This window comes from Butyricimonas sp. RTP31003st1_G1_RTP31003_210430, from assembly GCF_040920905.1.
Classification (GTDB): Bacteria; Bacteroidota; Bacteroidia; order Bacteroidales; family Marinifilaceae; genus Butyricimonas; species Butyricimonas paravirosa.
Map to the genome: position 1 here is coordinate 1 of NZ_JBCOSQ010000011.1, position 86444 is coordinate 86444.

Below are 86444 nucleotides of genomic sequence, written 5' to 3' on the forward strand. Positions count from 1 at the left end.
ATATGGGTGTTGAAAAAGTTGAATTTGCAATAGATCGCCTACGGCGAGTTGTAGGTTGCGAGTTAACAGGTTACAGGTTGAAATTTGAAATTATAAATCTAAAATTGTAAATCATAAATTGTTATGGGAGTTTTTGAAGGATTAAAACCAGAAGCAGTTTGGGGATATTTTGAAGAAATATGTCAGGTTCCCAGACCGTCAAAGAAAGAAGGTAAAATTATCGCTTATTTATTGGATTGGGCGAAGAAACACAATCTGGAGGCGAAACGGGATGATGCAGGTAATGTGTTGATTAAAAAGCCTGCAACAAAAGGAAAAGAGAATGCACCGACCGTGATTTTGCAGGCTCACATGGATATGGTTTGTGAGAAGAATTCTGATACGGTACATGATTTTGATAAAGATCCGATACAACCCTATGTGGATGGAGAATGGGTACGTGCTAAAGGAACCACTCTTGGAGCTGATGACGGGATTGGTATGGCGGCTCAGATGGCTGTGTTGACTTCTACCGACATCGCACACGGACCGATCGAATGTTTGTTTACCGTAGATGAAGAAACTGGGTTAACGGGTGCTTTCGCTCTGCAACCGGGATTCCTGAGCGGGAATATACTTTTGAATCTGGATTCGGAAGATGAAGGAGAGATGTTTATTGGTTGTGCCGGTGGTATAGATACCGTGATTAACATGGGGTACAAGACCGAGAGAACCTCGGCAGAATCATTTGCCGTGAAGGTACAGGTGAAAGGGCTTCAAGGAGGACATTCCGGTGATGATATTAATAAAGGCAGGGGAAATGCCATCAAGATTCTGAACCGTTTCTTGTGGGATTTGAATGCAAAATACGGAATTCGTGTTTCCGTGTTTGAAGGAGGTAATTTGCGGAATGCTATCGCCCGTGAATCTTTTGCGGTGATCACGTTCCCCGAGCAGTACAAGGAAAACGTGAGGGTAGACTTTAATATATATAGTGCAGAAATGGAAAACGTGTGGAAAATCACGGAACCCGGTTTGCAGTTAGCCTTAGAGTCTACGGATGTGCCAGAAAACGTGTTGACAAAAGAAAGTACTGATGCACTTGTAAACGCATTGTACGCTTGTCCTCACGGGGTTTTCTCCATGAGTTACCGTATGCCGGGATTGGTTGAAACATCAACAAATCTGGCAGCTGTTAGATTCAACGAACCCAATAATATTTTAATCACCACTTCACAACGGAGTGACGTGAATTCGGAAAAATTCAATATCGCTAACATGGTTGAATCCGTGTTCACGCTGGCAGGAGGCAAGGTTGAACATGGAGAAGGGTACCCGGGTTGGGCACCGAATCCGAATTCTCCGGTGGTAAAAGTTGCCGTGGATTCTTACAAACGTCTGTTCGGTAAAGAACCGATCGTACGGTCTATCCATGCCGGATTGGAATGCGGTTTGTTCTTGGAGAAATACCCGAACATGGATATGGTATCCTTTGGGCCGACACTGAGAGGTGTTCACTCCCCGGATGAAAAGATCAATATCAAGACGGTACAGATGTGGTGGAGCCACTTGGTGGATATATTACAAAACCTGTAATAAGTTTGAAAGTTCATAAGGTTTATAAAGTTTGTAAAGTGGAGAATGATTCCTTGATTTTATACTCTTAAAACCTTATGAACTTTACGAACCTTATAAACTTTATAAACATTCATTTTATGGAGACTTCAAGAAAACTGGCAAAATACGACCGGTTATATGATCAGATCAAGCAGTATATCCAGACCACGGAAGATATATGGGCCCGGTTGGCGACGATGGAGGCCGTGTTGCATCATAAGATGCAGTCTTTTTTTTGGACAGGGGTATACGTGTTGGTTGACGGGGATTTAATTGTACGTTCCTATCAGGGGCCGGTGGCTTGTCAGAAACTCCGAAACGGGGGTGTTTGCTGGGCCGCGATCAACTCCGGGGATACGGTTATCGTGAATAACGTGGAAGAATTTCCGGGGCATATTGCTTGTAATGCCGCCTCGAAAAGTGAGATTGTAATCCCTTTGCGGGATCCCGAAGGCCGTATTTTTGGCTGTCTGGACGTGGATAGCGACCAGTTAGGGGCCTTTGACAGGGAAGATGAAGCAGGTTTAAAGAAAATTTTGTCTCTTCTTTATCAATCAGATAGCGTGAAATGATTCGAGAAATGTGAAAAATAAGTTAAGAGACTTTTGATTTTTCTTAATAGAGTGTTATCTTAGTGGGCATAAACAACGAATTTATTCATGTTAAACAAAAACACACGGAAAATATGAAGAAACTACTTTTATTTGTTCTAACGAGCTTGTTTGTAGGAGGAGCTCTATTTGCACAGACCGATGAATCCGGCAAAGTTAAGAATGAAGGTAATGCAGCTTGGAGAGCCAAGAATTATAAAGAAGCTTTTACCAAGTGGGAGCAATACCTGAAATTAATCGAATTCAAAGATGACGCGACGGTTTATAACGTGGCTGTTTGTGCAACTAAATTGAAAGATTATGCCAATGCCGAGAAATACTTTGGTATGTCTATCAAGAATAATTACAAAGTTGCCTCTTCTTATCTGGGAATGGCTGATGCTCAGGAGAACTTGAAAAAGATTCCAGAAATGTTGAAAACGTTACAGGACGGGATTAAAGCAACTCCGGGACAAAACGTGAAGTTGGAAAAAGCATATTCTGATTATTTCGCTAAAGAAGGTCAGAAATTCCAAAAAGCTAACGATATTGCCAAGGCTGCGGAAAATTTCACAAAGAGTAGTCAGGTTTCTAACAAACAATTGAAAGCACGCGGATTGTTGAGTTTAGGTACTCTTTATTTCAATAATGGGGCATCTATCCTTCAAAAAGCAACTCCTTATGCTACTTCTGAGAAAGAAAAATATGAAGCAGAAAAGGCAAAAGCCTTGGCTGATTTCAAGAAAGCCCAGGATTATCTGAAACAAGCTGCAACTGTTGAGCCGACAAATGAGGCTGTAAAAGAAACGCAAAAACAAGTGGCAGAGGCTATCGCACCACTAGTTGAAAAGAAATAAACTTTAGGTATAAAAGAAATAAAAGGATGTGTCAAAAGTTTTTGACACATCCTTTTTGTTTGTAAAGTCATTACTCATTTTAAATTTACGATTTTAGATTTTTCGGATTATTTAAAATATGATTGGCAATTAAGTTACTATTTTGCAAAAATATCGTTTGTTTTTTGTAAATTTGAATGAATTATTGGTGTAACTTAAAAGCGTGGGTATGGAGAAAGATTTTTTGGATAAAAAATTGCCTTGGGAAAATCGGTTATCTATATTTCGGTTTGTCCAGAATCCCCTAAAATATGTCACGGATGAAGATGAATTTGATTGCTTACCGGATCGGATTCCTTTACGACATGATGTAGGTATGTATTTTCCGGCGTATGACGATTACATGGATTATTATCAGTTTGACAAAGAGATTAATCCTGAATTTATCAAACGACTTGCAGATATGTTCCAGGCCTATGTAAATCGGGGAAATATAAATGCTAAAATCGAATTTTATAATCTATTGAAAGGTTTTCCCATTATTAATTATCACCGTGATTTTATAAATGAATTGGCTACGAGAAAAGTCGTGATTACTCATCAAATGAAAGAATTAGGACGTTGGATGGTCATGGAGACTCCGGATAGGGAAGTGGTCAAGATGGGAATTATCTTGTTGGGGGTATCTCATGACATTGAAAGTATTCCATTGTTAAAAAGTATTGCCAAACATGGAGAGTTTACTTATTATGTAGGATTGGCATTATATGAAATGACCCCCCAATGGGATCTTATGCTGATTGATATTATAGAGCCTTTGTATTACTGGGGCCGGATTATGGCTGTGATTCTATTACTTGATTATTCACCCCGGGAAAAAGTGCGAAAATGGTGTGTTAGATATGGATTCCGGCACAATTATTTACCGGATTATAATATCGAAGACTGCATGAAACAAGGGAATGTTTTAAAGGATATGCGAGAAGAAGAGTGGGATGAACCATTATTACGTGCCGTACAAGCCTACGTGGTGTTTTTACTTGAAAATACTCGCTATACTCACGAAAATGGAGGGGAAGTTATTCGGTTATATCTAAAATACACGCTTGGGAAACGAAGAGGGTATGTACAGTTTCATATTATACAGTCATTATATAATTTTCTGAATGTAGCGAAGAACGATAAAACATTGGTAGAAAATCTTAATATATCGGAGGAAGATTATAGTGATATATGGATTGATGTACACGAAGAAGTCCAAAAGCCGTGGTTCCAGAAATTATTACATGAAGATTGCACATACAAAACTTATCCTTATACTACGCAAGATCGGTTAAAGAAGGTAATACAAGATCTTGGCGACTAATTAATAGTATTGCGAGATAATTTCTGCTGCTTTCGAGTAACCGAGACGTTTTGAGATTTCCAAATCTTGAAGGGCTTCTTTGTAATTATCGACAATCAGCTTGGAAATAGCCCGGTTATAGTAGGCTCTGGCATTGGAAGGATCGATTTCAATGGAACGGGAGTAGCTTTCAATGGCATCGCTGAGTTGGCCTTTCTGGTGAAAGATGACCCCTCGGTTGAAATATACGGCACTTGATTTTAAGCCGAGGGAAATTGCCTTGTTGTAATCGGCGAGGGCTCCGTCTAAATCTTTCATTCCATAACGAACGATGCCGCGGTAGTGGTATGCCTCCAATAAATCCGGCTGTAAGTTGATAGCGTGACTATAGTCCTGGATAGCTTGGGTTGGCTGACCGAGATTCTCGTATATGATTCCCCGGTTATAATAAGCTAGAGCATGATCAGGGACATTGGCTATCACGTAATTAATATCTTTAAGGGCCTCTTCATTTTGCTTGAGGTTCGCCCGGATAATAGCCCGGTTATAATAGGCGGAAAAGAAATCCGGGTCCAACGAGATCGCATGGTTGAACTCTTCCAAGGCTTTCCGGGGTTGCTCTCGGGTAATGTAGTCCATACCTCGCTGATTACTCTTCACGGCTTGGTGGTGAGTACACGAGGTGAATAGAAAAAATAACATTATCCAAGTATAATAGCGCATATTCCTTTTAATTACGTGATTCAAAGTTAATGATTAATCATGAAAAAATAAATATTTATTTATTTTTATTTGAATATAACCGTTTTACGAGATCCGTTCTTTTCAGTTTCGTGAGAATGCCGATAATTTCACTTTTGAATTCCCGTTTGTACCAGAAGAAAAATATGTTCTGGCGTTTTTTCTCGGTTTCTGTTTTGGCCGATTGAATTTTGCGCAGGGAGTAGGGATGAAAACCGGAATAGTACATATCCGTGGCTAATGTCATGGGAGTGGGGGTAAAATCCTGTACTTGTTCTAGCTTGAAATCCAATTCTTTGGTATTGATGGCTAAGTCGGCCATGTCCTCTAGGCTACATCCCGGATGAGACGAGATGAAGTAGGGTATAATCTGTTGTTTTAAATGCTCTTTGTTGTTGATGGCATTGAAACGAGCTGTCAGTTCCCGGAAAAGCTTGAACGAGGGTTTGCGCATCAGGTGTAGTACGTTGTCGGAACTGTGTTCCGGGGCGACTTTAAAGCGTCCGGACACGTGGTGTTTGATGACGGTTTCCAAGTATTCCCGGTTTATGGCGTCGATCTCTTTATTGCCTGTGCGATGCATGGAGAGATCGTACCGGATACCGGAACCCACAAAACAGTGTTTCACCCGAGTGTCTCTACGCACTTGGTTATATAGGTCTAAAAGATGCGAATGGTTGGTGTTTAAGTTTTTACACACGGTCGGGTGTAGGCAGGACGGACGTTTGCATTGCTCACAAATACGATGATCTTTTCCCTTGATCATGTACATGTTGGCGGAAGGTCCTCCTAAATCGGTAATCGTTCCCTTGAAGTCGGGCATATCACAAACATGCTGAACCTCTCGCAAAATGGATGCCTCGGAACGGGATGCGATAAATTTTCCCTGATGGGCGGAAATCGTACAAAAGGCACATCCCCCGAAACAACCGCGATGCATGGTAATGGAATGGCGGATCATGTTATAAGCCGGAATCTCTTTACCCCGGTATTTAGGATGGGGCAAACGGGTAAACGGCAGATCGTAAATAGCATCTATTTCCGTCGTGGTCATGGGCGGGTAGGGCGGATTCACGATTATTAATTCATCTCTGATAGGTTGTATCAGTTTTGCGGCATGAATACTATTGGATTCTTCTTCGATATACCGGAAGTTTGTGGCATATTTTCGCTTGTCCGATAAACACTCTTCGTGAGAGGCGAGCATGATGGTTTGCCATTTCTTATTGGTGGCGTATTTCTCGTCTTTATGTCTGATCACGGAGGTTTGCGGGATATTGGTTAAGCTTTGAAAAGGAATACCTCTTTGCAGCATCCGACAGATTTCGGTGAGAGGTTTCTCTCCCATACCATATATTAGCATATCCGCTTGGCTTTCATGAAGAATGGACGGTTTAAGTGAATCTTTCCAATAATCGTAGTGGGTGAAACGTCTTAAAGAGGCTTCTATACCCCCGATAATGACGGGTGTGTCCGGAAAGAGTTCCTTTAATATCTTGGTGTAAACAATGGTCGGCATATCGGGGCGTGCGCCACTCCGGTTGCCGGGGGTGTAGGCATCGTCTGAACGGCGTCTTTTAGCTGCCGTGTAGTGGTTTACCATGGAATCCATACAACCGGGACTGATTCCAAAAAATAAATTCGGTTTGCCCAATTTCTTGAAATCCCGTAGGTCATCCTGCCAGTTGGGCTGGGGGACAATAGCTACGTTCAGTCCGAGAGATTCGAGAAGTCGCCCGATAACGGCCCCGCCAAAGGAAGGATGGTCCACGTAGGCATCTCCCGTGAAAAGAATGACATCAATACTTTTCCATCCCCGCTGTTCGACTTCTTTTTTGGTGGTCGGTAACCATTGTTGTATATTATAATCCATGATAGAGCATTTGCTTGAATTCCGCAGCAAAGATACGGAAAGTCGCTGAAGATTTTATTACCTTTGCCGGCAAATTAGAATATGGCATGAAGAAAGTAAATATTATCAGCTTGGGATGCTCCAAGAATTTAGTGGATACGGAGTTATTGATGAAACAACTGGAGAAGGCGGGGTATGGTGTTGAAGTAGATGTTGAAAATTCGAATGCGAAAATTGTTGTCATCAATACTTGCGGGTTTATCGGGGATGCGAAGGAAGAATCTATAAATACGATTTTGGAGCAAGTGGAGCGGAAACAGGAGGGAGAAGTTGAAAAGATATACGTTATGGGATGTTTGTCCCAGCGCTATGATCAGGATTTAAAGAAAGAGATCCCGGAAGTGGATGCTTATTTCGGGAAATTCGATTGGAAAGGGATTCTTGCGGAATTGGGTAAAAGCTATGACGAGAAACTGCGGAACGAGCGTCATTTGACGACACCGAAACATTACGCTTATTTGAAAATATCCGAGGGATGTAATCGGGGATGTTCTTATTGTGCCATCCCGATTATGACGGGGGAATATAAATCACGTCCATTTGAGGAAATCGTGGATGAAGCCGAACGGTTGGCTAAACAGGGCGTGAAGGAGTTGTTGGTGTTAGCACAGGATATTACTTATTACGGAATTGATAAATACGGAAAAAACAGATTGGCTGAATTGGTGGACCGGATTGCAGATATACCGGGCATCGAGTGGATCAAATTGCATTATGCTTATCCGGCCGGGTTCCCCATGGAACTTCTTACCGTGATGCGGGAACGGAAAAACGTATGTAAGTATTTGGACATCGCTTTGCAACATTGTAGTGATCACATGCTAAAAATGATGCGAAGGGGGGGTAACGAAACAACAGACCGTAGATCTCATTAATAAAATCCGGGAAGAAGTGCCGGGGATTGCCTTGCGCACGACACTCATGGTCGGGCATCCCGGAGAGACAGAAGAGGATTACCGGGAACTGGAAGATTTTGTCAAAACGATGAAATTTGAACGTTTAGGGGTGTTCCCATATTCTCACGAGGATGACACGTATTGTGACAAGCATTATCAGGATGATGTACCCGAAGAGACGAAAAATAATCGGGCTGAAAAGTTGATGGCGTTACAAGAAGGGGTTATTGCCGCTATCAACGAATCATGCGTGGGAAAACATTTTTTGGTTTTGATAGATCGGGTAGAAGGGGATTATTTTGTCGGACGTACGCAATATGATTCTCCGGAAGTGGATCAGGAAGTGTTCGTGACAAGTGAAAAAGCACTGCAAATAGGGGAGTTCTATGAAGTGCTTATTACCGAATCGGGGCAATTCGAGCTTTATGCTAAGTATGAATAGCCGTTCCTCGAAAAGAAATAATCTATTTTAGTTGCAAAAAAAATAAAAGATCGGGAATATTTTTTCATTTTTATTTGTACTTTTACTCATCAGGGTTCGTTTAAATCTTGACGAGTATTTTTTTGTACGACTTTTACTAACTACAAATATATAATACCATGTTAAACGATCTATTTTGGATAGTACCTGTATGTGCTATTATCGCTCTCCTTTTCGCAAGGATCTTTTTTAAAGGGATGATGAAAGAGTCGGAAGGAACCGACACGATGAAACGTATTGCCGGGCATGTACGCAAAGGAGCTATGGCTTATTTGCGTCAGCAATATCGGGTAGTAGCCCTTGTTTTTCTTATTTTATGTGCGCTTTTTGCTTGGATGGCTTATGGACCCGGTTTACAGAATCCGTGGGTATGGTTTGCATTCTTGACAGGAGGATTTTTTTCCGGATTAGCCGGGTATATCGGGATGAAAACAGCTACCTACGCATCTGCAAGAACGGCCAATGCAGCACGTAGGAGTTTGAATGACGGGCTAAAAGTTGCTTTCCGTTCGGGAGCGGTTATGGGACTGGTTGTTGTCGGTTTGGCTCTACTGGATATTTCTTTATGGTGGTTATTGTTAGATTATTTCGTGGAAGAGGCAACAGAGACGGAAAAGGCGATCGTGATTACGACTACGATGCTGACTTTCGGAATGGGAGCATCCACGCAGGCACTTTTCGCCAGAGTGGGTGGAGGTATTTTCACGAAGGCAGCGGATGTCGGTGCGGACTTGGTAGGTAAAGTGGAAGCCGGAATTCCGGAGGATGATCCTCGTAATCCGGCAACTATTGCGGATAACGTGGGGGATAATGTGGGGGACGTGGCCGGAATGGGGGCCGATCTTTACGAGTCTTATTGTGGTTCGATTTTGGCGACGGCAGCGCTAGGAGCTGCGGCATTCCGTATGGAGCCGGATGCACAATTTAATGCGATATTGGCTCCGATGTTGATTGCCGCATTCGGGGTGATCTTATCATTGCTCGGTATATTTCTAGTAAAGACGAAAGAAGGAGCCTCTCAGCAACAATTATTACGGGCTCTTGATCGGGGAATTAACGTGAGTTCCTTGTTAATCGTGGGTGCCAGTTTCTTGGTTATTTATTTGCTCGGTTTGAGTTATTGGATATGCGGATCGGTGATCGTGGGGTTGGTAACGGGTATTATTATCGGAAAAGCGACAGAATATTATACCTCTCATGCTTATAAGCCAACGCAAGATATTGCCAAGAGTTCGGAAACGGGCCCCGCAACCGTGATTATCAAGGGAATTGGAACCGGAATGATTTCAACGGCCATCCCGGTACTTACGATTGTTGCGGGTATTATACTCTCATTCCTGTTTGCGGCAGAATTCAGTTTTGCCAATATGTCCATGGGATTGTATGGTGTGGGTATCGCTGCAGTGGGAATGCTTTCCACGTTAGGTATAACCTTGGCCACGGATGCTTACGGACCGATTGCTGATAATGCCGGGGGTAACGCTGAAATGAGTCAGTTGGGAGAGGAAGTCCGTCACCGTACGGATGCGCTGGATGCACTGGGTAACACGACGGCTGCCACGGGTAAAGGATTTGCTATCGGATCGGCTGCATTGACTGGGTTAGCATTGATAGCCTCTTATATCGAGGAAATTAAGATCGGTTTGTTACGGATGGGCGAGGAAGTGTTGAAGATTGGAGACAACGTGGTACGGACGGCTGATGCCACGTTGACGGATTTCATGAATTACTATGATGTTACCTTGATGAATCCGAAGGTGTTGTCCGGAATCTTCATCGGTTCGATGATGGCTTTCGTGTTCTGTGGTTTGACCATGAATGCGGTAGGACGTGCTGCCCAGAAAATGGTGAATGAAGTCCGTCGGCAATTCCGGGAAATCAAGGGAATTATGACAGGGGAAGGAGAACCGGATTACGCTAAATGCGTAGAGATTTCCACGAAAGGGGCTCAACATGAAATGGTTTTCCCGTCTTTGCTGGCGATCATTATTCCGGTTGTCATGGGATTGATCTTTGGTGTTTCGGGTGTGATCGGGTTATTGGCCGGAGGATTGGGTACCGGGTTTGTGCTGGCTATTTTCATGGCAAATTCCGGGGGAGCTTGGGATAATGCTAAAAAGTATATTGAAGAAGGTAACCTTGGTGGTAAAGGTTCTGATAATCATAAAGCAACGGTTATCGGCGACACCGTGGGTGACCCGTTTAAGGATACTTCCGGACCGAGTTTGAATATTCTGATTAAATTGATGAGCATGGTGGCTATCGTGATGGCCGGGGTGACTTGTGCGTTTAGTCTTTTATAATATTTTATACTACTCCCTCCAACTCCCTCTTGCACAAGGAGAGTTGGAGGGAGTAGTATAAAATATTAAAAGTTTATTCTCATTATTCAAATTGCATTATTCAAAATGAATAATGGGGAAAAGATATGATTACGGAGAGAATAAAGTATTATTGTAATGTTTTTTAATTTGATTTATTCTAAATAATCTAACCTTTTCAGAAAAAATGCGTATATTGTAGAAAATAAATCATTGAGATATATGGAAAGAAAATTTAAAGAAGCTTTGGCACATAGGAGAAGTTATTATGCTCTCTCGAATAAATCACTTATTTCTAACGAAGAGATAGAGGAAATCGTAAAATTTGCTGTTAAAAATATACCGTCAGCATTTAATTCTCAATCAACGAGAGTGGTGCTTTTATTAGGTGATCAACATACGAAACTGTGGAATATCGTAAAAGATACGTTGCGGGAAATAGTTTCCGCAGAGGCTTTCAAATCGACTGAAAACAAAATTGATAAATCCTTTGCATCCGGTTACGGTACGGTGCTTTTCTTTGAAGAGCGGATGATCGTGGAAGGCCTGCAAAAATCATTTCCGACTTATCAGGATAGATTCCCGGTATGGTCACAGCACACTTCGGCAATGCACCAACTGGCGGTGTGGACCATGTTGGAAGATGCCGGATTCGGAGCTTCATTACAGCATTACAATCCATTGATTGATGAAGCGGTAGCTAAGGAATGGCAATTACCGGAAACTTGGGAATTAATCGCCCAGATGCCTTTCGGAGCGCCTTTACAAGAACCCGGGGCTAAAGAGTTTAATCCGATAGAGGAAAGAGTGCGTATTTTTAAATAATTACTATCTCATCTGGAAATTAACCCACACGGCTTTGTGATCTGTTGGCCATACACCTAGGGGTTCGATGAAAACATCTTGTCCGGATTCGGCCACACGTTGACTCCTACGAATACTGGTCTTGGGGCCGAGAATTGCGGCCTCTTTTAGATGCAGTCCTTTACGAGGATAATAGAAGATGTAATCAATACGATCGCGCTCATCCGCATCGGGAGTCCAAGTGATCTTACTTGGAGGCAAAGCGAGATTATCCGATGGGTAAGTATAGCCGGGATGTGTAACGGGATTGGGATATTTTTCACGATAAGAATCTTTAAAGCCAGTTTCATGGAGTAGGGTGGTTACCGGCCAAGGAACCACAACTCCATGATGATCTGCACTATCTTTTGTGGCTTCAATCCAATCGAAGTGAGAAGGTTCGTTAAAATCACCTCCTAAAAAGATCCAATTCCCTTCTTCAATTTCTTTTTGAGCATCTTTGATAAAAGCACGGATAGCATCATCACGTAATGAAAGATTGTTACGTTCCAGAATAGTCGGAACATCCGTCAAAGGGGCCTCCATTTTGTGCCAATTGTTACCGTCATAACCCCGTACTTCATAATACGTGTCATTCAGATAGTCTAAATGAGCGGTATAAACAGCACAAACTTGTTTTCCCACGGTAGTTTTCATTTTATAAATGGTTCCGTGATCATTTTGGATTGGGAATATTGTACTACTGTCTGTTATAGGATGTTTGCTAAGTAATCCTGAATCATAACTATAAAAAGAATAATACGTTTTACCCCTTTCTTTCAAGGCATTCACGATACGATCACAAAATCGGGTATCATGGTAATTTCGGACTTCACTCAGCATGATAAAATCGGGTTCCAAACGGGCTATTTCATCAGCAATAGCGTCAAAACCGCCCGGAATCGTCGTACCTTCCTGCCAGATATTAAATTGTAACATACTAAGGTCTCTGGATGAAGAACAGCTTGATAATAAGGTGATTATTACCATGATGCACCCTAAAAATATTATTCTCTTTTTCATTTCATTATAACTTATGGTACAAAAGTAGTAAAATTCTCCGTATGCTTTTGTTTCGTATACAAAACCGGGTGTTTTGTCTCTTTTCTTTAAATCACTTCTGCCCTGAGTCTATTTTTGTCCCGTAATCAAAAAGTATTGGATATGAATAAGACGGAAATAATAACAGAAGTATCACAAATGACAAGTGTAAGTGTGGCAGACTGCGAGAAGGTTTTAGACGCCTTAGAAGAAGTTTTAGGGGGAGAACTGAATCGTAAAGGATGGAAAAACGGGCTTTTTGACATGATTTTCCAAATCATGAGCAAGATTAAAAGCAAGAAAAGAGTCATCGGCATATATTTTTTCCTTTCCATGTTATCCGTGAATGTATGGGGACAGAAAGAGGGACGAATTTTAACCCAGAGTGTACGAGGACGGGTGATTGATGCGGCATCGGGTTATCCGGTAGCTTATGCATCCGTGTATCTCATGGGGCAAACGGAGGTCGGTGGAGTAACGGATTCCCTAGGCCGTTTTGTCATCAAGAATGTCCCGATCGGCCGGCACGATATACAGGCTTCTTTCGTGGGATACGAACCAACTATTTTCCGGGAGATACTGGTAACTTCCTCGAAAGAAGTCTATTTGACCATTCCATTGAAAGAAAGCATTAAAGAACTGGAAGAAGTGATGGTTCGACCACAATTGAATAAAGAGCAACCATTAAACAAGATGGTCACCACGGGAGCCCGGATGCTCAGCGTGGAAGAGGCAAGCCGATATGCCGGGGGAATGGATGATCCGGCCCGTTTGGTAAGTTCCTTTGCCGGGATTTCTCCCAGTATGTCAACGAATGGAATATCCATTCACGGGAATGCCCCGCATTTATTGCAATGGAAACTGGAAGACGTAGAAATCCCGAATCCCAATCATTTCGCAGATTTGTCCATTCTTGGCGGGGGAATCTTATCCGGGTTAAGTAGTCTCGTGCTGGGTAATTCGGATTTCTTTACCGGAGCTTTTCCCGCGGAGTACGATAATGCCGTGTCGGGAGTCTTTGACATGAAGCTACGTAACGGGAATAATCAAAAGATCGAGAATACGTTTCAGATCGGCTTATTAGGAATTGATTTTGCCTCGGAGGGGCCTTTGACCCGAAAACACAATTCTTCTTACATTTTCAATTATCGTTATTCCACCACGGGATTGCTGGGCGACATCGGGGCTATTGATATTGACGGGACTTTGGATTATCAGGATTTGAATTTCAAATTGAGTCTGCCGACACGTAAAGCGGGTGTCTTCTCGATTTGGGGAACAGCCTTGATAGACAAGTCAAAAGGAGACTTTGAGGAAAACACGGACAAGTGGGAATCGATTGGTGACATGATGAAATCCAGTACCAAACAATACATGGGAGCCGGTGGTATCAGTCACCGCTATTTCTTTAACAACGAGACACAACTGAAAACAACGTTAGCGGTTACCTACTTCAAACACGAGGGAACGATGACAAGTTATGACTGGAATTTGAATTTGGCACCTTTTCTTGATTTAAACCGGAGTAACACAAACTTGATATTCACCACTGCCATTACCCGGAAATTCAGTGCCAAGTTCACGAATAAAACAGGGATAACCTACACGAAGATGTATTACGATATGGACATGAATCTGGCCCCCCATCAAATGCATCCCATGGAATTAATTTCCCAAGGTAAAGGAAACACGGATTTAATATCCGGTTACACGAGTTCATCCATTGGCATAAGCGAACAGATCACTTTAAACGTGGGAGTTAACGCGCAGGTCCTGACACTGAATAATAGCTGGACTCTGGAACCCCGGGCCGGGATTAAATGGCAGTTTTCACCGAAGAGTTCTTTTGCCCTCGCTTACGGGTTACATAGCCGGATGGAAAAAATGGACGTTTATTTCGTGAAAACACAAGGTACGGGTGACCGTTCCGTGAATAAAGACTTGGGATTCACTAGGGCGCATCACGTGATGTTATCGTATGGTTTCAAAATATCGGATAATATGAATATGAAAATAGAACCTTATTTCCAACAATTATATGATGTACCCGTTATTGCCGATAGCTCTTATTCTGTGCTGAATAGACGAGATTTTTACGTGGAGAACGCTCTGGTCAACCGGGGGAAAGGACGTAACATCGGGGTAGACATCACGCTGGAACGCTATTTAAACAAGGGACTTTATTACATGATGACTGCATCCATTTTTGATTCAAAATATTACGGGGGAGATCGGAAATGGCGTAACACGTTGTATAATCGGAATTTTATTGTCAACGTGTTGGGTGGCAAGGAATGGATGGTCGGGCGTGACAGGCAAAATATGTTCAGTGTGAACTTTAAAATAACCTTGCAAGGGGGAGACCGCTATGCCCCCGTGGATGAAGTAGCCACGCTACTCGATCCGGACCGGGAAGTGCAATATGATGAAACAAAGGCTTTTTCCAAACAATTTTCACCGATGTTTATCACGAATTTCTCCGTGGGGTATAAAATCAACCGGAAAAAGGTGTCACACGAATTCTCGATCAAGTCCTTGAACACGACGGGATGCGAAGAATATTACGGGCATGAGTATAATTTTAAAACCGATAAGATAAAACCCATCCGTGGAGCCACCTCTTTGCCGAATGTCAGTTATAAATTAGAATTTTAATCCGATTTAGGAATAAGATCGTAACTTTGTAACCATCAAATAAAACCTCGAATGTTTAAAATCAACACGGAAGGACAGGCTTTCCTATATAATCTTCTGGTAAATTCGAAATTCCGGATCTGGCGACATATTCTGTTTATCGTGTCACTTGCTGCCATTTCTTTTAACCAGACGTATGTTATCTTTCAACCGGAAATTCCGGCACTTGGAGTAAGGCTCTACTGGATTGCCCTGGGGAACCTAGCATCCTACTTGGCCGTGGCCTATTTGAATATCTACGTGTTGGTACCCCGGTATCTCATGCAGAAGAGATACCTAACGTATACAGTCATGATATTTGGTACCGTGCTGGTGCTTTTATGGATACAGACAATCATTGAAGATATGGCACGAATTTGGTTGGGACAGCGTGCGGGAAACATCTTGGAACCAGTATTCATTTTAAATTATATCTCCTCTTTTGCCACTGTAACTTTGTGTATGCTGGGAGGCTCGATCACGATCGTGTTAAAACATTGGATGACAGAAAATAACCGGGTAAACCAACTGGAAAGAATTCATGTGCAGTCGGAAGTGGAGCAATTGAAAGCCCAAGTCAATCCTCAGTTACTTTTTAATGTACTTAACCGTACTGCAGTTTTGGCAAAAAGTGAACCGAAGGAGGCATCCGGGATGTTATTGGAGTTAAGCCAGATTCTGAGATACCAGCTCTATGATTGTAGCCGGAAAGCGGTGTTATTAAAGGCTGAAATAGATTTTTTGACAAACTATCTCGCTTTGGAACAGGTATATTCCCATCGTTTTCAATACATGGTTTCAGCCGAAGGGGAGGTGCATCGGATATTTGTCCCTCCCTTGTTGTTCCTTCCTTTCGTGCAACAAGCCGTGATTCAGATATACAGTCAGCCTGTATTTGGCTCGATTGATCTAAATTTTCATGTGAATGGGAATGAGATTCAATTTGTTTGCTCTTTTGATAATGGGAATTTACTGCATCCGGATGACTTTTCGAAAATCAGGCAGAGACTGGAATTGCTATATGGAAACGATTATACCTTATCTGTTGCTAAAAGGACAATTATGTTGAAACTTAAAATACAGAAACCATGAGTAATTTGATTGATAATCACGTTCCGGATTTCCTGTTATCTCCATGTTTTAAGTTCGTGAGACATTTTCTGTTGCTATTAACTCTTGTCTGTATCACAATTAGTATATTTGCCAATCAATCAGGAGAGTTAGTGTTGACTTGGGAACGTTTTTACGGGTGGGTATTTTATTTTTTGCTCACCAGTGTGATCATTTACTTTAATTTATATGTGTTAGCCCCTCGTTTTTTAATAAAGGGCCGATTATTGAAATATCTGGTATCCATGTTGGTACTGACATCATTCTCGCTTGTATTTATCGCAATTTTACAGATGAATGTTCAAGAGGTTAGTGCGAATTACGAGGATGGAAATCCATATATCATATTAAACATGATCACGTCAATCATCTCGTTTGGATTACTAATATTCGGAACGTCGGCTTTGCTACTGTTTAAATACTGGATCGGTTACAGCCAACGAATAGACGAACTGGCCTCTTCGACATTACAATCCGAATTGAAATTTCTTAAGAAACAAATTAACCCGCATTTTCTGTTCAATATGCTGAATAATGCTAACGTGCTGATCAAGAAAAATCCAGAAGAAGCCTCCCGGGTGCTTTTCAAGCTTGAAGATATGTTGCGTTACCAAATTAACGACAGCGCAAAAGAACAGGTGTTGTTGAGTTCTGAGATTCATTTTTTGAATGACTTTCTGAATCTGGAGAAGGTTCGACGGGATAAATTCGAGTATGTCATTTCCAAAGAAGGAGATATTAGTGAGGTATGGTTGCCACCATTATTGTTTATTCCTTTCGTGGAGAATGCCGTGAAACATAACGTGGATAGCGAGAATTCATCGTATGTCTATCTCGGTTTCAAGGTCTGGGATAAACAACTGGAATTTCAATGTATAAATTCAAAGCCTAAAATCGCTTTACGGAAAAATGAAGTGGGAGGGTTGGGACTAAAGAATATAAAGCGCAGGTTGGAATTGCTGTTTCCGGAACGTTACACGTTGGAGATAGAAGAAAGTGAAATAAGTTATACCGTATATTTACATTTGATATTATGAATTGTATTATTGTTGATGATGAACCGTTAGCCCGTGAGGCGATAGAAATACTGGTAAAAGATACGAGTCAACTAAATCTGACGGGTATGTTTAATAATGCTATCGGAGCGTCAAAGTTCATGGAAGAGAATCCGGTAGACTTGATCTTTTTGGATATTCAGATGCCGGGAATCACGGGTATCGAGTTTGCTCACAATATATCCAAGAGAACGTTGGTCATTTTCACCACGGCTTACACGGAATATGCTTTGGATAGTTACGAGGTCGACGCTATCGACTATTTAATTAAACCGGTTGACCCAGAACGCTTTCACAAGGCTGTCAACAAGGCAATTGCTTACCATTCTTTATTATTAAAAGAAGAGAAAGAAAATATCGAGGCAGGTAACACGGAATACTTCTTCGTAAAGTCTGAAAGACGCTACTTTAAAATAAATTACAAGGATATTCTATTCATCGAGGGACTGAAAGATTACGTGATCATCCAATTGGATGAACAACGGGTGATTACCCGAATGAATCTAAAGAATATATTTGAGTTATTACCCAAGCATGATTTCTTACGAGTCAATAAATCCTATATCGTAAATACTAAGCATATAGACTCCTTTGACAACAATGACATTTTCATTAAAACACATGAAATAGCTATTGGAAACACCTATCGGGATGTCTTTTTCGAGACGTTTATGAGGATGGGGTAGTTTGCTATATATGGCTTTCCTAATTTGTGAGACACTATCTCACAAATTATTATTTCTACTATTATACAATATAGTTGTTATTTAGAAAATAATTATTTTCTAAATAACTTATTGCTTTTATATATTTAAGTACATTTGCGAATGTGTATGTGTAAAACTATTCTTATGTCTATAAGCTCTACTATTTTAGAGAAATATTTTAACAAGTTGTACCGACCGTTATGCCTGTATGCCTTAAATATAACCGAATCATATGAGGATTCTGAAGATATTGTACAACAGATCTTCGTGGAATTGTTGGAAAAGGCGGTTGCAGGAAGTTTGGAAGTGGGAGACATGAAGGGATATTTATACACGGTGGTACGGAATCGGGCGGTGAAATATGCGAAAAAGAATCAGGAAAAAGTTTCCGTGGAAAGTGCAATGTACTTGACAGACGAGAATGCCTTATCCATATCGGTAGAGGAGGAGGCTTTAGTTTGGGATTGGATAGACGCTTTACCTACTGAACGACGGAATATATTTTTGATGGCCAAACAGCAAGGGATGAAATACAAGGAGATTGCCATACAACTGGATATTTCGGTTAAAACTGTTGAAGGGCAAATGGGAAAAGCATTGAAGGCTTTGAGAGATAAAGCAATAAAAATCTATTTGTTCTTCTTCGGATAAAATAATCTCGTAAACATAGGGAGTATGAAAAATGAATTACTAGCAAAATATATTCTTGGTGAGGCGAACACGAAAGAAGGGCAAAGAGTGGAACAATGGTTGGAAGAAAGTGAAGACCACCAACGAGAATTTCGACAACTCAAGCGCCGTATAGAATTAGGTTCTAAGCGTTACAAATATGGAGTTTTTGACCCCCGACAGGCAATACAAAAAGTGAAATTCCCTGCGAAGACGCACTACTTGCGAATTTTGCCAGTAGCTGCCTCTATCATTGTTTTAATATTCGGTGTATTATGGTTTTGGAATAAATCGTCACTTCAGGAAACGGTTTTACTCTCCCGGACCGGGGAAACAAAAGTATTTTATTTACCGGATAGTTCCCGTGTAATGCTAAGCGGAGATAGTCGTTTGGCTTATAATGCTCAATTCGGAAAGACAAATCGAGAACTTTCCCTACGGGGAGAGGCATTTTTCCAAGTAAAACGGGACACGAGCAAACCTTTTATCGTGGAAACATCCTTAATTCAAGTAGAAGTATTAGGTACTTCCTTTCAAGTGATTGCAGAAAAACTTCAAGCTGAAGTTTTTGTAGAAAAAGGACGGGTGAAAATTATCACCCAAGATAAAAAACAAGAAAGAATCCTTGAAACCGGAATGTCCGTTAAGTATGGGAAAAAGGATAGGAAATTAATGATCTCCACGAAAGAAGATAAAGGGGAACAACAAATCCTTAAATTTGATAACGCTCCCTTGTCTGAAGTCATCGAAACGCTGAATGAATACTACGATAGTCACGTAACATTACCCGCAGACTATGCAACTCTCCGGATAACCGTTGTTTTTAAAGAAGTTTCATTGGAGGAAGCGATCGAGATTATTAACAGGACTTTGGATATTCAATTGACGATTTAAGTATGCGTGCCGGGCTTATACTTGTCTTGTTAATTTTTGGGACCCTAAGAGGAAATGCTCAGGAAGTCTTTTCATTTACATTTCGTGAAACTCCCGTGGAGGAGGTGTTGAAGAAAATCGAACAACAGGCGGGATATATATTTTCATATTCACCTTCTATTTTACAACCATTAGTTCAAAAAACAATATCTATAAAACAGGCTAATTTAGAACAGGTTTTAAACCTTTTGTTCAAATCATCAAACATCTTCTGGGAGAAATTGGGAAGATATATCATTTTAAAACCGGGGAAACGCTTTTTCTCTGTTTATGGAAGAATATATAACAAAGAATCTCGGGAAAGGCTGATTGGAGCCTCTGTTTATGATTCCCGGTTGCACGTGGGTGCAGCAACCAATAATTACGGGTTCTACACGTTAATCGTACCGGAAGGAGAAGTTTGTTTAAACTACTCTTACGTGGGTTATCAAAGTGCCTCATGCCAATTTTATTTGAAATCGGATACCGTGATTCACGTCGAATTACAACCCATGTTGAACTTGGACGAAATTGTTGTAGTTCAACCCAATATCCCCGGATGGGTAAAGAATTCGCAACCGGGACAACTGGAATTTCCGATCTTGACTGCAACCGTGATTCCCAAACTATTGGGAGAGAGCGATCTACTGAAAGCGGTTCAGTTATTTCCCGGTGTGCGGGTTGGCATGGAAGGAATAGCGGGAATACTGGTCCGAGGGGGTAATCGGGATGAAAATCAATTTCTGATAGATGATATTCCGTTGTATAACGCGAATCATTTATTGGGATTTTTCTCGGTATTCAATTCTGATGCCGTAAAAAACGTAAATTTCTACAAATCAAGTTTCCCGGCTCGTTACGGGGGGCATCTTTCTTCCATTATGGATATACGTTTGAAGGAAGGTAATCTACAAGAATATCATGGTAGTTTTTCTATTGGTCTTTTATCCAGTAAATTTAATATTGAAGGCCCCATGGAAAGAAATCGTAGCTCGTTTAATATCACGGCTAGAAGAACTTACTTGGATTTAATTGGGACCCCTATTTACGCGGCAATAAATAACACGAATGATAATAAAGAAAAGATAGGGTATAATTTCACGGATATAAATATCAAGCTGACCCGCATGTTCTCGCAACGGAATGCCTTGTCTTTCATTCTATTCTACGGGAATGACTATTTGAAATATAAAAAGGATGAGAAAGACTCCTATTTTGAACCGGACCGTAAGCGAGATTATATGCGTGGAACGTGGGGAAATTGGGGTGTCGGATTGCGATGGGATAAAATGATCTCCACGGGATTGTACGCGAACACGGTGCTTTCTTATAATCAATATCGGGCTTTTATGAATAAAAGATACCGACATGAAAATTCATCGGGTGACACCATCCGGTTAAAAAAGATCCGTTTCAAATCCGGTCAAGAGGAGTGGAGGCTGAAAAGTGATCTAACTTGGGTCATGAATCATTGGAACCGTTTGTATTTCGGGGGACATTACATTTATCATGTTTTCACACCGGAAAAACGAATCACTCTTCATAAAGTAATGGAAGAAGAAACGCTTTCCCGAAAACGGGTAAATTATAAAGAATATGCCCATGAAGTAGCCTTTTACGTGGAAGATGAAATGACGATAAAAGAGAAATGGATCGTGCATCCCGGAATCCGGGGTATATTATTTCATGTCGGGAGTACAAATTATTTTTCACTGGAACCTCGATTTTCCATGCAATATAATTGGACGGATCGTTGGGAGACAAAGGCTTCCTACACGCTGATGTCCCAATATATTCATCAGTTGGGAAGTAGCACGATGAATATGCCTACGGATCTGTGGGTGCCGGTTAGTGATGATGTGAAACCCATGAAATCACATCAATGCGTGTTAGGTGTTTATTATCATCCTTGTGCGCGATGGCATTTTTCTCTTGAAGGATTTTATAAAACTCAGAATCATTTGCTAGACGATTACAACGGGGTTGACATCACCCCGGAATATGCGGATTGGAAAGAAAACGTTCATTCCGGAAAAGGACGTTCCTATGGATTGGAGTGGATGGGGCAAAAAACAGGGGGAAGGACAAACGGGTGGATAAATTATACTCTTTCTCGTGCTTATCGCTGGTTTCCGGACGGTTCAATCAATCAAGGCCTACGTTTTCCGGCGAAATATGATAGCCGTCACATTCTGAATCTGGTTTTACTGCATAAATTCAGTAACTTTTTTGATGTAAGTGCCACGTGGACATTCAATAACGGTTTCTATACGACGCAACCATTGGAAAGATATGATACGCCGACTCACCTACCGGGGGAGAAAGGAGAAGAAAAGAAGGATATCATATTTCATATTGAAAAACGTAACAACATGAAAACACCCGATTATCATCGTTTGGATTTGGGATTCAATTTCCATCGTCATCGAAAACATGGAATTTCCACTTGGAGTATTAACCTGTACAATGCTTATTGCAGGTTGAACACGATAGAATTAAGTCCCGATTATGATTCTAAATATGGTGATCGGGAAGAGCGACAGTATTTTAGTAATGATTGGCTTTTCCCGATCATTCCCTCTTTTTCCTACACGTTTACTTTTTGAGATGATGAGAATAGTGATTTTTATATGGATTGGCTTGTTTTATTGCGGGTGCAATAATTCAGAAGAATATGATTTTCGAGGAAAGGTACCCGAAAGTCGATTAGTGCTTTATGCTTATGCAGAAACGGATTCTTTGCTATATGCTGAAATTTCGAAATCAAGAACATACACGGACAACACGGAAATGGATTCAACGTGGAATGTGAGAGGGCAGGTGTACATGAACGATAAGTACGCGGGAGAATTAAAACCTGCGGGTCATAACCGCTATTCATCAGACGTTCGCCCTAAAGCGGGAGATAAAATCACGATAAAAGTTACCTGTTCGGGATTAGAGGAGGCAGTCGGTTCTACCATGGTATGCAATTCGTTCCCGGAAATCCAATTAGATACTTTCAGTAAAATGAATGCCCTGCAATTACGTGTTCAGATAAAAGATGGGGGAGAAACGGAGAATTATTATAGGCTGGTGGTTGAAAATGAAAGGTTCTATCATGGAATCCGTTGGAAAGAGGGACAGGTAAAAATAGATTCTTCCACGACTTATTCTTATGACGTGGATCTTTCCGGGGAGGAGTTATTATCACACGAAATGATCACGACGATTTTCGGAAAAGAGATAAATGTCAACCCGTATCAGGTATTTACGAATGAAAGTTTCCGGGGAAAGGAACGAATTATCCATGCAAGCGTAAGTCATCCCTATGCATACGAGAGGGAAACATGGGTGATCACGGGTGACGGAGACACGATCCGGTACGTGGAAAAGGAATCATATCGTTTGCGGGTGAAAGTACTCCGGATTGACAAACCTTTATTTGATTACCTGTACTCCTTGGGGATTTTTGAACAACAATCGACCATGTATAAAGAACCCATTAAAGTGTATTCCAACGTACAAGGCGGGCTTGGCGTGGTGGGAAGTTGTTTCACTCGTGAAGTGATCATGGATTTTCGGGCAAAATCTGAAAAATAAAAAATTAGAATAGGGGTTTTCCGGTTTATTGACTCTTAAGAGTAGAAAACTCAAAAGAATCAATACATGAAAAAAGAAGTTGTCGGAATATTCCTCGTATTATTGGTATGGGAATTATTATTAAATGGATGTGAGCAAAAATTACACCTTGATTTAAACGCCCAATCTCCCGTTCCGGTTGTAAATAGTATTTTAATGGCTGGTGACGATTCTGTTCGTGTGCGGGTCACTTGGACAAAAAACGTCTACGAACAGGGTGATTTTCCCGTAGAGGCAAATGCTTTGGTAAAATTGTACAAAAACGATCATTTCGTGGGTGAATGTCGGTACCGGAAAGAGGGATGGTATGTCATTACCCATCACGTGGAGGCTACCGGAGTTTATCGGGTAGAAGTAAACATTCCGGGCAAACCGCTTGTCTGGGGGGAAACCAGAGTTCCGGTCCCCTTGCTGAATGCAAGCATAGAATGTGACAGCCTGCAGGAACGGATTATCAATCGGTGGACTGATCGGGAAGAAGAAAAAAACTTCTATTGGCTGTCAACCACCCATTCCTCACAGAATGGGGTGCCGGACACCTTGCACATGGAACTTCAGTCGTATCTTCAAACGAATAGTACGCTACCCGATGCCTTTAACCGCAGTTTTGACTTTGATGAAGAAATCCCGGCAGAATACGATTACTATTTAAGGGTAGAGGACTGCGGTTTGTCCGGGAAGGAGATCGAGTTAAGCTACAAGGGACGGCGTTCGGGGTATTATTACTGGGAACCGGACACGGGATGCTATAAAAGTACCCGTTATATATTGAGCCTTGATGAAAATTACGATCATTATTTGAAATCGTCGATCGTGAACGACGATTATCTATCGGCAATGGATTCTGAACCCTTGTTTTATGCTCCTTTGTGGACTTATTCTAACATACACGGGGGAACCGGGCTGGTGGCCTCTTATTCAAAATATGAAGATTTATTCATTCAAGTATTCACGAAACGGGAGGAATGGTAAGATGAAACGTATTTTATTCATATTCAGCATTCAAATTTGGATCGTATTTACTTCTTTCGCGCAAAACGTAACGTTGAGCGGGTATATTGAGAACAAGGCAACAGGAGAACGACTGGTAAATGCCACGATCGTTGAAACGAAAAGCGGGCGGGGAACAAGCTGTAACCGATATGGTTTCTTTTCACTCTCTTTACCTCGTGGAGAAAACCATTTATCGGTAAGTCACGTGGGATTTACCCGTGTAGAATCTATCATTAACTTGAAAACGGACACATTGATTGTGATGTCGTTAATTCCCGGGAACTGCCTAGAAGAAGTGTTGGTTGTGGAAAAAAAGAATGCTTTTTCATCTGCCGTTGGAAAACATACCTTGTCTTTAGATTGGGTGAAACGAATGCCTGCAGTTCTGGGGGAGGCTGACGTGTTGAAATCCCTTCATTTCCTTCCCGGTGTGAATCCCGGTCAGGAAGGGTTAACCGGTTTTAGCGTGAGGGGTGGTAGTTCCGACAACACTCAATTCCTATTGGATGGTCTTCCCGTGTATAATGTGAATCACGCTTACGGGTATTTTTCCGCTTTTAATGGAGATGCCCTGCAAGATGTTACGCTTTACACGGGTGATCTTCCCGCTCGTTACGGGGGTAGCTTGTCCTCCGTGCTGGAAGTGACCATGCGGGAAGGGAATCGTAAAAAATATTCGGGAGACATTCATGTTAGCCCGGTGGCCGGCTCCGTGGTTGTGGAGGGGCCACTGAAAAAAGATAAGGCCTCGTTCCTCATATCGGGAAGAAGAACTTGGTTGGACGGTTTACTATGGACAGGACAAAAGATTGCCGGGAGTGATTTCTCGACAGGTTATAATTTTTATGACTTAAATGCTAAAGTAAATTGGGAAATCAACCCGTATAATCGGTTGTATATAAGTATGTACAATAGCCGGGATTCTCGTTTCGCAACATGGAAAGCAAAGGATTCCAAACATTCCGACCGTTTCCGGTTTTACTGGGGTAATCTTAGTGTTTCGGGGCGATGGAACCATCTCTTCAGCCCTACCTTTTTCTCTAATATCACCTTGTATTATAGTCAATTCAATAATAGTCAAATCATGACGGTATATAACGAGAGTGTCTCTCAACGGGAGCAATCGAAAACAAATTCCCGGTTACGGGATTGGACTTTGAAAACCGACTCGGAGATTGCTATCGGGGAGAAGCACCGCACCCGATTCGGAACGGTTTGCTCTATTAAATATTATGCCCCGGAAATGTCATATATCGGTAGTGTAAACTTGAATGAAAACGTGAGAGACACGACCACCGGTAATGTGTATTCGCTGGAAACTTATCTGGAAGATCATTGGCAACTGAATGATCGTTGGAGCGTGGATGCCGGAGTTCGTTTTAGTTTACTGGCGGTGCCCCACGCCCGTTATTATTCCTTGCAACCTCGTCTCTCTATTTCGTACCGGATAGGAGAGAGCATGTTATTCAAGACCTCATGGGCAAGGATGCAGCAAGCACAGCACCTGTTGACGAGTAATTCGATGGGCATGAATACCGATTTGTGGGTTCCTGTTACCCGGCGAGTAGCTCCCGCATCTTCGGATTTGTTTTCAATAGGTTGTTTCTACGCTTTTGCAAATACATGGAATTTCTCGATAGAGGGATATTTTCATCAGATGGATCACGTGGTACGTTACCAAGATGGTATTCTTTTTCTTAAAACAAAGGACAGGAGCTGGCAGGATTATGTTGACATGGGCAAAGGACGAGCTTATGGAGTGGAGGTTATGGCAAAGAAAACGACAGGAGCCTTAACGGGGTGGGTTTCCTATTCGTGGTCAAAGTCGGAACGTCGTTTTGATCATGTAAATAACGGGGAATGGTTCCCGTTTGAATACGATCGTCGGCATAAGTTGAACGTGACGACCAATTACACGCTCCCGATCAAGGAAAAATGTAAGTTCAACAAATCATTTTCAATTAATTTTACGCTTGCGACCGGGAACTACATCTCGATAGGGAAACAATTCTATCATGCGGCCCCGATGCCTGAAAGTTTTCAAACAGATGCAGACAATACGCAATACCGGGAATATATTGAACGTCCGAATAATTTTCGAATGCCTGCCTATCATCATTTGGATATATCATACGCTTTGGATAATCGAAAAGGAAAGGGAAGTTCATGGGTATTTGGCATTTATAATTTGTATGCCCGTAAGAATCCTTCTATCATATACCATAAACAAACGAGAGAAGGGGTGACTACCCGAAGTTGGAGTTTACTTCCATTTGTACCGTCCGTGACGTGGAGTTACCATTTTTAAGGTGATATTCTCCTGTTTTCGAAAAAAACGAACAGAAGATGAGCCGATAACGGGCTCAGAATAGGCCACCGGTTTTACACTCCTCCGGTACAAGTCCAATACACCATCAATGGGAACTGGTGCGGTAGAGCTGTAATTGAAATGGTGAAAAATAGGGAAGGCCTGATTACGGTTTTTTCATGGCTCAAACGTGACGGGAATGGGGTACAAATAAAGAGATGAGGCAGCCCCATCTCTTTACTTATTTTGATGAATAACGAATCTTAGATTTTTGAATTCACGATATTCAAAATATCCGTTTCCATTTGTTTGGCCATTTCAACCACTTTTTCACCTCTGGAAATAATATCGTTAGCATATTCTTTATCATCCAATCCGGCAGCATTGATCTTCACGTTCAAGAAAGCGCCGATTACTCCGGAACGAGCGGCCAAAGCACCAACTCCGGCATCAGTTACAGAATTCGGATTACCGATCTCTGCCATGGCTTTCACCACTTCCATACATTCGTAGCAAAGCATCATCGTTTTGAACGGTACTTCGGTAGCAAACTTGGTTGCATCTTGAATTGCTTGGTGACGTGCAGCTTTTTCTTCGTCTGTTTTCTTCGGTAATCCGAAGGCATCCATGATACGATTGAAAGCGTTAGTATCCTCGTCAACCATTTTGATTAATTCAACTTGATAAGCTTTTCCTCTTTCAGCCCAATTACTGAATTCTTCCCAACGCTCATCCCAACCGCGTTTGTGAGAAGACAAGTTGGCAACCATCGTGGCCAGTGAAGAAGCAAGAGCTCCCATGTATGCTGAAATGGAACCACCACCGGGAGCCGGAGATTCTGATGCTGTTTCATCAGCAAATTCATGAAGATTCATATCGATCAAGAATTTCTTTCCTTGATTCATCTCATCTTCCAGAATATACTCGATGATTTTCTTTCTGGGTTCGAACGGATACAATTCATCCAAGCCTAAAGATTTCACGGCAATCTTGATCAATTCTTTATCTGATACCCCGGTAGAGCGTTGTTGTTTACGCAAGAAATAACGTCCGGCGTCCAACATGGCTTTTAACGGAATTACACCCACTAACTCGGAACCGGTTACACGAATCCCGCGATCCTGTGCTTTACGGCATACTTCGTCGAAAGCCTCATGTACGGAAGTCACGGAAATATCCGTCAAGTTCATGGAGATCTGAGCAATTCCATACTCTTCGATAAACCAACCAATAGCCTTCACAGACTTCAAGGTTCCCGGGATCATCACGTTTTTACCTTTCTCGTCTTTTACGATCTTACCGGTAATAGGATTTCCTTCTCTCTTAGCTCTTCCTCTTTCGCGTACGTCAAAAGCGATCGCATTGGCACGACGGGTAGAGGTGGTATTTAAGTTCACGTTGTAAGCCACCAAGAAGTTACGGGCTCCAACAGCCGTAGCTCCGGTTTTAGCCGTCCACTCGTTCAACTCACGGGGACCGAAATCGGGATGCCATTGTTCACTGCTTAAACGCTCACCAAGAGCCTCATATTCTCCGGCACGGCAAGTAGCCAAATTTCTTCTTTCCGGGGTGAAGGCTGCACTCTCGTAGCAATATACCGGGATGTTCAATTCTTCACCGATACGTTTTGCCAAAGCACGTGCGTATTCCACGGTTTCTTCCATCGTGATGTTTGATACCGGAACCAAAGGACAAACGTCTGTAGCTCCGAAACGGGGATGCGCTCCCTTGTGCTTTTTCATGTCGATCAATTCGGATGCTTTTTTAACGGCACGGAAAGCGGCTTCACATACTTCTTCCGGAGTACCTACCATGGTAACAACCGTACGGTTCGTTGCTTTTCCCGGATCCACGTCAATAAGACTAACTCCTTCAACAGCCTTGATTTCTGCTGTAATCTGATCTATAATATGCATATCGTTCCCTTCACTGAAATTCGGAACGCATTCGATTAATTTTTTCATATATATTAATTTTATAATTTGACAAAAAATAAATTTAGTATCGATTTCCTAATCACTCAATCATGAAATTGTAAATCATCAATCAATAAATCTTCTAAGGGTATCTTATCCGGTACGCTTTCCGGATCCATACCTTTTTGTAATGTGAATAGGGCATAGCTTCCTTAAATTTGTTCTCCGTTTAAGAATACCGCTTCAACTAAATCCGTCCCGTAAGCGTATGGAAGATACTCTATTCCAGTAATCGGAGTCGTGATATAGAAATTCGCTTTTTTACCCACGGCGATACTACCCAGCTCTTCTTCTACACCCATAGCGTATGCCGAATTGATGGTCGTTGCATTAATCACCTCTTCCGGCAGCATTTTATAATTCACGCACCCGAGAGACATCACGAATTTCATGTTTCCGGAAGGAGAGGAGCCAGGATTAAAATCCGAAGCCAAAGCAACAGGAAGTCCGGCATTAATCATTTTGCGAACAGGAGAGTAAGGCATATTCAAAAAGAATGCAGCTCCCGGTAACACGGTCGGCATGGTTTCACTACCTTTTAATGCAGCGATTTCTTCATCCCCGACATATTCAAGATGATCCACGGATAAGGCATTGTATTTTACCCCGACTTGAATACCACCCGAGTAATCCAGTTCGTTAGCGTGTATCTTCGCACGCAATCCGTATTTCATTCCGGCATTTAACATCCTGTCCGTGTCTTCCACCGTGAAGAATCCTTTATCACAGAACACGTCGATATAATCAGCCAAATCCTCGGCAGCAACAGCTGGAATCATTTCATTAATGATTAAATCCACGTATTCCGTTTGCCGTCCCTTGTATTCTACTGGAACAGCGTGAGCGCCTAGGAAGGTGGACTTTATGGTTAAAGGTGTTTCCTCGCTCAGTCTTTTAATCACACGCAACATTTTGAGTTCACTCGCCGTGTCCAAACCGTAACCACTCTTGATTTCCACGGCTCCGGTTCCAAGAGAGGCAATCTCTTGCAAACGGGCATAAGCTGAATCAAATAACTCTTCCTCCGATGCCTTCCGGATACGTTCGGCTGAATTCAAAATGCCACCACCTCTTTTGGCAATCTCCTCGTATGATAAACCTTTGATTTTATCAATATATTCTATTTCCCGACTCCCGGCATACACGATATGCGTGTGGGAATCACAGTAGGCGGGGAGAACCAAACGTCCTTTGGCATCTATTTCCTTCACCGTGTCCGTGCCCTCGTAAATCGTATCTTGATTCAATTCGCTCATTTTACCGAAAGCCTCTATTTTATCCTCGTTAATCAGAAGGTAGGCATCGTCAATGATACCCAGTTTTGCCATGTCGGCACCCGCAACCCATTTACGTGGTTCTTCTTCAACCTGAACAAGTTGCTTTATGTTTATAATTAATGTTTTCATTCTTCTCGTGTTTAATTCATTTGGGAACGAATGTATTAAAATCCTTGAAAATCCACAAGGAAAGCGTTCAGAAAGTTTATTTATTATCTAAAGACTTGTAAACGATTGGCATCTAATCTCAAAAATATAAATATAAGAATGGTAAAAGACCATAGTGATGATCCCCCGTAACTGAAGAATGGAAGAGGAATACCGATAACAGGTGCCATTCCAATGGTCATTCCAATATTGACTGCCACGTGGAAGAATAGGATAGAGGCTACTCCATAACCATATATCCGGGAAAAACTGGAACGTTGTCGTTCTGCCAGTTTGATAATTCGTAAAATAAACACCGTCAATAGCACGATGACGAGGGTGCTCCCGATAAACCCCCACTCTTCGCCAACAGTACAGAAGATAAAGTCTGTACTTTGCTCCGGAACGAAGTTCAATTTAGTCTGTGTTCCTTGTAGGAATCCCTTACCCAGTAATCCTCCGGAGCCTATTGCAATTTTGGATTGAGTGACATTATATCCTGTTCCCTTGGGGTCTACTTTTATACCCAGTAACTCGTTAATACGATCCTGCTGGTGAGGTTGAAGATGGTCAAAAGCATAATTCACGGAAGGAGCGGCCCCGACGCATAACCACGAGATCAGTAACAGGGTAATCATGTTTTTCATCTTCCGCTTATATATCGGGTAGATCGCGGTTATACTTGTAATCACGTAAACGATGAGTAGCATGTAATAATCGGAAATCGATAGATTAAACATCCATTTAATCAAGGCAAAAAGCCCGAAACCACACCCGATGAACAGGATGATCTGGAATAATTCCCGAATATCGTGCCGATAATAATAAAAGGCTATCAGTGTTCCCCCGATAATGACAAGCAATACCGTGAAAGGGGTATACAGCAATGCCATGATAAATATAGCTGCCGCCACGAAACAAAGCAATAGGATAGAGCCATGCAATCCTTCCCGGAAAAGAACGAGTATAAAACTACTGTACACGAGAGCTGACCCCGTGTCGTTCTGCAAGATAATCAATCCCGCGGGAAGAGCTAAAATTAACCCGATGGTCAAAAGGCTGGAAAAGCGCATTACCTTGAAATTATGACGGCTCATGACATAGGCTATGGCCAAGTTGGTTGCAAATTTGGCAAACTCCGCCGGTTGAATGCGAAAATCCCCGACTTCAAACCACGAACGCGCTCCCTTGGTTTCCGTACCCAAAAACAGGACGGCAATCAACAAAAATATCATGATGCCGTAAATGACCATCGAGAAGGTGGTAAAGAATTTACTATCCGTGAGTAGAACGAGAAAAGCAAGCACGAAAGCCGCCCCGATCCAAATCAACTGTTTCCCGTACTTTTGAGAAATATCAAGAATACTGCTATGATTTTCATCATATACTGCCGCATAAATATTTATCCACCCGATTAATACAAGCAACAGGTATAATAGAATGGAAAACCAATCTATGTTGGCAAGTAGGTTATTAGATCTGCTATTCATTGCTCGTTTCTTTTACTTTACTGGTTGTATCATGGATCAGACTACCTTGGAACATCTCTTTTTCAAGAGGTTTCTTCTTGTCGGATATTTTTCCTTTCAAATATTTCTCTATTAATAAACCGGCAATCGGGGCCGCGTAACGTGATCCCCAAACCCCGTTTTCAACATATACAATCAACGCGATCTTCGGATCTTCTACCGGGGCAAAAGCAATAAACACGGAGTGATCGTCACCATGCGGATTTTGCACGGTTCCTGTTTTTCCGGCTATTGCAATTGAATCCACCTGAGCCCGTCGTCCGGTTCCCCCCTTGATAACCATTTGCATTCCTTCGACGATAGGGTCAAAGTGTTTCCGATCAATGGGAATAACGTGCTTTTTTATCTGGCTGGAAATCGAGTCATTTATCGATCTTACAATATGTGGTGTAATATAATATCCCCGGTTCGCCAAGATCGTGGCCAAATTCGCCATTTGAATCGGCGTGATCATTAATTCTCCCTGACCAATGGAAAGAGAAATCATGTAGGAGGGGTACCATTTTTGTGTTTTAAACACATTGTCGTAATATTCCTGCGTGGGGATAGAACCGGATACTTCATTGGAGAAATCCGGACATATCTTATTGCCGAACCCGAAGGACATCACGTATTTCCGCCATTCCCCGTAAGCATTTCGCACCGTTTTATATTCCGGTAATTCCAAGATTCTCTTGAAAACATTGGCGTAATAGGGGTTACAGGAGTTTTCAATGGACTGGAGTAAATTCACAGGAGAACTATGATGGTGACACTTCATGAATTTTCCCCCGACAATATAAGCACCTCCACTACACGTACATTGTGTTTGCAGGGAAATCGCTTTTGTTTGTAAACCAATCAGAGCTTGAACGGTTTTGAATATGGAACCCGGGGGATATTGTGCCATCGTCGTTCTGTCAAATAGGGGTTTCAAGGGATCATTTAGCAATTTGGAGTAATTTTTACCCCGATCCAAGCCGACCATTAATTGCGGATCATAACCGGGACTGGACATCTTGACCAATATTTCTCCCGTAGAAGGTTCAATAGCCACGATTCCGCCTTTTTTGTTCTGCATGAGTTCGTAGGCGTATTCTTGTAGGTCAACATCTAACGTGGTGTATAGATTTTCACCGACAATGGCATCTTCGTCATATTCTCCGTCCGCAAACGAACCCTTCACCCGGTTTTTATTGTCGACAAGAACGACCCGTTTTCCCTTGGTACCGCGAAGGTGTTTTTCGTATGTTTTTTCCAACCCACTGATCCCGATGTAATCTCCTTGTGCATAATAGGGATCTTTCATCTGTTCGGAATTTACCTCTCCGATATAGCCGAAAACATCTGCAGAATGGTTTACGTTATATTTTCGTAACGTTCTGGTTTGTATATAAAAACCCGGATAACGATAAAGTTTTTCTTGAAGGATAGCATATTTGTTTCCGGGGATCTGGGAAACAAGAACCGAAGGTTTGAATTTCGCATAATCCCGACAATCCTGAATCCTTTTTTCCAAAGATTCTTTCGTTATATCCAGAATGGAAATCAATTCTAAAGTATCAAATTTTTTTACCTGGTTGGGGATAATCATTAAATCGTAGGCCGCTTGATTATCAACCAAAAGTTTGTTATTCCGATCATATATTAATCCTCGTGCCGGATATTCGGTTTCCGTCCGCTGGGAATTATTTTCAGCCATAACTTTATATTTGTCGGACACCACCTGATAGGTAAACAATCGCAGGAGGTACACGACACATACACTGATAATAATTCCTGATATAATCCCTTGTCTATACCCGAATTTGTTCATTTCAAGAATTCATTAATCGATTAAAACCACGCTTTTATTGCTGTACTTTCTTAATTCCGATGAAATAGTAGAGTAGCATGAATAACATTGAGATAAAGGTACTTAAAATAATCCGGATAATCGAGATTAGCATATCGTTAAAAGTAAAGGCCTCTGTCATAATCAGAACCACGTTAAATAACAGCGTGGAAACAAATGTGTATTTCAGAAACCACCTGACATCCGTCAGACCTTGCCCTCCATGCGTGTCGTCTATTTCTTCCCGGGTAGAGGTCAACTGCAATAACCGGGGACGAATATAAGCGATGAAAGTAGATGCCGCGGCATGAATACCGACCGTGTTATCAGCCAAGTCCATGATTAAACCTAAAAAGAACCCGAATAACAGTAATGGTATACCTTTCATCTTGTAAGGTAAGATGTAGAGAGCCAGAATATAAATATTCAAATAGAAATAGGAGCCAAGGTGGATATTATCCACGATTACAATCTGTAATAAAGAAAGTATCAACAAATGAATGAAATAGTTTATATTATTCATGATAGTTTATGGCTTCTAAACTTGTTTGCTCATTTTTCTTGTTATTCAATATGACATAAACATGGTTTATGCGCTTGAAATCAACGGCTAGTTTGACCTTTATCTTTAAGAAGTTCGCGGTTTCCTTGTCAACAGATTCTACATATCCCACGACAATTCCTTCCGGAAAGATTTTTGAGAGACCGGAAGTGACAATCGTATCCCCGGCATTAACTTCCACGTGATAGGGAATATCATTCAGATAGGAGTAGGCATAATCATTACCATCCCATTGCAAGGAACCGTAATAGTTATTCTTTTTTATTTTGGCCGAAATTCGAGAATCCACGTTGATCAAGGGGATGACTACGGCAAAATGATCACTTAAATCCTGAATAAGTCCCACGATCCCTTCCGGAGTACAAACGGCCATTTCTTTCTGAAGACCGTTTTTTCGTCCTCGATTTAAAGTAATGTAATTCTTTGTCCGGTTATATGTCGCATTTACCTGTTTTGCCCCGATATACTCGTAAACAGGTATACTATCTTGTACAACCGTCCCATGGATAATCGTATCCCGTAAAAGCTCATACTCTTCCAAACGATTTTTCAGCAAGATATTTTCATTTGCCAAAGATTCGTTCATCTCTTTTAGACGAAAATAATCTTTTATGCTCGTGATCGTTGACGAGACGTTTCCGAATAGAGTAGAAGCACTTTCAGAGAAAATTGCTCTCTGATATTCGTTATGACGAATAATCAGAGAGAAACTTACGATTTCCAGTAATATAAAAATAATAGTAAAATGATATTTTAATATCAGTTTTATAATCTCTTTCACATCACTATCTTATAAGGAATGAGAACCTGTCCACGTTCTTTAATGCAATTCCCGTACCTCTGGCCACGGCTCGCAATGGATCTTCAGCAATATGGAATGGAATGTTCAGCTTGTCGGTCAAACGTTTATCCAACCTGCGCAACAATGCACCACCACCGGCCAAATATATTCCTTTGTTCACAATGTCTGCATACAACTCGGGAGGCGTCTGTTCCAAAGCGGCCAAGATTGCAATTTCAATTTTAGAAATGGATTTCTCGATACAATGGGCTATCTCTTGATAGGAAACAGGTACTTCAACCGGAAGAGAGGTCATCTGATTCGGTCCTTGCACCACGAAGTCGGCAGGAGGTTCATCCAGTTCGGACAAAGCTGAACCGACATGAATTTTAATTTCTTCTGCTGTACGTTCCCCAATCTTGATATTGTGTTGATGTCTCATGTATTCCTGAATATCATCCGTCAAGTCATCACCCGCAATACGGATGGACTTATTCGTAACGATACCTCCCAAAGAGATCACGGCGATCTCCGTGGTACCACCACCTATATCCACGATCATGTTACCTTCCGGGGCTTCCACGTCCAAGCCGATACCCAAAGCGGCAGCCATCGGCTCGTAAATCATATAGACATCCCGTCCTCCGGCGTGTTCGGCAGAGTCTCGTACGGCACGTAGTTCAACCTCTGTACTTCCGGAAGGTATGCAAACCACAATACGCAAAGAAGGAGAGAAGAACTTGCTCTTTCCGTTTGCCATCTTGATCATACCCCGAATCATCTGTTCGGCAGCGTTAAAGTCCGCGATCACACCATCTCTCAACGGGCGAATGGTCTTTATATACTCGTGTGTCTTACCCTGCATTTGGCGAGCTCTCTCACCAATAGCAATTACCTTCTCTGTTTTTTTATCGACGGCAACAATGGATGGCTCGTTTACAACCATCTTGTCATTCATGATGATGATCGTGTTCGCTGTCCCCAAGTCGATCGCTATATCTTGTGTTAAAAAAGAAAACAAACCCATAATCCAATTAATGTTTGAAGTGTCTCATTCCAGTAAAAATCATCGCAATATTATACTTGTTGGCCGCATCAATCGAATCCTGATCATGGATAGATCCGCCCGGTTGAATGATCGCGGTGATGCCGGCTTTGTGGGCAGCCTCAACACAATCAGCGAAAGGGAAGAAGGCATCAGATGCCATCACGCTCCCCGCAATTCGCTCCCCGCCTTGACGAATGGCATTTTCCAATGCCCAGATTCGACTTACTTGTCCCGGACCAACTCCCGTGGTGCATTTGTCTTTTGCAATCGCAATTGCATTGGATTTAGTATGCTTGACAACTTTCCATGCAAACAACAAGTCTTCCAGTTCTTTTTCCGAAGGACAACGATTTGTAACGTATTTCAATTCACCATCAAGCAACTGTTGGTCCATATCTTGAATCAACAGACCTCCCAATACGGTTTTTGCTTTGGGAGAAGTATAATCTCTTTTACTAATATTTGATACCTGTAACAATCTCAGATTTTTCTTTTTGGTAAGAATTGCTAAAGCTTCTTCCGAGAAAGAAGGAGCTACAATCACTTCCAAGAAAATAGGGGACATGACTTCTGCCGTTGCCTTATCTACTTCCCGGTTTACCGCGATGATTCCACCAAAAATAGAAACAGGATCAGCCTCGTAAGCTTTCTTGAAGGCCTCAGCAAGAGTAGCGGCACTACCAACACCACAAGGATTTGCGTGTTTTGCAGCTACAACTGTCGGCTCTTCGAACTCTTTCAAGGTTTCTAAAGCCCCGTCGGTGTCACCGATATTATTATAAGATAATTCTTTTCCATGTAACTGAATCGCTCCGGTCAACGTACCCTCCGTCTCCTGAATTTGGGTATAGAAAGTAGCTGACTGGTGTGGATTTTCTCCATAACGAAGATCTTGTTTCTTTTCGAACGTTAAGGTCAAGGTCTTCGGTGATTGAATATTCAATCGTTTAGAGAAATAGTTGGCTATTAGAGCATCATAGTGTGAAGTATGAATAAACACTTTAGCTGCTAATAGCTCTTTGGTTTCAAGTGAAGTATCTCCATGAGCTTGAATTTCTTCGATTATTTTCGTGTAATCTTCCGGATCTGTAATCACCGTCACGAAAGGATAATTCTTCGCTGCCGCCCGAATCATAGTCGGCCCGCCAATATCGATATTCTCGATAATTTCTTCGTGTGAAACTCCTGCTTTAAGAATGGTTTCCTTGAAAGGATATAGATTACAAACGACCATATCAATAGGTTCTATCCCAAGTTCGGCCATCTGTTGCTTATGTTTCTCGTTGTCTCGTATCGCTAAGATACCTCCCTCAACATTCGGGTGAAGGGTTTTCACTCTTCCGTCAAAACACTCGGGGAATTGGGTTAAATCTGAGATATCTTTCACCTGTAGTCCCTCTTCTTTCAATTTCTTAGAGGTTCCCCCAGTAGAAATAATCTCCCAACCCATAGAATTTAGCGATTTAGCAAAATCAACAATCCCACTTTTGTCAAATACACTGATTAATGCTCTTTTCGTTCTCATCCGGATATTTAATTTTTATTGTTCCAAACGTAATATTACTTGCAGACAAAGGTAAAAAAAGAATATTATTTTTTTATATAAAAAAGCGTTTCGTGCAATATTTTTCTTGCGATCGCTTTCCCGTGTTCAAAAAAACAGTATATTTGATAAATAATTGGATATTATTAAAGGTTTCGGAATAATTTATTTGTTGATATTATGAGCGATAAAGGTGTTGATTTAATTGTTTACTTACTGTTGACGTTAGGTGCGAGTGCAATAGGCTGGTTTAAGGCTTCCAAGGAGAAAAAAGCAAAAAATACACCTCCCGAATTTCATCTTCCGGAAGAAGAACATGATGATTTAGATGATGAGATTGTCGTGATTTCACAAGAACCGGAAATCTCATCTCCGGAACCTGTTTTTGCTCCGATATCAAATAGCGATGAACTTGTAGAAAGAGCGGGGAGAGAGATAAACGTGAATAATTTTGGTAAAACAGATGAAGAACGTTATGCCATGCTTGAACAACTGCAACAAGCCAGAAGAGGACGGACTAAGAAAGAGGTAGTTCTCTTTAAAGATGACGAAGAGTCTAACGAGCAACTAAATAATTCAACCACGGAATCTTTTGACTTCGATATACGTCAGGCCATCATTTCCAGCGAGATATTAAATCGTAAATATTAATTAGAAATTAATTCCGATTCCAGTGGAGAACGTGAACGAGTAAGGTTTAAAATCAATTTCTGCACTCTTACTCAAGGATTGTAAATAATATTTGAATCCCGGTTCCACTTTTATGTGGATCGATTTTGAAAGGGGATACTCGATACCGAAACCGATATTCGTACTGATATTAAACGTTCTGATGTCCTCGGCTTCTCCCATAAATTCTTTCTTCCCATTGTAATTCACGTAAGTATGGTTACGTACCATAAAACTGGCACCAAACCCACCTAACACACTAAATTTTACTCTATTATCATTCAAATGATAACGGAAAATTAAAGGAATCTCGATAGCATCGAATTGCTGCTCGATACTTCCGTCTTCATCTTGTTCTGTTTTTAATGAAACAAAGGTTTCGGGAGAGGAAACGGTTGCATTGGCTTTGTTTTTTACGCTACCAAGTGGGGTATAGGCATGAGTGTTAGCATTATATGACACCATATCGGAACGAGGCACATACACTTGTGCATCATCCGTCTTTTGTCCCATACGGGAATACCCCAAACCTGTTTCTATAGAGATTCGTTTAGTCGGTTTTACGGCGAAAGTCAACCCTCCACCTACATTAAAAATACCACTCATCTGGCTACTTTCATACTGGGCGGAGCGGGCATTTGTTCCACTCGTTTTATAGCTACCGGACGAATATCCGGGAGAGACATATCCACCTACAGTAAACATTTTAGCATCTTCTGATTTTACTTTATTGGTAGTCTTTACCGTGGGTGTATTTTTCCCATCCAAAAGTTCCGTGTATTTACGTTGATTTTCTATCGCATTTTGATTTACCAAAGGGATAAACCCTGCACGAACGGATGTTTTTTTCAAATCACCTTCCGGCTGCTCGTTCTCCAAACTGGTTAAGGTGGAGGTAGAAACCGGAACCGGAGCAAGATGCTCTACTGTATATTCTTCTCTTTTCTTCTTTATTTTTGGTATTGAATGAGGGGTAGAAGTAAATGCTAGTATCTTATTATTATCCTGATTGTTAATGTCTGAGTTTAGAGTGGCAACAGATGTCGGGGTATAGATATTGGTATGTTTGCTTTGCATGAAAAATCCCACGCCGAATAATAATATTACCGCTGCAGCAATACCACTATACGTGTAAATTCGCCTTAGACGTCTTTGTTTCATCACGAAATGGGAGTTTATTCCTTCCCACACTCGTGCTGGAGGTTCAACGGAAACTTGTTCCAAAGCGTTTTTAAATAATTTCTCAATCTTCTCACTCATCTCTCAAATATGCATTTATCTTCCTTTTCAAAATTTCTTTCGCCCGTGCCAGGTTAGATTTCGATGTACCGTCGGATATACCTAATAATGCTGCTATCTCCTTGTGTTGCATGTCTTCCATGACGTACAAGTTGAAGACCAGCCGGTATTTCTCCGGTAATTGATTGACAAACTCGAACAGCACCTCGGGAGGTATGCTCACGTCATCATCAACATCATCTTCATCCACCACTTCCGGAACTTCTTCGACAACTTGCACGGATCGATTTTTTCTGAATTTCTCTAACGCCGTGTTGATGAAAATGCGCTTCATCCAACCTTCGAAAGATCCTTTTCCCTTGTATTGGCCAATGGACTCCAACACTTTGATAAAACCATCTTGCAAATTATCTTCCGCCTCTTCGCGTGATTTGGAGTATTGGATACATACGGCAAACATTTTAGCCGAGAACATATGGTAAAGTTGTTCTCCCGCTTTTCTGTCTCCCTTTTTGCATCGGTCTACTATTTTGTCCAAATTACACATTGATAACTATTGCTTAGATGCGCTATTTTGTAAATGGTTGCGTTCACTACGCGAAAAAAATGAAAAAAAATCATTATCAGCTAAAAAGCTGTCTTTTTTTTTGCATCGTATTGTTTTTTTGCGAATCTTCGCAGTGTGAAATGAAAATATGTGGTGATAATCACGGAATATTTAAAACTATAAAACAACTAAAAATGAAGACAATCTTAAATTTAAAACAGTATGTAATTTTATTGGTTGCGGCTTTCGCAATGACATCTTGTTTGGATAGCGATGATCCTGCTTTTCAAGTTGCAGGTACAGGATATGTAATCCAAACCATTAGTGAACAAACTGCTAGTGGAGAAGAAGAGGCAACCATTACGAGTAGATTTACACCCATTATTTTAGCGGGAGCAAATGAGCCCATGACAAAATGTAGTGTAAAAGCTCCTGGTGGAGAATCTATTTTAATGACTCAGTTAGATGGTTATGGTGGAATAACATGGGTTTCAAATACATCTTATGGTAGTGAAATGGATAAACTTCCTAGTGGTACATTTACAATAACTGCTTATAATCAAGAGGAAGAACCAGCACAAGGCGTAGCCGTTATAAACAACACGACCGAAATGAAGGCAAAATTGAAAGGGGATGTGGAGTTCAAAGATTCTAAAATCACTGCAACATTCAATAAAGTTGAAGGGGCAACAGATTATTTAGTAATGATAAAAAAATCACGATCATCCATTTTTTACACGTCTATTACTGTTGCAAACTATAGCGCAACAGAACTTGAAAAAGCAGATTGGACTGTTACAATAGATGAAAGTACCTATTCATCTAAAGTTTCTTCTTTGGAAGCAGGTAGCTACTTTCTAACTATTGCAGCTGCAGTTTCTTCATCATCAGGCCTTGTTCTGTATCAAGAAAGTGAAGAGTATGACAACTTTACAAAAAATTAGTTGAATTTGATGTGACGTTATTTCGTATTAGTGCAGAAATAATGCGAGACAATAAATAAACAGACATTCAATTTACAATTTATAGCCGTTTCATCACACGTGTTTCAAACGTAGGGGAAACGGCTATAATTCGTTTATGGTGACTTATCTCGGAACAAACTCTCGCTTAATTCTTATCAAATTGCTTTTGTCTTATTTCGCAACCAAGTTCTTTCCTGTTCTTCAAGATAAGGAGATACTTCTTGATAAACCCGTTCGTTGTAAGCATTTAACCAATCGATTTCATTTTGATTTAAAAGTTGAATTAATAGGGCTGAAGTGTCGAAATAACAAAGAGTTATTGTTTCAAATTGATAGAATTCTCCAAATTCATTCACCGCTTTGGGCTGGCACACGATCAAGTTCTCGTGACGGATTCCATGTAAACCTTCCCGGTACAATCCCGGTTCGTTAGAGGTTACCATACCCGGCAACATTTCTTGATTCTTTAAATCAGGGCGAATAGATTGCGGTCCCTCGTGTACATTGAGAAAATATCCTACACCATGTCCGGTTCCATGTCCAAAATTCCTAAGGTTCATATATAATGGCAACCTGGCAACTATATCAATGTTACATCCTTTCGATCCTTTCGGAAAATATAGCATACTAAGATCAATCATACCCTTTAAAACAAGCGTGTAATCCTCTTTTTCCAATTCTGTCAGTTCTCCCAGTGGCATCGTACGGGTTATGTCCGTCGTGCCGTGCATATATTGAGCACCGGAATCCACGAGATATAATCCTTTGGGATGTATTTCCGATTGTTGTTCCGGGGTTGCGGAATAATGTGGTAGGGCTGCATTAGGACCATAGGCAGAAATACACCCAAAACTATCCGACACGTATTCTTTATCCTGAGAGCGGAACCAAGTTAATTGTTCTGCTGCTTCCAGTTCTGTTATAGGTTGTTGTGATAATCTATTTTCCAGCCAATAATAGAATTTAGATAACGCGACTCCATCTTTCCGGCAAGCTAATCTAAATCCATCCAACTCGGTTGTATTTTTTACAGCCTTCAGTAAGGGAATAGGTGATTCGATTTCACGCACCTCGAATTTTTTCGCCAGATGATTAAAAACAGCATAGTTGCAGGTATTCGTGTCCACGAAATACGTGTTTTCTTTATTCTGTTCATCCAGAAAGAGGAACAAATGATGGTAATCATGTAACTCGATCCCATCTTCTGCCAATTGTTGTGCTATTTCTTGAGAAATCTTGTCTAATTTGATGAATAAATGAGCTTTATCCTTTTCTACAATGGCGTAAGAAATGGCTACCGGGTTATAAGCAATATCGTTACAACGAATATTATATAACCAGGCAATTTCATCCAAATAACTGAATAATATGGCGTCACCATGATTATCGCGTATAAACTCTCGAATTTTACCTATTCGTTCTCCGGCAGATTCCCCGACATATTTTGTATCCAAACGAATTATTTTCTCCACGGGAAGAGCCGGACGATCAAACCACATTTCTCCCAGCAAATCTATTTGTTCCTGGATAGTTATATTTTTAGGGCTTAATGCATTTTTCAGGTTACGTACATCACTAACAGACATACAAAAGCCATCAATTCCTACTTTAGTTCCAGATTCAAGTACTTCAGTCAACCATTGAGGATAATCGACAGCACCGGGAATACGCAATTTATGGAGTTTTATGCCGGAACCGTCCAATTCTTTCTCTGCTTGAATAAAATAGCGGGTGTCAGTCCACAATCCAGCCTCGTTTTTCGTGACCACAACAGTACCATATGACCCGGTAAAACCGGAAATCCATTTTCTCTGTTGCCATGGAGCGGGAAGATATTCGCTATTGTGAGGATCTGTTCCGGATATGATATAAGCCGCAATATTTTCTCGATCCATAATGCGTCTTAATTCGATTAATTTCTCTGGTATATTCATGACTATATTTTTTTATTTCTCAAATGTAGAGTTTTTGTTGAATATAACAAAATAGAGGAAAATTACATTTGTAAAGTCGGTGTGACGAAAGCTATGTGTTACATTTGTAATGTACGTACTGTCGCAAAAAGGGGAGAGGAGTACACAAATGTAATCATTACAAGTGTCAGCTAGCTCAAGGTGTTTCACGGGTTAACAGTTGTAAACAAATCAATCTATAATATTGAATTCCAATAAATAAACGCATAATATATGATGTTTATATTTAATGATGATTTAACCATAATAACGAATTCAGAATATGTCCGTTGTTAATTAGATTTAAATTTAAATTATAACACACTAATATTCAGTGGTTATTAAACTCTAACATAAAGTTTAAGTATAAGTACTGTCCACTGGCACGAATATGTGTAAGTTATTGATTATTAATAATTAGTATGTCTCATGACATAAGCGGCACAATAAAAAGATATAAATACTATGAATTATGTTGATAACAAGTATATTACAACCATAGAATATAAATTGACATATATCATCATGAATCATTGATTACATTTGTAATTTGTGGCAATTACAAATGTAATTTTGATTTCTCGACACGAATGATTACATTTGTAACTCTTGATTTTACAAAATAACAGACCTATGCAAGAACGTTTGAATCAAATTATCGAGAAAAAAGGATTGACCGCAACAAAGTTTGCTGCCATGATTGGAGTAAATGCCTCTACAATTTCCCATATTCTTGCAGGTAGGAATAAACCCGGTTTTGATATTATCAATAATATAGCTAAAACATTTCCGGATCTCAATCTGACTTGGTTAATCACAGGAAACGGATCAATGGATAATTCTCCTATACAAGAAGAAAAAAATCCGGTAGTAACCGAGCCTACGTTATTTGACATGGAACCGACGGAAAAACAAAATACACCTATTATGTCCGATAAAAATGTAAAATCAGAAGAAACAAGAGATCCGATAACATCCGTCAGGTCTTTAACGAAACAGACAAAAAAAATAAAACGGATTATATTATTTTTTGAAGATGGCAGTTTTGAGGACTATGAGAAAGAATAAAGAGAATGAGTCAAAAATCCATAAAATCGAACGGACTTTTGACTCACCTTCTTTTGTTTTCTATTTTTTATATCAAGCCAATAATTTCCTTTACAGACTTAAAACCGTTCTGATCCAGGTAATCGTTAATTCCATCGATCACTTTTATCGTTACTGTCGGATCGATAAAGTTTGCCGTACCGATCTGTATGGCCGAGGCTCCGGCCAATAAAAATTCTATCGCATCATTGGCGCAACTTATTCCCCCCAAACCAACTACTGGAATTTTCACGACTTTGGCAACTTGCCAAACCATACGAAGTGCAACAGGTTTCACGCAGGGACCGCTCAATCCTCCTGTAACTGTACTCAATACAGGTTTTCGAGTTTTTACATTGACAGCCATTCCCATCAACGTGTTGATGAGTGATACAGAATCTGCACCAACTCCTTCCACAGCCAAGGCAATTTCCTGTATACTCGTGACATTAGGAGATAATTTAACCATCAAGTGTTTTTTGTAGACTTTCCGAACTTCCTTGACAACCTCAGCCGCTGAAACACAACTTGTTCCGAAAGCCATACCACCTTCTTTCACGTTAGGACAAGAAATATTCAGTTCGATTGCCGGGATATGATCCAAAGCGTTGATTTTTTCTGCCGTGGCAACATAATCGGAAATAGTTGAACCGGATACATTCACCAGTATATTACTGTTTATGTCTTTTATCGTCGGGTAAATATGCTCGATGAAATAGTCTACACCTTTATTCTGTAATCCCACGGCATTCAACATTCCGGAAGGAGTTTCGGCCATCCGGGGATAAGGGTTTCCTTCACGATGTTTTAACGTTGTTCCTTTCACGATGAATCCACCTAAACGTTCTAAATCAATAAAATCCTGGAATTCAGTTCCATACCCGAAAGTTCCGGATGCTGTCAACACGGGATTTTTCAGGGGTAAGCCGTTGATATTTATATTTAAATCTGCCATTTTAAATCTTTTATATTGAAAATAGGACCTTCCGTACACACGCATTTGTGACCTTCTTTCGTGTCGGTTACACAACAGAGGCATGCTCCAATACCGCAAGCCATCGTGTTTTCCAAGGATACTTCACAATTGATGTTATTCTGGTTCGCATACCCCGCAACTGCTTTCATCATCACTTCCGGACCACAACAATAGATATGATCAAATTTTTCTTTCAAAACAGAATGTTGCGTGACATATCCTTTTTCCCCGAAGGAACCATCTTCAGTTGTATAGTATACCGTGGCATATTTTTCGTACTCTTCTTTCCGAAGAATATCTTTATCTGTTCGGGTACCAATCAACACGACAGGCGATAAACCCTGTGCTTTCATGATCCGGGACAAATGCAACATGGGAGCCACCCCGCAACCACCACCGATAAGCAAAGGTCTACCGGAAGTCGGGATAGAAAAATAATTACCAAGAGGTAGCATCACGTTCACTTTATCACCAATTTGTAGTTCGCCCAAAGTTGATGTTCCACATCCCACGATTTTGATAAAAAGGTAAAGTAACCCGCGTGATTCATCCACGTCATGCACGGAGATCGGTCTTCTTAAAAAAGTCGAGGGAGAATGATCCACCCGCACATTCACGAATTGTCCCGGCTGAATTTCAGGCAATTCATCCGAATGTAACACCAGCAAAATGGTGTCGTGATTTAATCTTTTGTTCTCAGTAACAGTGAAATCTATTAACTTCTTCATATTTAAATATTCCAAATGAGCAATATCTGTTATTTATTCTCCTGCAATTTCTCTGCAAGATATTTCCCGGTATAAGAGGCTTCACACGTTATCAATTCCTCCGGTGTACCCTCGAAAACGAGATACCCGCCTTCACTTCCACCTTCCGGTCCCAAATCTATAATATTATCGGCACATTTGATCACATCCATGTTGTGTTCAATAATTAGTACCGTGTGTCCTCGCTCTATCAAGGCATTCAGAGAATCCATCAATTTATGAATATCATGAAAATGTAATCCCGTGGTCGGTTCATCAAACACGAAAAGGGTAGGTTCCGCGTTTTCCTGGCTAAGATGGTAAGCCAGTTTTACTCGCTGGCTCTCTCCACCGCTCAACGTGCTGGATGCCTGGCCTAATTTTATATATCCCAAACCTACATCGATTAATTTTTGCAGTTTGCTAACGATACTGCGTTCACTATGACTTGTCCCGGAAGAGAAAAATTCAACTGCCTGGTTCACGGTCATCTCTAAAATATCGTATATATTCAGGCCCTTGTATTTTACTTCCAGAACTTCATCCTTGAAACGTTTTCCTTTACAATGTTCACATTCCAAGTAGACATCTGCCATAAATTGCATCTCGACCTTGATGATTCCTTCCCCCTGACATTCTTCACAGCGACCTCCCGGTACGTTGAAAGAAAAATGAGCCGGCTTGAACCCGTTCAATTTAGATAATTTTTCGTCAGCAAATATTTTACGTATATCATCCCACGCTTTCAGATAAGTAACCGGGTTAGAACGAGAAGATTTACCAATCGGATTCTGGTCAATAAATTCCACTCCATGAATAGAATCCACATCCCCGCTCAAGCGGTTGAAACTTCCTGTACGGTCGGAATAGTCTCCATAATATTTTTTCAAGGCTGGAACCAGAATTGTCTTGATCAATGTACTCTTACCCGACCCACTGACCCCGGTCACGGCTGTCATTATCCCCAAAGGAATTTTGACATCAATATTCTTAAGGTTATTTTCTGTGGCACCGGAAAGGAGTATGTAACGATTTGATTTTCTCCTTTTTGCCGGAACAGGAATATTCTTTTTTCCATATATATAATCTGCCGTAAGAGTGTCCGCTTTCTTCAAGTTTTTCAGTGTTCCCTGGTACACGATTTCTCCACCCAATCTCCCGGCCAAGGGACCAACATCAATAATTTCATCCGCGGCTTTAATAATATCCTCGTCATGTTCGACTACTACCACGGTGTTACCAATATCACGAAGACGATGAAGTACCTGTATCAAGCGATCCGTATCCCGGGAATGTAACCCGATACTCGGCTCATCCAAGATATACAAGGAACCGACAAGAGCTGAACCCAACGAGGTCGCCAGATTGATACGTTGCGACTCTCCACCGGATAATGAAGAGGATAAACGATTCAATGTCAAGTATCCAAGACCAACATCCAATAGAAAATCAATCCGGTTATGAATATCCGGAAGGACTCGTGCGGCAATCGTCTTATCGTGTTCGGATAACTGAAGATGGTCAAAATAGACTTTCAGTTCCGAGATGGGCATATCCACGAGTTCCGTGATGGACCGGTTGTTTATTTTCACGTACGTGGCTTCTTTTTTCAAACGAGTCCCGTGGCACACCGGACATTTGGTCTTTCCCGTGTATCGGGCAATCATTACACGGTTCTGTATTTTAAACTTTTTGGACTCTAGGTATTCAAAAAATGCGTATATCCCATTTTCACTATTCCAAAGAAGATCTTTCTCCTTGGCCGTCAGCTCAAAATAAGGGGTATGTACCGGAAAATTTATCTTGTGAGCGTGTTGTACGAAAAAATGCTTCCACTCGCTCATTTTTTCTCCCCGCCAGCACATAACCGCATCATCGTAAACACTTAATGATTTGTTGGGGACCACGAGATCCTCGTCGATCCCGAGTATCTTCCCGTATCCCTCACATTTCGGACAAGCTCCGATGGGGGAGTTAAAGCTGAACGTGTTAATGGTCGGTATCTTGAATTCGATACCATCGGCCTCAAATTTATTTGAGAACGAACGTGTTACTCCATCAATATCAATGTAGCAAGTACCGTTTCCCTCGTAAAGGGCTGTCTCAACGGAATCCTTGATTCGGGATACCGTGTCTTTCTCGTCATTTATCCGGGTCCGGTCTATCACGAGAAACATCTCTTTCGAAGAGTCTACCGGAATATTTTTCTCGATCAAGTCGGAAATTCGTATAAACTCATCCCCGTATTTTATTCGCGAGAATCCCTGACTAATCAAAAGAGGAAGATTTTCATTTGTCGTCTCGGCTAATTTTGCCATGATAACAACCGTCTGATCGGTATGCCCTTCCAGAATATACGAGTAAATATCATCCACGCTATGACGCTTAACTTCTTCCCCCGAAATAGGGGAGTAGGTTTTACCGATTCTGGCATACAACAGTTTGATATAATCGTAAAGTTCCGTGGATGTTCCCACGGTTGAACGCGGGTTCGAGGTATTCACTTTTTGCTCGATCGCCACGGCAGGCGGGATTCCTTTAATGTAGTCACATTCCGGTTTATTCAATCTTCCCAAAAACTGACGCGCATAAGAAGACAAGCTTTCCACGTAACGTCTTTGTCCTTCTGCATATAACGTGTCAAAAGCCAGTGAAGATTTACCACTTCCGGAAACTCCGGTAATCACGACAAACTGGTTTAACTTGATATTCAGATCTATATTTTTCAGGTTGTGAACCCGTACTCCTTTCAACTCAATGCTCTGCTTACTCATATATGTCCTTCCAAAATATATACAAAGATAAGACTTTTCGCAAAAAAAAGCACCCTTTGGGGGTGCTTTTAGCGTTTGGAATATGTTTGGAAATACGTTTAAGTCTTGTTAATGACTCGTTTTAATTATTCGGAAACTACTTCGAACTCAACATCAACTTTCACTTCTCTGTGAAGTTTGATAAGAGCGGTGTAAGTTCCAATCTCTTTTACATCTTTCAGCACGATCTTCTTCCGGTCGATGTCGAAACCTTTCTCCTTCAAACTTTCAGAAATCATGATGCTGTTAACAGAACCGAAGATCTTACCGGTAGAGCTGGTTTTAGCTCCGATAGTAAGTTTAACCTCAGCTAATTGTGCTGCTATTTCTTCTGCCTCTGCTTTCAGTTTAGCTTCTTTGTGAGCTCTTTGTCTTAAATTTTCTGCAACAACTTTTCTTGCTGAAGGTGTTGCTAAAATAGCGTAACCTTGAGGGATAAGGTAGTTACGTCCGTAACCTTGTTTTACATCAACGATGTCATCCTTATGTCCTAAGTTTGCTATATCTGTCAATAATATTATCTCCATTTGTGTCCTCCTTCCTTAAAATTATTTCATCAAGTCGGTTAAGTAGGGCAACAAAGCAAGATGTCTTGCTCTCTTCACAGCGGTTGCTACTTTCTTTTGGTACTTTACAGAAGTCCCGGTAATTCTTCTAGGAAGAATCTTTCCTTGTTCATTCAAGAATTTCTTTAAAAATTCCGGATCCTTGTAGTCGATGAATTTGATTTTTGCTTTTTTGAATCGACAGTACTTTTTCTTTTTGATTTCAACCGTTGGGGGGGTTAAATATCTAATTTCGCTTTCGTTCTGTGCCATGGCTTATTTCTCCTCTTGTTTTACTTGATTTTTAGCTCTTCTTTTCAATGCATACTCGTAAGCATACTTGTCTAATCTGAACGTCAAGAAACGAATCACTTTTTCGTCACGTCTGTAAGAAGTTTCCAGTTTGTCAACTAGAGTACCTTCTCCTTCGAATTGGATTAAGTGATAAAAACCTGTCGTTTTCTTTTGGATTGGATAAGCCAGCTTGCGTAGACCCCAAGCCTCCTCGTGCTCGATATTACCGCCATTTTCGGTAATAACAGCCTTGAATTTTTCTACCGCTTCCTTTACCTGTATTTCAGATAAAACGGGAGTTGTGATGAAAACGGTTTCGTAATGATTCAACATAACTGATTGTTTATTAATACATTAATGTAATAAAAATTTATTTATCGCCCGCAAAGTTACTACTTTCCTTCGGATTTACAAAGAAATTTACCATTTTAGATTTTAGATCCTATTAATTTCGTGATTTAGCGATTATAGATTAAGTGATTCACACCCATGATCTAACGCTTGTTTTCAATCACTTGGTCTCAATATCAGCAATCTCAGAATCTTTCATTTACCTCCAGATTTTCCGTTTATTCAATTCTTGATGGTACTCCCGGGCATAAATATTATGCTGCCGAAGTGTTTTCGAAAAATTATGATACCCGGAAAAGTCACTTTTAGCGCAGAAATACAGATAATCATGTTTTTGATAATTCAACACGCTATCAATGACCTTGATGGAAGCCATCCGGATCGGTCCCGGGGGAAGTCCGGCGTACATATACGTATTATAAGGGGAATCGATCTTCAAGTAACGATCCAATATACGGCTTATCGTGAAATCTCCCAACACGAATTTCAGTGTCGGGCAAGCATCCAATTTAATTCCCCGGTTCAACCGATTGATGTAAACGCCGGCGATGACTGGGTATTCTTCCGGTTTCACGGTCTCTTCTTCGATGATAGAGGCTAACGTGATCACTTCTTCCGGGGAAAGCCCAATTGCAGATGCTTTTGCCATCCGGTTTTCATTCCAGAAACGATGATATTCTTTTTTCATTCGTTTCAACAAATCAAGGGCCGGGGTATTCCAATAGATCTGATAGGTATTCGGGATAAACATGGCCATGATCGTGGTAGAATCAAATCCTAAATCGGCAAGCACATCAGAATCTTTCAGCAGCGTTAGCAATTCTTCTTTGGAAGTACCTAATTCTTCATGAGCTTCCTCGGCAAATTCAGCCAGCGTTCGCATATTATTAAACGTGAAGTAAACCGGGTATTGATTACCGGAACGGAACATATTGATCAACTCGTTATTATTCATCCCATCCTGAATTTTATACCTTCCGGGTTTCACGGGTGAAGAAAAACGTTTGAGTCTGGCAACCACGCTGGGGGTGTGTGCATTTTCGATGTACCCGTGCCGTCGCAAGGTATCAATCACTTGTGATATAGTGCTACTATCGCGCAAGTAAACAATACCGTCATCTTTGACACTCGTGTTTGGAGCTAGAATATAATAATATCCCAATCCCACACAAGCGAGAAAGATTATTGCCAGTACTCCTAATATGATAACAAATCTCCTGATTTTTTTATTCATAGGCAGGAAGTGTTAGTTTTCTTCTCTAAAATACAGCTTGTAATAATTCATATCCCGGTCCGAGTCATACCCTTTCTCGATGTATTTTTTTTGTCCGTGAATATAAACGTGAAAGTTCTTGTCCAATTTCAACACGTGTTTAAAGTATCTTTTTTCGTCTTTTACCGCACTATTTGATACATCAAACTGGTCTTTTAACGCGAGTTCGTTCTTTTCTTCATAATAGTTTTTGAAATTCTCAAAAGCATCGATAATCTGCGGATCGGAAACAACTTCTTCTTTGAACAAGTTTTCATTGAAAGTATCCGCTTTTTTGAAGTAATCAATCGAACGGTTAAGCATATCGATCTGGTCTGCTTTGGGAATGTCATTTTCCTGATTATAAACCTCTTGAACAAAATCTTTGCAGAGTTTCAAGTAATTGGATGTCTGGAAATAGTTATCTTCGCATTGTTCCAATCCCAAGAAATCGGTCGTCCAGTAAACAGCCTCCGTGGAGTTTGTCTTGTCCAAAATACTTACTCGGTAACCGTTTTCACTCTCGACATTGAAGACCAAGCAAGCTTTATCTAATTTTTTGATATTAATACCCGATTCGCTTTCTAGTTGATAGCTATTATCATTCATGATAATTTTCAAGAAAGTATCTTTCGTTTCTGATTTAAAAATACCGATAGCATCACAAGGACCTTCTTCCAGCACGCAATTCTTGAAATGGACCATGTATAACTCTCCGGCTTTTATGTTGGGATGGTTTGACTGGTCGAATAAATGTTGAGCGATATTCAACGAAGCCTCGTAAAAATTCGTGTTATCCTCGAAAATAGAATTAACCGCATTGTACACTAGATTGTGATATAAATTATCTTCAATAGGTGCAAACCGGTAATAGGCGTCCTTCTTAAAAGGTGCAAGAAAATAGCTTTTAAGTAGGTTGTGAACATCCATATCATCCGGTAAAAAGCAAGATTCGGAGAGACGTAACTTTCCGTCCTCGTATTTATTGCCGATGTCATGGATTACGATATTATTGATCTCACAAGATTCAAAATTCATCATATGCTTTAAAATCTAAAATATACTCCTAAGTTTAATGTTTGTTTCAATTGTATCTTTTTCGAATCATTCTGGTTATAAACAGCATTAGCATAGACGGAAGTCTGCATGAAATAATTGATTTTAAAGTTCAGCGTTAACCGCCAGTCTAATGTCAATTTTTCCGGTTGTTCATAGTAACTGGAAAATATAATCAGATGATTATCTATTTTCAAGAACTTGAAAAGTTCATGCTGGTTTTTCAATTCAACTTTAGCACCCGCATCACTTTTAAATTTTTTTCCTGTCTCCAAACCATAACGGCTAGGAGCAACCAAGTTTGTATCACGCATATATACCCATTGCCCGGCGATAGGGGACAGGTATAAAGAAATGTTATTTTTGGGTTTATAGTCCAAACCTAGAGATAAGGTAAAATTTCCCGGAGTCAAAAAAGCTGCAATAACCTCTTTGTCCGGATTATTCTTTGTCTTGAACAACACGGTATTCATATCGAACTGTGTGGCGTAATTCCAATGTTTAAAAGCCTTTATTCCCAGTTTCGATTGGAGTTCCAACTTATCTTCATTTTTACTCAAATCTTCGCTACCGCTTTTTAAGGCTCCCAAGCGATAACGGATCGAGTTTTCCCACGTCGTGTTATTCTTTTTATACGTTGCAAAATACTTTAAATCGGAGAGTATTGACAAAGAGTTTTCACCACCGCTGGCCCAGTTACTACTGATAAAACCCTGTCCGAAAGAGAAGGTTACGTCAGAATAGTACATCCAGCGCCTTTTGGTTATTTTCCCAACATTCATTTCAGATAATACAAAATACATAGAATCAGGAGCTTCCAGAAGACATTCCTCAACAATTTCTTTAGGCTCTGAATATTTTTGATATTGATAAACATTTTCATCCAGGAAGAATTTCAGTTGATTTCCTCGCGGCATTACCTTCACCCAGGTTCCTATGGTGTCACCAATAAAATTCTCTGCCATAAAACGATAATATTGTGTTTTACCGGTATTAAGCCACAAGTTTTTAGGACGATTAGAGGCTGATAGTAAAGTGATTTGTACGGAATCACGACTTTTCTCCTTCAACCATTGATAATTCACGTCCTGATCCATAAAAGAGAGTAAGGCTTTCAAGTTCTGGTTCAACAGTTTATCGTATTGTACGGAATCTTCCGGGTGTTCTTTATAAAAATCGACACTGTCTCTTTTAATACGATCTTCAATTTGACGAATCGCCTCTTCTTTTGCCTGTACCGTTTCAAAGTAGTTTCTCACGTAATTGAGCATATATTTAATATGTTCGTTTTCAGCATAATCACTTAACGTGTTGATGGCCTTGTATAACTCATAATATTTCATTCTTTCTTTCTTCAAGTTATCCAATGCATAACGAACAAGCGGATCATCAATATGTTGATTTTTATGGCGTAAATAAATATACTTGAGTTGAGGCCGTGTATGATAAAGAGAATCTCTCTTGTTATGTTTCAAGGGTAACACGTAAGAATGTGATAATTTAGGCACAACACGTATATGTTCTCTCTTTTGGGCAAAAAGGGAATTTATAGATAATAGAAATATAAAAGTAACAAGTACAAGATTCCTCATGTGCTTTTTTTCGTTATTTAAACGGTGAATCAGGTTCTTTAGCCATGTGGCTGTAAGCAAGTTTATCCAACAGGCTAGGGAACCACTTGCTTAAAAACACGGATATTTTTCCTTCAACCAGTGTCATCACGATTTCCCGTTTGCGTTTCACAACACCATTTACAATTATTTGAGCGCATCTTTCTGCACTCATCATTTTATTTTCTGCCCGCGGGCTATCGCCTTGTTGATGTCCGTCAGCTACTAAAGCTGTTTTTCGTATGTTGGACGCTGTGAATCCCGGAGCGGCAACAAGGACATGCAATCCTTTCTTTAAATTCTCAACTCGCAATGTATTCAAGAATCCGCGCACGGCAAATTTACTGGCAGAATATCCGGTTCTTCCGGGTAGTCCCAGGAAGCCGGCAACAGAGATAATTCCGACTAAACTACCTTTTGTTTTTAATATATAAGGTAGAGCAAATTTGGTACAATAAACCGTTCCCCAAAAATTCACATCCATTAAACGCCGGATGACATCCAATTCCAAATCTTCAAATAGCGCACGCATGGATATTCCGGCATTGTTTACAAGAACATCAATTTTACCAAATCGTTCAACTGTTTTCTCAACTAGATTTTTACAATCCAACTCCCGAGTAACATCCGTTTGAACGGAAAGGGCATCAATACCCCGAGATTTTAAATCTGTCTCGATTTTCTGTAATTCATCCAAATTTCGAGCTCCCATGGCAATTTTTGCTCCACGTTTTGCAAATTCATAAACAAGTGCTTTACCTATACCAGAAGAAGCTCCTGTAATAATTACAACTTTATTTTGCATGAATAATTTTCTTAGATGAATGAAATATTTATTTTGTAACTTACAAATATAGTAACTTTTAAAGGATCATGAAAAGAAAAAGTACTCTTTTCTTCTATTATAATATTTGTATTATAATCTACATTATGATAATAAACAAACACAAAAAAGAAGAAGGATAAATATGTATCTCCTTCTTCTTGTGATATTTACAAGCTATTCAAAGCCTCCATTGTCTTGTCATACTTCTCTTGATAAACTTTATTTTTTGTTCTTAAGCGGAAATATAATTCTTTCAACGTAGTCAACGTATTCTTGTCATTAGGATTTAATTCCAATGCTTTTTCAAAATAAGGAATTACAGCCTCATATTTCTCCATAACCTTATCCAAGGCAGCGTTATATTCCTTTGCATCAACGATATCCTGTACAACTTTATGATCTTCAATAACCCGGTTCAAATGAATGTTACCCAAGTTATATTGTGCGAAGAAATCATTCGGATTCAGTTCCAAAGTCTTGATATACATTGCCTCAGCCTTTTCCGGTTGATTTAATTTTTCGTATAAAGATCCTTTAGCTCTGTAATATTCAGCTTTATTCGGCTCTTGTTTAATGGCAGCATCCAGGAACTCTTCAGCTTTAGCCGGAGTATCACCCATCAAGTAATAGTTGATTAACTCAACCAGCATATAGTTATCATCCGGATACAATTTGTGTCCTTCATGTAAAAAATTAACAGCTTCTTCCTGTTTTGCTTTTCCAGTAACAGAATCTCCGGCCTCATTAGCGGCACGACTTTGTCCTAGAAGGATATTTGCCACCATCGCATAAATCTTTCCGGCTTCATAATTCAATTCCAGAGATTTCTTATAGAATTTAATTGCTTCATCCAGGTCTCCGGCTTTGTGTGCAGCAACTCCGGCATTATAGATGACGGTCGTGTCTACTTTTTGTGTTCCTAACGGGGATTCATTGATTTCCAATACTCGTTTAAAATTGTTTACAGCATCTTTAAAATCTTTGGTATCATCTGTTTTCATTCCTTGATTGTAACAAACAACACCTTGGTTAGTAAAGTCTATAACCAAGTTAGCATACTGGGTCTTTAAATCTTTCTCGAATTTATTCTTATCGTCCAGTTGGATAACTTTTTGATAAGAGTCCCAAGCTACACTTAACGGATCTTTGGAGAGTTTTTTGTAATTCTCATCCTGAGTTTCGAAAATCGCTTGATAGATTTGTCCTCTAACCATATAAGCTTTCGCCCAGTTTACGCAATTCTCATGGCCAATAGCTTCATCTATCAGCTCTTTCGCTTTATCCAGCTTTCCCTGCGTGAAAAAGCTAACAGCCGATGTTACTTTCCCCTTTTGCGCGAAAGATATATTCACGCAAAGCAGAAGGGCAATGATAAAAGATAGTTTTTTCATACGTTAAAAATTTGTGTTCCAATTAGATATCATGTGTAAATAATTATTCTTCATCATTCGAATCTGCTACTTCTGTTCCCTCCTGCCCTTCTTCCGGAAGATTCTCTTCTTTCGAAGCGGATACTTTCGCTACTGCTGCAATAGCATCATCATTTCTCAAATTAATTAATCTCACTCCCTGCGTGTTACGTCCCATAACTCTCAAGGTACTAACATCCAGTCTTATCGTCAATCCTGACTTGTTAATAATCATCAGGTTATCTTCATCCGTAACGTCAAGTAAGGCGATCAGGTTACCTGTTTTTTCCGTCATGTTGATGGTCTTAACACCCTTACCACCTCTATTAGTGATACGATAATCCTCGATACTGGAACGTTTTCCATATCCATTTTCAGACACAACCAACACGTCGGATTTACCGGATTCAATGCAAATCATACCGATTACCTCGTCTCCTTCGTTATCCAGCGAGATACCCTTTACCCCGGATGCAGTTCTACCCATCGGACGAACTTTTTCTTCCGGGAAACGGATGGCTTTACCGGATTTGACCGCTATCATGATGTCACATTTACCATTGGTCATTTTTGCATCCAGCAATTGATCCCCGTCTTTAATTGTAATTGCATTCACACCATTCGCTCTCGGACGAGAGTAGGCTTCCAAGATAGTTTTTTTCACAATACCTTGTTTCGAGCATAATACAATATAGTTATTATTAATATACTCTTCATCTTTCAAATTGAGGATGTTGATATAAGCCTTCACCTTATCATCCGGCTCGATATTCAATAAATTCTGGATAGCTCTACCCTTGGATTGTTTAGTTCCTTCCGGGATTTCCCATACTTTCAGCCAGAAACATTTTCCTTTTTCAGTGAAGAACAACATGGTGTTATGCATCGTGGCCATAATCATGTGTTCAAGAAAATCTTCATCTCTCGTGGCAGATCCTTTCGAACCTACTCCCCCGCGATTTTGAACCTTATATTCGGATAGCGGAGTCCGCTTGATGTATCCCATGTGAGAAATAGTGATTACCATTTCTTCATCGGCATAAAAATCTTCCGGGTTGAATTCTTCAGAGGCATAAACGATGTCTGTTTTACGCTCATCGTTATATTGGGCTTTCACCTGAAGTAGCTCATCTTTGATAATTTGCATTCTTAATTCTAAACTAGCTAGAATTTCTTTCAAATGCTCGATCAATTTCATGATGTCGTCATACTCGGCTCTTAGCTTATCTTGCTCCAGACCTGTTAGTTGACGTAATCTCATTTCAACGATAGCACGAGCTTGTACCTCCGTCAAGGAGAAACGTTCAATCAAATTATTCTTCGCTTCCTCCGGAGTTTTAGATGCCCGGATAATCCGGATTACTTCGTCAATATGATCACTGGCAATGATCAAACCTTCCAGAATGTGAGCCCGATCTTCCGCTTGCTTTAATTCAAATTGAGTGCGCCGTGTAATGACATCATGACGATGTTCCACGAATAACCGGATCAAGTCCTTCAAATTCAACAAACGGGGTCTACCTCCCACGAGCGCAATGTTGTTCACCCCGAAAGAAGTTTGAAGAGCCGTATGTTTTAATAATGTATTCAGTACGACATTGGCAATAGCATCTTTTTTCAAATCAATAACGATACGCATACCGCTACGGTCGGATTCGTCATTGATATTAGAGATACCATCTATTTTTTTCTCGTTCACCAGATCAGCAATGCGAGAAATCAATTCTGCCTTGTTGACCATATAAGGAATTTCGTGAACGATCAGTTTTTCCCGGCCATGAGGAGTTGTCTCCACGGATGTTTTCGAACGCACAACCACGCGACCTCTTCCCGTGTGATATGCCTCTTTCACCCCGGCATACCCGTAAATTGTTCCTCCCGTGGGGAAATCCGGAGCTTTTATGATCCGGATCAAGTCATCTATTTCAATATCCCGGTCATCAATATAAGCACAAATAGCATCGATCGTGTCACGCAGATTGTGGGGAGGCATATTAGTAGCCATTCCAACCGCAATACCTGACGCACCATTCACGAGTAACAACGGAATTTTAGTGGGTAGAACGCTGGGTTCTTTTAATGATTCGTCGAAGTTCGGAATCATGTCCACGGTATCCTTATCCAAATCCACCAACGTGTCCTCGGTTACCTTCATCAAACGAGCCTCAGTATAACGCATTGCCGCGGGGCTATCTCCATCCACGGAACCGAAGTTTCCTTGTCCGTCAACCAGCGGATAACGTAAAGACCAACTTTGAGCCATACGTACCATCGCCATGTAAACCGAGCTATCACCATGAGGGTGGTACTTTCCGAGTACCTCTCCGACAATTCTCGCTGACTTTTTGAATGGTTTACCAGACGTAACACCCAATTCGCTCATTCCATATAATACCCTTCTCTGTACCGGTTTCAAACCGTCCCTAACATCAGGTAATGCACGCGACACAATCACCGACATTGAATAGTCAATGTACGAAGATTTCATCTCCTCCTCGATGTTGATCTTGATAATTTTTTCTCCGACGTTTTCCATTTATAATATTAAATTACACTATTAACGCATTGTTTTATAGGGCATTATTCTAAATTTCACCCCTATATTACTAAAATCCCACAAATGTAATAAAAACAGTGGATTAACGGAAATTTTAAGTCCTTTTTTATTCACATTCACTCTTGCCTTTCAGCAAGCATTTAACAAAAAGGAAACCGGAGCGAGTAATAAGATTTTAGAACTCAAATGATAACATATCATGAGCCAGTTGTATATTTTCAGGTAATTCCCGCGAGACCTCTTCGTGCAATCCCATCTGATGACCGATATGCGTGATGTAGGCCTGTTTCACGTGTAAGGTTTTCACAACATCAATGGCTTGATTCAGCGTAAAGTGAGAAAGGTGGACTTCTTTACGTAAGGCATTAATCACCATGTATTCGACGCCTTTCAGTTTTTTCATACTTGCCTCCGATATGAAATTCGCATCCGTGATATAAGCGAAGTTATCAATACGAAATGCCGTCACGGGGAGCTTGTAGTGCATCACCGTAATAGGTTCTATTTTAATATCCCCAATCCAGAATGGGGCTTCACCTATCACGTGAATGTTCATTTCAGGTACACCGGGATAACGGAATGCTGCGAAAGCGTAGTCATAATCCTTACTGATAACGTCTTTCGTTCTCTGGTTACAGTAGATGTCTACCTCGCCATTTTTGACCCAGTTAAAAGCCCGAATATCGTCCAGTCCCCCGATATGGTCTTTGTGTTCATGTGTCAGCAGCAAAGCTGTCACGTCCTTTACACCCGCCCGTAGCATCTGTGTTCGGAAATCAGGTCCCGCATCTATAATTAGTTTTTTATCCCCAATATCAATCATGGCAGAACTCCTTAAACGCTTGTCATTCTCATCCGTAGATTGACAAACAGGACATTCGCAAGCAATAACGGGAACCCCTTGTGAAGTTCCACTTCCTAAAATCGTTACTCTCATCTGTTGAAGACTGAAAAATAATTATATTCTGACATCGAAAATTCCATACAGAACGTTTTATTGTGTCATGCAAAAATAATAAGATTCGGAATAATCCTGTATATTTGCCCCAAACATTTTATTATGGGAAAATTATATTTGATCCCCAATTTACTTGGGGAGACACCGATAGAGCGGGTTATTCCTGATGATGTAGTTCATATCATTAAGAATATCAAAGTTTTTGCAACTGAAAACGTAAAAAATACCCGTCGTTATTTAAAGAAAATAGATAAAACGATAAATATTGATGAACTCGTTTTTTTAGACCTGAATGAACATTCGGATATAAAAGATATTGAAACCTATCTCCCCTATCTGGCCGATCAAGATATGGGGATTATCTCCGAGGCCGGATGTCCCGGTATTGCAGATCCGGGAGCCGAATTGGTAGCATTAGCCCATAAACACAATTATCAGGTAATTCCTTTAGTGGGCCCCTCTTCTATTTTATTGGCTCTGATAGCCTCCGGGGCTAACGGGCAAAACTTCTCGTTTAATGGTTATTTACCCATTGCTAAGCCTGAACGCATTAAAACATTGAAAACTTACGAGAAACAATCTGCCGTGGAGAACCGGACACAATTGTTTATAGAGACCCCCTATCGGAACGTGCAATTGTTCGAGGATATGATAGCCACCTTGTCTCCCACGACACGCCTCACGATAGCCTGTGATATTACGACAGAAAATGAATACATAAAAACCATGTTAATAAAGGATTGGAAACACGTGAAACCGGATATAAATAAACGCCCGACGATTTTCGTGTTATATGCCCGATCATTCTAAACCTTTTATTTGTCATGAAAACCTACAAGAGAGTATTATCTATAGCCGGTTCCGATAGCGGTGGTGGTGCCGGAGTTCAAGCAGACTTGAAAGCGATCTCCGCCTGCGGGTGTTTCGCCATGACCGCCATTACAGCCGTAACAGCTCAAAACACATTAGGTGTGAGAGCCATTGAACCTCTTCCCGTGAATGTCATAGAGGCCCAGATTAGGGCTTGTTTAGACGATATTGGCGTGGATGCGGTAAAAATTGGTATGTTACATTCCGTGGAAGTGATTCAAGCCGTCACGAGAGTATTAGCCGATTACCCGATCAAGCACATTGTCGTGGACCCGGTAATGGTGGCGACCTCAGGCGATCTGCTTGTGCAGCAAGAGGCCATTGCCGTGATGCAAAAGGAATTATTCCCGTTGGCTACCGTGATCACTCCCAACCTTTACGAGATAGAGATTCTCTCCGGAAAGAAAATACGCTCTCAGGAAGATTTATATCTTTCCATTCCTGCATTGAAGAATATCGGCGCTCGCAATGTCTTATTAAAAGCCGGACACTTGGAATGCGAAGAGATAACAGATGTTTTAATTGATTGTGAGAATGATTTGGAATATCGTTATCCGGCAAAGAAAATAATCACCCCGAATACACATGGTACCGGGTGTTCTTTATCATCCTCCGTGGCCTCTTATTTAGCCCATGATTTTCCCTTGAACATAGCCGTGGAAAAAGCCTTGAATTATTTGCACGGGGCCATAGAAACGGCTGCCGGGTACCAAATAGGGCATGGACATGGAGCCATTCATCATTTTTACAAGTGGTGGTGAGCCTTTCAAATATGCTCGTTTATAGGTAAAACCCTAGTATAACGTTGTTATAACCCATAGATAAGGATAAATCTAACAATAAAGCCGCCTCTATCAACTAGAGCCGGCTTTTTCCTAATATAGTGTGATTGTCAATGTGTTTTAAACCAGCGGAAGACATTCCTTACCGTTTTATCCAGAACAAGAGGATCTTCAAAATATTGTGCATGAGTAACGGAACCTTCCCATATCGCTAATTTTTCCTCCGCACAGATCGTGTCGTACACGCGTTGAGCGGATTGGTACTCCTTTTCGTTTTCACCTCCGTGAATAACGATTGTTGGTACTTTTACCCGAGATGCCTCTTTGCGTTTGTAGCATCCTGCCACTAAAGCGATAGCTTTCAATCGTTTTTCCGCTTCTGTACTGGCCAGAACTTCATTCGTTCCGTTACATATTCCCATGGCGTACATTTTATTCGGATCAACTTCATCTTTCAAACTCAAATAATCAATGGCTGCTTTTACATTCTGAGTTTCCTCCATTCCTAAAACGACAAAACCATAGTTTGCCAATCGCGTGGCATATTGTAATAATACCGTGTTATTCGAGGCATCTTTGGGGCCTAAAACAAGTATTGCCGGTTTTTTACCCTTTTCTTGTGGATTACACAACCAACCTTTACTATCAATTCCTCTATCTGATAAAGTGACGTCTTCGCATCTATAAGTTCTCATACAATTCTCCGTGTTAAATTCAATTTCGAGTGTTGTTACGGGAACTTATAAGGTAAAGTTACATAAAATACGTATAAAAAATGTACTATTTTATTAATAAAAAGAGATCGTCTAAGCCTTGACGATCTCTTTAATCTTATAAAATAACCTACAATAGATTACTTGAAGTAACGATTGTATAAACCTTCGAAACCTTTACCATGACGGGCTTCGTCTTTACACATTTCATGAACGGTATCATGGATAGCATCCAAATCCAATTTTTTAGCCAAAGTAGCAATACGTTTTTTATCCTCGCAAGCACCAGCTTCTGCCTCCATACGTTTTTTCAAGTTTGTTTTGGTATCCCAAACACATTCTCCCAATAATTCTGCAAATTTAGCTGCGTGCTCTGCCTCTTCCCAAGCGTAACGTTTGAAAGCCTCTGCTATCTCCGGATAGCCTTCACGATCTGCCTGACGACTCATAGCCAAATACATCCCGACTTCTGAACATTCCCCGTTGAAATGCGCTCTCAATCCTTCGAGAACTTCAGGATCAACTCCTTTTGCTACACCGAGACGATGTTCGTCAACGAACGTCAAAGCACCTTCGGTTTCAACTAATTCTTTAAACTTGCTTTTCGGTTGTTTACATTGAGGACAAATTTCCGGAGCTTCATCTCCTTCATGAACGTAGCCACATACGGTACAGATAAATTTTTTCATAACGCACTTTTTAAATGTTATAATAATATGTTTTTTCTTTTCTCTTCGGCGCATTTTTTACAATACCCCTTGTAATAAAGATGAATTTCTGTAATAATCAATTCCCCTACTCCTTCCAATTGTATCGCATCCTGATTTTCAACCGGAAGATCATACACGCAACCACATCCCAAGCACATGAAATGAGCGTGACTCGACGTGTCAATATCGAATCGCACGTTTTTTTCATCGATCAAGAGAGCTTTCACCGCACCTTGCTCCGTGAACAATTTCATCGTATTGTATATGGTCGTTTTAGACAAAGTAGGCATGGTCGGATATAAAGCATTATAAATCTCGTCAGCCGTCGGATGTACCCGGTGTGCCATCAAATAATCCATAATTGCCATTCTCTGCAAGGATGGTTTGATGTTATATTTTAGTAAATACTCCCGTGTTCCTTCAACTGTATTCATTGCTTATTTGTAATCGTTACAATTTTATATCGAGTGCAAATATCGTTATCTTTTTTATAAATGCAACATCTCGAATTGTATTTTGCAAAAATTTAGAACAGTTCTAATTAGTGATGTTCACATAGAATTTTGATCATCCCTATCTAATTATTTTATAGATTTGCACCATGTTTTTTATCGGACCATCGGCAAACATATTCGTTTATTTGCTTGTTTCAGCGTTCTTTGTGATATGTTTCTATGCACAAACTGAAATAAGACTCCCGGAAGGTATTCCGGGACAAGAAAGAATTATCGAATACCGGATCGGGAAAAACGAGATATGCTATTGCCAGACGATGGAAGACGAGGAGGTTATATCCTCTCCAAACTCTCCTTATTTAAAAATAACAGACGATCGATCGAAAACCAAACAATATGTCTATTTTGGTCACTATGACGATCCTAACCTTATATTATTAACACTAAGGGCTCCTCCCGCTATCCACTTGTCGTAATCCTTTAAGAGGAAAGAGTGGAATAATTCACGGGATATATTAATTTAAAACAACATCAAATGCGGATCATATATAGCATTCTGCTATTGACATTTATTTCCGGTCATTTGTTTGCGCAACGGTCCGAGACCGTGCAGACGAATGATTCTACATTCAGTGTCATTAAACAATTGAAAGAAGTCGTCATTACGGCTGAAAAGAGGGAATTATCCATTAGCGAGATTCCTGTTGCTCTTAGCGTGATTAGCGGGAAAAACTTGTTGAACGAGAATAATCCGGATCTCCGGAACCTGTCGGGAATCGTTCCGAATTTCTACATGCAGGAAGGTGGCTTGAAACTATCAACTCCGCTCTATGTTCGTGGAATTGGAACGGTATCCGGGACTCCACCCGTCGGTTTGTACGTGGATGGAGTTCCAATTTTTGACAAAAATGCTTTTATATTTGATTTGTATGACATTAGGCAAATAGAAGTACTGCGAGGCCCTCAAACAACCTTGTACGGTCGGAACAGTATCATCGGTTTGATTAATATTCGGACAAATCCTCCTGCGACAAAGCTTTCTTTGCAAGCAAAAGCAGGTGTTTCCAGTTATAATTCGCAGAATTACATGATTATGGCTAATTTGCCTATAAATAAAGTCCTGTATAACAAATTATCTTTTGCATATAATCGCACGGACGGATATTTCAAGAATGATTTTACCGGGGGAAAATCGAACAAGTCGGATTCATACGATATTCGTTACCAGGGAAGCGTGTTTACGGATGCAACATGGAAAGTGGCGTTTGGTATGAACTATAATCATAGTTTTGATGATGGTTACGCTTATCATGCCGTTGATTCTTTAAAAGCACACCGCTATCGGGTTAATTATAACGCAGACGCATCCTATAAACGGGATTTATTGTCCACGTACGTGAACATTCAGAAACATTTTTCTCAAACTCTGTTGAACTGGATCACCTCCTATTCCCGGGCTAAAGATAAACAGGTTCTGGATGCCGATTTCACGTATCATGATGTATTTCAAAATGAAAAGGAATCGAAACAGGATCTGATCACGCAAGAGATTAATTACCAATCCTCCCAAGGCGAGAAAATCGATTGGACATTAGGAACATTCGGTTTCTACAAGGACCTGACGAATGATTACTTAGCCACTTTTGGTACGGAACGTCACTTACTTCTCCCGCTAGATTTGGATCAAGCGTCGTATTATAACAACACTTCGACTTGGGGAATTGCCGGATACGGGCAAGTTACCGTGAAAAATCTCTTGCCGGGGATGTTCGTTACTGCCGGAATCAGGTATGATTACGAGAAAGCGTCTCTCTCCTACCGGGACAGTTTGTTATTTCACGACGCAGACCAGTTTACCGGTTATCATGATTGGGATGAAAACCATTCTTATGCGGCTTGGTTACCCAAATTTTCCATTCTACAAAAATGGAACGAGCAGTTATCCACCTACTTGAACATATCTAAAGGATATAAAGCCGGCGGGTATAATATCATTTCAAACGAAATGACCACGCAGGTTGTAGAACTGGAATATGGTAAAGAATCCTTGTGGAATTACGAGCTTGGGGCTAAATACTTCAGCGCTAATGGACGGTTTAACTTGAACGGAGCGCTTTTTTATATTGATTGGAAAGATCAGCAAATCTTCGTCATGGAGATGATGGGGCCGATTATCAAGAATGCAGGAGACGCCCGCAGTATCGGTGCGGAGATTGATTTAAGTTGGGAATGTCTGCCACGATTGGTTTATTTCCTTTCCTCAGGATATAGTAATTCGGAATACTACCACCACTTAACCAAGGAATATGAGGGTAATAAAATTGTCATGGCCCCGGAATTCACGATGAACACGGGGGTATCGTATTCCAAGACAATCAAGTCCTTATTATTCAAATCTTTCACGGCAACCACGTCTGTTACTGGTTTCGGGACCCAATATTTTGACGAGGCGAATACCATGAAACAAGATCCTTATTTCCTTTGGAACATGGATTTGGGTATTTCCGGTAAACACATCGATTTCCACGTGTGGGGTAAGAACATTTTGGATAAAAGTTTCTTTTGCTATATGTTCAACAGTCCCGTGGGAAAGAACTTGCCGGAATACATGAAATCCGGACAATCCGGGGCACCCTCTCGATTCGGGGCATCTATAACAATAAAATTATAAACAATCATTTTAAATTTATCTATATGAAAAACAAATTAATTTACTTGATCTCTGTATTATTTGTGGCAGTTGCATGTTTCTCTTGTAGCGACGATGATGATAATAATAACAATAAAGACCTTATCGGGACTTGGAATTATTCAGGAAAAGCGGCTGATATTCATTTTGAATTTGACTATAATGGCCAAATCAGTATTCCCGAAGGAATAATTCCTCCAGAGGTGGTTCTACCTGATGGAGTTGCTGGCATGATCAGCAACGGAATTGACGCTAGTATAGTTAAACTGTTTTTACCGGGAATTGCAAACAAATATATGTCTCAATATTTCCAAGGAATTAAATTTACTTCTGAAACCGAGATGGAAATATTAATGACCATGAATGACCAACCAGCAACTTTAAAGACGGCTTATACGATTCAAAAAGATATTATAAAAGTCAGTACACAAAGTGATGGTTTTAAAGAGCTATTAGGCACCATTCCCGTTACCTCGATTGATTTGAATTACAAAATAGCAAACAATGAATTGACAGTATATTTAAATACTTCTTACGTGAAAACACTCCTTGCAGCAGTTCCGGCTATTTTAAAAGTTACAGACTTGCCAGCAGAACAACAAACAATAATTGAAGACTTTGTTGAATCTTTTTCAAAAAATCTTAAAACACTGGAATTCGGTGCAAAACTGACGAAATAGAATCATCCATGTACATGGATAAAAACGGGTAGTGAAAAATAGTAACTACCCGTTTTATTTTTTTTCATAGAAAGCAGTAACTTTATTCATATTTTATCGTATCCTTAGTATAGAATTTGTAAATTTAAAAACAGTTTAATTTAAAACATAAAGATATGAAAACAGAAGAGTACAAAGAATTGGATGTGTTGATGTCATCAGAGGTTATAAATACAAAAGGTGAGGACAACAAATTTAAACTACCCCCTCTACCCTATAAAGAAAACGCATTAGAACCTTATATTAGCGAACGTACCATCCAATTCCACTACGGAAAACATCTTGCAACTTATATTACGAACCTGAATAATTTAATCGTGGGTACCGAATACGAAAAAATGTGTTTAGAAGGTATCGTGATCAAATCTGAAGGTGGTATTTTCAATAATGCAGCACAAACATATAATCATATATTCTACTTCGAGACCTTCCAAGCTCATCATGCTGCACAAGTTGCTCCGACAGGAAAAATAAAGGAATTGATTGATAAATCATTTGGAAGTTTCGATGCCTTCAAGGAAGCGTTTGCTAAAGCAGCCACCACCTTATTTGGTTCAGGATGGGCCTGGTTGGTTGTGGACAAAGAGGGTAAACTGGAAATCGTACAAACCGGTAATGCAGATACTCCACTGAAACATGGAAAGAAACCCGTGTTGACAATTGATGTCTGGGAACACGCTTACTATTTGGACACCCAAAACGCTCGTCCGAAATACATTGAAAATTATTGGAACATTATAAACTGGGACGTTGTAAATAAACGCCTTTAAAATCCATAATGCATAGAACATCTCTAGCGGCAATTCAATTCCATTGCCGCTATTTTTATAACCTTTTATTTGTGAAAACAGAACTAATTCGTTACATTTGTTATAAACTAGAAAATACATGAATTATGCCCGAAATTTGTAGGTTTTTTGGTATTATAATATTCCTTTATTGGAAAGATCACAATCCACCACATATCCATTTCACTTATGGAAATTATGAATGTTCAATCAGTGTTCTGGATCGAATTGTTGATGGTCAAGCCCCTGCAAAGGTGATTGTTAAAGTCAATGAGTGGATTGATTTACATGAAACAGAGATTCTTACACTTTGGGAAAAAGCCCAAAAAGGTGAAAAAATAGATAAAATAGAACCTTTAAAATAATTATTTATGTTACGAGTAGTCGATGTTGATTATATCAAAGATTATGAACTTCTTGTAACTTTCAGTGATGGGAACAAGAAGAAAGTTGATTTGAGACCTTACTTAACGGGAGAAGTTTTTGGTGAACTATTGGATAAAGAAAAGTTTGTTCAATACGGCTTAACCCGTATCACTATTGAATGGGCCAATGGAGCTGATTTAGCACCAGAGTTTTTGTATGAAATCGGAACTGCCGCATAATATTTAGGTGTCTTGAATTTGTCGGTCTGAGAGTTAAATTCACAAATAAAAAACAAGCCTTTATCGCTGATTTTGCTGATAAAGGCTTGTTTTTTAATACTTTTCCGAAGATGATATTATTATTAATGAATGATTACCATCTCGTCAATCAATCTTTGCGCTCCTGCATATTTATCAATGATAAACAGGACATAGCGAATATCAACGGCAATATTCCGACAAATTTCCGGGCTATATTGCATATCTGACATCACACCTTCCCAAGCACGGTCAAAGTTTAAACCGATCAAATTACCTTCTGCATCCAGAACCGGACTACCGGAATTACCGCCAGTCGTGTGATTCGTTGCGATAAAGCAAACGGGAACTTCCCCGTCTTGAGTGTAAGGGCCGAAATCCCGGTTCTTGTACAAATCCCGTAATTTCTGGGGTACATCATAATCATAGATATTCGGATTATCCTTTTCCATGATACCTTTCAATGTCGTGTAGTGCGTGTAATAAACAGCATCAGTTGCATGGTATCCGGCAATTTTCCCATAAGCTACACGTAAGGTAGAATTCGCATCCGGATAGAACGTTTTATCGGGCTGCATCTCCATCAATCCGGCAATCCACAACCGATTCAATAATTTCAATTCACTTTCAATTCGGCTCAATTCGGGACGAATTTTATCTGCATACAACGTGTAAATTCCGGTCGCCACTCCAAGAATCGGATCTTTTTCAATTTTCGTGATTGATTTCTCTGATAAATTGTCGATGAATTTCAGCAAATTATCCTTATGCGTGAATATCGATTTTTTAAACAAGTCGGCAGCATAACGATCAGGAGCGTTCAATTTAGCATATTTAGGGCTCAAACGAACGACTGACGGTATCCATTGGTCTCCGACTTCCTTATTATTATACAACTTGAACATTTCGGTCAATATCCGTTGATCCGTGGCCACATCGTAATCTTTATAGAAGGCCTCAACGTAATTTTTCAAAGATGTTTTAAGCTGTTCCTTATCCGGGAATTTGTCATAGTTATCCAATACCTGTTCAATTTCACGGGCAAATTTTATGATTTCCGCACCTCCCAATCCGGCCTCCGAAGCATAAGCTGCAGCCAAAATATATTCTTTACGAGCGTCATATAACGCTTTGTAACGATCCGTCAAACCGATATACTCGGTTTTTCCATTACTTTTAGCCCAGTTGTTGAAATTATTTTCAAGAATTCTTTTATTATCTGCCGTGTTGAAACGATCCAATCCTTTAATCTCCCCCTGCCATTTTTTCCAGGCATTAGCAACGCTTGCAGCTTTCGCTGCATATTTTATACGCAACAATTCATCCGACTCCATAGCGGCATTGATTACCTCCAATTTTGCCGTACGGATTTTAATCTTATGCGGGTCTTCAACAGAAGCAATTTGATCTATCGCGTAAGAAGTCAGGTACTCGTTTGTCGTTCCGGGATAACCGAAGACCATCGTAAAATCACCTTCTTGTACCCCCCGCGCAGAAATCTTAAAGAATTTAGCCGGTTTATAAGGCACGTTCTTATCTGATATAGCTGCCGGCTCATTGTCCGGTCCCGCATAAATACGCAAAACGGAAAAATCACCCGTGTGACGCGGCCATGTCCAGTTATCCGTATCCCCACCAAATTTACCGATAGCAGAATTCGGAGCCCCGACTAAACGAACATCCCGGAAGATTTTAAACACGGAAAGAAAATATTGATTTCCGTTAAAATATGGCTTTATATTAGCCGCCAGATTGGTTCCTTTAACAGCTTCCGTTTCCAATTTCCGGCATATTTCATTTACCTTCTTCGTACGTTCGCTTTCAGACATCCCGGCATTCAATCCTGCATTGATTTTATCCGTGACATCCTCCATCCGAACTAAAATAGAAGCTGTTATCTTGGGATTAACCAACTCATCCGCCATGGATTGAGCCCAAAAACCATCCCGTAAATAGTTATGTTCCAAACTGGAATGAGCTTGGATCATGCCAAAAGAGCAGTGATGATTCGTAATTACCAATCCTTGATCACTCACGATCTCCCCGGTACAAAAGTGATGAAACGGAGAACCTTCATTACCCAGCCCGATAACGGCATCTTTCAATGAAGCTTGGTTAATGTCGTAAATATCCTCCGCTGTTAATTTAAAACCGGCTTTCTGCATATCTTCTATGTTGTATTTTTTCAACAACATGGGAATCCACATTCCCTCGTCAGCTAAACTTGGTAAAGTCAGCAGAATGAAAGCCAAAAAACATAATGTAATTTTTCTCATTTACTGGTATTTTTGAATGTTATTTATTGAAATTGTAATTTCCGCAAAGTTTCATATAATTTCTGTATCGGTAATCCCATCACGTTATAGAAAGAACCTTCTATACGCTCGATCCCGATGTACCCGATCCACTCCTGAATCCCGTAAGCTCCCGCTTTATCGAATGGCTTATACGTGTCCACGTAGAATTCAATCTCTTCATTTGATAAATGCTTGAAAAACACGTCTGTCCGTGAAGAGAAAGAAAGTTGTTTCGTACGAGTGGTTACGCTCACACCCGTTACCACCAGATGACGATTTCCCGATAGCTCCTGTAACATCGAAATAGCCTCTTTCCTATCTGCAGGTTTACCTAAAATCCGGTCATGAATACAAACTACCGTATCGGCTGTTATCAATACTTCATCAGCCTTTAGCTCCTCTCGAAAGGCTGAGGCCTTTACTTTCGATAAATATTCCGGTACATTCTCCAAATGGAGTTCTTGAGGATATTTTTCTTCAACATTTTTCAACCGGACTTCGAAGGTAAACCCAGCATCTTTCATCAATTGCTGTCTCCGTGGTGATGCGGAGGCCAATATTAATTTATAATTTTTAATAGAATGCATCATTCACACAACTTACAAAATACACTGACTCCTATGCACAAAACCATAATCAAACGAATCATTCGCAACTGGAATTTCATCTTGTCATTCTTCAATACCGCGTAGCCGTAAAACAAGTATGGTATAATCAAAGCTACAACAAAATAAATCCATACGATCGGGGTTCGTGTAAATCCGAATAACAAAAATAGGATCAACGATGTGATGGCAATCGTGATCAACCCGATGATCACCTTTCTCGTTGCCGGAATACCAAATTTTACAGGTAAAGTAACGATTCCATCAGCCCGGTCGCCATTTATACTATATATGTCCTTGTTGATCTCGTAGATCAGCATATTAATAAAAAGAAAATACGAGAAACATACTGTCCAGTAGAACACGTAGGCAAAACTAACGTGCGTTTTCAAAACGACATCCGAGTACACATCACTCAATAACGGGATTTCGAATGTAATCACGGTAAGCGGGATTAATCCGGCCAAAATAGCCACGACGATATTTCCCCAAATAAAACGTTTTTTTATCCGGGAGGAATAAAACCACAATACCAATGATATAATTAAAAATAAGAATACGATCTCAGCATGATGAGCTTCTCTCGCCAGATAATATGCGATTCCCACGGCCACAACATTCAAAATAGAATGTAGAATGATTGCAGCCCTGCGGCTAATGGTTTTCCCAACAATCACGGGTCTGTTTCCCGAAATACGGTCCGCCTTCGTGTCAAAATAATCATTTATGACATAAGCGGCCGACACCAGACAACACACGGCTATTACCAGTAACGAGAAATTGCCTTCCGGCATTTGCAGGGCAAAACCAGCTTTCTCCAGCACGGGCTGGACAACAAAGAAACGCATGGCATACATGGTAAATGCCGTGAATGCGATCGTTCGTAGGCGTATTAACTTGAGAATTTCCAACATCTTATTCTTTAACTTACATACATTTCACGTAGCATTGGGTATCCATCCATTCGCCTTTTGCTTTCAGAACTTGAGCCACGACATCCCGTACGCATCCGAGTCCCCCGGGCGTGTCTGAAATATAACGGGAAATAGCTTTGACCTCTTCGCACGCATCCGAAGGACATACCGGCATACCCACGATTTTCATCACGTTGTAGTCTGGTATATCATCTCCCATATACATCACATTTTCCGGGTTCAGATTATATTTTTGCAAGAACTCGTTCAACGCTTCAACTTTATTCGCCACGCCAAGATACACGTCCTTCACTCCCAATTTCTCAAAACGTTCTCTTACCCCGGGAGCCTGCCCCCCGGAAATGATACAAACCGGGTATCCCTTCTTCGTGCAGTACATCATGGCATAGCCATCTTTCGTACAGGATGTACGAATCAAGTCACCTTCCGGTGTTATATTCATTTCATGACGTGAAAAAACTCCATCTACATCGAAAGCAAAAGCTTCTACCTTCTTTAATTCCTCTTTGAATAATTTCATAGCGTTCGTATTTATCTAATTTACCACAATGTGGGCATATCTATTGTATCTTGCGAGATCTTTTGATCCCCCGTCTCTTCTTTATCTTGCGTTTCCTTTATTCCTTCCGACAATATCGTGTATATTTTCAGCAAGTCTTTGTCATTCTTCAACATATTCTTGTGCATATTCATGATACTCTCGTCCCCCCGCTTGGCCGGTCCGGTTTGAGCCTCTTCCGGATTTAGGAGCATCACTTTATGTGCCGTCTCGAAAATCAAAGGACGTAGCATAGCAAAGGATAGTCCTTTGTCTTCTAGCAATTTGCCTGCCACTTGATACAAATAATTAGGAAAATTACAGGCAAAAACTGCAGCCAGATGCAATTCTTTACGCTGGGCCGAGTCTATCTCGTATATTTTATCCGACAACTTTTCCGCAAACTTTTTAATTCGTTCCTTCACGGGGCCCGTGTTTCCCTCCACACATAACGGGATCTCCCTGAAATCCAGTTCTCGTTTCTTGGAAAAGGTTTGTACCGGATAAATCACCCCGTAGTGTTTGGAATATGACTTGAATACATCCATCGGTTGACTTCCTGAAGTGTGTAGAAGTAACGCATTATCTGGCATTCTAATCGTCTTAATAATAGATGGTAAAACATCATCACTTACACAAAAAATATAAATATCCCCATCCGGATACACCTCATTTGCTTCAGCCGTGTAAGATATTCCCGTCTTCATTCCCAGTTGCCGGGCAGAATCAAGCGTACGACTATAAATCTGACATAAATTCTCTCCCGCTTTTAAAAGGGCCCCGGCCAAATGATGAGCGACATTTCCAGCCCCGACCAATATGATTTTATCTTGTTGTTCCATGTATTAGTAAGCAATATTTTTAGGAGATAATACCCCGTTTTTAATAGCTTCTAAAAGACGTTCACTCGCCTTGCAAATATCTTCATTGAAAACTTCGGAAATTAAAACTAATTTGCCATCGATTATTTGTAAATGTTTATATCCGTTCTTATTGTCCGCTTGATTCAATAATATCAAATCATTCCCGGGAATGAACGTGTGAGTCATTTGGTTGCGAAGTTTATCATACAAAAAGCCATTATCATTTAACAACCGATAACGCCCGCCGAATAACTTCTTTACCCCAAGAGAAAAACGTTTGGCCGACTGCCCTTTGGCTTTCATGGGTTTATTATCTAAAAAACTTCCCAGAACCTCAATCGCTTGCCCCATGATGACAAATTGCATATATGACAAGCCCACGCCCTGCAACTTAGTAATTTCATCCACAATCACTTCACGTATGAAATGCTCTATCCGTTCTATTTGCTCTTGTGTTTCCATATATCAGCCAAAAATAGCGCAAATTATCGAAAGTAACAAGCCCCATTTTCTCTCTCTAAAATTTCTGAACATTTCCGGTTATATAATCGTTTTAAAGCATAAATTCGCGACACATAAAAGGAGAAAAATTATGATGTTATTTAATAATAAACCCATCGATAACAAGGAATATTCCGAAGACATCCTAAATGAAGGACTTAGTATATATGAGGTATGCCGGGTTTTTAGAGGAAAAGTTATATTTCTAAACGACAACCTTTTACGACTTGACAATTCAATAAAAAAATCAAATATTGCCATTGATTTGAATTCATTACACGTGGCAGACCAATTAAATCGATTGATTCAGCTTGAAAATATCAAGGAAGGAAATATTAAATACGTACTTCGAGTTACCCCGAAGGGAATCGAGCAATATGTCTATCAGATAAAACATTCCTACCCGTCGGAAGAAGCTTACCAACATGGAATTGACACGGTTACTTGCCATGCTATCCGTGAGAATGCCGAAGTGAAATATGTCAATTCCGAGTTACGGGAAATGACAAACAAGATCATTCAGGAACAAGGAGTTTCTGAAGTTTTATTAATCGATCAGGATAACTGTGTGACAGAAGGTTCTCGTTCAAATGTATTTTTTATCCGGGATAACGTGTTTTACACGGCTCCTCTTCCTCATGTTTTGCCGGGAACTAGTCGGAAACGGGTATTAAATATCTGTCAGGAAGACGGGTTGACCGTGGTGGAACAAAGAGTGAATTACAAAGACATTGCCTCCTATCAAGCAGCCTTTATAACGGGGACTTCCCCACTTGTGTTGCCCATCGCTCATATAGACGGAATAGCTTTCGACCCGCACCACCCATTGCTGGTGAAAGTTATGGAACACTACTTCAATTTATTAAGTAAGAATTTTTAAAGGTGTTTCACATCTGATCTCTTTGAATAAAAATGTATTTTTATTAATATTGCAAGCGTAATATTTTTTTGAGATGGAATATTACGCTTTTTTCCTTAGATTGCAGATGTAATGAAATATATTATACTAATTATACTATTCTTTTCAGTTATCAGTTTCAGACCTTGGAATTCTTTCACGAAAGAAATTCAGGTTGAAAAAGATTCTATTCCCCAAGACACGCTTGCCGTAGCAGTACATGATTTATTCACGAATGAATATTCTGATCTAGTTGAAACCAAGCGTTTAGATCAAACGATTGAACGTTTTATGAATCAGTGGGAAATAAAAGGGGCTTCCCTCGCGATCATGAAAGATGGAAAACTGATTTATAGCAAGGGATATGGGTATGCCGATGAAGAAAATGAGGTGAAAACCGATGTGAACCACATCTTCCGAATTGCCTCGGTTTCCAAACTAATCACGGCGGCAGGAATTATGAAATTAGTTGAAAACGGGATTCTATCTTTGGATGATAAAGTATTTGGTGAAGAAGGTATTTTAAGTGACACGACACTTTATGCCCCGATAAAAGATAAACGGGTGAATAATATCACCGTGGAAAATCTTCTACGTCACCAGGGGGGATTCACCAATCGTGCAGGAGACCCTATGTTCTGCCCGGTAGATATCGCGGAAAAAATGAATGTTCCGGCACCTGCAGACTTGAATACCATCATTAAATTTGTTTTATCCCGACGTTTAGGTTTCACACCGGGAACAAGCACGTGTTATTCAAACGTGGGTTACGGAATTTTGTCAAGGGTGATAGAAAAAGTTTCCGGAAAAAACTACGAAGAATTTATTCAGGACAGTATACTCATTCCTGCCGGGTGTTATGATATGCATTTGGCACATAATCTGGATAAAGACCGATATTTCAACGAGGTCAGGTATTACGAACAATCGGATGCAGACCTGATCCGTTCATGTGATGGGCGGGACACGCTAGTATATCGCAGTAACGGGGGAAACAATATCGAGGCTCTTTACGGTGCCGGTGGTTGGGTGGCTTCCCCGACCGAATTATTACGTTTCCTTTCTGCCATAGACGCTGACGATTCATATCCGGATATATTGACAAAAGAGAGCGTGGAAACCATGACAAAATGCATGAAAAACGCTTTACCTCTTGGCTGGATGAACACGAACAATCAGGGTGATTGGTGGCGTTCCGGTACTTTGGCAGGAACCAGTGCCATGTTGAAACGTCAACGGGACGGGTTCTGTTGGGCATTTATCACCAACACGAGCAATTGGACCGGACCTCGTTTTCCCCACAAGATCGAAGGTATGATGGTTCGTGCCATGGATCGGGTAAAAGAATGGCCGGACAGAAATCTGTTCGATCCTGATTACTGCAAGGCTTTCGAAGACGGGAAAAAATTGCTGGCCAATGAAAAAGGAGCCCAAGCACATCCCGTGCATCCTGACAATATCTAACCATGAACCTCATAAACAATCGTAATATTCTTCTAGCTCCTAACTCATTCAAGGGAAGTCTGGATGCTTTCGAGTTTTGTCGAATCCTAGCCACTGAATTAGAGGAATGTGGATTTCATACGATCTCTCTTCCATTAGGAGATGGCGGTGATGGAACAGCCCGAATTGTAGCACATTACCTTCATGCACTCCCTATCAAGACGAAAACGGTAGATGCCTTGGGACGTGAGCATTTTGCCTCGTATTACTTAAAAGACAACACGGCTATCATTGAATTAGCCGAAGCTTGTGGTCTGAAACATTTGAAACGAGAGGAATATGACATCTTGAACACGAACACGGCAGGGTTCGGTGTTTTAATCAATCATGCCCTCTCTCAAGGAGCGACCCATTTGATTCTTTGTGTCGGTGGAAGTGCCAGCGTGGATGGTGGTACAGGAGCTCTGCAAGAAATGGGATTGACAATTGTCAATAACTCTCTGAACAGAAATTATATTACAGGTATTAAGGATATTAATATCGAATTATTGCAGCAAAGGTTTAAAGGAATTCATATTACAATACTATGTGATGTTGATAATCCTATTTGTGGACCGGAAGGTGCAGCCGCCGTGTTTGCCCCGCAAAAAGGAGCATCACCAGAACAAGTTGTCATGCTTGATAATCAATTGTGCCTTTGGAGTGCTTTATTAAAACAGCACACAGGTAAAGATGTAACCCGGTTGAAACATGGAGGAGCCGCGGGTGGAATCACGGCGGCCATGCACGCTTTACTAAACGCACAACTTGTTTCGGGTTCCGAATATTGCTTGACTCTCTCCCATTTCCACGACAATCTTTTACAAGCCGGAATTGTTATCACCGGAGAAGGAAAAATTGATATCCAGTCCTTTTATGGCAAAATTCCGGGAACAGTTGCAACCTTATGTTTGCAACAAAACGTTCCGGTTTATGCCGTTGTCGGATTGGCAGAAAAACAGGTCCTTACCCGTTTCGATAAAGTATTCACGATGAGCCAGTATGCCCGTTCTATTCAAGATTCTATAAAGAATGCCCCGTACTACCTAAAGATCATTGCTCAAGCCATTGTTGATGCCCTTTATTCATCCGCTTATTCGGATTGATTCTCTATTATAAATAAATTATCACTTTTTCTTTGAGTTTTGCTTACAATTTATAAATTTTGCAGCCTCATAACGTGCGAAAAAGAATAATTATTAATATTTAAAATAACAATTAAAACTATGTCATTTAAAATTCTTGCGATCAATCCGGGATCAACTTCCACGAAAATTGCAATCTTTGAAGATGAAACAGAGAAATTTGTAAAGAACATCAAACATTCCGCAGAGGAAATTGCGAAATTCGATAACGTGGCTTCACAGTTCCAATTCCGGAAAGATATTATTCTTTCCGAACTGAAGAATGCTGGATTTAATATTAATGAAATCAACGCAATTGTTGGAAGAGGAGGTTTAGTTAAACCTATCGAATCCGGTGTATATGAAGTAAATGAGGCGTTAATTAACGACTTGAATAATCCTCCTCTTGGAGAACATGCCTCCAATTTAGGTGGTCTGATCGCAAACGATATCGCAAAATCTCTTAACAACGGAACAAAAGCTTATATTGCAGATCCCGTGGTGGTTGATGAGTTGCAAGATGTAGCTCGTTTGACCGGACATCCTGATTTTACAAGAGTATCAATCTTCCATGCCTTGAATCAAAAGGCAATAGCACGGACTTATGCAAAAGAAATTGGGAAGAAATATGAAGATATAAACTTGATTATCGCGCATCTTGGTGGAGGCGTTTCTGTTGGAGCGCATGATCACGGACGGGTAATTGACGTGAATAATGCTTTGGATGGTGATGGTCCTTTTTCACCGGAACGTTCAGGAAGTCTTCCTACAGGTCAGTTGGTAAAACTATGCTTCAGCGGTAAGAAAACCGAAGCAGAAATCAAGAAAATGTTGAAAGGTGCAGGCGGATTAGTGGCTTATCTTGGAACAAACGATGCTTACGAAGTAGAAATAAAGGCAAAAGAAGACCCGAAATATAAATTGGTACAAGATGCCATGTCCTACCAGGTAGGTAAAGCCATTGGTGAAATGGCTGCCGTGCTAAAAGGTAAAGTTGATGGTATCTTGTTAACCGGAGGAATTGCTCACAACCCCTTCTTGGTTGACTACGTGAAAGAGATGGTCGGATTTATCGCTCCGATAAAAGTATATGCCGGTGAAGATGAGATGAGAGCATTAGCTATGAACGGACTGATGGTTCTTCGCGGAGAACTTTCCGGAAAAATCTACAAGTAATAATTTAGGATTAGTAATAGATTACAAGTGGGGCTGTCCAAAAAGTCATTTCTCGAACTCCCTCCCCCCTCCGGGGTACTCCCTCTATAAACAGAGGGAGAGTTGAAATACTCCCTTTCTTCGGGAAGAGTCACCAGCTCCTCCTCTGTTTATAGAGGAGGTGGCACGAAGTGACGGAGGAGTTTTTTGAAATTAAATGACTTTTGAGACAGCCCCTTTTTTTGTTGAGTACAATAATCCAAGGAACACTCTAATGGCTCTAAAGAAGTATCTTTGCATATTTTTTTGTAGTTTTGCAACAAGACAAAATACAAATAACAAAATGAAAGATACCATTTATTCCTTCAAAATGTTGAGCTTGTTAATAGTCCTTGCATTTTCTAACTATAGTATGGCTCAAGAAGTATCCTTGAAAAAACAGGATGTAAAAACAAAAGAAAAAATCACGACCCATTTCTCCGGTCACCTGTCAGGTAATACTGATGCCTATAACGACAAAAGCACACTCAAATCAACTGATGTGAAAAAGATGCAGCAAATCGTGTGGGATGCATGGAAGGAGGCAAATAACAAATTCTCCGAGCAGAAGCTGATTAATCTTGATAAACTGGAAAAAGCAAATTCAGGAAAATGGACTCTTCCGCAGGAACTGGAACCCAATGCAATCATGCCGTATTACTGGGGTTACAAGGGGGATGCAGAACCGGAAGGAGGTTTCCCATTATATCTATACACGCATGGTTCTGGAGATAAAACCAGTGAATGGAGAACGGGAATCAACATATGTCAAAAGTTCGATGATGCTCCATCGGTTTACTTCATACCTCAGATCCCCAATATGGGCGATTACTATCGTTGGTGGCAAAAGGCAAAGCAATTTGCTTGGGAAAAGATGTTACGTTTAGCTTTCGTATCCGGAAAAATAAATCCCAATAAAGTTTACTTTTTCGGAATATCAGAAGGCGGATACGGTAGTCAACGGTTAGCATCATTTTATGCGGATTATCTGGCTGCAGCAGGCCCGATGGCCGGAGGGGAACCTCTGAAAAATGCACCTGTTGAAAATTGCAGAAACATCGCCTTCTCTCTGTTAACAGGAGCAAATGACAGGGGATTTTACAGGAATAAACTCACGCAACGCACGAAAGACGAATTTGATAAATTAGAAAAAGCTAATCCGGGTAACTTTATCCATCGTATAGAACTAATTCCCGGTATGGGACATGGTATAGATTACAAACTTACAACCCCTTGGTTGAAACAATATACCCGGAATCCTTATCCCAAGCATGTAAGCTGGGAAAACTTCGAAATGGACGGTCTATATCGTAATGGATTCTACAACTTATTTGTTGAAGAACGTTCTAATGATGATACGAAATCTAGAACCCATTATGAAATGGATATACAGGAGAATAATATTTCCTTAAAGGTTGATTTAGTTACTTATAAAGCAACAGAAATTGATCCGAACTGGGGTATTGAACTGGATTTTGAAAAGAGCTATCAACCCGCAACCAAAGGGAAAGTAATCATTTACTTGAATGATCAACTGGTAGATTTAGACAAAGAAATTACATTGGTAGTAAATGGGAAAGAGGCTTTCAAGGGAAAAGTTAAACCACAACTTAAAAACATGGTGAACAGTTGTGCTGCATTTTTCGACCCGAAAAGAATCTATCCGGCAGCAATAGAAGTAAATATTGCAGATTTACAGTAATCATCGGAATATACGATAAGAAATCCCCAAGACTCTAACTCTTGGGGATTTTTAATATGTATCCTAAAGTATTTCATTAACCCAAAATCCTGACACAATTTTCCACCATTAGTGCGATACCCGCTTTCATAGCATTCTCGTCGGGAGCCATTCCCGGATTGTGAAGTGGAGGCATACTCTCCTGTTCCGGCGGACGAACACCCAAGACCCAGAAGACTCCTGGAATTTTCTCCAAGTAAATGGCAAAATCTTCTCCTAAGGTAAGATGATCCATTGGGATCACATTGTGTTCTCCCAGTAAATCTGTTGCATTTTTCTTCACAAATTCTGTCAAACTCTTATCATTCACCAACACGGGCAATCCATTCCAAGCTTTATCCAAATGGAATGTACAACCGTATAAATCACAAATGGAGTTTGATTTTTCCTCGATTAACTCGAATATCTTATATCGTAAAGAGTTGTCATGCGTCCGGACAGTTCCCAACACGTCTACCCGATCCGGAATTACGTTATTACACGTGCCACCATGGATAGAAGTGATCGAAAGAACCGCCGGGATCAACGGGTCTCGAAATTTAGTAATCAACGTCTGGTAAAATTGTATCAAGCAAGCCGTGGCCAATATGGGATCCGAACCCATGTGTGGCATGGCCGCATGAGTACCTTTACCTTCCACGGAAAAAATAATATTATCTGAAGAGGCGAAAAAGGCCCCGGGACGAATTCCGACAGTTCCGGTCGGAAGGTTCGGGAAAACGTGTTGTCCGAATATAGCTTGCGGAACGGGGTCTTTTAAAAGTTCGGGAAGTAATAGACGAGCCCCTCCCGGACGTTTCTCTTCACTGGGTTGAAAAACAATTTTTATTGTTCCCTGCAATTTGTCTTCTCCGGATTTAAGAACAAGTGCTGCCCCTAAAACCATAGCCATATGCATATCATGTCCACAAGCGTGCATCATGCCTTCATTTTGAGAACAATAGGGTAATCCGGTCTCTTCCTTGACTTTCAGAGCATCCATATCAGCCCGAATCGCGATACATTTCTCTCCTTTCCCCACGGTTGCAATTAATCCCGTCCCCACTTTTTGGTACGGGATTCCATTCTGTTCCAGTACTTCCGCAATATAGCGTTGCGTCTCCACTTCTTGCATGGCGAATTCCGGATGTTGATGAAAATAACGCCGGAATTTAACAGCCAAAGGGTAAATCTCTTCTATTCCTATCATTTTATGCTATTAATCTAATCATTATTAATCCTAACAAGATGGCAATCGTAAAACTTGCAAATGTTCCAATTAATACATACTCCGTTGTCTTAATTTCTTTACTTTTATTCAATTCCCCAAATCGGAAGATAGACTTTGCTGCGAGTAAAAAACCAATCATCTCTATTCTCCCAATCAGTACAAAAGTTAAGATTAAAACTCGCTCCAGATACCCAATCCACTTTCCTGCATTTTGTAAACTCAGAGATACTGTATTGTTGACCCGCCAACGAGTTGTAAATAGTCCTAAAGCAAGTGATGTCGGTTTTAAAATCACCATGTAACCCGTGAGTACAATCCAAAATGATTTTTCTTTGAACAATATTTCCAACGCATTCATCACTAAAAGGTAATTCTTCGTAATCAATAACCATAACGAAAAGATTACCAATAGATGTAAAACTTGATCTATAATAAATATGCCTAAAGTATTCTTCTGGCAGACTTTCCAATAATCAATAAGTAGATGCGTACCAAAAATAATTGGTAATATATACCAACAATGCCAGCATCCAACAAAAACAAAGGCAACAAGAGCTTGTACCAAACTATGAATAATATGGTACACACATTTTCGATCTGATTTTTTCTTGACAATCTGGTCGGTCTGTAAAATAAAATCAACCAGCACATGAGAAAATATCAAACGGAACAATATATCCAGAGAAGAATCTTCCATCTTAATTTTTAATTTGATTTATGACTTGCTGTTGAAAACGTTCTAAATAAAGCTCTATCAATCTTAACCTACCTCCATTAGCCAACTTGCTGACAGCTTGTTGTGATTTATTTAATAATTGAGCAATCTTTTTTTGAGACTCTCCAGATAACAATGCTTCATAAATCACCCGTGCCTGCATCACCGTCCAACCCGATATAACATTGTCAGCAAAAGCAGTACTAATTTTAAATTCATCATTTAAATCATCCCAAGGAGTCTTAAGCGCCAAACGATCCGATTTTTCTAGTCGGTCAAACTCCCTTCCTGAATTTCGAAAAGCCTCGCCATCAGATTCCACGACACTATGATCTTGATAAAAATCTATAGAACCAATGCCTAAAGCAATTCTAGCATCCCATTTAGTAAATTCTTTTTCCGGAGTAAATCCCTGTAAACCAGCTCGAAACAGTATAGCAATTTTTAAAGATTGTTCAACGTCATCAATAACTGCTTGAAAACTATCTCCCCTAAATATTTCGACTTTTATTTTTCCCCATTTGCCAGCTTCATCCGCAATTTTTTGTATACAATCTATTAACAATTGCCTACGGGTAGGTTCAATTTTGGATGATTGTACAATATCTCCGGTAATAACTCCTTTAAGTTTCATTTAGAATTAATTATAATGACACAAGCAAAGATAATATAAATATAGAACAAAACAACCTTATAGGGTTGTTTTTCTAGAATCAACCCTATAAGGTTGTTTTGTTAAAATCAACTCTTAAAGGTTGTTTTCACGATTATTCTTTCACGTGTATCAGTACATTCGACACAATTGCCGTCAAACCTCCCGTCGTAATCCCGGATGAGAATATATTTTTAATGGTATCGGAACAACTGTTCAATATTTCCGGAATGAATTCGACACTTAATCCCAAGGAGAAACTTAATGCTATAACCAGCGTGGCTTTCCTATTTATATTCTGGGAGGCAATAATACGGATTCCGGCAGCAGCAACCGTACCGAACATAAGTAGTGTCGCTCCCCCCAGAACCGGTTCCGGCATTAACGAGAACACCAACCCAACAGCAGGAAAAAGTCCCAGTATCACTAAAAAAGCAGCAATATAATATCCCACGTAACGACTGGCCACTCCCGTTAATTGTATCATCCCGTTATTCTGGGCAAACACTGAATTCGGGAAAGAATTAAATGCCCCTGCCAAGAAAGAATTGAAACCATCGGCAAGGATTCCCCCGGAAGCCCGTTTAATAAACTTCTCTCCTTCCACGGGTTCCCCCGAAATCATGGAGTTAGCCGTAATATCACCATAAGCCTCAATAGCAGTAATCATGTAAATCAACCCGACGGCAATAAATGATGACCAACTAAAAGCTAACCCGTATTTAAAAGGAACAGGAATATTTACCCCGGAATAACTCTGTACAGAAGAGAAGTCAATCATACCCATGAAATAAGCGACAACATATCCCACGACTAACCCGATCACGATGGAACTCATCCGTAGATATTTATTATTACTCCGGTTAAAAAAGATGATCAAAACTAACACCAATAAAGCCAATCCGAGATTCTCGAAACTACCGAAAGTACCGTTTTCTTTAGCAATAACACCCCCACCACAAGCCGTAATACCTACTTTCACCAGACTCATCCCGATTAATGTTACCACAATTCCCGATACCAGAGGGGTAATGACTTTCTTGGCATATTTCAAAATCCTACTTATCAGCATCTCAACCACTGAACCTGCCATGCACACCCCGAATATCAGAGGCAAACCACCCGCCAATCCCGTAGATATAATCGGGCCGATAAACGAAAAACTTGTTCCTTGAATACATAATAACCCGGTTCCGATAGGTCCAACCCGTCTACACTGAATAAAAGTAGAGACACCAGAGGCAAAAAGAGCCATAGAAACAAGAAAACCCGTTGTTTCCAAGTCAAGGTTCAACGCCCCGGCAATAATTAACGGTGGAGTTATAATAGCAACAAAGATGGCTAATAAATGCTGTAACGCGGCAAAAAAAGCCTCTTTAAAAGGCGGACGGTCCTCTATTCCATAAATAATGGCCGAGCTAACCTGACAATTGGTCGTTTCACTCATGCCGGATTATCTTATTTTTATCTGACAATTATCCAGACTATCTATAATAGCTAAGGATTCAACATGAATCCCACGTTCTCTCAGTACTTCGCCCCCATGTTGAAAAGCTTTTTCAATAATAAATCCCATGCCTACAAGTTGTGCCCCCGCCTGGTCAATCAAATCAATAATACCATTCGCGGCATTCCCGTTTGCAAGGAAGTCATCAATAAAAAGCACACGATCCTCTTTACTCAAGAAATCTTTACTGATACAAACATTATATTCCCGGTCTTTTGTAAAAGATCGTACTGTCGTTGAAATCATATTTTCCATCGTTTTCGGTTGCTTTTTCTTGGCGAAGACCACGGGCAATTCCAAAAGATACCCCACCATGATTGCCGGAGCGATACCGCTAGCCTCAATAGTCATCACTTTATTAAAATCCTTATTCGCGAAACGACGCACAAATTCCACCCCGATCGACTTCATTAAAATCGGGTCCATTTGGTGATTAATAAAACTGTCCACTTTTAAAATGCCACCTTCAAAGCATTTTCCATCCTGTAAGATTCTTTTCTTGAGCAAATCCATATTGATCGTACTTTTTTACACTTCGGCAAAAGTAAGAATAATAATCAAAAAACAGGCTTTTTACTATAACTTGAATAAAAATTAATGAATCACCTCGTCCAAATCAACAATGGTTATCTTGTTTTCTTGGGCATCGTACAATTTATTCCCAACGCGTACAGCATTTTTACTGATTCGTAAATGAGCCCATAACTCTCCCGAAGGAGCAATTACAATAGTTTCCTCTCCACGGGAAAGAAAAGAATACCCCTGATAAGTCAGGTAACACAGACTGTACTCGCTCGGCAATAACATTCTTGCGCCCTGAGCATTCGCCTTGACACACAATATATTTTGTTTTCCGGTAAGGATATAACATTGAGTACTATCCATCTCCTGCAATGTCTTGTATTTAGAATCTTCCAAAACAAATATCCGGTTACTGGCAAAATATCCTGCCCGATCTTTATCCAGAGAAAATTCTACTTGAATTCCCTGAGCCAAATCCGACGAGGACAATTTTATCAGATGCTGGTCAAATAATATATACAAAGTATCTTTGGACACTTGTACGTGATTTACAATTCCCAAACTAGTTGGGAATGAGGAAAACGCTTCTTGAAACCCCGTATTCTTATTGAACTTAGCGACATAAGGAATCCCCCATTTTTTCATTATCGTGCCTTTAACGAGACCACTTCCGTAGTTTACCATGTAAAGCGAACTGTCCATTGTAAATATCTGGGATTCTCCGGTTATTTTTCGGGACAGCCCTTGTAACCAAAGCACTTTTCCCATGTGATCCAAACAAAACAAACGATCACATGATGCTATATATATTTTCTCTTTTTCAATGAGAATATTCGAGGTAAACCTTTGCATAAATTCCTTTTCAGCTTTAGGGAAAGGTAATTCTTTTAAAAAGATCTCATGCCTCCATCCTTCCCCGTTTTTCATGTTAAGCGCATACAAGGCATCTGAAAGCAGGAGAATAACCGAATCATTCAAGGGTAACATATCCGCCCATCCTTGTTGGGAAAAGATCTTCCTTTCCCATATTTTCTTCCCATTATACAAGTTGATCCCTTCCAGTTTCGAAACCTCCGTACTCCCCAAATTATCTTTACATCTTATCCCCACGCCCAATTTCTGATCCACGTAACTAATGCAACCTCTATCATTCCAATGTTCCTTTCCACTCCTTCGGTCAAAACACCGGGTCTTGAAGTTGGACGTTAAAAATAACACGTTCTGAACAGGACTGAGATTCTCAATATCACTATTAATTTTACAATGCCACAAGGATCGTTCCTTTTCCGGGTCCCAAACAAATAGTATTCCCGAACCTTGTGGAACCCCTTTCCTTGAAAACCGGTCCAATTGCACGGAAATAGTTTTCGTGATAGAATCCGCATACAAATGCCGTACATACCCCTCTACCAATATTTCTTTCCCCGAAATATTTTCCTGCCTTTGATAATGACGCCCAACCAACCGGGGCATCACCTGGTCTTCCGACTCTTGTTTTGTGGACTGGGCAAATCCATCGATACAAATAACCGACAATAACATACTCCATAAAAAGAAAATCCTAACGAAAGACATTTCTGTAACCATGATCGAGAAATTTATATCTACTTTCACAAATATATCATTTTATTTAGAGTTTGTTTAAATTTTGTTGAACAAAATCTTGTCGTTGTTTGATTACCTCTAGATCATGCTAATGTTCCTTTGATGTTCCTATATGTCTCCGTCTCGATTTGTACCGTGTTCAAATGTATTTCCTCCGGCGATCACTCGCTAGTGACACGGAGAAAGCACGGAGAAAGTACGGAGAAGACCTAGCCAAACAATAGAGTAACAGCGTATTATAGGAGTAGCGAAGTGCTTGTTGTCTGATAACCATCTTATACCGAGATAGTTGATCTAAAAAATACATATAAATTCGAGAAATCCTCTTCATGCAAGGGAGTATGAAATAAAAGAAGGCAACCCCAAAGCCATTTAAAACAAGGCTTTGGGGTTGTCCTCTTTTATTTTGATTCCCAAGATTTATATTAGGTAATTATATACCACTTTACAGTCTATTAAGGTAATGCTTGTTTTCATTCTCAAACTCCTCCGTCACTTCGTGCCACCTCCTCTATGAACAGAGGAGGAG

The 86444-nt window shown here is 40.4% G+C and carries 74 protein-coding genes and 1 pseudogene; 33 read left to right on the plus strand and 42 right to left on the minus strand.

Going from position 1 to position 86444, the window contains the following annotated elements; translation table 11 throughout:
- Positions 1-123 precede the first annotated feature (123 nt).
- From AB5542_RS04990 to AB5542_RS05005, 4 genes are all read left to right on the plus strand, one after another.
- Positions 124-1575 (plus strand): aminoacyl-histidine dipeptidase, encoded by a 1452-nt coding sequence (locus tag AB5542_RS04990; RefSeq protein ID WP_279041035.1) that lies wholly within the window; start codon positions 124-126, stop codon positions 1573-1575.
- A 119-nt stretch (positions 1576-1694) separates the two neighbouring features.
- Positions 1695-2168, plus strand: a complete 474-nt coding sequence (locus AB5542_RS04995; RefSeq protein WP_279041033.1) for a GAF domain-containing protein — start codon at positions 1695-1697, stop codon at positions 2166-2168.
- A 113-nt stretch (positions 2169-2281) separates the two neighbouring features.
- The gene (locus tag AB5542_RS05000; RefSeq protein WP_118302320.1) at positions 2282-3043 is read left to right on the plus strand and encodes a tetratricopeptide repeat protein; all 762 of its coding nucleotides are present in this window, start codon (positions 2282-2284) and stop codon (positions 3041-3043) included.
- 208 nt (positions 3044-3251) lie between these two features.
- Positions 3252-4388: a hypothetical protein gene (locus tag AB5542_RS05005; protein ID WP_279041032.1), complete on the plus strand. Its 1137-nt coding sequence runs from the start codon at positions 3252-3254 to the stop codon at positions 4386-4388.
- Here AB5542_RS05005 and AB5542_RS05010 read toward each other — a convergent pair whose 3' ends face one another.
- Together AB5542_RS05010 and AB5542_RS05015 are read right to left on the minus strand one after the other, a co-directional pair.
- The gene (locus AB5542_RS05010) at positions 4389-5069 is read right to left on the minus strand and encodes a tetratricopeptide repeat protein (RefSeq protein ID WP_229782891.1); all 681 of its coding nucleotides are present in this window, start codon (positions 5067-5069) and stop codon (positions 4389-4391) included. It abuts the gene before it with no gap.
- Positions 5070-5145: 76 nt separating this feature from the next.
- Complete coding sequence (locus AB5542_RS05015) at positions 5146-6984, minus strand: YgiQ family radical SAM protein (RefSeq protein WP_410518826.1); 1839 nt, start codon at positions 6982-6984, stop codon at positions 5146-5148.
- Positions 6985-7067: 83 nt separating this feature from the next.
- On the opposite strand from AB5542_RS05015, the pseudogene rimO reads away from it, so the two are divergent.
- The 3 genes and pseudogenes from rimO to AB5542_RS05030 all read left to right on the plus strand — a co-directional run bounded on the left by rimO (position 7068) and on the right by AB5542_RS05030 (position 11543).
- Positions 7068-8358, plus strand: a pseudogene (rimO, locus tag AB5542_RS05020) (30S ribosomal protein S12 methylthiotransferase RimO).
- A gap of 158 nt (positions 8359-8516) precedes the next feature.
- Positions 8517-10700, plus strand: coding sequence for a sodium-translocating pyrophosphatase (locus AB5542_RS05025; protein ID WP_279041026.1), 2184 nt, complete (start codon positions 8517-8519; stop codon positions 10698-10700).
- 240 nt (positions 10701-10940) lie between these two features.
- Entirely contained in the window at positions 10941-11543 is a 603-nt protein-coding gene (locus AB5542_RS05030; RefSeq protein WP_087420258.1) for a nitroreductase family protein, read from the plus strand.
- A 3-nt stretch (positions 11544-11546) separates the two neighbouring features.
- Here the strand turns inward: AB5542_RS05030 and AB5542_RS05035 are convergent, their stop codons facing one another.
- Entirely contained in the window at positions 11547-12584 is a 1038-nt protein-coding gene (locus AB5542_RS05035) for an endonuclease/exonuclease/phosphatase family protein (RefSeq protein ID WP_279041024.1), read from the minus strand.
- Between the two features lie 135 nt (positions 12585-12719).
- Between AB5542_RS05035 and AB5542_RS05040 the strand changes: the two genes are divergently transcribed.
- The 10 genes from AB5542_RS05040 (at position 12720) to AB5542_RS05085 (ending at position 26650) form a co-directional block, all read left to right on the plus strand.
- A complete protein-coding gene (locus AB5542_RS05040) occupies positions 12720-15257 on the plus strand; it encodes a carboxypeptidase-like regulatory domain-containing protein (RefSeq protein ID WP_279041023.1) in 2538 nt (845 codons plus the stop codon).
- A 51-nt stretch (positions 15258-15308) separates the two neighbouring features.
- Positions 15309-16367 carry a sensor histidine kinase gene (locus AB5542_RS05045; RefSeq protein ID WP_279041020.1) on the plus strand — a complete coding sequence of 353 codons (1059 nt, stop codon included), beginning with the start codon at positions 15309-15311 and terminating at the stop codon, positions 16365-16367.
- Positions 16364-17422 carry a sensor histidine kinase gene (locus AB5542_RS05050; protein ID WP_279041018.1) on the plus strand — a complete coding sequence of 353 codons (1059 nt, stop codon included), beginning with the start codon at positions 16364-16366 and terminating at the stop codon, positions 17420-17422. Before AB5542_RS05045 ends, AB5542_RS05050 begins: the two co-directional genes overlap by 4 nt.
- Positions 17419-18126, plus strand: a complete 708-nt coding sequence (locus AB5542_RS05055) for a LytR/AlgR family response regulator transcription factor (protein ID WP_279041016.1) — start codon at positions 17419-17421, stop codon at positions 18124-18126. The genes AB5542_RS05050 and AB5542_RS05055 overlap by 4 nt, the downstream gene beginning before the upstream one ends.
- Before the next feature lie 165 nt (positions 18127-18291).
- On the plus strand, positions 18292-18798 hold the full coding sequence (locus tag AB5542_RS05060; RefSeq protein WP_229128280.1) for a sigma-70 family RNA polymerase sigma factor: 507 nt from the start codon (positions 18292-18294) through the stop codon (positions 18796-18798).
- A 24-nt stretch (positions 18799-18822) separates the two neighbouring features.
- Positions 18823-19710, plus strand: coding sequence for a FecR domain-containing protein (locus AB5542_RS05065; protein WP_279041013.1), 888 nt, complete (start codon positions 18823-18825; stop codon positions 19708-19710).
- 2 nt (positions 19711-19712) lie between these two features.
- Positions 19713-22334, plus strand: a complete 2622-nt coding sequence (locus AB5542_RS05070) for a TonB-dependent receptor (RefSeq protein WP_288215107.1) — start codon at positions 19713-19715, stop codon at positions 22332-22334.
- A 4-nt stretch (positions 22335-22338) separates the two neighbouring features.
- Positions 22339-23310: a DUF4249 domain-containing protein gene (locus AB5542_RS05075; RefSeq protein ID WP_288215106.1), complete on the plus strand. Its 972-nt coding sequence runs from the start codon at positions 22339-22341 to the stop codon at positions 23308-23310.
- A 66-nt stretch (positions 23311-23376) separates the two neighbouring features.
- Positions 23377-24321 (plus strand): DUF4249 domain-containing protein, encoded by a 945-nt coding sequence (locus AB5542_RS05080; RefSeq protein ID WP_279040114.1) that lies wholly within the window; start codon positions 23377-23379, stop codon positions 24319-24321.
- A gap of 1 nt (position 24322) precedes the next feature.
- Positions 24323-26650: a TonB-dependent receptor domain-containing protein gene (locus AB5542_RS05085; RefSeq protein WP_288215105.1), complete on the plus strand. Its 2328-nt coding sequence runs from the start codon at positions 24323-24325 to the stop codon at positions 26648-26650.
- Between the two features lie 263 nt (positions 26651-26913).
- Here the strand turns inward: AB5542_RS05085 and ftcD are convergent, their stop codons facing one another.
- From ftcD to purH, 8 genes are all read right to left on the minus strand, one after another.
- Entirely contained in the window at positions 26914-28614 is a 1701-nt protein-coding gene (gene ftcD, locus AB5542_RS05090; RefSeq protein ID WP_087420247.1) for a glutamate formimidoyltransferase, read from the minus strand.
- Positions 28615-28778: 164 nt separating this feature from the next.
- Positions 28779-30032, minus strand: coding sequence for an imidazolonepropionase (gene hutI, locus AB5542_RS05095; protein WP_087420246.1), 1254 nt, complete (start codon positions 30030-30032; stop codon positions 28779-28781).
- 83 nt (positions 30033-30115) lie between these two features.
- Positions 30116-31540: a rod shape-determining protein RodA gene (gene rodA, locus AB5542_RS05100; protein ID WP_279040119.1), complete on the minus strand. Its 1425-nt coding sequence runs from the start codon at positions 31538-31540 to the stop codon at positions 30116-30118.
- Positions 31533-33374, minus strand: a complete 1842-nt coding sequence (mrdA, locus tag AB5542_RS05105) for a penicillin-binding protein 2 (RefSeq protein WP_270542136.1) — start codon at positions 33372-33374, stop codon at positions 31533-31535. Before mrdA ends, rodA begins: the two co-directional genes overlap by 8 nt.
- Positions 33375-33408: 34 nt before the next feature.
- The gene (locus AB5542_RS05110) at positions 33409-33915 is read right to left on the minus strand and encodes a rod shape-determining protein MreD (RefSeq protein WP_270542134.1); all 507 of its coding nucleotides are present in this window, start codon (positions 33913-33915) and stop codon (positions 33409-33411) included.
- Positions 33908-34735 carry a rod shape-determining protein MreC gene (gene mreC, locus AB5542_RS05115; RefSeq protein ID WP_087420242.1) on the minus strand — a complete coding sequence of 276 codons (828 nt, stop codon included), beginning with the start codon at positions 34733-34735 and terminating at the stop codon, positions 33908-33910. The genes AB5542_RS05110 and mreC overlap by 8 nt, the downstream gene beginning before the upstream one ends.
- A 4-nt stretch (positions 34736-34739) precedes the next feature.
- Positions 34740-35762 (minus strand): rod shape-determining protein, encoded by a 1023-nt coding sequence (locus AB5542_RS05120; protein ID WP_368243007.1) that lies wholly within the window; start codon positions 35760-35762, stop codon positions 34740-34742.
- 7 nt (positions 35763-35769) lie between these two features.
- Positions 35770-37308: a bifunctional phosphoribosylaminoimidazolecarboxamide formyltransferase/IMP cyclohydrolase gene (gene purH / locus AB5542_RS05125; protein ID WP_279040122.1), complete on the minus strand. Its 1539-nt coding sequence runs from the start codon at positions 37306-37308 to the stop codon at positions 35770-35772.
- A 198-nt stretch (positions 37309-37506) separates the two neighbouring features.
- On the opposite strand from purH, the gene AB5542_RS05130 reads away from it, so the two are divergent.
- On the plus strand, positions 37507-37977 hold the full coding sequence (locus tag AB5542_RS05130) for a hypothetical protein (RefSeq protein WP_279040124.1): 471 nt from the start codon (positions 37507-37509) through the stop codon (positions 37975-37977).
- Here AB5542_RS05130 and AB5542_RS05135 read toward each other — a convergent pair whose 3' ends face one another.
- Both AB5542_RS05135 and AB5542_RS05140 read right to left on the minus strand, forming a co-directional pair.
- Positions 37978-39255 (minus strand): outer membrane beta-barrel protein, encoded by a 1278-nt coding sequence (locus tag AB5542_RS05135; protein ID WP_279040126.1) that lies wholly within the window; start codon positions 39253-39255, stop codon positions 37978-37980.
- The gene (locus AB5542_RS05140) at positions 39248-39781 is read right to left on the minus strand and encodes an RNA polymerase sigma factor (protein WP_087420238.1); all 534 of its coding nucleotides are present in this window, start codon (positions 39779-39781) and stop codon (positions 39248-39250) included. The genes AB5542_RS05135 and AB5542_RS05140 overlap by 8 nt, the downstream gene beginning before the upstream one ends.
- Positions 39782-39975: 194 nt before the next feature.
- Here AB5542_RS05140 and AB5542_RS05145 point away from each other — a divergent pair, with 194 nt between their 5' ends.
- Positions 39976-40725 (plus strand): hypothetical protein, encoded by a 750-nt coding sequence (locus tag AB5542_RS05145; RefSeq protein ID WP_279040128.1) that lies wholly within the window; start codon positions 39976-39978, stop codon positions 40723-40725.
- Positions 40726-40901: 176 nt separating this feature from the next.
- Here AB5542_RS05145 and AB5542_RS05150 read toward each other — a convergent pair whose 3' ends face one another.
- Positions 40902-42680, minus strand: coding sequence for an aminopeptidase P family protein (locus tag AB5542_RS05150; RefSeq protein ID WP_279040130.1), 1779 nt, complete (start codon positions 42678-42680; stop codon positions 40902-40904).
- A 651-nt stretch (positions 42681-43331) separates the two neighbouring features.
- Between AB5542_RS05150 and AB5542_RS05155 the strand changes: the two genes are divergently transcribed.
- Entirely contained in the window at positions 43332-43766 is a 435-nt protein-coding gene (locus AB5542_RS05155) for a helix-turn-helix domain-containing protein (protein WP_087420235.1), read from the plus strand.
- Positions 43767-43833: 67 nt separating this feature from the next.
- Here AB5542_RS05155 and AB5542_RS05160 read toward each other — a convergent pair whose 3' ends face one another.
- The 13 genes from AB5542_RS05160 to AB5542_RS05220 all read right to left on the minus strand — a co-directional run bounded on the left by AB5542_RS05160 (position 43834) and on the right by AB5542_RS05220 (position 59156).
- Positions 43834-44739, minus strand: coding sequence for a dihydroorotate dehydrogenase (locus AB5542_RS05160; RefSeq protein WP_279040132.1), 906 nt, complete (start codon positions 44737-44739; stop codon positions 43834-43836).
- Positions 44727-45488 carry a dihydroorotate dehydrogenase electron transfer subunit gene (locus tag AB5542_RS05165; RefSeq protein ID WP_279040134.1) on the minus strand — a complete coding sequence of 254 codons (762 nt, stop codon included), beginning with the start codon at positions 45486-45488 and terminating at the stop codon, positions 44727-44729. Before AB5542_RS05165 ends, AB5542_RS05160 begins: the two co-directional genes overlap by 13 nt.
- 29 nt (positions 45489-45517) lie before the next feature.
- Entirely contained in the window at positions 45518-48280 is a 2763-nt protein-coding gene (gene uvrA, locus AB5542_RS05170) for an excinuclease ABC subunit UvrA (RefSeq protein ID WP_279040136.1), read from the minus strand.
- 125 nt (positions 48281-48405) lie between these two features.
- Complete coding sequence (gene rplI / locus AB5542_RS05175; protein ID WP_087420231.1) at positions 48406-48846, minus strand: 50S ribosomal protein L9; 441 nt, start codon at positions 48844-48846, stop codon at positions 48406-48408.
- 21 nt (positions 48847-48867) lie between these two features.
- Entirely contained in the window at positions 48868-49137 is a 270-nt protein-coding gene (gene rpsR / locus AB5542_RS05180) for a 30S ribosomal protein S18 (protein ID WP_018336357.1), read from the minus strand.
- Between the two features lie 3 nt (positions 49138-49140).
- Complete coding sequence (gene rpsF / locus AB5542_RS05185) at positions 49141-49488, minus strand: 30S ribosomal protein S6 (RefSeq protein ID WP_027202443.1); 348 nt, start codon at positions 49486-49488, stop codon at positions 49141-49143.
- A gap of 220 nt (positions 49489-49708) precedes the next feature.
- Positions 49709-50743: an endolytic transglycosylase MltG gene (gene mltG, locus AB5542_RS05190; protein ID WP_279040139.1), complete on the minus strand. Its 1035-nt coding sequence runs from the start codon at positions 50741-50743 to the stop codon at positions 49709-49711.
- A gap of 12 nt (positions 50744-50755) precedes the next feature.
- Entirely contained in the window at positions 50756-51802 is a 1047-nt protein-coding gene (locus tag AB5542_RS05195) for a nucleoid-associated protein (protein WP_087420228.1), read from the minus strand.
- Between the two features lie 5 nt (positions 51803-51807).
- Complete coding sequence (locus AB5542_RS05200; protein WP_279040141.1) at positions 51808-53409, minus strand: DUF3078 domain-containing protein; 1602 nt, start codon at positions 53407-53409, stop codon at positions 51808-51810.
- A gap of 13 nt (positions 53410-53422) precedes the next feature.
- Positions 53423-54232, minus strand: coding sequence for an SDR family oxidoreductase (locus tag AB5542_RS05205; protein WP_087420226.1), 810 nt, complete (start codon positions 54230-54232; stop codon positions 53423-53425).
- Between the two features lie 188 nt (positions 54233-54420).
- Positions 54421-55644, minus strand: coding sequence for a tetratricopeptide repeat protein (locus AB5542_RS05210; protein ID WP_027202448.1), 1224 nt, complete (start codon positions 55642-55644; stop codon positions 54421-54423).
- Between the two features lie 43 nt (positions 55645-55687).
- A complete protein-coding gene (gene gyrA, locus AB5542_RS05215) occupies positions 55688-58198 on the minus strand; it encodes a DNA gyrase subunit A (RefSeq protein ID WP_368243008.1) in 2511 nt (836 codons plus the stop codon).
- 196 nt (positions 58199-58394) lie between these two features.
- On the minus strand, positions 58395-59156 hold the full coding sequence (locus tag AB5542_RS05220; RefSeq protein ID WP_279040143.1) for an MBL fold metallo-hydrolase: 762 nt from the start codon (positions 59154-59156) through the stop codon (positions 58395-58397).
- Positions 59157-59279: 123 nt separating this feature from the next.
- On the opposite strand from AB5542_RS05220, the gene AB5542_RS05225 reads away from it, so the two are divergent.
- Both AB5542_RS05225 and thiD read left to right on the plus strand, forming a co-directional pair.
- Entirely contained in the window at positions 59280-59987 is a 708-nt protein-coding gene (locus tag AB5542_RS05225; protein ID WP_410518819.1) for an SAM-dependent methyltransferase, read from the plus strand.
- A gap of 14 nt (positions 59988-60001) precedes the next feature.
- Positions 60002-60808 (plus strand): bifunctional hydroxymethylpyrimidine kinase/phosphomethylpyrimidine kinase, encoded by an 807-nt coding sequence (thiD, locus tag AB5542_RS05230; protein ID WP_279040144.1) that lies wholly within the window; start codon positions 60002-60004, stop codon positions 60806-60808.
- A 131-nt stretch (positions 60809-60939) separates the two neighbouring features.
- On the opposite strand, the gene AB5542_RS05235 is transcribed toward thiD, so the two are convergent.
- From AB5542_RS05235 to AB5542_RS05245, 3 genes are all read right to left on the minus strand, one after another.
- Positions 60940-61524 carry an alpha/beta hydrolase gene (locus AB5542_RS05235; protein WP_118302384.1) on the minus strand — a complete coding sequence of 195 codons (585 nt, stop codon included), beginning with the start codon at positions 61522-61524 and terminating at the stop codon, positions 60940-60942.
- A gap of 158 nt (positions 61525-61682) precedes the next feature.
- The gene (locus tag AB5542_RS05240; protein WP_124318500.1) at positions 61683-62231 is read right to left on the minus strand and encodes an NADH peroxidase; all 549 of its coding nucleotides are present in this window, start codon (positions 62229-62231) and stop codon (positions 61683-61685) included.
- A gap of 17 nt (positions 62232-62248) precedes the next feature.
- Positions 62249-62686: a Fur family transcriptional regulator gene (locus AB5542_RS05245; RefSeq protein WP_279040147.1), complete on the minus strand. Its 438-nt coding sequence runs from the start codon at positions 62684-62686 to the stop codon at positions 62249-62251.
- A gap of 167 nt (positions 62687-62853) precedes the next feature.
- Between AB5542_RS05245 and AB5542_RS05250 the strand changes: the two genes are divergently transcribed.
- The 6 genes from AB5542_RS05250 (at position 62854) to AB5542_RS05275 (ending at position 67508) form a co-directional block, all read left to right on the plus strand.
- Complete coding sequence (locus tag AB5542_RS05250) at positions 62854-63183, plus strand: hypothetical protein (RefSeq protein ID WP_140402556.1); 330 nt, start codon at positions 62854-62856, stop codon at positions 63181-63183.
- Positions 63184-63242: 59 nt separating this feature from the next.
- A complete protein-coding gene (locus tag AB5542_RS05255) occupies positions 63243-65378 on the plus strand; it encodes a TonB-dependent receptor (protein ID WP_279040149.1) in 2136 nt (711 codons plus the stop codon).
- 23 nt (positions 65379-65401) lie between these two features.
- Positions 65402-66076 (plus strand): hypothetical protein, encoded by a 675-nt coding sequence (locus tag AB5542_RS05260; protein ID WP_087420218.1) that lies wholly within the window; start codon positions 65402-65404, stop codon positions 66074-66076.
- 155 nt (positions 66077-66231) lie between these two features.
- Positions 66232-66885, plus strand: a complete 654-nt coding sequence (locus AB5542_RS05265) for a superoxide dismutase (protein ID WP_279040151.1) — start codon at positions 66232-66234, stop codon at positions 66883-66885.
- 125 nt (positions 66886-67010) lie between these two features.
- Positions 67011-67268, plus strand: a complete 258-nt coding sequence (locus tag AB5542_RS05270) for a DUF4160 domain-containing protein (RefSeq protein ID WP_279040153.1) — start codon at positions 67011-67013, stop codon at positions 67266-67268.
- A 6-nt stretch (positions 67269-67274) separates the two neighbouring features.
- Complete coding sequence (locus tag AB5542_RS05275; RefSeq protein WP_087420216.1) at positions 67275-67508, plus strand: DUF2442 domain-containing protein; 234 nt, start codon at positions 67275-67277, stop codon at positions 67506-67508.
- Between the two features lie 122 nt (positions 67509-67630).
- Here AB5542_RS05275 and AB5542_RS05280 read toward each other — a convergent pair whose 3' ends face one another.
- Genes AB5542_RS05280 through AB5542_RS05305 form a run of 6 tightly spaced genes read right to left on the minus strand, consistent with a single transcriptional unit; the run spans position 67631 to position 73226 of the window.
- Positions 67631-69802: a S46 family peptidase gene (locus AB5542_RS05280; protein WP_279040155.1), complete on the minus strand. Its 2172-nt coding sequence runs from the start codon at positions 69800-69802 to the stop codon at positions 67631-67633.
- A gap of 23 nt (positions 69803-69825) precedes the next feature.
- Positions 69826-70413: a Maf family nucleotide pyrophosphatase gene (locus AB5542_RS05285; RefSeq protein WP_279040157.1), complete on the minus strand. Its 588-nt coding sequence runs from the start codon at positions 70411-70413 to the stop codon at positions 69826-69828.
- Positions 70410-71342, minus strand: a complete 933-nt coding sequence (locus tag AB5542_RS05290) for a geranylgeranylglycerol-phosphate geranylgeranyltransferase (RefSeq protein ID WP_087420214.1) — start codon at positions 71340-71342, stop codon at positions 70410-70412. The genes AB5542_RS05285 and AB5542_RS05290 overlap by 4 nt, the downstream gene beginning before the upstream one ends.
- 13 nt (positions 71343-71355) lie before the next feature.
- Positions 71356-71883: a KdsC family phosphatase gene (locus AB5542_RS05295; protein WP_279040159.1), complete on the minus strand. Its 528-nt coding sequence runs from the start codon at positions 71881-71883 to the stop codon at positions 71356-71358.
- A gap of 20 nt (positions 71884-71903) precedes the next feature.
- Positions 71904-72743 (minus strand): Rossmann-like and DUF2520 domain-containing protein, encoded by an 840-nt coding sequence (locus tag AB5542_RS05300; RefSeq protein ID WP_279040161.1) that lies wholly within the window; start codon positions 72741-72743, stop codon positions 71904-71906.
- A 3-nt stretch (positions 72744-72746) separates the two neighbouring features.
- On the minus strand, positions 72747-73226 hold the full coding sequence (locus AB5542_RS05305) for a hypothetical protein (RefSeq protein WP_087420211.1): 480 nt from the start codon (positions 73224-73226) through the stop codon (positions 72747-72749).
- Positions 73227-73356: 130 nt separating this feature from the next.
- On the opposite strand from AB5542_RS05305, the gene AB5542_RS05310 reads away from it, so the two are divergent.
- The 5 genes from AB5542_RS05310 (at position 73357) to AB5542_RS05330 (ending at position 79665) form a co-directional block, all read left to right on the plus strand.
- A complete protein-coding gene (locus tag AB5542_RS05310; RefSeq protein WP_087420210.1) occupies positions 73357-74145 on the plus strand; it encodes an aminotransferase class IV in 789 nt (262 codons plus the stop codon).
- Positions 74146-74256: 111 nt separating this feature from the next.
- Complete coding sequence (locus AB5542_RS05315) at positions 74257-75627, plus strand: serine hydrolase domain-containing protein (RefSeq protein WP_279040163.1); 1371 nt, start codon at positions 74257-74259, stop codon at positions 75625-75627.
- Positions 75628-75629: 2 nt separating this feature from the next.
- Positions 75630-76751: a glycerate kinase gene (locus AB5542_RS05320; RefSeq protein ID WP_279040165.1), complete on the plus strand. Its 1122-nt coding sequence runs from the start codon at positions 75630-75632 to the stop codon at positions 76749-76751.
- Positions 76752-76871: 120 nt separating this feature from the next.
- Complete coding sequence (gene buk, locus AB5542_RS05325; RefSeq protein ID WP_087420207.1) at positions 76872-77945, plus strand: butyrate kinase; 1074 nt, start codon at positions 76872-76874, stop codon at positions 77943-77945.
- A gap of 322 nt (positions 77946-78267) precedes the next feature.
- Positions 78268-79665, plus strand: a complete 1398-nt coding sequence (locus tag AB5542_RS05330) for a hypothetical protein (RefSeq protein WP_087420206.1) — start codon at positions 78268-78270, stop codon at positions 79663-79665.
- 76 nt (positions 79666-79741) lie between these two features.
- On the opposite strand, the gene AB5542_RS05335 is transcribed toward AB5542_RS05330, so the two are convergent.
- The 6 genes from AB5542_RS05335 to AB5542_RS05360 form a co-directional block, all read right to left on the minus strand.
- Positions 79742-80893: a M20 family metallopeptidase gene (locus AB5542_RS05335; RefSeq protein ID WP_279041146.1), complete on the minus strand. Its 1152-nt coding sequence runs from the start codon at positions 80891-80893 to the stop codon at positions 79742-79744.
- Between the two features lies 1 nt (position 80894).
- Positions 80895-81611: a DUF3307 domain-containing protein gene (locus AB5542_RS05340; RefSeq protein WP_279041148.1), complete on the minus strand. Its 717-nt coding sequence runs from the start codon at positions 81609-81611 to the stop codon at positions 80895-80897.
- Between the two features lies 1 nt (position 81612).
- Entirely contained in the window at positions 81613-82263 is a 651-nt protein-coding gene (locus AB5542_RS05345; protein WP_279041150.1) for a hypothetical protein, read from the minus strand.
- Between the two features lie 133 nt (positions 82264-82396).
- Positions 82397-83728 carry a nucleobase:cation symporter-2 family protein gene (locus AB5542_RS05350; protein ID WP_279041152.1) on the minus strand — a complete coding sequence of 444 codons (1332 nt, stop codon included), beginning with the start codon at positions 83726-83728 and terminating at the stop codon, positions 82397-82399.
- Between the two features lie 6 nt (positions 83729-83734).
- Positions 83735-84301, minus strand: a complete 567-nt coding sequence (gene xpt, locus AB5542_RS05355) for a xanthine phosphoribosyltransferase (RefSeq protein WP_087420204.1) — start codon at positions 84299-84301, stop codon at positions 83735-83737.
- 81 nt (positions 84302-84382) lie between these two features.
- Positions 84383-85924 carry a hypothetical protein gene (locus AB5542_RS05360; RefSeq protein ID WP_279041155.1) on the minus strand — a complete coding sequence of 514 codons (1542 nt, stop codon included), beginning with the start codon at positions 85922-85924 and terminating at the stop codon, positions 84383-84385.
- Between the last annotated feature and the right edge of the window lie 520 nt (positions 85925-86444).

Coding starts and splice junctions, on each gene's coding strand:
- AB5542_RS04990 (WP_279041035.1), top strand. CDS start 124: ATGGGAGTTTTTGAAGGATTAAAACCAGAAGCAGTTTGGGGATATTTT.
- AB5542_RS04995 (WP_279041033.1), top strand. CDS start 1,695: ATGGAGACTTCAAGAAAACTGGCAAAATACGACCGGTTATATGATCAG.
- AB5542_RS05000 (WP_118302320.1), top strand. CDS start 2,282: ATGAAGAAACTACTTTTATTTGTTCTAACGAGCTTGTTTGTAGGAGGA.
- AB5542_RS05005 (WP_279041032.1), top strand. CDS start 3,252: ATGGAGAAAGATTTTTTGGATAAAAAATTGCCTTGGGAAAATCGGTTA.
- AB5542_RS05010 (WP_229782891.1), bottom strand. CDS start 5,069: ATGTTATTTTTTCTATTCACCTCGTGTACTCACCACCAAGCCGTGAAG.
- AB5542_RS05025 (WP_279041026.1), top strand. CDS start 8,517: ATGTTAAACGATCTATTTTGGATAGTACCTGTATGTGCTATTATCGCT.
- AB5542_RS05030 (WP_087420258.1), top strand. CDS start 10,941: ATGGAAAGAAAATTTAAAGAAGCTTTGGCACATAGGAGAAGTTATTAT.
- AB5542_RS05035 (WP_279041024.1), bottom strand. CDS start 12,584: ATGAAAAAGAGAATAATATTTTTAGGGTGCATCATGGTAATAATCACC.
- AB5542_RS05045 (WP_279041020.1), top strand. CDS start 15,309: ATGTTTAAAATCAACACGGAAGGACAGGCTTTCCTATATAATCTTCTG.
- AB5542_RS05050 (WP_279041018.1), top strand. CDS start 16,364: ATGAGTAATTTGATTGATAATCACGTTCCGGATTTCCTGTTATCTCCA.
- AB5542_RS05055 (WP_279041016.1), top strand. CDS start 17,419: ATGAATTGTATTATTGTTGATGATGAACCGTTAGCCCGTGAGGCGATA.
- AB5542_RS05060 (WP_229128280.1), top strand. CDS start 18,292: ATGTCTATAAGCTCTACTATTTTAGAGAAATATTTTAACAAGTTGTAC.
- AB5542_RS05065 (WP_279041013.1), top strand. CDS start 18,823: ATGAAAAATGAATTACTAGCAAAATATATTCTTGGTGAGGCGAACACG.
- AB5542_RS05070 (WP_288215107.1), top strand. CDS start 19,713: ATGCGTGCCGGGCTTATACTTGTCTTGTTAATTTTTGGGACCCTAAGA.
- AB5542_RS05075 (WP_288215106.1), top strand. CDS start 22,339: ATGAGAATAGTGATTTTTATATGGATTGGCTTGTTTTATTGCGGGTGC.
- AB5542_RS05080 (WP_279040114.1), top strand. CDS start 23,377: ATGAAAAAAGAAGTTGTCGGAATATTCCTCGTATTATTGGTATGGGAA.
- AB5542_RS05085 (WP_288215105.1), top strand. CDS start 24,323: ATGAAACGTATTTTATTCATATTCAGCATTCAAATTTGGATCGTATTT.
- ftcD (WP_087420247.1), bottom strand. CDS start 28,614: ATGAAAAAATTAATCGAATGCGTTCCGAATTTCAGTGAAGGGAACGAT.
- hutI (WP_087420246.1), bottom strand. CDS start 30,032: ATGAAAACATTAATTATAAACATAAAGCAACTTGTTCAGGTTGAAGAA.
- rodA (WP_279040119.1), bottom strand. CDS start 31,540: ATGAATAGCAGATCTAATAACCTACTTGCCAACATAGATTGGTTTTCC.
- mrdA (WP_270542136.1), bottom strand. CDS start 33,374: ATGAACAAATTCGGGTATAGACAAGGGATTATATCAGGAATTATTATC.
- AB5542_RS05110 (WP_270542134.1), bottom strand. CDS start 33,915: ATGAATAATATAAACTATTTCATTCATTTGTTGATACTTTCTTTATTA.
- AB5542_RS05120 (WP_368243007.1), bottom strand. CDS start 35,762: ATGGGTTTGTTTTCTTTTTTAACACAAGATATAGCGATCGACTTGGGG.
- purH (WP_279040122.1), bottom strand. CDS start 37,308: ATGAGAACGAAAAGAGCATTAATCAGTGTATTTGACAAAAGTGGGATT.
- AB5542_RS05130 (WP_279040124.1), top strand. CDS start 37,507: ATGAGCGATAAAGGTGTTGATTTAATTGTTTACTTACTGTTGACGTTA.
- AB5542_RS05135 (WP_279040126.1), bottom strand. CDS start 39,255: ATGAGTGAGAAGATTGAGAAATTATTTAAAAACGCTTTGGAACAAGTT.
- AB5542_RS05140 (WP_087420238.1), bottom strand. CDS start 39,781: ATGTGTAATTTGGACAAAATAGTAGACCGATGCAAAAAGGGAGACAGA.
- AB5542_RS05145 (WP_279040128.1), top strand. CDS start 39,976: ATGAAGACAATCTTAAATTTAAAACAGTATGTAATTTTATTGGTTGCG.
- AB5542_RS05150 (WP_279040130.1), bottom strand. CDS start 42,680: ATGAATATACCAGAGAAATTAATCGAATTAAGACGCATTATGGATCGA.
- AB5542_RS05155 (WP_087420235.1), top strand. CDS start 43,332: ATGCAAGAACGTTTGAATCAAATTATCGAGAAAAAAGGATTGACCGCA.
- AB5542_RS05160 (WP_279040132.1), bottom strand. CDS start 44,739: ATGGCAGATTTAAATATAAATATCAACGGCTTACCCCTGAAAAATCCC.
- AB5542_RS05165 (WP_279040134.1), bottom strand. CDS start 45,488: ATGAAGAAGTTAATAGATTTCACTGTTACTGAGAACAAAAGATTAAAT.
- uvrA (WP_279040136.1), bottom strand. CDS start 48,280: ATGAGTAAGCAGAGCATTGAGTTGAAAGGAGTACGGGTTCACAACCTG.
- rplI (WP_087420231.1), bottom strand. CDS start 48,846: ATGGAGATAATATTATTGACAGATATAGCAAACTTAGGACATAAGGAT.
- rpsR (WP_018336357.1), bottom strand. CDS start 49,137: ATGGCACAGAACGAAAGCGAAATTAGATATTTAACCCCCCCAACGGTT.
- mltG (WP_279040139.1), bottom strand. CDS start 50,743: ATGAATAAAAAAATCAGGAGATTTGTTATCATATTAGGAGTACTGGCA.
- AB5542_RS05195 (WP_087420228.1), bottom strand. CDS start 51,802: ATGATGAATTTTGAATCTTGTGAGATCAATAATATCGTAATCCATGAC.
- AB5542_RS05200 (WP_279040141.1), bottom strand. CDS start 53,409: ATGAGGAATCTTGTACTTGTTACTTTTATATTTCTATTATCTATAAAT.
- AB5542_RS05205 (WP_087420226.1), bottom strand. CDS start 54,232: ATGCAAAATAAAGTTGTAATTATTACAGGAGCTTCTTCTGGTATAGGT.
- AB5542_RS05210 (WP_027202448.1), bottom strand. CDS start 55,644: ATGAAAAAACTATCTTTTATCATTGCCCTTCTGCTTTGCGTGAATATA.
- gyrA (WP_368243008.1), bottom strand. CDS start 58,198: ATGGAAAACGTCGGAGAAAAAATTATCAAGATCAACATCGAGGAGGAG.
- AB5542_RS05220 (WP_279040143.1), bottom strand. CDS start 59,156: ATGAGAGTAACGATTTTAGGAAGTGGAACTTCACAAGGGGTTCCCGTT.
- AB5542_RS05225 (WP_410518819.1), top strand. CDS start 59,280: ATGGGAAAATTATATTTGATCCCCAATTTACTTGGGGAGACACCGATA.
- thiD (WP_279040144.1), top strand. CDS start 60,002: ATGAAAACCTACAAGAGAGTATTATCTATAGCCGGTTCCGATAGCGGT.
- AB5542_RS05235 (WP_118302384.1), bottom strand. CDS start 61,524: ATGAGAACTTATAGATGCGAAGACGTCACTTTATCAGATAGAGGAATT.
- AB5542_RS05240 (WP_124318500.1), bottom strand. CDS start 62,231: ATGAAAAAATTTATCTGTACCGTATGTGGCTACGTTCATGAAGGAGAT.
- AB5542_RS05245 (WP_279040147.1), bottom strand. CDS start 62,686: ATGAATACAGTTGAAGGAACACGGGAGTATTTACTAAAATATAACATC.
- AB5542_RS05250 (WP_140402556.1), top strand. CDS start 62,854: ATGTTTTTTATCGGACCATCGGCAAACATATTCGTTTATTTGCTTGTT.
- AB5542_RS05255 (WP_279040149.1), top strand. CDS start 63,243: ATGCGGATCATATATAGCATTCTGCTATTGACATTTATTTCCGGTCAT.
- AB5542_RS05260 (WP_087420218.1), top strand. CDS start 65,402: ATGAAAAACAAATTAATTTACTTGATCTCTGTATTATTTGTGGCAGTT.
- AB5542_RS05265 (WP_279040151.1), top strand. CDS start 66,232: ATGAAAACAGAAGAGTACAAAGAATTGGATGTGTTGATGTCATCAGAG.
- AB5542_RS05270 (WP_279040153.1), top strand. CDS start 67,011: ATGCCCGAAATTTGTAGGTTTTTTGGTATTATAATATTCCTTTATTGG.
- AB5542_RS05275 (WP_087420216.1), top strand. CDS start 67,275: ATGTTACGAGTAGTCGATGTTGATTATATCAAAGATTATGAACTTCTT.
- AB5542_RS05280 (WP_279040155.1), bottom strand. CDS start 69,802: ATGAGAAAAATTACATTATGTTTTTTGGCTTTCATTCTGCTGACTTTA.
- AB5542_RS05285 (WP_279040157.1), bottom strand. CDS start 70,413: ATGATGCATTCTATTAAAAATTATAAATTAATATTGGCCTCCGCATCA.
- AB5542_RS05290 (WP_087420214.1), bottom strand. CDS start 71,342: ATGTTGGAAATTCTCAAGTTAATACGCCTACGAACGATCGCATTCACG.
- AB5542_RS05295 (WP_279040159.1), bottom strand. CDS start 71,883: ATGAAATTATTCAAAGAGGAATTAAAGAAGGTAGAAGCTTTTGCTTTC.
- AB5542_RS05300 (WP_279040161.1), bottom strand. CDS start 72,743: ATGGAACAACAAGATAAAATCATATTGGTCGGGGCTGGAAATGTCGCT.
- AB5542_RS05305 (WP_087420211.1), bottom strand. CDS start 73,226: ATGGAAACACAAGAGCAAATAGAACGGATAGAGCATTTCATACGTGAA.
- AB5542_RS05310 (WP_087420210.1), top strand. CDS start 73,357: ATGATGTTATTTAATAATAAACCCATCGATAACAAGGAATATTCCGAA.
- AB5542_RS05315 (WP_279040163.1), top strand. CDS start 74,257: ATGAAATATATTATACTAATTATACTATTCTTTTCAGTTATCAGTTTC.
- AB5542_RS05320 (WP_279040165.1), top strand. CDS start 75,630: ATGAACCTCATAAACAATCGTAATATTCTTCTAGCTCCTAACTCATTC.
- buk (WP_087420207.1), top strand. CDS start 76,872: ATGTCATTTAAAATTCTTGCGATCAATCCGGGATCAACTTCCACGAAA.
- AB5542_RS05330 (WP_087420206.1), top strand. CDS start 78,268: ATGAAAGATACCATTTATTCCTTCAAAATGTTGAGCTTGTTAATAGTC.
- AB5542_RS05335 (WP_279041146.1), bottom strand. CDS start 80,893: ATGATAGGAATAGAAGAGATTTACCCTTTGGCTGTTAAATTCCGGCGT.
- AB5542_RS05340 (WP_279041148.1), bottom strand. CDS start 81,611: ATGGAAGATTCTTCTCTGGATATATTGTTCCGTTTGATATTTTCTCAT.
- AB5542_RS05345 (WP_279041150.1), bottom strand. CDS start 82,263: ATGAAACTTAAAGGAGTTATTACCGGAGATATTGTACAATCATCCAAA.
- AB5542_RS05350 (WP_279041152.1), bottom strand. CDS start 83,728: ATGAGTGAAACGACCAATTGTCAGGTTAGCTCGGCCATTATTTATGGA.
- xpt (WP_087420204.1), bottom strand. CDS start 84,301: ATGGATTTGCTCAAGAAAAGAATCTTACAGGATGGAAAATGCTTTGAA.